The organism is Pseudomonas costantinii (assembly GCF_001870435.1).
Taxonomy (GTDB): Bacteria; Pseudomonadota; Gammaproteobacteria; order Pseudomonadales; family Pseudomonadaceae; genus Aquipseudomonas; species Aquipseudomonas costantinii.
On record NZ_MDDR01000007.1, the window covers coordinates 172,269 to 286,291 of the forward strand.

111 protein-coding genes, 1 tRNA gene and 1 pseudogene (2 of these 113 cut by a window edge) are annotated in these 114,023 nt (G+C 58.7%); 53 read left to right on the plus strand and 60 right to left on the minus strand.

Annotated elements, in window-relative coordinates; translation table 11 throughout:
* Positions 1–236 carry the end of a xanthine dehydrogenase accessory protein XdhC gene (xdhC, locus tag BFL40_RS05765; RefSeq protein WP_071483039.1) on the plus strand. It extends 607 nt beyond the left edge of the window, so only the last 236 of its 843 coding nucleotides appear in the window; its start codon lies beyond the left edge, outside the window; the stop codon is at positions 234–236.
* Between the two features lie 7 nt (positions 237–243).
* Positions 244–1,548: a guanine deaminase gene (guaD, locus tag BFL40_RS05770; RefSeq protein WP_071483040.1), complete on the plus strand. Its 1,305-nt coding sequence runs from the start codon at positions 244–246 to the stop codon at positions 1,546–1,548.
* 50 nt (positions 1,549–1,598) lie between these two features.
* Here the strand turns inward: guaD and BFL40_RS05775 are convergent, their stop codons facing one another.
* A complete protein-coding gene (locus BFL40_RS05775; RefSeq protein WP_071483041.1) occupies positions 1,599–2,363 on the minus strand; it encodes a GntR family transcriptional regulator in 765 nt (254 codons plus the stop codon).
* A 239-nt stretch (positions 2,364–2,602) separates the two neighbouring features.
* On the opposite strand from BFL40_RS05775, the gene BFL40_RS05780 reads away from it, so the two are divergent.
* The gene (locus BFL40_RS05780) at positions 2,603–3,793 is read left to right on the plus strand and encodes a benzoate/H(+) symporter BenE family transporter (protein WP_071483042.1); all 1,191 of its coding nucleotides are present in this window, start codon (positions 2,603–2,605) and stop codon (positions 3,791–3,793) included.
* A 37-nt stretch (positions 3,794–3,830) separates the two neighbouring features.
* Here the strand turns inward: BFL40_RS05780 and BFL40_RS05785 are convergent, their stop codons facing one another.
* Positions 3,831–4,175 (minus strand): YggL family protein, encoded by a 345-nt coding sequence (locus BFL40_RS05785; RefSeq protein ID WP_071483043.1) that lies wholly within the window; start codon positions 4,173–4,175, stop codon positions 3,831–3,833.
* A gap of 236 nt (positions 4,176–4,411) precedes the next feature.
* Here BFL40_RS05785 and dacB point away from each other — a divergent pair, with 236 nt between their 5' ends.
* Complete coding sequence (gene dacB, locus BFL40_RS05790; RefSeq protein ID WP_071483044.1) at positions 4,412–5,872, plus strand: D-alanyl-D-alanine carboxypeptidase/D-alanyl-D-alanine endopeptidase; 1,461 nt, start codon at positions 4,412–4,414, stop codon at positions 5,870–5,872.
* A 77-nt stretch (positions 5,873–5,949) separates the two neighbouring features.
* Here the strand turns inward: dacB and BFL40_RS05795 are convergent, their stop codons facing one another.
* Both BFL40_RS05795 and rlmKL read right to left on the minus strand, forming a co-directional pair.
* Positions 5,950–8,334: a sensor domain-containing diguanylate cyclase gene (locus BFL40_RS05795; protein ID WP_071483045.1), complete on the minus strand. Its 2,385-nt coding sequence runs from the start codon at positions 8,332–8,334 to the stop codon at positions 5,950–5,952.
* Between the two features lie 139 nt (positions 8,335–8,473).
* Complete coding sequence (rlmKL, locus tag BFL40_RS05800) at positions 8,474–10,744, minus strand: bifunctional 23S rRNA (guanine(2069)-N(7))-methyltransferase RlmK/23S rRNA (guanine(2445)-N(2))-methyltransferase RlmL (protein WP_071483046.1); 2,271 nt, start codon at positions 10,742–10,744, stop codon at positions 8,474–8,476.
* 531 nt (positions 10,745–11,275) lie between these two features.
* On the opposite strand from rlmKL, the gene rmf reads away from it, so the two are divergent.
* Positions 11,276–11,491: a ribosome modulation factor gene (gene rmf, locus BFL40_RS32775; protein WP_002553055.1), complete on the plus strand. Its 216-nt coding sequence runs from the start codon at positions 11,276–11,278 to the stop codon at positions 11,489–11,491.
* A gap of 126 nt (positions 11,492–11,617) precedes the next feature.
* On the opposite strand, the gene BFL40_RS05805 is transcribed toward rmf, so the two are convergent.
* The 4 genes from BFL40_RS05805 to sctC all read right to left on the minus strand — a co-directional run bounded on the left by BFL40_RS05805 (position 11,618) and on the right by sctC (position 15,211).
* The gene (locus BFL40_RS05805) at positions 11,618–12,643 is read right to left on the minus strand and encodes a quinone-dependent dihydroorotate dehydrogenase (protein WP_071483047.1); all 1,026 of its coding nucleotides are present in this window, start codon (positions 12,641–12,643) and stop codon (positions 11,618–11,620) included.
* Between the two features lie 86 nt (positions 12,644–12,729).
* Positions 12,730–13,185, minus strand: a complete 456-nt coding sequence (locus BFL40_RS05810; protein ID WP_071483048.1) for a transglycosylase SLT domain-containing protein — start codon at positions 13,183–13,185, stop codon at positions 12,730–12,732.
* On the minus strand, positions 13,178–13,579 hold the full coding sequence (locus BFL40_RS05815; RefSeq protein WP_071483049.1) for a winged helix-turn-helix domain-containing protein: 402 nt from the start codon (positions 13,577–13,579) through the stop codon (positions 13,178–13,180). The genes BFL40_RS05810 and BFL40_RS05815 overlap by 8 nt, the downstream gene beginning before the upstream one ends.
* A gap of 171 nt (positions 13,580–13,750) precedes the next feature.
* Positions 13,751–15,211: a type III secretion system outer membrane ring subunit SctC gene (gene sctC / locus BFL40_RS05820; RefSeq protein WP_162843047.1), complete on the minus strand. Its 1,461-nt coding sequence runs from the start codon at positions 15,209–15,211 to the stop codon at positions 13,751–13,753.
* Between the two features lie 273 nt (positions 15,212–15,484).
* Here sctC and BFL40_RS05825 point away from each other — a divergent pair, with 273 nt between their 5' ends.
* From BFL40_RS05825 to cobA, 8 genes are all read left to right on the plus strand, one after another.
* A complete protein-coding gene (locus BFL40_RS05825) occupies positions 15,485–16,711 on the plus strand; it encodes a CmpA/NrtA family ABC transporter substrate-binding protein (RefSeq protein ID WP_071483051.1) in 1,227 nt (408 codons plus the stop codon).
* A 13-nt stretch (positions 16,712–16,724) separates the two neighbouring features.
* A complete protein-coding gene (locus BFL40_RS05830) occupies positions 16,725–17,300 on the plus strand; it encodes an ANTAR domain-containing response regulator (protein WP_053257467.1) in 576 nt (191 codons plus the stop codon).
* A gap of 340 nt (positions 17,301–17,640) precedes the next feature.
* Complete coding sequence (locus BFL40_RS05835) at positions 17,641–18,852, plus strand: nitrate/nitrite transporter (protein ID WP_071483052.1); 1,212 nt, start codon at positions 17,641–17,643, stop codon at positions 18,850–18,852.
* Positions 18,852–20,522: a bifunctional protein-serine/threonine kinase/phosphatase gene (locus tag BFL40_RS05840; protein WP_071483053.1), complete on the plus strand. Its 1,671-nt coding sequence runs from the start codon at positions 18,852–18,854 to the stop codon at positions 20,520–20,522. The genes BFL40_RS05835 and BFL40_RS05840 overlap by 1 nt, the downstream gene beginning before the upstream one ends.
* Before the next feature lie 233 nt (positions 20,523–20,755).
* Complete coding sequence (gene nirB / locus BFL40_RS05845) at positions 20,756–23,209, plus strand: nitrite reductase large subunit NirB (protein WP_071483054.1); 2,454 nt, start codon at positions 20,756–20,758, stop codon at positions 23,207–23,209.
* On the plus strand, positions 23,206–23,523 hold the full coding sequence (nirD, locus tag BFL40_RS05850; protein ID WP_071483055.1) for a nitrite reductase small subunit NirD: 318 nt from the start codon (positions 23,206–23,208) through the stop codon (positions 23,521–23,523). The genes nirB and nirD overlap by 4 nt, the downstream gene beginning before the upstream one ends.
* Entirely contained in the window at positions 23,523–26,231 is a 2,709-nt protein-coding gene (locus tag BFL40_RS05855) for a nitrate reductase (RefSeq protein WP_071483056.1), read from the plus strand. The genes nirD and BFL40_RS05855 overlap by 1 nt, the downstream gene beginning before the upstream one ends.
* A 10-nt stretch (positions 26,232–26,241) precedes the next feature.
* A complete protein-coding gene (cobA, locus tag BFL40_RS05860; protein WP_071483057.1) occupies positions 26,242–26,985 on the plus strand; it encodes a uroporphyrinogen-III C-methyltransferase in 744 nt (247 codons plus the stop codon).
* Positions 26,986–27,045: 60 nt separating this feature from the next.
* Here the strand turns inward: cobA and BFL40_RS05865 are convergent, their stop codons facing one another.
* The 8 genes from BFL40_RS05865 to ppsA form a co-directional block, all read right to left on the minus strand.
* Positions 27,046–28,026 (minus strand): OmpA family protein, encoded by a 981-nt coding sequence (locus tag BFL40_RS05865; protein ID WP_071483058.1) that lies wholly within the window; start codon positions 28,024–28,026, stop codon positions 27,046–27,048.
* Between the two features lie 107 nt (positions 28,027–28,133).
* On the minus strand, positions 28,134–28,724 hold the full coding sequence (gene sigX, locus BFL40_RS05870) for an RNA polymerase sigma factor SigX (protein WP_071483059.1): 591 nt from the start codon (positions 28,722–28,724) through the stop codon (positions 28,134–28,136).
* 87 nt (positions 28,725–28,811) lie between these two features.
* Positions 28,812–29,636, minus strand: a complete 825-nt coding sequence (locus tag BFL40_RS05875; RefSeq protein ID WP_071483060.1) for a mechanosensitive ion channel family protein — start codon at positions 29,634–29,636, stop codon at positions 28,812–28,814.
* 2 nt (positions 29,637–29,638) lie between these two features.
* Complete coding sequence (locus BFL40_RS05880) at positions 29,639–29,884, minus strand: hypothetical protein (protein ID WP_005790375.1); 246 nt, start codon at positions 29,882–29,884, stop codon at positions 29,639–29,641.
* Positions 29,885–29,970: 86 nt separating this feature from the next.
* The gene (cmaX, locus tag BFL40_RS05885) at positions 29,971–30,966 is read right to left on the minus strand and encodes a divalent cation transporter CmaX (RefSeq protein WP_071483061.1); all 996 of its coding nucleotides are present in this window, start codon (positions 30,964–30,966) and stop codon (positions 29,971–29,973) included.
* A 25-nt stretch (positions 30,967–30,991) separates the two neighbouring features.
* Positions 30,992–31,483 (minus strand): ribonuclease E activity regulator RraA, encoded by a 492-nt coding sequence (gene rraA / locus BFL40_RS05890; RefSeq protein WP_016973593.1) that lies wholly within the window; start codon positions 31,481–31,483, stop codon positions 30,992–30,994.
* A 188-nt stretch (positions 31,484–31,671) separates the two neighbouring features.
* Positions 31,672–32,661 (minus strand): alpha/beta fold hydrolase, encoded by a 990-nt coding sequence (locus BFL40_RS05895; protein ID WP_071483062.1) that lies wholly within the window; start codon positions 32,659–32,661, stop codon positions 31,672–31,674.
* A 106-nt stretch (positions 32,662–32,767) separates the two neighbouring features.
* Complete coding sequence (ppsA, locus tag BFL40_RS05900) at positions 32,768–35,143, minus strand: phosphoenolpyruvate synthase (protein ID WP_071483063.1); 2,376 nt, start codon at positions 35,141–35,143, stop codon at positions 32,768–32,770.
* Positions 35,144–35,321: 178 nt separating this feature from the next.
* On the opposite strand from ppsA, the gene ppsR reads away from it, so the two are divergent.
* On the plus strand, positions 35,322–36,140 hold the full coding sequence (ppsR, locus tag BFL40_RS05905; protein WP_003193298.1) for a posphoenolpyruvate synthetase regulatory kinase/phosphorylase PpsR: 819 nt from the start codon (positions 35,322–35,324) through the stop codon (positions 36,138–36,140).
* 187 nt (positions 36,141–36,327) lie between these two features.
* On the opposite strand, the gene BFL40_RS05910 is transcribed toward ppsR, so the two are convergent.
* Positions 36,328–37,752: an aminotransferase-like domain-containing protein gene (locus BFL40_RS05910; protein WP_071483241.1), complete on the minus strand. Its 1,425-nt coding sequence runs from the start codon at positions 37,750–37,752 to the stop codon at positions 36,328–36,330.
* Between the two features lie 160 nt (positions 37,753–37,912).
* On the opposite strand from BFL40_RS05910, the gene BFL40_RS05915 reads away from it, so the two are divergent.
* Genes BFL40_RS05915 through BFL40_RS05935 form a run of 5 tightly spaced genes read left to right on the plus strand, consistent with a single transcriptional unit; the run spans position 37,913 to position 43,390 of the window.
* A complete protein-coding gene (locus tag BFL40_RS05915; protein ID WP_162493874.1) occupies positions 37,913–38,806 on the plus strand; it encodes a DMT family transporter in 894 nt (297 codons plus the stop codon).
* Positions 38,807–38,829: 23 nt separating this feature from the next.
* Positions 38,830–40,692, plus strand: a complete 1,863-nt coding sequence (gene moeB / locus BFL40_RS05920) for a molybdopterin-synthase adenylyltransferase MoeB (RefSeq protein ID WP_071483064.1) — start codon at positions 38,830–38,832, stop codon at positions 40,690–40,692.
* A gap of 22 nt (positions 40,693–40,714) precedes the next feature.
* Positions 40,715–41,629, plus strand: a complete 915-nt coding sequence (locus tag BFL40_RS05925) for a PLP-dependent cysteine synthase family protein (protein ID WP_071483065.1) — start codon at positions 40,715–40,717, stop codon at positions 41,627–41,629.
* A gap of 37 nt (positions 41,630–41,666) precedes the next feature.
* Entirely contained in the window at positions 41,667–42,659 is a 993-nt protein-coding gene (locus tag BFL40_RS05930; protein WP_071483066.1) for a serine O-acetyltransferase, read from the plus strand.
* Positions 42,660–42,661: 2 nt separating this feature from the next.
* A complete protein-coding gene (locus BFL40_RS05935) occupies positions 42,662–43,390 on the plus strand; it encodes an alanyl-tRNA editing protein (protein WP_071483067.1) in 729 nt (242 codons plus the stop codon).
* Between the two features lie 64 nt (positions 43,391–43,454).
* Here BFL40_RS05935 and BFL40_RS05940 read toward each other — a convergent pair whose 3' ends face one another.
* Complete coding sequence (locus BFL40_RS05940; RefSeq protein WP_139213495.1) at positions 43,455–44,366, minus strand: hypothetical protein; 912 nt, start codon at positions 44,364–44,366, stop codon at positions 43,455–43,457.
* Positions 44,367–44,788: 422 nt separating this feature from the next.
* Between BFL40_RS05940 and BFL40_RS05945 the strand changes: the two genes are divergently transcribed.
* Positions 44,789–46,534, plus strand: a complete 1,746-nt coding sequence (locus BFL40_RS05945) for an ABC transporter permease (RefSeq protein ID WP_071483069.1) — start codon at positions 44,789–44,791, stop codon at positions 46,532–46,534.
* A 14-nt stretch (positions 46,535–46,548) separates the two neighbouring features.
* Entirely contained in the window at positions 46,549–47,871 is a 1,323-nt protein-coding gene (locus BFL40_RS05950; protein WP_071483070.1) for an ABC transporter ATP-binding protein, read from the plus strand.
* Between the two features lie 137 nt (positions 47,872–48,008).
* Here the strand turns inward: BFL40_RS05950 and prpD are convergent, their stop codons facing one another.
* The 6 genes from prpD to BFL40_RS05980 form a co-directional block, all read right to left on the minus strand.
* On the minus strand, positions 48,009–49,493 hold the full coding sequence (gene prpD / locus BFL40_RS05955) for a 2-methylcitrate dehydratase (protein WP_071483071.1): 1,485 nt from the start codon (positions 49,491–49,493) through the stop codon (positions 48,009–48,011).
* 114 nt (positions 49,494–49,607) lie between these two features.
* Positions 49,608–50,798 carry a 2-methylaconitate cis-trans isomerase PrpF gene (prpF, locus tag BFL40_RS05960; protein WP_071483072.1) on the minus strand — a complete coding sequence of 397 codons (1,191 nt, stop codon included), beginning with the start codon at positions 50,796–50,798 and terminating at the stop codon, positions 49,608–49,610.
* Positions 50,799–50,809: 11 nt separating this feature from the next.
* The gene (gene acnD / locus BFL40_RS05965; protein WP_071483073.1) at positions 50,810–53,404 is read right to left on the minus strand and encodes a Fe/S-dependent 2-methylisocitrate dehydratase AcnD; all 2,595 of its coding nucleotides are present in this window, start codon (positions 53,402–53,404) and stop codon (positions 50,810–50,812) included.
* 120 nt (positions 53,405–53,524) lie between these two features.
* Positions 53,525–54,652 (minus strand): bifunctional 2-methylcitrate synthase/citrate synthase, encoded by a 1,128-nt coding sequence (prpC, locus tag BFL40_RS05970; RefSeq protein ID WP_071483074.1) that lies wholly within the window; start codon positions 54,650–54,652, stop codon positions 53,525–53,527.
* Positions 54,653–54,693: 41 nt separating this feature from the next.
* Complete coding sequence (gene prpB, locus BFL40_RS05975; RefSeq protein WP_071483075.1) at positions 54,694–55,587, minus strand: methylisocitrate lyase; 894 nt, start codon at positions 55,585–55,587, stop codon at positions 54,694–54,696.
* The gene (locus BFL40_RS05980) at positions 55,584–56,306 is read right to left on the minus strand and encodes a GntR family transcriptional regulator (RefSeq protein ID WP_064453641.1); all 723 of its coding nucleotides are present in this window, start codon (positions 56,304–56,306) and stop codon (positions 55,584–55,586) included. Before BFL40_RS05980 ends, prpB begins: the two co-directional genes overlap by 4 nt.
* A gap of 270 nt (positions 56,307–56,576) precedes the next feature.
* Here BFL40_RS05980 and rloA point away from each other — a divergent pair, with 270 nt between their 5' ends.
* The 6 genes from rloA (at position 56,577) to BFL40_RS06010 (ending at position 61,967) form a co-directional block, all read left to right on the plus strand.
* Positions 56,577–57,113 (plus strand): retropepsin-like aspartic peptidase RloA, encoded by a 537-nt coding sequence (gene rloA / locus BFL40_RS05985; protein WP_071483076.1) that lies wholly within the window; start codon positions 56,577–56,579, stop codon positions 57,111–57,113.
* Between the two features lie 5 nt (positions 57,114–57,118).
* Entirely contained in the window at positions 57,119–58,651 is a 1,533-nt protein-coding gene (gene rloB / locus BFL40_RS05990) for an osmotic stress tolerance membrane protein RloB (protein ID WP_071483077.1), read from the plus strand.
* Positions 58,651–59,637 (plus strand): alpha-L-glutamate ligase-like protein, encoded by a 987-nt coding sequence (locus BFL40_RS05995; protein WP_071483078.1) that lies wholly within the window; start codon positions 58,651–58,653, stop codon positions 59,635–59,637. Before rloB ends, BFL40_RS05995 begins: the two co-directional genes overlap by 1 nt.
* A gap of 99 nt (positions 59,638–59,736) precedes the next feature.
* Entirely contained in the window at positions 59,737–61,080 is a 1,344-nt protein-coding gene (gene pabB / locus BFL40_RS06000) for an aminodeoxychorismate synthase component I (RefSeq protein WP_071483079.1), read from the plus strand.
* A gap of 228 nt (positions 61,081–61,308) precedes the next feature.
* Positions 61,309–61,611 (plus strand): type II toxin-antitoxin system HigB family toxin, encoded by a 303-nt coding sequence (locus tag BFL40_RS06005; protein WP_071483080.1) that lies wholly within the window; start codon positions 61,309–61,311, stop codon positions 61,609–61,611.
* Entirely contained in the window at positions 61,611–61,967 is a 357-nt protein-coding gene (locus tag BFL40_RS06010) for a helix-turn-helix domain-containing protein (RefSeq protein ID WP_071483081.1), read from the plus strand. The genes BFL40_RS06005 and BFL40_RS06010 overlap by 1 nt, the downstream gene beginning before the upstream one ends.
* A 65-nt stretch (positions 61,968–62,032) precedes the next feature.
* Here the strand turns inward: BFL40_RS06010 and thrH are convergent, their stop codons facing one another.
* Positions 62,033–62,650 carry a bifunctional phosphoserine phosphatase/homoserine phosphotransferase ThrH gene (thrH, locus tag BFL40_RS06015; protein WP_071483082.1) on the minus strand — a complete coding sequence of 206 codons (618 nt, stop codon included), beginning with the start codon at positions 62,648–62,650 and terminating at the stop codon, positions 62,033–62,035.
* Positions 62,651–62,801: 151 nt separating this feature from the next.
* Between thrH and BFL40_RS06020 the strand changes: the two genes are divergently transcribed.
* The 3 genes from BFL40_RS06020 (at position 62,802) to BFL40_RS06030 (ending at position 66,151) form a co-directional block, all read left to right on the plus strand.
* Complete coding sequence (locus BFL40_RS06020) at positions 62,802–63,536, plus strand: phosphoadenylyl-sulfate reductase (RefSeq protein ID WP_071483083.1); 735 nt, start codon at positions 62,802–62,804, stop codon at positions 63,534–63,536.
* 343 nt (positions 63,537–63,879) lie between these two features.
* Entirely contained in the window at positions 63,880–65,409 is a 1,530-nt protein-coding gene (locus BFL40_RS06025; protein WP_071483084.1) for an NCS1 family nucleobase:cation symporter-1, read from the plus strand.
* A 13-nt stretch (positions 65,410–65,422) separates the two neighbouring features.
* Positions 65,423–66,151, plus strand: a complete 729-nt coding sequence (locus tag BFL40_RS06030; protein WP_071483085.1) for an aspartate/glutamate racemase family protein — start codon at positions 65,423–65,425, stop codon at positions 66,149–66,151.
* Positions 66,152–66,282: 131 nt separating this feature from the next.
* On the opposite strand, the gene BFL40_RS06035 is transcribed toward BFL40_RS06030, so the two are convergent.
* Positions 66,283–67,206: a LysR family transcriptional regulator gene (locus tag BFL40_RS06035; protein ID WP_071483086.1), complete on the minus strand. Its 924-nt coding sequence runs from the start codon at positions 67,204–67,206 to the stop codon at positions 66,283–66,285.
* A 126-nt stretch (positions 67,207–67,332) separates the two neighbouring features.
* Here BFL40_RS06035 and BFL40_RS06040 point away from each other — a divergent pair, with 126 nt between their 5' ends.
* Positions 67,333–68,079 carry a 3-oxoacyl-ACP reductase family protein gene (locus BFL40_RS06040; protein WP_071483087.1) on the plus strand — a complete coding sequence of 249 codons (747 nt, stop codon included), beginning with the start codon at positions 67,333–67,335 and terminating at the stop codon, positions 68,077–68,079.
* 50 nt (positions 68,080–68,129) lie between these two features.
* Here the strand turns inward: BFL40_RS06040 and BFL40_RS06045 are convergent, their stop codons facing one another.
* Positions 68,130–68,819, minus strand: coding sequence for an HAD-IA family hydrolase (locus tag BFL40_RS06045; protein ID WP_071483088.1), 690 nt, complete (start codon positions 68,817–68,819; stop codon positions 68,130–68,132).
* Between the two features lie 108 nt (positions 68,820–68,927).
* Between BFL40_RS06045 and BFL40_RS06050 the strand changes: the two genes are divergently transcribed.
* Positions 68,928–69,284: a DUF2784 domain-containing protein gene (locus tag BFL40_RS06050; protein WP_071483089.1), complete on the plus strand. Its 357-nt coding sequence runs from the start codon at positions 68,928–68,930 to the stop codon at positions 69,282–69,284.
* Here BFL40_RS06050 and BFL40_RS06055 read toward each other — a convergent pair.
* Positions 69,271–70,239 carry an NAD(P)H-binding protein gene (locus BFL40_RS06055; protein ID WP_071483090.1) on the minus strand — a complete coding sequence of 323 codons (969 nt, stop codon included), beginning with the start codon at positions 70,237–70,239 and terminating at the stop codon, positions 69,271–69,273. The genes BFL40_RS06050 and BFL40_RS06055 overlap by 14 nt on opposite strands.
* A gap of 94 nt (positions 70,240–70,333) precedes the next feature.
* On the opposite strand from BFL40_RS06055, the gene BFL40_RS06060 reads away from it, so the two are divergent.
* The 8 genes from BFL40_RS06060 (at position 70,334) to BFL40_RS34270 (ending at position 78,051) form a co-directional block, all read left to right on the plus strand.
* Entirely contained in the window at positions 70,334–71,218 is an 885-nt protein-coding gene (locus tag BFL40_RS06060) for a LysR family transcriptional regulator (protein WP_071483091.1), read from the plus strand.
* 54 nt (positions 71,219–71,272) lie between these two features.
* Entirely contained in the window at positions 71,273–71,851 is a 579-nt protein-coding gene (locus tag BFL40_RS06065; RefSeq protein ID WP_071483092.1) for a DUF4337 domain-containing protein, read from the plus strand.
* A gap of 281 nt (positions 71,852–72,132) precedes the next feature.
* A complete protein-coding gene (locus BFL40_RS06070) occupies positions 72,133–72,792 on the plus strand; it encodes a M24 family metallopeptidase (protein WP_071483093.1) in 660 nt (219 codons plus the stop codon).
* Between the two features lie 16 nt (positions 72,793–72,808).
* A complete protein-coding gene (locus tag BFL40_RS06075) occupies positions 72,809–73,162 on the plus strand; it encodes a gamma-glutamylcyclotransferase family protein (protein ID WP_071483094.1) in 354 nt (117 codons plus the stop codon).
* Between the two features lie 75 nt (positions 73,163–73,237).
* Positions 73,238–74,278, plus strand: a complete 1,041-nt coding sequence (locus BFL40_RS06080; RefSeq protein WP_071483095.1) for a DMT family transporter — start codon at positions 73,238–73,240, stop codon at positions 74,276–74,278.
* 1,089 nt (positions 74,279–75,367) lie between these two features.
* Entirely contained in the window at positions 75,368–76,588 is a 1,221-nt protein-coding gene (locus BFL40_RS06085) for a Fic family protein (protein ID WP_071483096.1), read from the plus strand.
* A gap of 176 nt (positions 76,589–76,764) precedes the next feature.
* Positions 76,765–76,980 (plus strand): hypothetical protein, encoded by a 216-nt coding sequence (locus BFL40_RS06090; RefSeq protein ID WP_071483097.1) that lies wholly within the window; start codon positions 76,765–76,767, stop codon positions 76,978–76,980.
* A 774-nt stretch (positions 76,981–77,754) separates the two neighbouring features.
* Positions 77,755–78,051, plus strand: coding sequence for a hypothetical protein (locus BFL40_RS34270; RefSeq protein ID WP_074851586.1), 297 nt, complete (start codon positions 77,755–77,757; stop codon positions 78,049–78,051).
* Between the two features lie 122 nt (positions 78,052–78,173).
* On the opposite strand, the gene BFL40_RS33610 is transcribed toward BFL40_RS34270, so the two are convergent.
* The 24 genes and pseudogenes from BFL40_RS33610 to BFL40_RS06210 all read right to left on the minus strand — a co-directional run bounded on the left by BFL40_RS33610 (position 78,174) and on the right by BFL40_RS06210 (position 96,625).
* Complete coding sequence (locus BFL40_RS33610) at positions 78,174–79,382, minus strand: hypothetical protein (RefSeq protein ID WP_139213497.1); 1,209 nt, start codon at positions 79,380–79,382, stop codon at positions 78,174–78,176.
* A 94-nt stretch (positions 79,383–79,476) separates the two neighbouring features.
* On the minus strand, positions 79,477–80,454 hold the full coding sequence (locus tag BFL40_RS06100; protein ID WP_071483099.1) for a hypothetical protein: 978 nt from the start codon (positions 80,452–80,454) through the stop codon (positions 79,477–79,479).
* A complete protein-coding gene (locus BFL40_RS06105) occupies positions 80,427–81,131 on the minus strand; it encodes a hypothetical protein (protein WP_071483100.1) in 705 nt (234 codons plus the stop codon). The genes BFL40_RS06100 and BFL40_RS06105 overlap by 28 nt, the downstream gene beginning before the upstream one ends.
* On the minus strand, positions 81,128–81,667 hold the full coding sequence (locus BFL40_RS06110; RefSeq protein ID WP_071483101.1) for a baseplate complex protein: 540 nt from the start codon (positions 81,665–81,667) through the stop codon (positions 81,128–81,130). Before BFL40_RS06110 ends, BFL40_RS06105 begins: the two co-directional genes overlap by 4 nt.
* Positions 81,664–82,605: pseudogene (locus tag BFL40_RS06115) on the minus strand (hypothetical protein). Before BFL40_RS06115 ends, BFL40_RS06110 begins: the two are co-directional and overlap by 4 nt.
* Complete coding sequence (locus BFL40_RS06120; RefSeq protein ID WP_071483102.1) at positions 82,587–83,138, minus strand: DUF4376 domain-containing protein; 552 nt, start codon at positions 83,136–83,138, stop codon at positions 82,587–82,589. Before BFL40_RS06120 ends, BFL40_RS06115 begins: the two are co-directional and overlap by 19 nt.
* Before the next feature lie 9 nt (positions 83,139–83,147).
* Positions 83,148–84,722, minus strand: a complete 1,575-nt coding sequence (locus BFL40_RS34275) for a phage tail protein (RefSeq protein WP_071483103.1) — start codon at positions 84,720–84,722, stop codon at positions 83,148–83,150.
* A gap of 8 nt (positions 84,723–84,730) precedes the next feature.
* Entirely contained in the window at positions 84,731–85,255 is a 525-nt protein-coding gene (locus tag BFL40_RS06130) for a phage tail protein (protein ID WP_071483104.1), read from the minus strand.
* Positions 85,248–86,423 carry a baseplate J/gp47 family protein gene (locus BFL40_RS06135; protein WP_071483105.1) on the minus strand — a complete coding sequence of 392 codons (1,176 nt, stop codon included), beginning with the start codon at positions 86,421–86,423 and terminating at the stop codon, positions 85,248–85,250. Before BFL40_RS06135 ends, BFL40_RS06130 begins: the two co-directional genes overlap by 8 nt.
* Positions 86,420–86,737, minus strand: a complete 318-nt coding sequence (locus BFL40_RS06140) for a DUF2590 family protein (protein ID WP_071483106.1) — start codon at positions 86,735–86,737, stop codon at positions 86,420–86,422. The genes BFL40_RS06135 and BFL40_RS06140 overlap by 4 nt, the downstream gene beginning before the upstream one ends.
* Positions 86,734–88,719, minus strand: a complete 1,986-nt coding sequence (locus BFL40_RS06145) for a phage tail tape measure protein (RefSeq protein WP_071483107.1) — start codon at positions 88,717–88,719, stop codon at positions 86,734–86,736. Before BFL40_RS06145 ends, BFL40_RS06140 begins: the two co-directional genes overlap by 4 nt.
* Positions 88,720–88,726: 7 nt before the next feature.
* Positions 88,727–88,870 carry a DUF6890 family protein gene (locus BFL40_RS34015; protein ID WP_021491337.1) on the minus strand — a complete coding sequence of 48 codons (144 nt, stop codon included), beginning with the start codon at positions 88,868–88,870 and terminating at the stop codon, positions 88,727–88,729.
* Positions 88,871–88,890: 20 nt separating this feature from the next.
* A complete protein-coding gene (locus BFL40_RS06150; protein ID WP_071483108.1) occupies positions 88,891–89,178 on the minus strand; it encodes a putative phage tail assembly chaperone in 288 nt (95 codons plus the stop codon).
* 42 nt (positions 89,179–89,220) lie between these two features.
* Positions 89,221–89,676, minus strand: coding sequence for a lysis system i-spanin subunit Rz (locus BFL40_RS06155; RefSeq protein WP_071483109.1), 456 nt, complete (start codon positions 89,674–89,676; stop codon positions 89,221–89,223).
* Positions 89,676–90,209, minus strand: a complete 534-nt coding sequence (locus BFL40_RS06160; protein WP_071483110.1) for a lysozyme — start codon at positions 90,207–90,209, stop codon at positions 89,676–89,678. The genes BFL40_RS06155 and BFL40_RS06160 overlap by 1 nt, the downstream gene beginning before the upstream one ends.
* On the minus strand, positions 90,206–90,502 hold the full coding sequence (locus BFL40_RS06165; protein ID WP_071483111.1) for a hypothetical protein: 297 nt from the start codon (positions 90,500–90,502) through the stop codon (positions 90,206–90,208). Before BFL40_RS06165 ends, BFL40_RS06160 begins: the two co-directional genes overlap by 4 nt.
* Before the next feature lie 208 nt (positions 90,503–90,710).
* The gene (locus tag BFL40_RS06175; RefSeq protein WP_068932245.1) at positions 90,711–91,160 is read right to left on the minus strand and encodes a phage protein; all 450 of its coding nucleotides are present in this window, start codon (positions 91,158–91,160) and stop codon (positions 90,711–90,713) included.
* Positions 91,161–91,166: 6 nt separating this feature from the next.
* Positions 91,167–92,282: a DUF2586 domain-containing protein gene (locus tag BFL40_RS06180; protein ID WP_071483113.1), complete on the minus strand. Its 1,116-nt coding sequence runs from the start codon at positions 92,280–92,282 to the stop codon at positions 91,167–91,169.
* Positions 92,283–92,293: 11 nt separating this feature from the next.
* On the minus strand, positions 92,294–92,974 hold the full coding sequence (locus tag BFL40_RS06185; RefSeq protein ID WP_071483114.1) for a phage virion morphogenesis protein: 681 nt from the start codon (positions 92,972–92,974) through the stop codon (positions 92,294–92,296).
* Positions 92,964–93,410, minus strand: a complete 447-nt coding sequence (locus BFL40_RS06190) for a phage tail protein (protein ID WP_071483115.1) — start codon at positions 93,408–93,410, stop codon at positions 92,964–92,966. The genes BFL40_RS06185 and BFL40_RS06190 overlap by 11 nt, the downstream gene beginning before the upstream one ends.
* A complete protein-coding gene (locus BFL40_RS06195; RefSeq protein WP_071483116.1) occupies positions 93,407–93,868 on the minus strand; it encodes a head completion/stabilization protein in 462 nt (153 codons plus the stop codon). Before BFL40_RS06195 ends, BFL40_RS06190 begins: the two co-directional genes overlap by 4 nt.
* A 96-nt stretch (positions 93,869–93,964) precedes the next feature.
* The gene (gene gpM / locus BFL40_RS06200) at positions 93,965–94,690 is read right to left on the minus strand and encodes a phage terminase small subunit (protein WP_071483117.1); all 726 of its coding nucleotides are present in this window, start codon (positions 94,688–94,690) and stop codon (positions 93,965–93,967) included.
* Positions 94,687–95,706 (minus strand): phage major capsid protein, P2 family, encoded by a 1,020-nt coding sequence (locus BFL40_RS06205; protein ID WP_071483118.1) that lies wholly within the window; start codon positions 95,704–95,706, stop codon positions 94,687–94,689. The genes gpM and BFL40_RS06205 overlap by 4 nt, the downstream gene beginning before the upstream one ends.
* A gap of 1 nt (position 95,707) precedes the next feature.
* On the minus strand, positions 95,708–96,625 hold the full coding sequence (locus BFL40_RS06210; protein ID WP_071483119.1) for a GPO family capsid scaffolding protein: 918 nt from the start codon (positions 96,623–96,625) through the stop codon (positions 95,708–95,710).
* A gap of 162 nt (positions 96,626–96,787) precedes the next feature.
* Here BFL40_RS06210 and BFL40_RS06215 point away from each other — a divergent pair, with 162 nt between their 5' ends.
* The 3 genes from BFL40_RS06215 to BFL40_RS06225 all read left to right on the plus strand — a co-directional run bounded on the left by BFL40_RS06215 (position 96,788) and on the right by BFL40_RS06225 (position 99,943).
* Positions 96,788–98,839, plus strand: coding sequence for a terminase large subunit domain-containing protein (locus tag BFL40_RS06215; RefSeq protein WP_071483120.1), 2,052 nt, complete (start codon positions 96,788–96,790; stop codon positions 98,837–98,839).
* Positions 98,751–99,590: a phage portal protein gene (locus BFL40_RS06220; RefSeq protein WP_071483121.1), complete on the plus strand. Its 840-nt coding sequence runs from the start codon at positions 98,751–98,753 to the stop codon at positions 99,588–99,590. Before BFL40_RS06215 ends, BFL40_RS06220 begins: the two co-directional genes overlap by 89 nt.
* Before the next feature lie 104 nt (positions 99,591–99,694).
* A complete protein-coding gene (locus BFL40_RS06225) occupies positions 99,695–99,943 on the plus strand; it encodes an ogr/Delta-like zinc finger family protein (RefSeq protein WP_071483122.1) in 249 nt (82 codons plus the stop codon).
* A gap of 136 nt (positions 99,944–100,079) precedes the next feature.
* On the opposite strand, the gene BFL40_RS33615 is transcribed toward BFL40_RS06225, so the two are convergent.
* The 3 genes from BFL40_RS33615 to BFL40_RS06235 form a co-directional block, all read right to left on the minus strand.
* Positions 100,080–100,625, minus strand: a complete 546-nt coding sequence (locus tag BFL40_RS33615) for a zinc chelation protein SecC (protein WP_139213499.1) — start codon at positions 100,623–100,625, stop codon at positions 100,080–100,082.
* 119 nt (positions 100,626–100,744) lie between these two features.
* Positions 100,745–100,921 (minus strand): hypothetical protein, encoded by a 177-nt coding sequence (locus BFL40_RS34020; RefSeq protein WP_162843032.1) that lies wholly within the window; start codon positions 100,919–100,921, stop codon positions 100,745–100,747.
* A gap of 100 nt (positions 100,922–101,021) precedes the next feature.
* The gene (locus tag BFL40_RS06235) at positions 101,022–101,369 is read right to left on the minus strand and encodes a helix-turn-helix domain-containing protein (RefSeq protein ID WP_071483124.1); all 348 of its coding nucleotides are present in this window, start codon (positions 101,367–101,369) and stop codon (positions 101,022–101,024) included.
* A 92-nt stretch (positions 101,370–101,461) separates the two neighbouring features.
* Between BFL40_RS06235 and BFL40_RS06240 the strand changes: the two genes are divergently transcribed.
* Positions 101,462–101,662: a DNA-binding protein gene (locus BFL40_RS06240; RefSeq protein WP_071483243.1), complete on the plus strand. Its 201-nt coding sequence runs from the start codon at positions 101,462–101,464 to the stop codon at positions 101,660–101,662.
* A 29-nt stretch (positions 101,663–101,691) separates the two neighbouring features.
* Positions 101,692–102,171, plus strand: a complete 480-nt coding sequence (locus BFL40_RS06245) for a YmfL family putative regulatory protein (protein ID WP_305728524.1) — start codon at positions 101,692–101,694, stop codon at positions 102,169–102,171.
* An 11-nt stretch (positions 102,172–102,182) separates the two neighbouring features.
* On the opposite strand, the gene BFL40_RS34025 is transcribed toward BFL40_RS06245, so the two are convergent.
* Entirely contained in the window at positions 102,183–102,416 is a 234-nt protein-coding gene (locus BFL40_RS34025; RefSeq protein ID WP_071483126.1) for a hypothetical protein, read from the minus strand.
* 186 nt (positions 102,417–102,602) lie between these two features.
* Between BFL40_RS34025 and BFL40_RS06255 the strand changes: the two genes are divergently transcribed.
* From BFL40_RS06255 to BFL40_RS06275, 5 genes are all read left to right on the plus strand, one after another.
* Positions 102,603–102,836 carry a hypothetical protein gene (locus BFL40_RS06255; protein WP_071483127.1) on the plus strand — a complete coding sequence of 78 codons (234 nt, stop codon included), beginning with the start codon at positions 102,603–102,605 and terminating at the stop codon, positions 102,834–102,836.
* A 4-nt stretch (positions 102,837–102,840) separates the two neighbouring features.
* Entirely contained in the window at positions 102,841–105,639 is a 2,799-nt protein-coding gene (locus BFL40_RS06260; protein WP_071483128.1) for a toprim domain-containing protein, read from the plus strand.
* Positions 105,640–105,654: 15 nt separating this feature from the next.
* Positions 105,655–105,948, plus strand: a complete 294-nt coding sequence (locus BFL40_RS06265; protein ID WP_069078051.1) for a hypothetical protein — start codon at positions 105,655–105,657, stop codon at positions 105,946–105,948.
* Positions 105,949–106,014: 66 nt separating this feature from the next.
* Complete coding sequence (locus BFL40_RS06270; RefSeq protein ID WP_071483129.1) at positions 106,015–106,263, plus strand: hypothetical protein; 249 nt, start codon at positions 106,015–106,017, stop codon at positions 106,261–106,263.
* A 269-nt stretch (positions 106,264–106,532) separates the two neighbouring features.
* Positions 106,533–107,696, plus strand: a complete 1,164-nt coding sequence (locus tag BFL40_RS06275; RefSeq protein ID WP_071483130.1) for an Arm DNA-binding domain-containing protein — start codon at positions 106,533–106,535, stop codon at positions 107,694–107,696.
* A 67-nt stretch (positions 107,697–107,763) separates the two neighbouring features.
* Here the strand turns inward: BFL40_RS06275 and BFL40_RS33620 are convergent, their stop codons facing one another.
* Together BFL40_RS33620 and BFL40_RS06285 are read right to left on the minus strand one after the other, a co-directional pair.
* Entirely contained in the window at positions 107,764–108,966 is a 1,203-nt protein-coding gene (locus tag BFL40_RS33620; protein ID WP_139213500.1) for a hypothetical protein, read from the minus strand.
* A gap of 313 nt (positions 108,967–109,279) precedes the next feature.
* A tRNA-Ser gene (locus tag BFL40_RS06285) sits at positions 109,280–109,369 on the minus strand.
* Between the two features lie 336 nt (positions 109,370–109,705).
* Here BFL40_RS06285 and BFL40_RS06290 point away from each other — a divergent pair.
* From BFL40_RS06290 to BFL40_RS06300, 3 genes are all read left to right on the plus strand, one after another.
* The gene (locus BFL40_RS06290) at positions 109,706–110,398 is read left to right on the plus strand and encodes a crotonase/enoyl-CoA hydratase family protein (RefSeq protein ID WP_071483132.1); all 693 of its coding nucleotides are present in this window, start codon (positions 109,706–109,708) and stop codon (positions 110,396–110,398) included.
* A 214-nt stretch (positions 110,399–110,612) separates the two neighbouring features.
* On the plus strand, positions 110,613–111,359 hold the full coding sequence (locus tag BFL40_RS06295) for a 1-acylglycerol-3-phosphate O-acyltransferase (protein ID WP_071483133.1): 747 nt from the start codon (positions 110,613–110,615) through the stop codon (positions 111,357–111,359).
* 42 nt (positions 111,360–111,401) lie between these two features.
* A complete protein-coding gene (locus tag BFL40_RS06300; protein WP_071483134.1) occupies positions 111,402–112,373 on the plus strand; it encodes a magnesium and cobalt transport protein CorA in 972 nt (323 codons plus the stop codon).
* Here the strand turns inward: BFL40_RS06300 and BFL40_RS06305 are convergent.
* Positions 112,370–113,092, minus strand: coding sequence for an amidotransferase (locus tag BFL40_RS06305; RefSeq protein ID WP_071483135.1), 723 nt, complete (start codon positions 113,090–113,092; stop codon positions 112,370–112,372). The genes BFL40_RS06300 and BFL40_RS06305 overlap by 4 nt on opposite strands.
* Positions 113,093–113,186: 94 nt before the next feature.
* Positions 113,187–114,023, minus strand: the end of a protein-coding gene (locus tag BFL40_RS06310) for a 3-hydroxyacyl-CoA dehydrogenase NAD-binding domain-containing protein (RefSeq protein WP_071483136.1). 1,308 nt of this gene lie beyond the right edge of the window; the window shows 837 of its 2,145 coding nt (coding positions 1,309–2,145); its start codon lies off the right edge, out of view — the gene reads right to left on this strand; the stop codon is at positions 113,187–113,189.

Sequence of the window (114,023 nt, forward strand, 5' to 3'; positions counted from 1 at the left end):
GGGTCAAGTTCGAACACCGCCTGCGTGATCGCGGCTTCGACGCCGCGCAACTGCAACGCATGCGCTGCCCCATGGGCCTCACCGAGGTGAAGGGCAAATTGCCGGTGGAGATCGCCATCTCCATCGCCGGCGAAATCATCGCCACCTACAACGCGAATTTCGGCCAGCACACCGCGAGTGCCGAACCCATTGCCAAACTGCTACCGGCCTCGCGCCGCAGCCAAGCGACTAACTGAGACGACCATGCCATTGACACGTAAAGCCTACCGTGCCGCCATCCTGCACAGCATCGCCGACCCCGCTGAAGTGGGCATCGAAGCCTCCTATGAGTATTTCGAAGACGGCCTGCTGGTGATCGAAAACGGTCAGATCAGCGCCGTTGGCCATGCCGGCGACTTGCTGCCGACCCTGCCCGCCGATATCGATGTCACTCATTACCAGGACGCGCTGATCACCCCCGGCCTGATCGACACCCATATCCACCTGCCGCAAACCGGCATGGTCGGCGCGTACGGCGAGCAACTGCTGGATTGGCTCAACACCTACACCTTCCCGTGTGAAAGCCAGTTCGCCGACAAAGCCCACGCCGAAGAAGTCGCGGATATCTTCATCAAGGAACTGCTGCGCAATGGCACCACCACCGCGCTGGTGTTTGGCAGTGTGCATCCGCAGTCGGTGAATTCGTTCTTTGAAGCGGCCGAGAAACTCGACCTGCGCATGATCGCGGGCAAGGTGATGATGGACCGCAATGCGCCGGACTATCTGACCGACACCGCCGAATCCAGCTACCAGGAAAGCAAGGCACTGATCGAGCGCTGGCACGGTAAGGGCCGCTTGCACTATGCGGTCACGCCGCGTTTTGCCCCAACCAGCACGCCGGAGCAATTGGCGCTGGCCGGTCAACTGTTGGGCGAATACCCGGACCTGTACATGCAAACTCACATCAGTGAGAACAAGCAGGAAGTCGAGTGGGTGAAGGAGCTGTTCCCGGAGCGCAAAGGCTATCTGGACGTGTACGACCATTACAAACTGCTGGGCGAACGCTCGGTGTTTGCCCACGGCGTGCACCTGTGTGATGACGAGTGCGCGCGGCTGGCCGAGACGGGTTCGGCGGTCGCGTTCTGCCCAACCTCGAACTTTTTCCTCGGCAGCGGCTTGTTCAATTTGCCGATGGCTGAAAAGCACAAGTTGAATGTGGGCCTGGGCACCGATGTGGGCGGCGGCACCAGCTTCTCGCTGCTGCAAACCTTGAACGAAGCCTACAAAGTCATGCAGTTGCAGGGTGCGCGGTTGAGCCCGTTCAAGTCGCTGTACCTGGCCACCTTGGGCGGCGCGCGGGCGTTGCGCCTGGAAGACAAGATCGGCACCTTGCAGCCGGGCACCGATGCGGACTTTTTGGTGCTGGATTACAACGCCACGCCGCTGCTCAGCTATCGCTTGAAGCAGGCGAACAACATTGCCGAGACGTTGTTTGTGCTGATGACGCTGGGGGATGATCGGACGGTGTTGCAGACGTATGCGGCAGGCCAACTCGTACACCAGCGCTGATGTGGTGAACTGATCGTTCCCACGCTCTGCGTGGGAACGATCATCGATCATCAGAGTTTTACGGACGAGCGCCCTGGCTTCTTGGTCTGCAACAGGTGCGAGAACACCGCATGCAAATCATCCGACGCGCTTTCCTCATCGAGGTTGAGCTTGCTGTCGATGTGATCCATGTGGTGCATCATCAAATTCACTGCCAGCGCCGCGTCCCGTGCTTCGATCGCATCGATCAACTGGGTGTGTTCATCGTAGGAACAGTGCGAGCGGTTGCCGCTTTCGTACTGCGCGATGATCAACGACGTCTGGGATACCAGGCTGCGCTGGAAGCTGATCAGCGGTGCGTTTTTCGCCGCTTCAGCCAGCTTGAGGTGAAATTCGCCGGAGAGGCGGATACCGGCACCACGATCACCGCGCGAGAAGCTGTCGCGTTCGTCGTTGACCATCTGGCGCAATTCGGACAACTGTTCGGCGGTGGCGTGCTGCACCGCCAACTCAGTGATCGCCCGCTCCACCAGTCGCCGGGCCAGGAACACCTGGCGCGCTTCTTCTACGCTTGGGCTGGCCACTACCGCACCGCGATTGGGCCGCAGCAACACCACGCCTTCATGGGCCAAACGCGACAACGCGCGACGAATGATCGTGCGGCTGACGCCGAAGATTTCGCCCAGTGCCTCTTCACTCAATTTGGTACCGGGTGCCAGGCGTTGTTCGAGGATCGCCTCGAAGATATGCGCGTAGACGATATCGTCCTGGGTTCCGCTGCGACCAGCCTTGCCGGCTCGCGGTTGTTTCTTGAGAGGTTGCAACTGTTCGTTCATGGGCACTCGGGTCGGGAGAACGGCGGCGAATTAACGGTAATACGGCAACCTTACGGTAACACGGCGGATCGCAGGCAAGTATCACCTAAAAACAGGGCATATTGTACACAACCCGATGCGCCAACACACTGTACGGCTGTTTGTGGCCTCGGCTGTATTGCAATGAGTCGTTACGTTTGAGTTTAGGCTTGAATCTGCGCCATCACCGGCAAACACCCAGGTAAAAGGAACACCTCTCCATGACCGACGCCACCCACGCGCCCTTGCGCCCGTTGGCCGACACTTCCCCGTCGGCCGTCGTCGCCGGCTTTATCGCCATGATGACCGGCTACACCAGCTCCCTGGTACTGATGTTCCAGGCTGGCCAAGCCGCCGGTTTGACCACGGCGCAGATTTCTTCCTGGATCTGGGCGATTTCCATCGGTATGGCGGTGTGCAGCATTGGCCTGTCCCTGCGCTATCGCACGCCCATCACCATTGCCTGGTCGACACCGGGCGCAGCGCTGTTGATCACAAGCCTGGGCGGTGTCAGTTACGGTGAAGCCATCGGCGCCTACATCACCTGCGCGGTGTTGGTGACGCTCTGCGGGCTGACCGGCAGCTTTGAAAAGTTGGTCAAGCGCATTCCCGCCTCACTGGCGGCGGCGTTGCTGGCGGGGATTCTGTTCAAAATCGGCAGCGAGATTTTCGTCGCCGCGCAACATCGCACCGGTCTGGTATTGGGGATGTTCTTCACTTACCTGATCATCAAACGCCTGTCGCCGCGCTATGCCGTGCTGGCCGCGCTAGTGATCGGCACCCTGCTCTCGGGCCTGATGGGGCTGCTGGATTTCAGTGGCTTTCACCTGGAGGTGGCAACGCCGGTGTGGACCACCCCGCACTTTTCGCTGGCGGCAACCATCAGTATCGGTATTCCGCTGTTCGTGGTGGCGATGACCTCGCAAAACATGCCTGGCGTCGCCGTACTGCGCGCCGATGGCTACAACGTACCCGCTTCGCCATTGATCACCACCACAGGCCTGGCCTCCTTGGTATTGGCGCCCTTCGGTTCCCACGGTATCAACCTGGCGGCAATCAGCGCAGCCATCTGCACCGGCCCCCATGCCCATGAAGACCGCAACAAGCGCTACACAGCGGCCGTGTGGTGCGGGGTGTTCTACGGAATTGCCGGGGTATTCGGCGCAACGTTGGCGGCGCTGTTCGCAGCCTTGCCCAAGGAGCTGGTGCTGTCGATTGCGGCTTTGGCGTTGTTTGGCTCGATCATCAATGGCTTGAGCATCGCCATGAATGAGCCGAGAGAACGAGAAGCGGCGCTGATCACCTTTATGGTCACCGCGTCAGGTTTGACGTTGTTTTCCATCGGGTCGGCGTTCTGGGGAATTGTGGCAGGGGTGTTGACGCTGCTGATTCTGAACTGGCGCAAGGCATAAAAAAACGGCGACCCAAGGGTCGCCGTTTTTTTCAGTATCACTTAGCCGAGTTGATCGGCTTTTCCGGATACCACACGTCCAGCAGCGGGCTGACTTCAGCCTTGGTCAGCTCGGAACGGGTTTTCAGCCAGGCTTCAACAGCAGCACGTTGCTCTTCGGATACCGAGCCGCGCTTCTGCAGGCAAACCAGACCGTAGTCATCGCCACCGACATAGCCCAGACCGTTGGCTTCCATGGCTTCTTTGATGAATGCTTCGAGGAAAGCGTCGATAGCTTCTTCACTCAGGCCTTCGCTGAAGTCCAGGTTCAGTTCGAAACCCAGCTCTTGAAATTCATCAACGCACAGTTTTTTGCGCAGACGCTGGGAACGGTTAGTCGCCATTGGAACAATCCTCTTAAGTAATAACGGGCGGCACTTTAGCAGTTTAAGGCGGCGATTGCCCGACTCTCTGGGACAGGCGGCACTTTGACTGTAAAAAAACGCCTAATACCAGCTATCGTTCAGCTACAAGTGGATCTACCTTGGGGCATAATGCCGACACTTTCATGACTAATGAGGGATTTTCTTACACACCCCTCGCCTTTTTCACCCTTCTCAGCAGTAGGGTCTTATTCCTTATGATCAAATCTTTGCGTCCACTTCTACTTGCCGGCTTTTTCCTGCCTCTGGCGTTTTCCGTCACCGCCGCCCCGATCAATAACACCCTGCCGCCGAATGTTCAGCAGGCCCTCCAGAAAGCCAAGATACCTAACACCTCGCTGTCCCTGGTGATGCTGCCGCTGAATGGCCCCGGCACGCCGACCGTGTTCAACGCCGACGTATCGGTGAACCCGGCCTCCACCATGAAGCTGGTTACCACCTATGCGGCCCTGGAAATGCTCGGCCCCAACCATCAGTGGAAGACCGAGTTCTACACTGACGGTACCCTCAGCGGTGGCGTGTTGCGCGGCAACCTCTACCTCAAGGGCGGCGGCGATCCCAAGCTGAACATGGAGAAACTCTGGCTGTTGATGCGCGACCTGCGCGCCAATGGCGTGCAGCAAGTCACCGGCGATCTGGTGTTGGACCGCAGCTTCTTCAACCAGCCGCAATTGCCCGAATTCAATGACGACGGTAACGACGAGAACAAACCCTTCCTGGTCAAGCCGGACGCCCTGCTGGTCAACCTCAAGGCCCTGCGCTTTGTGACCCGCAATGATTCGGGCCGAGTGATCGTGTCGGTCGAACCGCCGATTGCCAGCATTCGTATCGACAACCAAGTCAAAGTGTCCAACGCCAAGCAGTGCACCGGCGACGTGCGCTACAGCCCGGTAACCGCCGCCGATGGCAGCGTCACGGTGACCGTCAGCGGCCAATTGAGCGAGGGTTGCAGTTCGCAGACCTACCTGTCGCTGCTGGACCACGCCACCTACACCGCCGGCGCCGTACGCGCGATCTGGCAGGAATTGGGTGGCACCATCCAGGGTCGTGATATCCAGGCGCCTGTGCCCAAGGATGCCAAGGTGCTGGCCCGTGCGTTTTCGCCGGACCTGGCGGAAATCATCCGCGACATCAATAAATACAGTAACAACACCATGGCCCAGCAATTGTTCCTGAGCCTGGGCGCGCAGTTCCGCAACGATGCCGATGGCGACGATGCCAAGGCCGCGCAACGCGTGGTACGCCAGTGGCTGGCGAAGAAGGGCATCACCGCGCCACATTTGGTGATGGAGAACGGCTCCGGCCTGTCCCGCGCCGAACGGGTTAGCGCCCGTGAGATGGCGGCCATGCTGCAAGCGGCCTGGAAAAGCCCTTACGCTGCCGAATACATCAGCTCGCTGCCGATTGCCGGCACCGACGGCACCATGCGTAAACGCCTGAAAACCACCGCCATGCGCGGCGAAGCCCACGTCAAGACCGGCACCCTGAACACCGTACGCGCGATCGCCGGGTTCAGCCGCGACAACAACGGCAACAGTTGGGTGGTAGTGGCGATTCTCAACGATTCGAAGCCATGGGGCGCTTCGTCAGTGTTGGATCAGGTGCTGCTGGACCTGTACCGCCAGCCGAAAGTGGCAGTCGCAGCGCCGGTGCTCTAAACGGTGACATTGAACAAATGTGGGAGCTGGCTTGCCTGCGCCCACATTTATCTGCGCAACCTCAAAGGCTTGCCTGATCAACTCCGCAACCGTTCCGCTTCCACCCGGTCCCTGCCCGCCTGCTTGGCCACATACACTGCCGAGTCCGCACGCAGCAGCAAGCCATCAATCCCCTCATCCACCCGCCAACTGGCCACACCGAAGCTGGCGGTCACAACCCCCACCGACGCCATCGGTGTATCGCGCAACGACTGCCACAACTCCATCGCCAGGCTATAGGCCTGGTCACCATCGGTATTGGGGCACAGCACCACGAACTCCTCGCCACCCAGGCGACAGAACACATCCGTACGACGCAGTCGCAGGCCGATGCGCTTGCACAGTTCCTGCAATACCCCATCCCCTACCGCATGCCCGTATTGGTCGTTGATCCGCTTGAAGTGATCGATATCGAGCATGATCAGCGACAATGCCCCTGACAATCGATTGAGCCTGACCATCTCAGCCTTGAGGCGATCCTGGAAATACCGGCGGTTATGGATACCCGTCAGGGAGTCGGTGATAGACAGTGCGCGCAGCTCTTCCTCGACCCGCTTGAGGTCGGAAATATCCGACACATAGCCATGCCACAACGTACCGCCTCCCGGTAACTCTTCCGGTGTGGCCTCACCGCGAATCCAGCGCAGGCCCCGCTGCGGCAGCTGCACGCGATACTCCTCGCGCCAATGGCTCAACTGCAGCGCCGATAAACGAATCGACGCCCGTACGCGCTCGACATCCAGGGGGTGGATGCGCTCAAGGGCACTGCTCGCATTCTGCTGCAACACCCCGGGTTCGATTTCATAGATATCGCGAATGCCATCGCTGGCGTAGATGAAACGCCAGTTATCCTGCGGCTCCAGAGTGAACTGAAAGATCCCGCCAGGCACATGAGAGCTCAGTTTTTTCAGCAAGCGGTCTCGCGCAGCCAACGCTTCGTAGGCGCGCTTCTGCTCGGTGACATCGAGGTAGATCGCCAGATGCCCAACCCACAAGCCATAGTCATCCAGCACCACAGTGGCCAGCATATTCACGGTCAATGGGCTGCCATCCTGGCGCAACAGGGTCCACTCTCGGGCCTCGTGCAGGTTGTCCGGGCTTTCCACAAGCATCGCCTGGCCCGGCGGAATACGCTTGCCCAAGGTCACGCTCAAACTGGCGGCACGCGCTTCGAGCTCCGCGGCCAGGTGCAGGCTATCCAGGGACATGACCCCCAGTACGTCCTCGGACTTGAACCCAAGCATCTGCTCGGCGCCGGCGTTAAACGTATTGATCACGCCCCGCAAGTCAGTGGCAATGATTGCGACCTGGGTGGCGGCATTCAGCACACTGCGCAATTGCCCATGAGCCCCGCGTAACTCCTGCTCTCGCAGGCGCAACTGTACAGTGCGCTGCTCCACCAGCTTCAGAGCTCGCTGGCGTTGGCTGACCAACACATAAAGCAATGCGCTGAGTAGCAGACTTAGGAGCCCGCCCATTGTCACAATCGCGCTCAGGGAGGAATGGTTAGCCTGGTCGAACACCTCACTGGCACGCAGGCTCAAGGCATACACATGATCGCCGAGGGTGAGACGGCGCGCGGCAACGAGATCGCTGCTGCCGACGGCATTACTGGAGGCGTACAGCACGCGCTGCTGGGTGTCGGAGGTGTCAACTATCTGCATCACCAGGTTGTCCCGGTTCGGCTTGGGCAAACCATCAGCTACCAACTGACGCATGCTGATCACGGCCATCACAAAACCATAAGGCGCTGCGTCTGCTGGCTTGCTGACAGACGCCACCAGCAAGACGCCGTCGGCATAGGCCGGCTCTACGCCCACCAACTGCATAGGTTGGGACACCGCCGACTTACCACTTTTTTGCGCGCGCTCAAGGGCCGAGCGCCGCAGCGGTTGGGCCAAGAGGTCAAAACCCAAGGGCGAGCCCAGCAAGCTCTGAGTCTGGCTGTACAGCACCGGCACGTACTCGTCGCGCTCGGGCGCGGGAGCCAAATCACCTGACGAATTCAGTTCACGGATGCTGAAGGGGGTGCCGCGCTGGCGCGAGACTTCGTGTTCAAACTGAATACGCTGATCACGAAAAATCCGCGGGGCCCAGGCATAAGCACGCGTGTGCAACAGCAAGGGCTGGGCGAAACCATCGAATTCTGCGCGTGAAACATCGTTGGAGTTAACAAAAAAACGCCGAAGACTGCCCAGGCGTTGCTCCTGGTCTTCAAAGCGCTCCTGAAGACGAGCGTAGCGCTCGTTGGCCAGTAGCTGGAAACGCTGACGAACCTGTTGCTGATAGAGATCGGCAGCCGCCCAGGCGACGATGAGCGTCAGTGCACAACCCGTCAATAACACCACCAATGCCACGAGCCAAGCCGATGCCTGCTCACTGATAAAGCCAAGGATTTTCGGGCGAACAGCTTGCAACGGCATAGGCAACACTCACAACGCCAGCGTGCGGGGGTGTCACTTTGGCTAGGCCTTCAGTTATAGCCACGGGACCGGTGTTTGACCAGCGCAAAAAAGCCGCAGGCCCGGAATATTCCAGGCCTGCGGCTTTTAGGTACGTCAATCAGCGAGCAGTGATTTTCCAGGCCCGATGGATCTTCGCGTTACGCGCGAAATCCGGGTCAATGGTCTTGTCGCTGATTTCTTCTACCGCGTAGCGTTCGCTGAGGTTGTCCTCCAGCTGGAACTTGCGGAAGTTGTTCGAGAAGTACAGGACGCCGCCCGGCGCCAGGCGCGCCATGGCCAGGTCGAGCAACTGCACGTGGTCGCGCTGCACGTCGAAGATGCCTTCCATACGCTTGGAGTTGGAGAAAGTCGGCGGGTCGATGAAGATCATGTCGAATTCATCGCGGCTGGCTTCCAGCCACGCCATCACATCACCCTGCTCCAGGCGGTTCTTGTCGGAAAAACCGTTGAGCGAGAAGTTGCGACGCGCCCAGTCCAGGTAAGTCTTGGACAAGTCGACGCTGGTAGTACTGCGAGCCCCGCCCTTGGCCGCGTGCACACTGGCGGTGGCGGTGTAGCAATACAGGTTGAGGAAGCGCTTGCCGGCCGCTTCTTTCTGGATACGCATGCGCATCGGACGGTGATCGAGAAACAGGCCGGTGTCCAGGTAGTCAGTGAGGTTGACCAACAGCTTCACGCCGCCCTCGCTGACTTCGGTGAACTTGCCCTGGGCGCTCTGACGCTCGTATTGCTTGGTGCCGCTCTGACGCTCGCGGCGCTTGACCACTACACGATTCTTGTCGATGTTCAGCGCCTGGGGAATGGCCGCCAGGGCATCGAACATACGTGCGGAAGCTTTTTCCGGATCGATGGATTTTGGTGCGGCGTATTCCTGCACGTGGACCCAATCGTGATACAGGTCGATTGCCATGGAGTATTCCGGCATGTCGGCATCGTACACACGGTAGCAGTCCACGCCTTCACGCTTGGCCCACTTGCCCAGCAGCTTGAGGTTCTTTTGCAGGCGGTTGGCAAACATCTGCCCGCCTTCGCTCAGGCGCGCCTGTTCAACCACGGGCGCTGGCGCCGGGGTGGGTTTGATCGGGTTGCCATTCTTGTTGTACTGGCGCTCGACCGGCTCGCTCGGGGCCTGATCGTAAGCAGCCTGCTCACGTTCAGCCTGGCGCTGTTCCGGTGTGCGGCGCTCGCCGGTGACGAACTGATCCGGGTTGACCTTGATCAGCAGCAGTTTGCACGGCAAGGCGCCGTTCCAGAACGAGTACTGTTTGTGGCTACGGATGCCCATGCGTTTGCCGAGGTCCGGCGCGCCGGTGAACACTGCCGCTTCCCAGCCCATACACGCTTGACGCAGACGCTCGCCGAGGTTCTGGTAGAGGTACAACAGGCTGGCTTCGTCACCCAAACGCTCGCCATAGGGTGGGTTGCAGATCACCAGGCCTTTCTGATTCTGGTCCGGGCGCGGCTCAAAGGTACCGACTTCGCCTTGGTACACCTTGATCCAATGGCTCAAGCCAGCGCGCTCGATGTTGTTGCGACCGGGCTGGATCAAACGCGGATCGGCTTCATAGCCACGAATCCACAGCGGTGGCCTGTTCATGCCGATGGCGGCACGTTCGGTGGCCTCTGTGTGCAACTTCTTCCACAGCGCCGGGACGTGACCAAGCCAGGTGGTGAAGCCCCACAATTCGCGGTTGAGGTTGGGGGCCATGTCAGCAGCGATCATCGCGCCTTCCACCAGAAAGGTGCCCACGCCGCACATCGGGTCCGTCAGCGCGCCACCTTCGGCGGCAATACGCGGCCAGCCGGCACGAATCAGGATCGCGGCGGCCAGGTTTTCCTTCAACGGTGCAGCGCCCTGCTGCAAACGGTAACCGCGCTGGTGCAGGCTGTGGCCGGACAGGTCGAGGGAGAGGATCGCTTCGCCACGGTCCAGGCGCAGGTGGATGCGCAGGTCCGGGTTGATCTTGTCGATGGACGGACGTTCACCGGTCGGCGTACGCAGCTTGTCGACGATCGCATCCTTGACCTTCAGTGCGCCGAAGTGGGTGTTATCGATGCCCGAGCCGTGGCCGCTGAACTCCACCGCGAGGGTGCCGTCCGGGACCATGTGGTCTGCCCATTCGATATCCAACACGCCGTGATAGAGGTCTTCGGCGTCCTTCATCGGGAAGCGCTTGAGTACCAAGAGCACACGGTTGGCCAGACGCGACCAGAGGCACAGGCGATAGGCGGTTTCCATGTCGGCCATGCCGCGTACGGCCGAGGTATGCTCGCGGGCTTCCTCAAGGCCAAGCCCGACGGCTTCCTCGATCAGCAGGCCTTCGAGGCCTTTGGGGCAGGTGAGGAAGAGTTCAAAACGGTCCGACATGGGCATTCCAGGCTTTTCAGCAATAAATGAACGGGCGACGCATCGCCGGTTCGGTTTTCAATCAAGCACTTTTCTTGAAGAGTGCTCGTGTGGCACGAATGTGCCGTTCCACCCCGGCTGCCGGGCCTTTAGGCCAAAATTTCCGGGGCAGATAAATAATTGGTTGCAACAAAAAGAAATATTCCGACCCTTCGTCGAATAATAACCGACTGCAACGAGCGGAGATTCTCACTAAAGGATTAAACCCATCCTCTTTGCAGGGCACATCATAGCTGGGTTTGCCCAATAAATGGGGCGAAAAGCCATCCCAGCTTATGGCTATAGCATCATTATCGTTACGTGCTTATGACAAAACGATCATTGAATCCATGTGACCTATTGGTTAGAACTCAACACAGGTTGGCGCCGTAACGACGCCGACACATTGGCTCGCCACGCCGGCAGCGAGCCCACCAACGGCAGAAAAACTCTGCCCGGCTTCCCCCGAAGTCGAAGGATATCAAGACAGTCAACAAGTGAGGGAAACACCCTATGAGAAGACTTAAGCGTGATCCGTTGGAAAGAGCATTTTTACGCGGATATCAATATGGCGTTCATGGAAAGTCCCGTGAGCTTTGCCCATTTACTCTACCGTCGGTACGCCAAGCCTGGATCAACGGCTGGCGAGAAGGACGCGGCGACAACTGGGACGGTATGACTGGCACTGCGGGCATCCACAGACTCAACGAACTTCACGCCGTCGGCTAATACAGGGCACTCAATCCGACACACCAACTTGAAGAACATGTAACGACTTAACCACGCACGCCCCATCCGGGCGGCGGGCTTCGGCCCAGGGGGCTCCTTTATGGAGCCCTTTTTAATGGCTGGTCCTTAAGCCTTCGGCAATGCGGCAATCGCATCCACCGATTCACGAATCAACGCTGGGCCTTTGTAGATAAAGCCTGAGTACAACTGCACGAGACTGGCGCCGGCGGCAATTTTCTCGGCCGCATGCTTGCCTTCGGTGATGCCGCCCACCGCAATAATCGGCAAGCGCCCAGCCAGCTCGGCTGCCAGTACCTTGACGATATGGGTGCTCTTGTCCCGCACCGGCGCGCCCGACAGCCCGCCCGCTTCATCACCATGGGCCAGCCCTTCGACGCCAACGCGGCTGAGGGTGGTGTTGGTCGCGATCACTGCGTCCATTCCCGAGTCCACCATGGCCTGGGCTACCAACACGGTTTCCTCATCGCTCATGTCCGGGGCAATTTTGATAGCTAACGGCACCCGCTTGCCGTGGCGCACGGCCAAGTCTTCCTGGCGCTGACGCAGGGCTTCGAGCAGTTGCTTGAGGGAGTCACCGAATTGCAAACTGCGCAGGCCCGGGGTATTGGGAGAGCTGACGTTGACGGTGACGTAGCTGGCGTGGGCGTAGACCTTGTCCAGGCAGATCAGGTAATCATCGACAGCACGCTCTACCGGTGTGTCGAAGTTCTTGCCGATATTGATTCCGAGGATGCCCTTGTACTTCGCCGCTTGAACCCGCGACAGCAGGTGATCAACCCCAAGGTTGTTGAAGCCCATGCGGTTGATGATCGCCTCGGCTTCCGGCAAGCGGAAAATCCGTGGTTTTGGGTTACCCGGTTGTGGCCGTGGCGTCACGGTGCCGATTTCGACAAAACCGAAGCCCAGTTGCGCAAAGCCGTCGATGGCCGCGCCGTTCTTGTCCAGGCCGGCAGCCAGGCCGACCGGGTTAGGAAAGTCGAGTCCCATCACCGTCACCGGCATATTTGCCGGAGCCTTGCATACCAGGCCATTAAGCCCCAAGCGACCACCGGCACCGATCAGGTCCAGGGACAGATCGTGGGAGGTTTCCGGGGAGAGTTTGAACAACAGCTGGCGGGCCAAGGTATACATGGGCGGGCTAGACTCGGATGACGGCGAAAGGTAGCGCCGATTATAGCCGGGGTGGCGGCTCAGGTGCGAGGCGTGCCGTCCAATCGTCAATGCCGTTGCGTAACCAATGCCTCATACCGAGCCCAGATTTTTTCTGCGTAACGTAGGCGCAATGTCTCACGCTCAGGTGCTGCACCCGCGTTATAGGAGCCCACGGCTGTCCAGTTGTAACCGAAACGCTGGATGAACTCGGCAAGGATCGAGGCCCCCACTTCGACTGACAAACAGGGTTCACTCAGCAACCGCTCCTCGGTAATCCCCTGTTTGAGCAGACGTGGCAGATGCATGCTGTTGATCTGCATCAGGCCAATATCCCGGCTGCCATCGCTATTAGCAGGGTTAACGGCTCCCGCGCGGTAACCCGACTCCACAGCGGCAATGGCCTGTAATAGCTCCGGTTCGATGTCGTAGCGGCTGGCCACCTCATTCCAGCAGTTCGCCCAGGCCTGATGGCTGTTCATCAGTACGCTCAACAGTAAACCTTTGACCAACAACTTAATCATGTTTCACCTGGCCACAGGCCGAACAGATACGCTGCGCACGCTCCCGTCCGGCTTGTCGGGGGCCGTGCTGCTCAATTCTCACAAGACAGGTAAAACGGTATCCCCTGCCATAGATCGTTTTGATAAATCCTTTGTCCTTCTTCAGGTGCTTGCGCAACGCATAAATACAGCGAGTCAGTGATTCCTCTGCGACTTCCCCACGGGGCCAGGCCAACTCAAGCAAACGATCCTTGGTCATCAGTTCTCCGTCGGATGCCAACAACAACCGCAGCACATGCCACTCCTTGGGAGGCAATTGAATATCCGCACCTTCCCCGGTCAACCGGCCATCGCCATGCAAGGTCCATCCGGCAAACACCCGTGAAGCCGTCAGCCCATCATTCATGACGGTCATACACACCTCTGCATCCGACTACTGACATTGAATTCCAAACTTCCAGAAACGGCAGATACGCCTACACCTCGACTATAAAAACCTGAGCACCGGACAACGTTAGGAAAAAACCCATTTGATCGAGGCTTTTGGCAGGCACCACGTAGGACTTTTCCACCACCCGCCGCAAGGTCACTCCGTTACCGGGATTTCACGGTTTTCACGCACAAACGCACGTTGCACGCGCTCATATTGGCTTTGTGTCAGGGGCGGAGGCCCGATCGCGCCAGCCAGCATCGTGGGCTCGTTCCCAACCGCCCGTGCCTGGATCACAAACAGCCGCACCTCGGCACGTCGACTGCGGGCGGCTCCCTCATCCTCACGTCGAAAACCACCCAGCCAGAGGCGCCGGCCCTGGGGCACACGCACCACCGTGCTGATTCCCACTTGCCCCACTGCCGCCGCTGAGTCGGGTTTGGGCTTGCCACCCATCTGCCGGTCATCCTCGAGGGCCAGCAGCATTTCAATCTGGTTCGCTTGCGCAAAGCGCGGCAGCACACTGGCTTGTGTGCCATATCGCACGGGTTGCCATTCACCGCTATCGCCTGCGGATTTGGGCAGGTAAAGCGTGTGGCTGTCCTGGAAAACCGCTGGAACATTTTCCTGCGTGAGGATCACAGGAAATGCGACGACCCTGGCCTTTCGACGACGCTCCAGCGCGATGAGTTGCGCCATCAAGCGGTTATCGTCCAAGGGTTCCAATACATGCGTCGCCGAAGTCGGGGTGTTGCTCTCCTGAGCCCAGCCCACGTCCATTTTCTGGAGTTCGTCACGGTCCACATCCACCCGCCATAGCGACACTTCAATCGCCCGTTTGGGCTTGTCGAGCTCCGCGACCAGCTCCTCAAGCACCTTGACCTGGGCAGGTTTACCCTTGACCAGCAAACTGTTGGAGTCAGGGTAGGCAATCACCACGAGGCTCTTGTCGGCCAACACACTTCGCGGCCGCTGCGTTTCATCCTTCTGCTCGCTGGCCAGCACCGTTTCGATCATCGAGGCCATGCCCGGTACATTGACCTTGTCGTCGCCCATGACGTACTGCCGGTCTGCCACGTGGGTATTGAAAACTTGCACCACGCCGAAGGTCTGTGCACCCACGCGTACCTCGGTACGTTGCCGGTCCATCAGTTGGGCCAGGTGCAGCACCTGATCCACATAATTGGGTGGCCCGGACACATAGAACGTCCGTCCACCGCTCTCGCGGAGCGGGTAGCGTGATTCATCAAGCCCCGAGCGGCGCATGAACCCGCGCAACCTGTCGACCGAGATATGCCGTAGCGTCACCGCGGAGCTTTTCGCTTCACCAGCGTCATAGACATATAACGCCTGCCCATCGCCGTACCAGATAAGGCCTTGCCTCTCGGCCACTGCTTCCAGGGTCCGCTGCGCAGCTTCCAAATCAAATGCCCCGGAGATGCGTTTACGCGCCACTTCGCGACTGACGACGACGGGCAAGCCCAAGGGCACCGACAATGCGCTAAAAAACGTATGCAAGCTTTCATCCCGCGCCTGGTAGCTCTCTGCCAAGGCGGGAGCATTGACCAACAACAACGCGAAGCACAGCAGCCAGCGATACAACCAGTGGCTGCTCATCATGGCCGGGGAATCGATAGACACCGTGGGGGTTCCTGGCAGTCTGGCGCAAAGAAGCGGCCATACTGAAAGGCAGCCGACTTTCAATCTTGATGGAAAGCTGACGGCAGGCCGCGCCTGTCAGCCCGTGGCATGTGCTTTGCTTCGCACTGTGCATCAGAGCACGCGCCAACGTCGGAGCGGGCTTACGGACAAAGGCGTCGTTACCCTGCAGTGGCCTATAGCGCCATCCGAGGGAGCGACGCTTTTTTTTGAGAGAAAAGGTAGGTCTTGATGAATGATTCGGTCGGCAACAGCCCGGTGAACAATCCACTGGCCTGGGTAAACGGTAGTGACGCCCCAGAAAAGACCAGTCTCGACTTGGGCTTCATGGCTCTGACCGATTGCGCCCCGCTGGTGGTCGCCGCCACCCAGGGTTTTGCGCAACCCTACGGCCTGACACTGAACCTCAAGCGCCAATCATCCTGGGCCAACCTGCGCGACAAGCTGGTCAGTGGTGAACTGGACGCCGCTCACAGCCTTTACGGGCTGATCTATGCCGTGCACCTGGGAATCGGTGGCGTAGCGCCTACCGACATGGCTGTGCTCATGGGCCTCAACCAGAACGGCCAGAGCATCAATCTGTCCCACGGATTGCAACAGCAGGGGGTGATCACTCCTGAGGCATTGGATCGCCATGTGCACCAAAGCCGAACAAAACTGACCTTCGCCCAGACCTTTCCCACAGGCACCCACGCCATGTGGCTGTATTACTGGCTCGCGAGCCAGGGCATTCATCCATTACAGGATGTGGACAGCGTAGTGGTACCACCGCCACAGATGGTCGCGCACCTGCAAGCCGGGCGCATCGATGGGTTTTGTGTCGGCGAGCCCTGGTGCGCCAGTGCAGTCAAGCAAAACCAGGGGTTCACCCTGGCGACCACCCAGGCGATCTGGCCAGATCATCCGGAGAAAGTGCTCGGCTGCACCCAGGCCTTCGTCGATCAATACCCCAACACTGCCCGCGTGCTGGTGATGGCGATCCTCGAAGCCAGCCGTTTTATCGAAGAAAGCCAGGAAAATCGCCGCTCCACCGCGCAGTTGCTCAGCGCCCGCGACTACCTGGATGCACCGCTCGACTGCATCGAACCACGCCTGCTGGGCGCTTATGACGACGGCCTGGGCAACCAATGGCAAGACTCCCATGCCCTGCGCTTTTTCGGTGGTGGCGAGGTGAACCTGCCGTACCTCTCCGACGGCATGTGGTTCATGACCCAGTTTCGGCGCTGGGGCCTGCTGCGCGAGGACCCGGACTACCTGAGCATTGCGCGTCAAGTTCAGCAACTGGACCTGTATCGTCAGGCCGCCGCCGCTGTCGGCGTCCCGGCAAACAGCCAGGACATGCGCAGCAGCCAGTTGATCGACGGCAAAATCTGGGACGGCTCCGACCCTACGGCCTACGCGCGCAGCTTCCGCTTGCATGCCATGGCCGAACACGCTGGCCGCCAAGCCTTGCGCTGACAGGAGGACTCATATGTTGCGAATCCTGTTGATCAACGATACCCCGCGTAAAGTCGGGCGCCTCAAGGCCGCACTGACCGAAGCCGGATTCGAGGTAATCGATGAGTCCGGCCTGACCATCGACTTGCCTGCGCGCGTCGAAACGGTGCGACCGGACGTGATCCTGATCGATACTGAGTCACCCGGTCGAGACGTGATGGAGCAAGTGGTGCTGGTCAGCCGCGACCAACCACGACCCATCGTGATGTTTACTGACGAGCACGACCCGAACGTGATGCGCCAGGCGATCAAGTCCGGCGTCAGCGCCTACATCGTCGAAGGCATCCAGGCCCAGCGCCTGCAGCCGATCCTCGACGTGGCCATGGCCCGCTTTGAAAGCGACCAGGCCCTGCGCGCCCAGCTCCAGGCACGCGACCAGCAACTGGCAGAACGCAAGCGCATCGAGCTGGCGAAGGGCATGCTGATGAAAATGAAACACTGCAATGAGGAAGAGGCCTACACCCTGATGCGCCGCCAGGCCATGAGCCGCCAGCAGAAACTGATCCAGGTGGCGGAGCAGATTATCGCCATGAGCGAGCTGCTCGGCTAAAAAACCGCCGTAGCAGCTGTCGAGCCTTGGCGAGGCTGCGTTTGCGGTGTATCTGACACACCGCTGACGCAACCTCGCCAAGGCTCGGCAGCTGCTACGGGGAGAGATAAGACGGCATCTACGGTGCTTGGTTGGCGCAGGACTTGCTAAGCATTCATCACAGGTAACCAACGGCGGTTGCCCCTCCACGACAAAGACGTCGCACATCCGGTTTGCCCCCGCAAACCTGGTGGCGGCGTTTTTTCGTTTTGGCCCCAGTGCATGGGGCCGGTGGGGCGGCCTTAGCCGGCTGTTCCATCACCAGGCCTTCTTACAAGACTCCCAACCGTTGAGGTGCGTGATGAAATCAAGCTTCTGGAAATCCGGGCACACCCCGACCCTGTTTGCCGCGTTCCTGTATTTCGACCTGAGCTTCATGGTCTGGTACCTGTTGGGCCCGTTGGCGGTGCAGATCGCCGCCGACTTGCACTTGACCACCCAACAGCGCGGCCTCGTAGTAGCGACACCGATCCTGGCGGGCGCGGTGCTGCGTTTTCTGATGGGCATGCTGGCCGACAAGCTGTCGCCCAAGACCGCCGGGCTGATCGGCCAGGTGATTGTGATCGTGGCGCTGTTTGGCGCCTGGAAACTGGGCATCCATAGCTACGAGCAAGCCTTGTTGCTGGGCGTATTTCTGGGGATGGCCGGTGCGTCCTTTGCGGTCGCCCTGCCCTTGGCGTCCCAGTGGTACCCCGCTGAACACCAGGGTAAAGCCATGGGCATTGCCGGCGCCGGTAACTCCGGCACCGTGTTTGCCGCGTTGCTGGCACCGGTGCTGGCTGCCGCGTTTGGCTGGAGCAATGTGTTTGGCTTTGCGCTGATTCCGTTGATTCTCACCCTGATCGTCTTCGCTTGGCTGGCACGCAATGCACCAGAACGCCCGAAGGCCAAATCCATGGCCGACTACTTCAAAGCCCTCGGCGACCGTGACAGCTGGTGGTTCATGTTTTTCTACAGCGTGACGTTCGGCGGCTTCATCGGCCTGGCCAGCGCCCTGCCCGGCTACTTCAACGACCAATACGGCCTGAGCCCGGTAACCGCCGGCTACTACACCGCCGCCTGCGTGTTCGGCGGCAGCCTGATGCGCCCTCTGGGCGGCGCGCTGGCAGATCGTTTTGGCGGGATTCGTACCCTGCTCGGCATGTACAGCGTGGCGGCGATCTGTATCGCCGCGGTGGGTTTCAACCTGCCAAGTTCCTACGCGGCACTGGCGCTTTTCGTCTGCACCATGCTTGGCCTCGGCGCAGGTAATGGCGCGGTGTTCCAACTGGTGCCTCAGCGCTTTCGTCGCGAGATCGGCGTGATGACCGGCCTGATCGGCATGGCAGGCGGCATCGGTGGCTTTGCTCTCGCGGCAGGGATGGGTGCGATCAAACAAAGCACCGGCAGCTATCAACTGGCCCTGTGGTTGTTCGCCAGCCTCGGCGTGTTGGCCTGGTTTGGTCTGTACGGCGTCAAACGTCGCTGGAGAACCACCTGGGGCTCGGCTGCCGTGACCGCCGCGCGCGTCTGATGAGCCTGCAACTGAGCGTCGCCCAGGCCAGCGCCATCGGCCCTCGGGCAGAAAACCAGGACGCCTTGCGCGTGGTCACGCCCATGGCGGAACTGGCCGCGAGCAAAGGCTACCTGTGCGCCATGGCCGACGGTGTCAGCCAATGCGCCGACGGCGGCTTGGCGGCACGCTCGACCTTGCAGGCGCTGGCCCTGGATTACTACGCCACGCCGCAAACCTGGGGCGTGGCCCAGGCCCTCGAACGCCTGCTGCTTGCGCAGAATCGCTGGCTGCAGGCCAACGGCGGTGGCCAGCCGCTGCTCACCACCCTCAGTGCCCTGGTGTTTCGCGGCCAGCGCTTCACCCTCGCCCACGTTGGCGATTGTCGGGTGTATCGCTGGCTGGACGGCGAGTTGCAGCGCATCAGCGAGGACCATGTGTGGGAGCAACCGGGCATGCAGCATGTGCTCAAGCGCGCCCTCGGCCTGGATCAGCATCTGGTGCTGGACTTCCTCGACGGAGAACTGCGCGCAGGCGAATGTTTCCTGCTGCTCAGCGATGGTGTGTGGGCCACCCTGGACGATCACAGCATCCGCGCGATCCTACGCGAGCAAACCGACCTTGATGTGGCGGTAAACACCCTGGTCAACGCCGCGCACCTGGCCGCAAGCCAAGACAATGCCAGCGCCCTGCTGGTGCGCATCGACAAACTCGGCGCCGCCACCCTTGGCGATGCGCTGGTACAGTTGCAGCAATGGCCACTGCCACCGCCCCTGAAATCCGGACAGCACTTTGAAGGCTGGCAAGTTGAAAGCGTGCTGGCGCACAGTCGACAGTCCTTGCTGTACCGGGTACGCGATGCCCAGCAGCAGCCTTGGCTACTGAAAACCTTGCCCCTCAACCGCGACGATGACAACGACGCCGGCCAAGCCTTGCTGTCGGAAGAGTGGTTTTTGCGGCGAGTTGCCGGCCGCGCGTTTCCTGAAGTCCACGCGGCCAGCGGGCGTCAGCATTTGTACTATGTGATGCGCGAATATCCAGGGCAAACCCTCGCGCAATTATTCCAAAATCAAGGGCCGTTGCCCCTGGCGCAATGGCAGTCCATCGCCGAACGTTTACTGCGGGCGGTGGGCACGCTGCATCGACGGCAGATCCTGCACCGCGATATCAAGCCGGAAAACCTGTTGCAGGGTGACGATGGAGAACTGCGCGTGCTGGATTTCGGCCTGGCCTACTGCCCAGGACTCTCCGAAGACCGTGCCCACTTGCTGCCCGGCACCCCGAGTTTTATCGCACCCGAGGCTTTCAGTGGCGAACGTCCTGCGGCACAACAGGATTTGTACAGTGTCGGCGTCACTCTCTATTACCTGCTGACCGGGCATTACCCCTACGGCGAAATCGAAGCCTTCCAACGGCCCCGTTTCGCCCAGCCCGTCAGCGCCAGTCGCTACCGTCCCGACCTGCCGGATTGGTTGCCTCTCAGCCTGGAGCGCGCCGTGGCGGCTCAACCGGAGCAACGTTATGAAACTGCCGAAGAATGGTTGCTGGTGCTGGAACAGGCTGACCGCCGTGAGTTGAGCGTGCGGCCAAGACCGTTGCTGGAGCGTGAACCGCTCAAGGTCTGGCAAACCCTGGCCATGGTCTCACTGCTGATCAATCTGGTGCTGCTGTACTGGTTGCTGCACCACTAGGGGGCGAAACGTTGTGCCATACCTTGCGCATCCCCAGTAAAACCGGGCGTGGCGTAACTTGGCACAACCGCTGCATTAGCTAACCCAACAACATACATATAGCCGCCCCTTCAACGTCGAAGGGTCGAGCTTCCCGAGAGAACGGGACCAGGACAAAGGCGTCCTCGCTAGGTAACTAGCGGGGACGCCTTTTTTGTTTGCGCGTGATTTGTCGAGCCATTGCGGAGAACGACATGAAAAAACTCAAATTGGTGATGATCGGCAACGGCATGGCCGGGGTTCGCACCCTTGAAGAATTGCTCAAGCTGAGCAGCGACCTGTATGACATCACTGTGTTCGGCGCCGAGCCGCACACCAACTACAACCGCATCCTGTTGTCGCCGGTGTTGGCCGGTGAGCAGACCTTCGAAGAGATCGTGCTCAACGACCTGAGTTGGTACCTGGAAAACAACATCAAGCTGTTGCTCAACCGCAAAGTCGTGCAGATCGATCGCGTCAAACGCATCGTCATCGCCGAAGACGGCACCGAGGCCGAATACGATCGCCTGCTGATCGCCACCGGCTCCACCCCATTTATCCTGCCGATCCCCGGTAACACTCTGAAGGGCGTGATCGGCTACCGCGACATCGCCGACACCCAGGCCATGATCGACACCGCCAAGACTCACAAGCACGCCGTGGTGATCGGCGGTGGCCTGCTCGGCCTGGAAGCCGCCAACGGCCTGATGCTGCGCGGCATGCATGTGACCGTGGTGCATATCGGCGAATGGCTGCTGGAGCGGCAACTGGACAAAACCAGCGGCCAACTGCTGCAAACCGAACTGGAAAGCCGTGGCCTGGTGTTTCGCCTGTGCGAACAGACCCAAGCCCTGCACGACGCCGGCAATGGCCGCGTCGGCTCGGTGCAATTCAAGAATGGCGACATTATCCCGGCCGACCTGGTGGTGATGGCCGCTGGCATCCGCCCTAACACCGAACTCGCCGAAAAGTCCGGAATCCCATGCAACCGTGGGATTTTGGTCAACGACACCCTGCAAACCTACGACCCGCGCATTTATGCTATCGGCGAATGCGCCAGCCACCGTGGGATCGCCTACGGCTTGGTCGCACCGTTGTTCGAGCAGGCCAAAGTCTGCGCCAACCACTTGGCCCAATTGGGCTTTGCCACCTACAAAGGCTCGGTCACTTCGACCAAGTTGAAAGTCACCGGCATCGACCTGTTCTCCGCCGGCGACTTCATGGGCGGTGAAGGCACCGAGACCATTACCCTCTCCGACCCGATTGGCGGCGTGTACAAGAAACTGGTGATCAAGGACGACATCCTGGTCGGCGCCTGCCTGTACGGCGACACCGCTGACGGCGGTTGGTATTTCCGCCAGATCCGTGAGAACCATGCGATTGGCGAGATCCGCGACCACCTGATGTTCGGCGAAAATGCTTTGGGCGATGTAGGCCACCAAGGCCAGGACAAAGCCATGAGCATGGCCGACAGCGCTGAAGTCTGCGGTTGTAACGGCGTATGCAAGGGCACCATCGTCAAGGCAATCCAGGAACAGGGGCTATTCAGCGTCGACGAGGTGAAGAAACACACCAAGGCCGCCAGCTCGTGTGGTTCCTGCGCCGGGCTGGTGGAACAGATCCTGATCAACACCGTGGGCGGTGCCGCTGACGTCAAACCGAAAAGCGAAAAAGCCATCTGCGGCTGCAGCGACCTCAACCACGGGCAAATCCGCCAAGCCATCCGCGACCAGCATCTGCTGACCATCGCCGGCACCATGAGCTACCTGAACTGGCGCACGCCCAACGGCTGCGCTACCTGCCGCCCGGCCCTGAATTACTACCTGATCTCCACCTGGCCTGGCGAAGCCAAGGACGACCCGCAATCGCGCCTGATCAACGAACGGGCCCACGCCAATATTCAGAAAGACGGTACCTATTCCGTAGTCCCACGGATGTGGGGCGGTGTGACCAATCCTTCGGAACTGCGCCGTATCGCCGATGTGGCCGACAAGTACAACGTGCCGATGGTCAAGGTGACTGGCGGTCAGCGCATCGACCTGCTTGGCATCAAAAAACAGGACTTGCCGGGTGTATGGAAAGACCTCGACATGCCGTCCGGTCACGCCTACGGCAAATCTATCCGCACCGTAAAAACCTGCGTCGGCAGTGAGTTCTGCCGCTTCGGCACACAAAACTCCACGCAGTTGGGCATTGAGCTGGAGCATGACCTCTTCAATATGTGGTCGCCGCACAAGGTCAAGTTGGCGGTGTCCGGCTGCCCACGTAACTGCTCGGAAGCGGGAATCAAAGACGTGGGAATCATCGGCGTCGACTCCGGCTGGGAGATGTACATCGGCGGTAATGGCGGAATCAAGACCGAAGTCGCGGAGTTCTTCGTCAAGCTGAAAACCGCCGAAGAAGTCCGCGAATACAACGGCGCCTTCCTACAGCTATACCGCGAAGAAGCCTTCTACCTCGAGCGCACCGTGCACTACCTGCAACGGGTCGGCATGGAACACATCAAGAAGGCCGTTTTGGAGGACCCGGCCCGCCGCCAGGCGCTCAACGAGCGGCTGCAATTCTCGCTGTCGTTCGAACAAGACCCATGGAAGGAACGCCTGGAACAGCCGCTGCTGAAAAAAGAATTCGATGTCATCCCCGTCAAACAGCTGGAGGTGTCGGTATGAACTGGCTGGATATTTGTGCCCTCGATGAAATCAACACCCTGGGCTCGCGCATCATCAGTGGGCCAAAAGGCGATATCGCGATTTTTCGTACCAGTGACGACGAAGTCTTCGCCCTCGACGACCGCTGCCCACATAAGGGCGGCCCGCTGTCTCAAGGCTTGATCTATGGCAAACGCGTGGCGTGCCCGCTGCACAATTGGCAAATCGATCTGGCTTCCGGCGAAGCCCAGGCACCGGATATCGGTTGCGCCCATCATCACACCGCCCGCGTGGAAAACGGCCGGGTGATGCTGGCCCTGCGGGACGCCGGTTGATGAACCGCCAGACCACCGCGTCCACCTGCTGTTATTGCGGGGTGGGTTGCGGCGTGCTGATCGAGCATGACGGTTCGCAGATCCTGGGTGTACAAGGCGACCCGAGCCACCCGGCGAACTTCGGCAAACTGTGCAGCAAAGGCTCAAGCCTGCACCTGACCGGTGACTTGAGCGCCCGCGCCTTGTACCCGGAGCTGCGCCTGGGCAAAGGCCTGGCACGGGCCCGTACCGACTGGGACGCCGCCCTGGAACATGCCGCCAACGTGTTCGCCGAAACCATCGCCGAGCACGGGCCGGACAGTGTGGCGTTCTACATATCCGGGCAATTGCTGACCGAAGACTATTACAGCTTCAACAAGCTGGCCCGGGCGTTGGTGGGCACCAACAACATCGATAGCAACTCGCGGCTATGCATGTCTTCGGCGGTGGTCGGCTACAAGCGCAGCCTGGGCGCCGATGCGCCACCGTGCAGCTATGAAGACCTGGAGTCCAGCGACTGCGTGATGATCGTCGGCAGTAATATGGCCTACGCCCACCCGGTACTGTTCCGACGCCTGGAAGAAGCCAAGGCGCGGCGCCCGCAGATGAAAGTGGTGGTGATCGACCCACGGCGTACGGATACCTGCGATTTAGCTGACTTGCACTTGGCGATACTTCCGGGGACGGATGTCGCATTGTTTCATGGGGTTTTGCATCTGCTGCTGTGGGAAGACTGGATCGACCGCGACTTTATCCAGGCGCATACCGATGGGTTAGTCGAGTTGAAACGGCTGGTGCATGACTACACGCCGCAGATGGTCACGCAACTGTGCGGGATCAGCGTTGAGCAACTGCGCCTGTGTGCAGAATGGGTGGGCACCTCCAGCAGTTTTCTCTCGCTGTGGTGCATGGGACTGAACCAATCCACCGCCGGCAGTGCGAAAAATAGCGCATTGATCAACCTGCACCTGGCCACCGGCACGATTGGCCGACCGGGCTGCGGGCCGTTTTCCCTGACCGGCCAGCCGAATGCCATGGGTGGGCGCGAGACCGGCAGCTTGTCGAATTTGCTGCCGGGTCACCGCGAAGCGGCCAACCCTGAACATCGGGAAGAAGTCGCCGCCTATTGGGGGGTCGATGCATTGCCCGCGTCTACCGGGCTGACAGCTATCGAACTGTTTGAGCAGGTCCAGGCAGGCAAGATCAAGGCGTTGTGGATTGCCTGTACCAACCCCGCGCAATCGCTGCCAGACCAGAACACCGTGCGCACGGCGTTAGCGGCCTGCCCGTTCGTGGTGTTACAGGAGGCTTTTCGTACCACCGAGACAGCCGCCTATGCCGACCTGCTATTGCCTGCCGCGAGCTGGGGGGAAAAGGAAGGCACGGTGACCAACTCCGAACGACGGATTTCCCACGTACGTCGCGCCATCGTCCCACCGGGAGAAGCACGACCGGACTGGGCGATTACCGTGGATTTCGCACAGCGACTGGAGCGCCGCTTACGGCCGGGTCTGACGAGCCTGTTCGCCTTTGAGCAACCGGCGCAGATTTTTGATGAATACAAGGTACTGACCCGCGACCGCGACCTTGACTTGTCGGGTATCAGCCATGCCTTGCTCGATCAGATCGGCCCACAACAATGGCCGTTTCCCATAGGCGCGCAATCTGGAACACCGCGCCTGTACACCGATGGCCACTTCCCGACCGACAGTGGCCGCGCGCACTTTGTCGCCGACCCTTATCGCGCCGCCAAGGAACAACGTGACGCACGTTACCCCCTGACCCTGATCACCGGCCGCCTGCGCGACCAGTGGCATGGCATGAGTCGCACCGGTACGGCGGCGCAGCTGTTTGGGCACGTCAATGAGGCGTTGCTGAGCCTGCACCCGGATGAGTTACGCCGCCATCGCTTCAAAGAAGGCGACCTGGTTAACCTGAAAAGCCGTCGCGGCAGCGTGATCGTCGCAGTCAGCAGTGATGACAGCGTGCGTCCGGGCCAAGCGTTTCTGCCCATGCATTGGGGCGATCGTTTTCTCAAGGGTGGCGTAAACGCTCTTACCCAGCCGGCGTTCGATCCCTTGTCGAAACAACCGGAGCTCAAGCACAGCGGCGTGCGCCTGGAGACGGTGCAACTGCCGTGGCAGTTGTTCGCGTTGATCGAAGGCGATGTACAGCAACACTTTGAGGCCCTGCGCCCACTGTGCGAGGGCTTTGCCTATGTCAGCCTGAGTCTGGCCGGGCGTGAGCGGCCAGCCTTGCTGGTGCGCGCGGCACATACCGAGGCGCCCGACCTGCAACTGTTGACCCGCATTGACGAACTGCTGGGGCTTAATGACGGGCCCGTCATGGCCTACGACGACCCGCGCCGCTCAATCGGCAAGCGCGTGAAAATCGAGAAAGGCCGTATTACCGCCCTGCGCCTGGCGGGTGAAACCCTCGCTCGGCATTGGTTGCAAAGCCTGTGGCTGGAAGGCCGCACCGACGATCAACTGCGGCGCTGGCTACTAGCCCCACTAAGCGCACCACCGGGTGGCGCGGCGGCCAGCAGCAAGATCCTGTGCAACTGCAAGAACGTCAGCGAAAACGCGGTGTGCGCCGGTATTGCTCGCGGCCTGAGCCTGGATGGGCTCAAGCAAGAGTTGGGCTGCGGTACGCAATGCGGCTCCTGTGTGCCGGAAATCAAACGTCTTTTGGCCAGCAACCCGCAGCCAATCGCAATCAGTGTGTGAGGGGAAAAACATGAGCGCAAAAGTCTGGCTGGTGGGCGCAGGCCCAGGTGATCCGGAGCTGTTGACCCTAAAGGCAGTGCGGGCCCTGCACGAGGCGGATGTGGTGCTGATCGATGATTTGGTCAACCCGGCGCTGCTGGAGCACTGCGCCGATGCTCGGGTAATCACTGTAGGCAAGCGCGGTGGTTGCCGTTCGACACCACAGGATTTTATTCATCGCCTGATGCTGCGGTATACCCGCCAGGGCAAATGCGTGGTGAGACTTAAAGGCGGTGATCCGTGCATTTTCGGCCGGGGCGGCGAAGAGGCGATGTGGTTACGCGAACGCGGGGTGGAGATGGAACTGGTCAACGGGATTACAGCCGGCCTGGCGGGCGCAACGAACTGCGATATTCCGCTGACCTTGCGCGGTGTAAGCCGCGGCGTAACGCTGGTCACAGCGCATACCCAGGACGACAGCAACCTGAATTGGCGCGCACTGGCCGAGGGTGGCACGACGTTGGTGGTTTACATGGGGGTGGCGAAGCTTGAAGAGATTCGTCAGCAACTGCTGGAGGGGGGAATGGCCGCAGATATGCCGGTGGCAATGATCGAAAATGCATCGTTGCCCCAGCAGCGGGAATGCCGTAGCAATTTGGCGCATATGCATGTGGATGCCCAGGCATTCATCTTGAAGAGCCCGGCGATCCTGGTAATCGGCAGCGTCGCCGCCACAGCACAGGCCGCGTGCGTTGCAGCGTCAGCCAGCGCCTGAGGCAAATTCCAGGCGAAAAAAAGCCCGGCCTAAGCCGGGCTTTTTTCTACCACTCAGTAATTACTGAGCAGCTTGAGCTTCTACCGAGGCTTCTACGCGACGGTTGATAGCGCGGCCTGCTTCAGTTGCGTTGTCAGCAACTGGGCGGGATTTGCCATAACCAACCGAGCTTACACGGTTAGGAGCAACACCATCTTTGACCAGAACTTGCTTGACCGCGTCAGCACGACGCTGGGACAGCTTCTGGTTGTAAGCGTCAGGACCGACGGAGTCAGTGTGACCTTCAACAACGGTGGTGGTTTGTGGGTACTGTTTCATGAAGTCAGCGAGGTTTTTCACGTCGCCGTAGCTGTTAGGCTTAACAACCGACTTGTTGAAGTCGAACTTCACGTCCAGCTCAACACGAACAACCTGAGCAACCGGAGCTTCTGGCTCTGGAACTGGCTCTGGAGCTGGTGCTGGAACAGGAGCTGGAGCAACTTTGCCGCCGCTGCCGCCGAAGTTCACGCCCAAGCCAACCAGAGCCTGGTAGTCCCACTTGCCGTTGTCCAGCTTGTAGTCAGCTTCCAGACCGGCACGAGCGTACAGGTTGTCAGTGATGTACCACTTGGCGCCAGCGCCAGTGGTCAGGAAGGTCGACTGGTCACGACCAGTGTGGCCGTCAGCAGCAACGTTGGTTTGGCTGCCGTGAGCAACACCGCCTTCAACGTATGGACGGATCGCGTCGCCAACGGTACCGAAGTGGTACTGGCTTTTCAGACCGAACTGGTCGCCACGGATTTTTTGATTGCCAGTGCCGTCGTTCGAACGGGTGTAATCAAGCTTGCCGTAGGTCAGGTTTACCGATACGTCGTCGGTCAGGAAGTAACCGAGCGAAGCGCCAGGCGAGCGACCGTCTTCGACGTGATCAACACTGTCGTTGAACTTCTTCGCGTAGAACAGCTCGCCTTCAACTGCGCCTTGGCCTTGTGCCAGTGCGCCGAAAGAAGTAGCGGCAATAAGAGAACCAATGGCCAAGCCCAAGGTGTTTTTCAGTTTCATCCGTTAAATCCCCATCTGGTGATTGTAAAGCAGTCCCACAAACCGGGGGACAACTCGGCGACAAGTCTAACAGAACTTGCCTACACGTAAGAGATATTTGCCACGCACTAAGTTTCAGTCTCGTCCGCAAATTTCTCACGTAATTTATCAAGAGCACGTTTGTAACGCATTTTTGTAGCACTCAAACCCATGTGCATGATGTCAGCAATTTCTTGAAACTCGAGTTCTGCGACAAATCGTAGCACCAGAATTTCACGGTCAATTGGGTTCACATGCACCAACCAGCGATCAAGCCCGGCCTTCTCCTCGGGTGCTGGCGCCTTTTCTTCAGACGCCTCCTCGAGCGGGTCCAGACTCAAAGCGTCCATCAAGCGACGCTTTCGCCGTTCCTTACGATACTGCGTGATGCACTCGTTGTACGTGATGCTATAGAGCCATGTTTTGAACTTCGATTTGCCCTCAAAGTTCTTCAGGCCGTACAGCACCTTGAGCATCACTTCCTGACAGACATCATCCGCATCTCTATCGTTCCCTAAATACCTTGAACAAACGTTGAACAGAGTGCGTTGATATCTGCGCATCAATTCTTCGTAAGCGCGTGTTACGTGAAACAGCTCCGTGTGCGAGCGCGCGACCAACTCCTCATCAGAGAGCTCACGGGGGTCATAGCGCGTGGACAACGTTTGGGCTTTATTCAAAACAAGTCGTGCCGACAGTCAGATCAATGTCCGCTACAGCCCGGTCAGCCGGGTTTGCGGCGGCGTACATTAGCAGGGTTTTCCGGATTAGCGGCTACTGACCTGCTGTTCCAGGAGAATCCGGTTGGACAGCGACACCAGGTCACCATCATCGGTCAGCACCGTCGTTTTGACTGTGCCGATCTCCTCGATTTGCCCTTCGACCTCGCCCACACGCACCTGCTGCCCCACCTGATACAACTCACGCACATAGATTCCCGCAAGAATCTGGCCGGCAATTTCCCGACTTCCCAAGCCCATGGCCAGCGCAACGGCCAGACCAACGGTAATCAAAACAATCACAATCACGTGGTTGAGCAGGTCAGTCTTGACCTCCAACTGGCTGATCGCGACGGAAATACTGATGATGATCACCAGCCCCTGGGCGATTCGCCCCAAGCCGGCTGCGTAATCCAGGCCCACGCCTTCGGCAGCCCCGCGCACCAGCCCATTGGCCAGTTGCGCCAGTAAAACGCCTACCAGCAGCACCAGCGCGCCACCGAAAACTTTTGGCAAATACAGTGCCAACACATCGAGCGTAGCTGAAACTCGCTCAAGTCCAAGGGATTGAGCCGCTGAAACCAGAAAAATAAGCAGCACGAACCAATAGACGATCTTTCCGATCAGGGCAGAGATCGGCACTTTCAACCCGGCACGGCCCAACAGTTTGGTCAGGCCGGTGCCTGCCATCAATCGGTCCAGGCCCAATTTTGCGAGTAATTTGGACAACAGGGTGTCGAGCAGTTTGGCCACGACAAAGCCCAGCAACACCAGTACCAGGGCACCAAACAGGTTGGGAATGAAATTCGCCACCTTGGTCCACAATGCGGTCATCGCAGTGACCAGGCTCTGGGTCCAGAGATCAAGTTCCATATTCAATCAGCCTTATCAGCAGTGCGAGCAAGAGGTTTACGACGGGACACCGGCGATACGTGGGCCGAACCATTGTTCAGGGCCATCATCAACGCCGGCAGCCAACGACCGAGCAGACCGAACAGGTCACCCGCCCCTACCTGACGGTTGGCGGTTTTCAACACGCGGCCCAGGCAGGCATCGTCATCACGGTTGGATGGCGAAGCATTGAGCATGTCACGCAAAGACTGTTCGAACGGATCGTGCATAAAGACCTCTCGCAAGTGTTTTAAAAGACGAGGGTAAAATTCTTGGGGTCACATGGGACCCTTCCTACGTTCAGGTCATATTCAGGTCAAACCCAGCGCAATCGTCGAAATAGCCACCATTGTCCCAGCGCGACACTCACCATCATCAGGCAGGCAATCGCGAATCCGTAGGGGTCACCGGAGAAGGGAATCCCGCCTACGTTTATACCCAGCAGACCGGTGAGAAAACTCATCGGCAAGAAGATCCCGGTGATAATCCCGAAGCGGTACATTGTGCGATTCATACGCACGCTCAAGCGTCGGTCTTCGGTCTCAAGCACAAGCCCTACGCGCTCCCGAGTCAATTCGAGCTCTTCCAGGTAGCGAGTCAGGCTGTTGTTCAATTCGTTCCAGTAGTCGGCATCGTCGTCACAGAACCACGGCAATTTGATCCGCGTCAGTTGGGCAAAAATATCCCGCTGCGGCGCTAAAAAACGTTTGAGCCCAGCCGCTCGCCGACGGATCTGCAAAACGTTACCGTGCTCCGGAGTATACCGTTCGTCGGCATCGAGTTTTTCTTCCTCAAAATCGACGACTTCAGACAGATCACTGACCAGATCCTGCACTTTGTTGGTCAGGTACTGAGCCATATAAAGGATGAGTTCAGACGCGGTTTTTGGCCCTTTACCGTCCGCCAACTGCACCAGCAGCTCATCGGTGGCGCGCAACGGACGCAGGCGCAGAGAAATAACGCGATTGGCCGCAGCAAAGATGCGCACCGACACCATGTCTTCCGGTTCGGCGCCTGGGTTGAGGTTGACCCCACGCAGGAACAGCAGCAACTCGGCGTCCGGCAGCGGTAACAAGCGCGGGCGGGTGTTTTCCTCCAGCAGCAAGTCACAGGCGAACTCGCTCAAACCGCTGGATTTACGCAACCAGGTCTGGGTTTGCGGATGGCTGCGATCCCAATGCAGCCACAGGCTTTCCTGAGGCTGCAGTTGCAAATCGTCGAGCTCAGTCCGGGCAATCGAACGCGCACCACCTTTACCGTCCAGCACCAGGGCATGCACCAGCCCCCATTGCGCGTTTTCTTCCTCGAACATCCTCACCCCTATCGGTTACTACGGTTTATTCAGGCATTTTCAGCGGGCTTGGCGACACGATCACGCCATTATTGTCGGCGTAGACGTATTCACCCGGACGGAATGTCACACCGGCGAAGGTCACCACCACGTTCAGATCGCCGATACCGCGCTTGTCGGTTTTCATCGGGTGTGTAGCCAGCGCCTGCACTCCCAGATCGGTCTGGGCGATGACATCGACATCACGGATGCAGCCATAGATCACCAACCCTTCCCAACCGTTTTTCGCGGCTTTCTCGGCGATCATGTCGCCCAGCAAGGCGCGGCGCAGGGAACCCCCACCATCGACAACCAACACCTTACCGGCGCCCGGCTGATCGGCCTGTTCCTTGACCAGAGAGTTATCTTCGAAGCATTTGATGGTGACGATCTCGCCGCCAAAGGAATCTCGTCCGCCGAAATTGCTGAACATCGGCTCGAGCACCTGCACCAGGTCCGGATAGGCGTCGCACAGGTCGGGGGTCACGTAATGGTTCATTGAAAAATTCCTTTCTGTCAAAGAAGTGTCTTTCGAAAGAAGCGCCAGGCAGAGCGGATGTGGACCATCCCACCCGCATCGCCGCAACGCAATAGCCACTGCGCGACTGAATATGACCAGAAGCGTTTAACGCGTCATATCTTAGCCGCAACCACTCACGAGCGAAACGCCCTTGGCAGAGCGCTTCGTCAAACGGCTGCCGCCACCTCGGAATGTGCCCCGAATAAAGGTGTGAGCGGATCTTTCAACCAGCGCTCCACTAAAGGCCACACTTCGGCCTGGGCTGCTTTGCTGACCAGCATCTGCACATGCCCGAAATCTTCGGTGAAACCTTGCTTGCGCCCCAGGCACAGGTACTGGCGATGCTCGGAACCCACTTGCTCGAACAGCTTGCGGCACGCCCAATCTGGGTCTTGCTGGTCGCCCACGGCGCTGACCGCCAACAACGGTACATCGACCTCTGCCAGGCCTTTCCACCAATCGCGCTCAGCGTCGCCAAAGCGGCCGAACAGGCCATTCCAGCGCATGGCTTCAATCATTACGCCTGCCGGTTCATCCTCGGGGCCGCGCTTGAACCGCGGGCCGGACAATTGGGCGAAGCGTTTCAAAATAAATCGACCACTCCACTCCACCGGTGGAATTTTCAACGGCCAATACGTACGACTGACCTGACAGCCAAACAACGCCACAGAAGCCACCGCCGGTGCCCCCAAGTACTGACCACCGAGGGCCGCCGCCAGGGTCGTACCGCCGAGGGAGTGCCCGATCCAGTGCGGAATTTGCGCACTTTGCTCGCGCACGAATGCGCCAATGGCAGGCAAATCGTACCGCGCATAATCGGCGACACGGTTCCTGGCGTAATTCTGATTGCGCTTGGATAGGCCATGGCCGCGCATTTCCGGGATCCATACATCAAATCCCTGGCGAGCCAGGTAAGCCCCCAGACCGATGCCCTTGGGTGAGTACCAGAAGCGTCGATTGGAAAAACTACCGTGCAATAAAATTACCGGCGTGCCCCGGTTTTCCGGGATATCGGCCAGGCCCAAACGGGTTACAGCCAGTTCGACGGTGCCGTCGGGGCTGTTACCGGGTTTGAGGCGGTACACATCTTCACTCAAATCGCCACGACGTTCAGCGCTGATCAGGGCGACGGGAAATAGGTTGCTGCTGCTTTGCATAATGCTCTTGCACAAAAAAGGGCGGCGTCCGCAAGGAGTCCCGCCCTGTACAGATAAGAATGCCGGTCAACCTTTACGATTGACCGGCACTTTTGACGTCACGATTTTAGGCGGACGCTTGGCCTTCCGCCAGGAAGAACCAGGTTTCCAACACAGAGTCAGGGTTCAGCGAAACGCTTTCGATACCCTGCTCCATCAGCCATTTGGCCAGGTCAGGGTGGTCGGAAGGGCCTTGACCGCAAATACCGATGTACTTGCCGGCCTTATTACAGGCCTGGATGGCATTGGCCAGCAGCTTCTTGACCGCAGGGTTACGTTCATCAAACAGGTGAGCGATGATCCCGGAGTCACGGTCCAGGCCCAGGGTGAGCTGGGTCAGGTCGTTGGAACCGATGGAGAAGCCGTCGAAGAACTCCAGGAACTCTTCGGCCAGGATGGCATTGGAAGGCAGTTCGCACATCATGATCACGCGCAAACCGTTCTCGCCACGGGACAAGCCGTTTTCGGCCAGCAGGTCGACCACTTGGCTCGCCTCGCCCAACGTGCGCACGAACGGCACCATGATTTCGACGTTGGTCAGGCCCATCTCGTTGCGCACGCGCTTGAGGGCACGGCACTCGAGTTCGAAGCAGTCACGGAACGATTCGCTGATGTAACGCGAAGCGCCACGGAAGCCCAGCATCGGGTTTTCTTCTTCCGGCTCGTAGAGCTTGCCGCCGATCAGGTTGGCGTATTCATTGGACTTGAAGTCCGACAGGCGCACGATGACCTTTTTCGGGTAGAACGCCGCCGCCAGGGTACTGATGCCTTCCACCAGTTTCTCGACGTAGAAGCCCACCGGGTCGTTGTAGCCGGCGATGCGCTTGTCGACGCTTTCCTTGATGTCCAATGGCAAGCCATCGTAGTTCAGCAGTGCCTTGGGGTGCACGCCGATCATGCGGTTGATGATGAACTCCAGGCGGGCCAAGCCCACACCGGCGTTCGGCAACTGCGCGAAATCGAATGCGCGGTCCGGGTTGCCGACGTTCATCATGATTTTGAACGGCAGGTCCGGCATGGCATCGACGGAGTTTTGCTTGATGTCGAAGCCCAGCTCACCTTCAAAGATGAAACCGGTGTCGCCTTCGGCGCAGGACACGGTCACACCTTGGCCGTCTTTCAACAGCTGGGTGGCGTTGCCGCAACCAACCACCGCAGGAATCCCCAGTTCACGGGCGATGATCGCCGCGTGGCAGGTACGTCCGCCTCGGTTGGTAACGATGGCACTGGCACGCTTCATCACCGGCTCCCAGTCCGGGTCGGTCATGTCGGAAACCAGTACGTCACCCGGCTGGACTTTGTCCATTTCAGACACGTCCTTGATGATCCGTACCTTGCCGGCGCCGATGCGCTGGCCGATGGCACGACCTTCAACCAGCACAGTGCCGGTTTCTTTCAACAGGTAGCGTTCCATGACGTTGGCCGAGGTGCGGCTCTTCACGGTTTCAGGACGGGCCTGAACGATGTACAGCTTGCCGTCGTCGCCGTCTTTGGCCCACTCGATGTCCATCGGGCACTTGTAGTGCTTTTCGATGATCATCGCTTGCTTGGCCAATTCGCTGACTTCAGCGTCGCTCAGGCAGAAACGCGCGCGCTCGGCCTTATCGACATCAACCGTTTTTACCGAGCGACCAGCCTTGGCCTCGTCGCCATAGATCATCTTGATAGCCTTGCTGCCCAGGTTGCGGCGCAGAATCGCCGGGCGACCGGCTTCAAGGGTGTGTTTGTGTACGTAGAATTCGTCCGGGTTGACCGCACCTTGTACGACGGTTTCGCCCAGGCCGTAGGCGCCGGTGATAAACACCACGTCACGGAAGCCGGATTCGGTATCGAGGGTAAACATCACGCCGGCGGTACCGGTTTCCGAACGCACCATGCGCTGCACGCCAGCAGACAGGGCCACCAGCTTGTGGTCGAAACCCTGGTGTACGCGGTAGGAAATCGCGCGGTCGTTGAACAGCGAGGCGAATACTTCCTTGGCCGCGCGGATCACGTTTTCCACGCCGCGGATATTCAGGAAGGTTTCCTGTTGGCCGGCAAAGGAAGCATCCGGCAAGTCTTCGGCGGTGGCCGAGGAGCGCACAGCAACAGCCATGTCCGGGTTTCCAGCCGACAATGTCGCGAAGGCGGTGCGAATTTCTTCGTTGAGCTTCTCGGGGAACTCGGCTTCCATGATCCACTGGCGGATCTGGGCACCGGTCTTGGTCAGGGCGTTGATGTCATCGACGTCCAGCGCGTCCAGCGCGGCGTGGATCTGAGCATTCAGGCCGCTCAGTTCGAGGAAGTCGCGGTAAGCCTGGGCCGTGGTGGCGAAACCACCAGGCACCGAGACACCAGCGCCTGCAAGATTACTGATCATCTCGCCGAGGGATGCGTTCTTGCCCCCCACATGCTCTACATCATGGACGCCGAGCTTATCGAGGGAAACTACGTACTCTACCAAGGTGATCTCTCCACTAACTGTGTTGGAAAAGCTCAGGACGCCGGTTGCTCAGTAGGAGCGTTCACCAGCGCTTGTGGCCTGGACCTGGAAAATAAGTGAGAATGCGGCCCACTGCGGGACGGCAAAATCGCGCCTATCATATCCAAGATTCGCCATCAGCTTAAGGCCCAGGGCTCAAATGAAACGATCTGCTTTCTTTATCTCCGACGGCACCGGCATCACAGCCGAAACACTGGGTCAAAGCCTGCTCGCGCAGTTCGAAAACATTACCTTCGCCAAATTCACGCGGCCATACATCGACAGCGTGGATAAAGCGCGTGCCATGGTACAACAAATCAATCTGGCGGCCGAAAAAGACGGCTTTCGCCCGATCATTTTCGACACCATCGTTAATCAGGACATCCGTGAGATCCTGGCGACTTCGAATGGTTTCATGATCGACATCTTCTCCACGTTCCTGGCGCCGCTGGAACAAGAGCTGAGTGAACACTCCTCATACTCTGTGGGCAAGTCCCATTCCATTGGGCACAACTCCAACTATATGGAGCGTATCGAGGCGGTGAACTTCGCCCTCGACAACGACGATGGCGCCCGCACCCATTACTACGACAAGGCGGATTTGATCCTGGTGGGTGTGTCCCGCTGCGGCAAGACGCCAACTTGCCTTTATATGGCGATGCAGTTCGGCATCCGCGCGGCCAACTACCCGTTGACCGAAGACGACATGGAACACCTGACGCTGCCCGCTGCCCTGCGCGCGCACTCGCACAAGTTGTTCGGCCTGACGATTGATCCGGATCGGCTTACGGCCATCCGTAACGAGCGCAAGCCCAACAGCCGCTATTCGAGTTATGCCCAGTGCGAGTTCGAGGTGCGCGAAGTGGAAAATCTGTTCCGTCGCGAGAATATTGCGCATATCAATTCCACGCACTTTTCGGTGGAAGAGATTTCCGCGAAGATTCTGGTGGAGAAAGGTGTGGAGCGGCGGTTCAAATAATCCAACGAACACTAATTACCAGTGGCGAGCGGGACTGTTGTGGCGAGCGGGTTTGCCCCACGTTGGGCTGCGCAGCAGCCCCTGTAAAGAAGAATGCGGTGTATCAGGAGTTAATCGGCGCCTGGTTTTAGGGCCGCTACGCAGCCCAACGCGGGGCAAGCCCGCTCGCCACAGCGGTGATCACTGCCTACAGGTGAAACCGCCCCCCACCCTGCCCCAGCGCCGTCGCCAGCGCATCAAACCCCTCGCGCAACAACTGATCATCCCCCGACGTATTGCAAATACTCGCCCGAATAAATTGCGGCACCGCCGTCTGCCCCACGGCAAACGCCTCGGCGGTGGCGATCAGGTAATTATTCTGCTTAAGCTCCGCCTCGATTTCTGAGGCTCGCCACGGCTCCGGCACTTCAATCCAGAAGTGCGGGCTATTGAGGTGGGTGCGGTATTCCAGGCCAGCCAGCAGGTCGCGCACCAGGTCCTTGCGCCGGCTGATCTCATTAATCTGCTGGCGCAGCAGGTACTCCGCCGTGCCGTTTTCGATCCACTGGGTCGCCAGTTCGAGCGTGACAGGCGTGGCCATCCAGCAAGTCGAACGCAAGGCCGCCGAAATGCGGCTAACCAGCGCAGGTGGTGCATGCACATACCCAACGCGCAAACCGGCAGACACCGCCTTGCTCAGGCTACTGATCAAAATCGTACGCTCTGGCGCGAAAAAGCTGAGAGGCGGCGGCCGATCTTCCACCAGCACACCATGGGCTTCGTCTTCAAGAATCAGCAGATTGTGTTCACGACACACTTTGGCCAAGGCTTCGCGGCGCGGGATCGATAACACCGCCGTGGTCGGGTTCTGAATGGTCGGCGTGCAGTACAGCGCCGAAACCCGGTGATTACGACAGACTTCATCCAGCGCGCCCGGCAGCACGCCTTCTTCATCCATCTCCAGGCCAATCAACCGCACGCCGAGCATGCGCGCGGCGGTGATCAACCCGGGATACGTCAGTTGTTCGGTGACCATCGTATCGCCCGCCCGCAGCAGCGCCATCATGGCGCAGAGCAAGCCGTGCTGGCCGCCGTTGACGCAGATGACCTGCTCGGGGATCGGGTGAAAATCACGCTGCACCAACCACTGCGCACCGGCTTCACGGTAGCGTGGCAAACCGGCATCCGGGGTATAGGCGCTGATGTCCTGGAGAAACTTGGCGTTGGTCGACAGCGTTTGAAAGCTCTGGGCAAGAAACACCGTCTCCTGCCCGGGAATGTGCATGTTGCGACTCATATCGAAGTATTGGCGCGGCTCTTCGCTGAAGTTGCGAAAACCTTCATCGCGCTGGCGCTCCATCCCACGCTTGCGTACGAAAGTGCCGTCACCCACCCGCGCCACCACCAACCCCAGGCGTTCCAGCTCGCCGTAGGCTCGGCTGATGGTGCCGATGGTCACACCCAGATTGTCGGAAAGCACCCGATGGGGAGGCAGTTTTCTTCCCGGTTCAATCAAGCCTTCGAGGATGCCCCGCTCCATGACATCGGACAGGCGCTTGTACTTCACGCCCTGACCGCTGGACAACCCCTCACGCATAATTGACACCATGTCAATATTTGTTTTGACAGCCATCATTCGCCCTAATAGTGTGCTTTTACGGGTTCAATCACCGATTGAAACAACTCAATACACAGTCAATATAGAGTTCAATTCCGGCTCAGGGAAGCAATAAACGATGCCAATGTCCGCCGTTCTTGAAAACACTACAAAAACAAAAACTCAGAAACAGTGGTTGGCCGGCCTGGTAACCAGCGTGATGTTTCTTATCGTGTGCCTGAGTTGGGGCACCACCTGGCTGGGGATCAAGATCGCCGTCGAAAGCGTGCCACCACTGACATCCGCAGGCCTGCGCTTCCTGATCGCCTTCCCACTGTTCCTGTGTTTTGCGCTGGTGCGACGCGAGCCGATCCTGTTTCCGCGTGAAAGCCGTTGGTTCTTCGTATTCGTGACCCTGTCCTACTTCAGCGTTCCTTATTACCTGCTCAACTACGGCGAGATGCATGTCTCGTCCGGTCTCACCGCCCTGCTGTTCAGTTGCATGCCGGTATTCATCCTGATCTTTTCCGCGCTGTTCCTGCGCGAACGCATCTACTTTTCCCAGGTGGTCGGCATCGGCATCGGTTTCGGCAGCCTCTACATGATCATCAAAAGCCAGGGCCTGCACCTGGACCACGCCGAGTTCTTTGGGGTACTGGCGATTCTGACCGCCGCGATCATGCATGCCTTGTGCTACGTCATTACCAAGCAAAAAGGCAGCGCCATCAGTGTGATCACCTACAACACCCTGCCCATCGGCATTGCCGGGCTGATGCTGTTCGTGGCAGGCCTGTGGTTTGAAACGCCGACCTTCGAAAACATCACCCTGCGCTCCTGGGGCGCGCTGTTCTACCTGGGTCTGGTGGCGTCGGTGGGCGGCTTTATTGTGTATTTCATGCTGCTCAAGCGCTTGAGCCCGATCATTCTGTCGTTCGTGTTCATCATCTTCCCGGTGTTCGCGGTGATCATCGGCGCCTGGTACGAAGGCGTGGCGATTTCCCGTGACCTGATGCTGTACTCGGCCATCCTGTTGGCCGGTTTTGCGATCACCAAGTTGCCTGTTGAAAAACTCCTGGCCAAGAAAAAATGACCCTCCACAGACGCGAGAGAAACATGGACGTCCTCCGCCCCACCGCCCTGGAACAGATTTACGCACACGCCAGCCGCAGCTATCCCGAGGAGTGCTGTGGCTTTGTCTTCGCCGACGGTAGCGTGTACCTGGGCAGTAACATCCAGAACGAGTTACACCGCAAGAACCCCGAGATGTACCCGCGCTGCGCGGCCAACGGCTACACCTTTTCAGTGGCCGACACCCTGTTGATGAACAAGGCGTTTCGCAGTGACAACCCAGTGGTGGTGATTTACCACTCCCACCCGGATGTCGGCGCCTATTTCAGCGACGAGGACCAGGACAAGGCGCTATTCCTGGGCGAGCCCATCTACCCCGTCAGCTACCTGGTGGTAGACGTTCGCCAGGGCCAGGCCCTGGGCTCAAAGCTGTTTGCCTGGGATGGCAAGCATTTCGCCCCTACCTCTTTCAACGACCTGCACACGGAGTTGTCCATGAACGCTGTTTCTTTCCCCGATATTCTGGTTCGCGTGGCCAAGCTGCCGGAATCGACCCTCGAGGGCACAGGATCGACATTGCGCGAAGTCATTGAAAACCTCTGCAGCAGCCACCCGCAACTTCGCTCGCATCTGTTCCACGAAAAGAACAATCAACTCAAGGAACACTTCCTCTTTACCGCCGAGGAAGAGCTGATCGGTGCCGATGAACCCTTGCCGGAAAAAGCCAGGATCGAAGTCCTGCTCGCCACTTCAGGCGGTATCGACGTCGAGACCCTGAGCAATGAGGAAGTGCAACGCTACGTGCGCCACATCACCCTGCCAGGCGTTGGCCGCGAAGGTCAGTTGAACCTCAAAAAAGCCAAGGTGCTGATCATCGGCACAGGCGGCCTGGGCTCCCCCATCAGCCTGTACCTGGCGGCAGCCGGCATCGGCACCCTGGGTCTGGTGGATTTTGATGTAGTGGAAAGCAGCAACCTGCAACGCCAAATCGTCCACGGCAACAGCACACTGGGCATGCCCAAGGTCGAGTCCGCCAAGCAACGCCTGCAGGACCTCAATAGCCATATCAAGATCAACGCTCACGACACCGCCTTGAATGCCGACAATGCTCTGGAGTTGGTCGGCGCTTACGATTTGGTGATCGACGGCACCGACAATTTCGACACCCGCTACCTGGTCAACGATGCCTGCGTACAGTTGGGCAAGCCTCTGGTATACGGCGCCATCTACCGCTTCGACGGGCAGATCAGCGTGCTCAACTATAAAGGTGGGCCGTGCTACCGCTGCCTATTCCCCTCTGCACCACCGGCTGAACTGGCGCCCAATTGCAGTGCCGGTGGAGTGATCGGCGTACTGCCGGGGGTGGTCGGAATGATTCAGGCGACCGAAGCAATCAAGTTGCTGATCGGCATTGGCGAGCCCTTGTCCGGCCGCTTGATGCGCTTCGATGCACTGGCCATGAAGTTCAGCGAGATCCGCTTCAAACGCCGTGCCGATTGCCCATGCTGCTCGGAACTGCGCCACAGCGAAACCGTGGCACCGGCGGTCTGCGCCGATGCAATACCAAGTCAGCCTTCCTTGGCCGAAGAGCGCTACATCAAGCCCCGAGTGCTCAAGCAATTGCTCGAACACCACCGCAGCGCCGATGTGCTGCTGGATGTGCGCGACGCCAGCGAGTTGGAAGTGTGCAAATTGCCGGGGGTGGTGCATATCCCCTTGGCTGAACTGGATGGGCAACTCGACAGCCTGAGTCGGGACAACACCCATTACCTGATCTGCTACGCCGGAACCCGCGCCGAGCAAGCCGCCAGCACCTTGCTGGCCGCCGGCTTCGCCAACACCAAAGTCCTGCAAGGCGGCATGAAGCACTGGGTTCGCGACGTCGAACCCGACATGCCTTTGTACTGATCGCGGGCCTGGGGACTAACTGATGTTGCATAACTCCATTCTCGACGTCATCGGCCACACGCCGATCGTACGCCTGGCGCAGTTTTCCGAAGACCTCGGTATTGAGGTCTACGCCAAGCTGGAATCCCTTAACCCCGGCGGCAGCCACAAGGCACGCATCGCCTTGGGCATGATCCTCGACGCCGAGCGCCGGGGCGTGCTGATTCGCGACTCCGGCCAAACCATCATCGAACCCAGCGGCGGCAACACCGGCATTGGCCTGGTGATGGCCGGCAATGTGCTCGGCTATAAAGTGGTACTGGTGATCCCCGACAACTACAGCCCTGAAAAGCAGAAACTGCTGCGCCTGTACGGCGCCAAGGTGGTGCTTTCGGACAGCCGCCTGGGCAACAACTCCCACGGCGAAAAATGTATGGAGCTGCTGTTGGAAAACCCTAACTACGTGATGCTTAACCAGCAACGTAACGGCGCCAACCCGCAAACCCACCGCGACACCACCGCACCCGAAATCATCCGCGCCTTTGGTGAGCGGCGTGCGGACTACTTCGTCAGCGGCATCGGCACCGGTGGCCATATCACCGGCATAGGCGAAACCCTCAAGGCGGCCTGGCCGGCAATCCGCGTGATGGGCGTGGAGCCGGAGGAATGCGACCTGCTCAAAGACCAACACGCACCGCATCATATCCAGGGCCTGTCGATTGGCTTGATCCCGAAAACGCTCAACGTGGATGTGCTGGACGGCATGCTCAAGGTGTCGCACAAGGCGTGCATCGACATGATGAAACGCATCATGCGTACCGACGCCATAAGCCTGGGGATGTCTTCGGCCGCCAACATGGTCGCCATCGCCCAACTCGCCCCCGAACTACCGCCTGAAACGGTGGTGTTGACCATGGTCTACGACAATGCTGACAGCTACCTGCCCAGTTTCGACTAACCGGTTATCCAACAGACCAGAATTTGGGGGTGCCTCCATGGGGGGCTTTATCGACATGCAACAGCTGCACGATGAATTGCTCACCCATCTCATCAAGACCCTGACGCCTGCGCAGATAAAGCAGCTGGAACCGCACCTGGCGCCACTGATCCAGAACGCCGCCCAGGCAGTGGCCGAGGACTTGATCGCCTATGCCTATCGCGACCCGGCGTCACGTGGGCGTGGAGAGCTGATCCTGGAATCCTACGCCTCGTTCAAGGCGGTGCTGTTCTACCGACTCGCGCACCTGGTGTGGAACTTCCCCGACCAGACCAACGGCATGTTTTCACGCATGGCCCTTAAACTCAGCAACCAGGGCAAGATCCTCTCCGGCGCGGAGATTCACCCCGCCGCGCGTATCGGCCGGCGCTTCGTGCTGGACCACGGCTACGGCACGGTGATCGGCGAAACCTGCGAGATCGGCAACGATTGCTACATCCTCTGCGGCGTCACCCTGGGTGCTCGAGGTATCGCCAACAACCCGGATGGTAAACGCCACCCGCGCCTGGGCAACAATGTCGAGGTCGGCTCCGGCGCCCGAGTGCTGGGCTATGTACTGATCGGTGACAACGTGTTTATCAGTCCTTCGTGTGTGATCACCCAGGACGTGCCGGCAGGCACCAAGGTCAAGGTGGTCAATCAGGTCCAGTTGCAGAAGAACACCGAATCGGACCACAGCAATTACCTTGGGGCCTTCGCCCTGGATGAACGCCTGCACGTGGTCGGCGAGGTCAATGCCAACCACAAGGTCACAGTGCTGGACGCCGACTTTCATCCTCTGCAGGGGCTGATGCTGGAACCCACGGTCAAGGAGCGTCATCACCTGCAATTTCGCCTGCGTCGCCTCGACACCGGCGACCAGCTACCACGCCTGCCGTTGAACTTGAAAGTCTGCGGGCCAGAGTTTGAAATCACCCTGCTCTCCCCCCCTGGCTTGAGTGCAATGGTGCGTCATCTGTTGCAAGCCAGCCCACTGATTGTCGGAGGTTGAACATGTCCGTGCACACCATGGAAACCCTGGCGCTGTTCGACAGCGCGCCCTACCAGAACGCCTTCAGTGCCCGGGTGATTGCCGTTGGCGAACAGGGTATCGCCCTGGAACACACGTTGTTCTACCCAACCGGCGGCGGGCAGCCGGGCGACACTGGCCACCTTACCTTGCCCGACGGCACGCGGGTCGAGGTGACCGGCACCGTGCGCGACCCGGTGTTGCGCTCGATCATCTGGCATCAGGTTGACCACTGCCCGGAGCAATTGACCGCCGGCGTGCAGGTGGACGCCGGCCTGGACTGGGAGCGCCGCTACCAGCATATGAAGATGCACACCTGCCTGCACTTGTTGTGCTCGATCATCGATGCGCCTGTGACCGGGTGCAGCATCAGCGCCGATAAAGGCCGCCTGGATTTCGACCTGCCGGAGATGACGCTCGACAAAGACAGCATCACCCGTGACCTCAACGCCCTGATCGAACAGGCCCACGCGGTGAAAACTTTGTCGATGCCCGCTTCGGAGTACTCGACCCTGCTGCAGATCACTCGCACCCAGGCCGTCGCGCCACCCGTGATCCAGGGCTCGGTACAGGTGATAGAAATCAACGGAATCGACATCCAGCCCTGCGGCGGCACCCACGTGATCAACACCGAGGAAATCGGCCGGGTGTTCTGCGAAAAGATCGAGAAGAAGAGCAAACACAACCGCCGGGTGATCCTGCGGTTTGAGTGACGGGCTGAAACAGAACTACGCCAGTGTAGAGGGTGCCCAGCACACTGGCTGATCCGCTATAGCCCTACTTCGTTTGCCCGTTGACTTGACGGGTCACGGTTTCAAACTGTTTCTCAAGAGCAGACATCGTTGCCTCAAAGTAAGCCGTCATTTGATCAATTTGAGCCTCAAGCCTTTGGTTTTCCTGTTTGAGGTACTCAAGGGTACCGGGAGCAGGCGCTGTTGAATCATTGGCCGGGGCCAGCTTTTGGTCTTGTTGCGGTGGGGCCATTGTTTCAGGCGCCGCGTCGACTGACGGCGGAGTATCAATGGTGTCTGACTGCACGGGAGGTGTCTGGTTTTGAGCCCCCCCCTTGCTGAGTAATTGCGTCAATTCATTCAGTTTGTCAGTCAGCACTTTCATTACATTATTGAAGTTCTTCATCAACACATCAAACGCATCTTTAAGCTCGCTGATATCTTTGGCCAGAGCCGCAAGGCCAGAAGGCTGGCTTTGCTCTGTCTTCTGCGTATCCGGCATGGCAGGCGTTTCAGGCGTCACGGTTGGAGTATCGGTGCGACGACCCTGTGGCGTAGAGCCCGACACACCGGGCGCGTGTTCAGTCTGTTTACCTGAAGCAATGATTTGGTTAGCCAGGTTCTCTATTTTCTTAGTGAACTCAACGATTTTCGTCGAAAACCTTTCGGCCAGGGCCACGTACTTGTCGGCAAGATTTTGATTTTTCTGGCTCAGCTCAGCCAACTCACCCGCCGTATCAGCCCCCTGCGACTGCGGTGGGTTAATAATCTCGCTGTGGGTCGAAAACTGACCTCGTTGCTCAGGCGTCATCGGGCCGCGAGGAGGCTCAGAGTAGGCCTGTGGGCCGATGCTTCCAGTAGCCTCAGGGTTGTTTTCCTGTCCGGCAGGAACCCAATTTCGGGGCTGTTCATAGTCCGCCGTATAAGGTGTTTGTGGACGAGTGTTTACGGAAGTCATAGGGCACCTTCTCAGATTCAGGTATCAAAATCGCAATTTCGGATGACATGTTCCAGCCAGCCACCTGACTACCTGATTGGCATTTATATGGAGGAGGTTCCAAGGACTCAGAAAACTTGAATCACTGCGTATTTCTGCGTCGAATGCGTCCGACCTGCGATTTGAATGAACCCCGATCCAAGGCTGGGCTACCAGCAGGTCACTGTTCGTACAGGAAACTGACAGCAAATTTATGTGCTTGTAACATTTGGAAACGTACAATCCCGCCAGCAGCGTATCCCCCGCAGATTCGATGCCCCCTGACTCACGGAGAAAGAGCGCCCGCCCATTCTCGGTGGGTTGTTGTACAGAAGCTAAGCTCACCCTCACCGCACCTTTTGAACCTGAACGCTGCAGGACTGACTGCCTATGAGCAACTGCCTATGAACAGAGTGTTCCGCGACTACTTACCGGCGTCCACCCTGCGCCTGCTGCCCAACCGCTGGGATTTGGTTGCCCTGCCCCTGGTGATTGGCTTTCTGCTGTTTTTGTCCATCGGCGCCCGGGAAACCTGGGCCCCCATCGCCACATTGCAAAGCGACGTTATCTCCCTCGACCCGGCCAACCTGCCGGAATACGCCATGCGCACCACCCTGCGTATGCTCGCGGCGATGGTCGCGGCGCTGATCTTCACCCTGCTGTACGGCACCCTCGCCGCCAAAAGCCGGCGTGCCGAAAAACTGCTGGTGCCAGTGCTCGACATCCTGCAATCGGTGCCGGTGCTCGGTTATATCTCTTTTACAGTGACGTTCTTCCTGTTGCTGTTTCCCGGGCGGGTACTGGGTGCCGAGTGCGCGGCAATCTTTGCGATCTTCACCAGCCAAGCCTGGAACATGACATTCAGCTTCTATCAGTCGCTGCGCATGCTGCCCCATGACTTGGTTGAAGTGTCCACCAATTTGCGGCTATCCGGTTGGCAGAAGTTCTGGAAACTCGACGTGCCCTTCGCCATGCCTGGGTTGGTGTGGAACATGATGATGAGCATGTCCGGTGGCTGGTTCTTCGTGGTTGCCTCCGAAGCCATCACCGTCGGCGACAAGACCATCACCCTGCCGGGCGTGGGGTCGTACCTGGCCTTGGCCATCGCCCAGAAAGACCTGCATGCCGTGGGCTATGTGATCCTGGCGATGGTTGTGGTGATCCTGATCTACGATCAGTTCCTGTTCCGCCCGCTGGTGGCCTGGGCCGACAAATTCCGCATGGAAACCACCGCCTCCCAAGGCGCCGCACCGCAATCCTGGCTGCTGAACCTGATCCAGCGCACGCGTATCGTCCAGCGCATTCTGCGCCCTATCACCCGTACCATCAGCCGCATCGGCAACAAACGCTTTAGCGTGGCGGGCGGGGCGCTCAAGGCGCTGCCGGCGCAAACCCCGGCGGCCTCGAAGGTGATCGACTGGGTGTGGGGCGCACTGATCGCACTGATGGCTGCTTATGCGCTGTACCACATCGTGTTGTATGTCGGCACCGAAGTGACCTTCGCCGAAGTCGGCCATGTGTTAGTGCTAGGCCTGATTACCCTGCTGCGGGTGGCTGGGCTGATCCTGATAGCCTCACTGATCTGGGTGCCTTTGGGTGTGATGATCGGCCTGCGTCCCAGCCTTGCGGAAAAAATCCAGCCGCTGGCGCAGTTCCTCGCGGCGTTCCCGGCGAACCTGCTGTTCCCGGTGTTCGTCATCGTGATCCTGCACTACAACCTCAACCCGGATATCTGGCTAAGCCCGCTGATCGTGTTGGGTACCCAGTGGTACATCCTGTTTAACGTGATCGCTGGCGCCAGCGCGTTTCCGAATGACTTCAAGGAAGCCGCCGCCAACTTCCGCATTCGCGGCTGGCTGTGGTGGCGCAAGGTGATGCTGCCGGGGATCTTCCCCTACTACGTCACCGGCGCCATTACCGCCTCGGGCGGCGCCTGGAACGCCAGTATCGTTTCCGAGTACGTGTCCTGGGGCCAGGACAACGTGGTCGCTCACGGTTTGGGCGCCTACATCGCACAGACCACCGCTGCCGGCGACTTCCCGAAGATCGCCCTGGGCGTGGTGGTGATGTCGATCTTCGTGGTGGCGTTCAACCGCGCGGTCTGGCGTCCGATGTACGCCATGGCTGAAAACAAACTTCGTCTGAATTGATGGGATTCGCTGTGATGAATACCTATACCGAACACACTGCTGACACCCCGGAAATCTACTCGCTGAAAAACGTGAACCGGGTATTCGGCAAAGGCAAAGACGAACTGCAAGTGCTCAGCGGCGTGGACCTGAAGCTGCACGAGGGCGAGATTGTCGGCATGCTTGGCCGCTCGGGCTCAGGCAAATCCACATTGCTGCGCATCATCGCCGGGCTGATCCAGCCGTCATCGGGCGAAGTTCGCTACCAGGGCGCGCCACTGAACGGCCCGGCCGAAGGCGTGGCCATGGTGTTCCAGACCTTTGCGCTGTTCCCCTGGCTGACCGTGCTGGAAAACGTAGAGGCCGGCCTGCAAGCCTTGCAAGTCGAACGCAAGGAAACCCGCAGGCGCGCCCTGGCCGCCATCGACTTGATCGGCCTGGACGGTTTTGAAAACGCCTACCCCCGCGAGTTGTCCGGCGGCATGCGCCAGCGCGTAGGTTTTGCCCGGGGCCTGGTGGTCAACCCAACCTTGCTGCTGATGGACGAACCCTTCTCTGCCCTGGACGTGCTCACCGCCGAAACCCTGCGCACCGACCTGTTGGATTTGTGGAGCGGCAAACAACTGCCGATCAAGTCGATCCTGATCGTGACCCACAACATCGAAGAAGCAGTGCTGATGTGCGACCGCATCCTGGTGCTGTCGTCCAACCCCGGCCGCGTGGTCGCCGAGATCAAGGTGCCGTTCCCGCACCCGCGCAACCGACTGGACCCAACCTTCCGGCAGATGGTCGACGACATCTATGCCCTGATGACCAACCGCCGCAGCGCCGATGCCAGCAGGGGCGTGCCTGAACTGAAAATGGGCAGCCTGTTGCCGGAAGTGTCCACCAACCTGATGGCCGGTTTGATCGAAACCCTGGCCGCCGAGCCCTACAACGGTCACGCCGGCCTGCCCACCGTGGCCGAACGGCGCTTGCTGGAGGTGGATGACCTGTTTCCGGTAGCGGAGATGCTTGAACACTTGGGTTTCGCCGAACTCAAGGGCGCCGACATCACCCTCACCGACGCCGGCAAGCTATTCGCCGACTTCGGCACCCAGGAGCGCAAAACCCTGTTCGCAGAGCACCTGATCCGGCACGTGCCGTTGGCCGCGCGTATTCATCAAGTGCTGCTTGAGCGCAGCGGACACAGGGCACCACGGGTGCGCTTCGAGCAGGAGTTGGAAGACTCGATGACTGAAGCGTTTGTGGAGAAAACCCTGGAAAGCGTGGTGGCCTGGGGGCGGTATGCGGAGATTTTCTCCTATGACGACCACACCGAGACGTTCAGCCTGGATGACGTCGAAGGCAGTATGTAAGTCGAACACTTTCTATTAAGCAATACAGAACAAATGTGGGAGCTGGCTTGCCAGCGATGCAGACAACTCGGTACGTCAGGATTACCGAGGTGATGCTATCGCAGGCAAGCCAGCTCCCACATTGACCGCGGTGCTTTTTAGATCACGAACAGGTCCACGAAGCGGTTGACCGGCGTGGCTTCAAGCTTTGCCTGATCCTTGCACAACGCAAAAATCTCACCACTGCGCTGGACAGTAAACCGCGTAGCCAGGTTCGCCTTGAACTTGTCTTCCAGCAACGGAATGCCGTCCACCCGACGACGGCGATGGCCAATCGGGTATTCCACCACCACTTGCTCGGTACTGGAGCCATCCTTGAAAAACACCTGCACCGCGTTGGCGATGGAGCGCTTGTCGGCCTCCAGGTATTCGCGGCTGTAACGTGGGTCTTCGACGATAACCATCTTCTCGCGCAACTCATCGATGATCGGATGCGCGGCATGAAACTCATCTTCGTACTGCTCGGCCACCAGGTTGCCGAATGCCAGGGGCACGGCGGTCATGTATTGCAGGCAGTGGTCGCGGTCAGCAGCGTTGGCCAGTTGGCCGACCTTGGAAATGATGCGGATCGCCGACTCGTGGGTCGTGATAACAATCCTGTCGATCTCATGCAGGCGGCTCTTGACCTGCGGGTGCAAAGTCACCGCCGCCTCGCACGCCGTTTGCGCATGAAACTCGGCCGGAAAGCTGATCTTGAACAACACGTTTTCCATCACATAAGTGCCGTAGGGCTGCGACAGGCTAAAGGCGCGTTTGTCTTCGGGCTTGAGCGCCAGGTCTTTATTGGTGTGGCTGAACAACACGTCATAGAAGCCCCACTGCGGCGCACTCAACACACCGGGAATGCCCATCTCGCCACGCAGGGCAATATCCGCCAGGCGCACGCCACGACTCGATGCATCCCCCGCCGCCCACGATTTACGCGAGCCGGCGTTCGGCGCATGACGGTAAGTGCGCAGCGCCTGCCCATCGACAAACGCATGGGACAGAGCCGCCAGCAACTGCTCACGGTTGGCGCCCATCAGCTTGGCGGTAACGGCGGTGGAGGCGACTTTCACCAGCAGCACATGGTCGAGGCCGACACGGTTGAAGGAGTTTTCCAGAGCAATCACGCCCTGAATTTCGTGGGCCATGATCATCGCCTCCAGCACCGCGCGCACGGTCAGCGGCGCTTCGCCGTTGGCCACGCGTTTTTGCGAGAGGTGATCTGCCACCGCGAGGATGCCGCCCAGGTTATCCGAGGGGTGGCCCCATTCTGCGGCGAGCCAGGTGTCGTTGTAGTCGAGCCAGCGCACGATACAACCGATGTCCCAGGCTGCCTTCACGGGGTCCAAGCGGAACGAAGTGCCCGGTACTCGCGCGCCAAACGGGACTACGGTGCCTTCGACGATAGGCCCCAGGTGCTTGGTGCACTCAGGGAAACGCAGGGCCAAAAGACCGCAGCCCAAGGTGTCCATCAGGCAGTTGCGGGCGGTGTCCAACGCGTCCCGTGAGTCGATCCGGTAGTTGAGGACATAGTCGGCGATGTCCTGCAGGACTTGGTCGTAGTCGGGGCGGTTGTTCTGGTCGACGTTGGCGCTCATGGCAGTACTCCAAAAATGGGTGGGGTCAGTCCTCGGGCTCACGATTGATGGTGTTATGGCAGGTCTGATTGCCTGCCTTGGTATGGAAGATCCCACAGGGGGAGGTGCAAAAAATCAGAACGCGTCGCCGGGGATTCGCACGAAGCCCTCCATCAACACCCGGGCACTGCGGCTCATGATGGCTTTCTTCACCACCCATTCACCGTTGACTTCACTGGCTTCGGCGCCGACGCGCAAAGTGCCGGACGGATGCCCAAATCGCACCGCGTTACGCTCAACACCACCGGCCGCCAGGTTAACCAAGGTCCCCGAAATCGCCGCCGCCGTGCCTATCGCCACCGCCGCCGTGCCCATCATCGCGTGGTGCAACTTGCCCATGGACAGCGCGCGTACCAGCAGGTCCACATCACCCGCCTTGATCGCCTTGCCACTGGACGCCACGTAATCCGCTGGCCTCGCTACAAACGCCACTTTAGGCGTGTGCTGACGCTGGGCGGCTTCGTCCAGGTGCTTGATCAGGCCCATGCGCAGCGCGCCGTAGGCACGCACCGTTTCGAACATCGCCAGGGCTTTGGGGTCGCTATTGATCGCGCCTTGCAGCTCGGTGCCGGTATAGCCGAGGTCTTCGGCATTGATAAAAATCGTCGGGATGCCCGCGTTGATCAGCGTCGCCTTAAAGGTGCCGACGCCGGGCACTTCCAAGTCGTCGATCAGGTTCCCGGTGGGGAACATCGAACCACCGCCGCCCTCTTCTTCCGCCGCCGGGTCCATAAATTCCAGCTGCACTTCGGCGGCCGGGAAGGTCACGCCGTCCAGTTCAAAGTCACCGGTTTCCTGCACCGCGCCGTCGGTGATCGGCACGTGGGCGATGATGGTCTTGCCGATATTCGCCTGCCATACCCGCACCACGGCCACGCCGTTGTGGGGCACGCGAGCGGGGTCGATCAAGCCCGCGCTGATAGCAAACGAACCGACCGCCGCCGACAGGTTGCCGCAGTTGCCGCTCCAATCGACAAACGGTTTGTCGATGGAGACCTGGCCAAACAGGTAGTCCACGTCGTGATCGGCGCGGGCGCTTTTAGCCAGGATCACGGTCTTGCTGGTGCTGGACGTGGCACCGCCCATGCCGTCGATTTGCTTGTCGTAGGGGTCGGGGCTGCCGATCACCCGCAGCAGCAAAGCATCGCGCGCGGCACCCGGCACCTGCGCCGATTCGGGCAGGTCCTGGAGGCTGAAAAATACGCCCTTGCTGGTGCCGCCGCGCATATAGGTGGCGGGGATCTTGATTTGCGGTACGTGTGCCATGGTTATCCTCTTCAGGCGGTCGCCGCCGATTCCAGGAAGTCCTGGGCAAAACGTTGCAACACGCCGCCCGCCTCGTAGATCGACACTTCTTCGGCGGTGTCCAGGCGGCAAGTCACCGGCACTTCGACACGCTCGCCATTCTTGCGGTTGATCACCAACGTCAGCGTGGCACGCGGAGTGCGCTCGCCAACCACGTCATAGGTTTCGCTGCCATCGATTTTCAGTGTGTTGCGGTCGGTGCCCGGCAAAAACTCCAGCGGCAACACGCCCATGCCCACCAGGTTGGTACGGTGGATGCGCTCGAAGCCTTCAGCGGCGATCGCCTCCACACCGGCCAAACGTACGCCCTTGGCCGCCCAGTCGCGGGACGAACCCTGGCCGTAGTCGGCGCCGGCAATAATGATCAGCGGTTGCTTGCGCTCCATGTAGGTTTCGATGGCTTCCCACATCCGCGTGACCTGACCCTCAGGCTCGACACGCGCCAGGGAACCCTGCTTGACCTTGCCGTTCTCAACCACCATTTCGTTGAACAGTTTCGGGTTGGCAAAAGTCGCGCGCTGCGCGGTCAGGTGGTCGCCACGGTGAGTCGCGTAGGAGTTGAAGTCGACTTCCGGCAGGCCCATTTTCGCCAGGTATTCACCGGCGGCGCTGTCGAGCATGATCGCATTGGACGGCGACAGGTGGTCAGTGGTGATGTTGTCCGGCAGCACTGCCAGCGGGCGCATCCCCTTGAGCGGACGTGCGCCGGCCAGTGCGCCTTCCCAGTAAGGCGGGCGGCGGATATAGGTGCTTTGCGGGCGCCAGTCGTACAACGGCGCGACCTTCGGGCCGGTGTCTTCGTGGATCGCGAACATCGGGATGTAGACCTTGCGGAACTGCTCCGGCTTGACCGAGGCCTTGACCACCGCGTCGATCTCTTCGTCGCTCGGCCAGATGTCTTTCAGGCGGATTTCCTTGCCGTTGGCGTCAAGGCCCAGCACGTCTTTTTCGATGTCGAAACGGATGGTGCCGGCAATCGCGTAAGCCACCACCAGCGGCGGTGAGGCCAGGAACGCTTGCTTGGCATACGGGTGAATACGCCCATCGAAGTTGCGGTTGCCCGACAGCACGGCGGTGGCGTAAAGGTCGCGGTCGATGATTTCCTGCTGGATCACCGGGTCGAGTGCGCCGGACATGCCATTGCAGGTGGTGCAGGCAAACGCCACCACACCGAAACCCAGTTGCTCAAGCTCAGTGGTCAAACCCGCTTCATCGAGGTACATCGCCACGGTTTTCGAGCCCGGCGCCAACGATGATTTGACCCACGGCTTGCGGGTCAACCCCAGCTTGTTGGCATTACGCGCCAGCAGGCCTGCGGCAATCACGTTGCGCGGGTTACTGGTATTGGTGCAACTGGTGATGGCCGCGATGATCACCGCGCCGTCGGGCATTTGCCCTGGCACGTCTTCCCACTGGCCGGAAATGCCTTTGGCCGCCAGGTCGCTGGTGGCAACACGGGCGTGCGGGTTGCTCGGGCCCGCCATATTGCGCACAACGCTGGACAGGTCGAAGGTCAGGCCGCGCTCGTATTGCGCGCCTTTGAGGTCGTCCGCCCACAAGCCGGTGTGGCGAGCGTATTGCTCCACCAGAGTGACTTGTTCGTCTTCGCGGCCGGTGAGTTTCAGGTAAGCGATGGTCTGCTGGTCGATGTAAAACATCGCCGCAGTAGCGCCGTATTCCGGGGCCATGTTGGAGATGGTTGCACGGTCGCCCAGGGTAAGCGCCGATGCACCTTCGCCGAAGAATTCCAGCCACGCCCCGACCACTTTCTGTTTACGCAGGAACTCGGTCAGCGCCAGCACCATGTCGGTGGCGGTGATGCCTGGTTGCAGCTTGCCCGTCAGCTCCACGCCGACGCTTTCCGGCAGGCGCATCCACGACGCACGGCCGAGCATGACGCTTTCAGCTTCCAGCCCGCCGACGCCGATGGCAATCACGCCCAGGGCATCTACGTGGGGGGTGTGGCTGTCGGTACCGACGCACGTGTCGGGGAAGGCTATACCGTCACGCACCTGAATCACCGGAGACATTTTCTCCAGATTGATCTGGTGCATGATGCCGTTGCCCGGCGGGATCACGTCGACGTTCTTGAAGGCCTTTTTGGTCCACTCAATAAAGTGGAAACGGTCTTCATTGCGGCGGTCTTCGATGGCGCGGTTTTTCTCGAATGCCTGCGGGTCAAACCCACCGGCTTCGACGGCCAGGGAGTGGTCGACGATCAGTTGGGTCGGCACCACCGGGTTGACCTGCGCCGGGTCACCGCCTTGCAGGGCGATGGCATCGCGCAGGCCGGCGAGGTCCACGAGGGCGGTCTGGCCGAGGATGTCATGGCACACCACGCGCGCCGGGAACCACGGGAAGTCGAGGTCGCGCTTGCGTTCGATCAGTTGGCTCAGGGACGCGTTAAGGGTGGCCGGGTCGCAACGGCGCACCAGGTTTTCCGCGAGTACGCGAGAGGTGTAGGGCAAAGTGGCGTAGGCGCCGGAGGTGATTGCTTCGACAGCCGCACGGGCGTCGAAGAAATCCAGGCGGCTGCCGGGCAACGGTTTGCGAAATTCAGTGTTCATCGTCAGGACTCGGTCACGGTGGTTACAAAAGGAGAAAATGGCGACTGACCAAGGTGGGAGGGGGCTTGCTCCCTCCCACATTTGATTGGGTTTTCACCCCCAAATCGCCGGTTTCCTCACTCAGCGACGTTCGATTGGCACGAACTTGCGCTGCTCAACGCCGACGTACTCGGCGCTCGGACGGATGATGCGGTTGTTGGCACGCTGTTCGAACACATGCGCGGCCCACCCGGTGAGCCGCGAGCACACGAAGATCGGGGTGAACAGCTTGGTCGGGATGCCCATGAAGTGGTACGCCGAGGCATGGTAGAAGTCGGCGTTGGGGAACAGTTTTTTCTGTTCCCACATGGTCTTGTCGATGGCTTCGGACACAGGGAACAACACCTTGTCACCCACCTCGTCAGCGAGTTTTTTCGCCCAGCCCTTGATCACTTCGTTGCGCGGGTCGCTGTCTTTATAGATCGCGTGGCCGAAGCCCATGATCTTGTCCTTGCGCGCCAGCATGCCGAGGGTGCCATCGATGGCTTCCTGGGCTGAGGCGAAACGCTCGATCATTTCCATCGCTGCTTCATTGGCGCCGCCGTGCAACGGGCCGCGCAGGGAGCCAATGGCGGCGGTGACGCAAGAATAGAGGTCAGACAGCGTCGAAGCACACACCCGAGCGGTAAAGGTCGAGGCGTTGAATTCGTGTTCGGCGTAGAGGATCAGCGACACGTTCATCACTTTGACGTGCAACTCGCTCGGTTTCTTGCCGTGCAGCAGGTGCAGGAAATGGCCGCCGATGCTTGGCTCGTCGGTCACGCAGTTAATGCGTTTACCGTCGTGGCTGAAGCGGTACCAGTAACACATGATCGCCGGGAAGGCCGCGAGCAAGCGGTCAGTGACATCGTGCTGCACGCTGAAATCTTTCTCGGGCTCGATATTGCCGAGGAACGAGCAACCGGTGCGCATAACGTCCATCGGGTGGGCGTCGGCGGGAATGCGTTCCAGCACTTCTTTCAGCGCCTGAGGCAGGTCGCGCAGTTTGCTCAGCTTGGCGCTGTAGGCGGCCAGTTCGGTCTGGGTCGGCAGTTCACCGTACAACAGCAGATAGGCGACTTCTTCAAACTGCGCGTCAGCGGCGAGTTCGCGCACATCGTAGCCGCGATAAGTCAGGCCGGCACCGGCCTGGCCCACGGTGGACAGTGCGGTCTGCCCAGCCACTTGGCCACGCAGGCCGGCGCCGCTCAGTACTTTTGCTTCAGCCATGTCTGTTCTCCAATCTTGAATTTATTAGGGAGGCGCGTTCGTTACTTTTTCGCGGCGAACAGCGCGTCGAGCTTCTGCTCGAAGGTGTGATAGTCAATGCGATCGTAAAGCTCCATGCGGGTTTGCATGGTGTCGATCACGTTCTGCTGAGTGCCATCGCGACGAATCGCGGTGTAGACGTTCTCGGCGGCCTTGTTCATGGCACGGAAGGCCGAGAGCGGGTACAACACGATGGAAACATCGGCAGATTTCAACTGTTCGACGGTGTACAGCGGGGTCGAACCGAATTCGGTGATATTGGCCAGAATCGGCGCTTTCACGCGGGAGGCGAACAGCTTGTACATCTCCAGCTCAGTGATGGCTTCCGGGAACACCATATCGGCGCCAGCTTCAATACAGGCGGCGGCACGCTCCAGGGCGGACTCCAAACCTTCGACGGCCAGCGCATCGGTGCGCGCCATGATCACAAAGCTGTCATCGGTGCGCGCATCCACGGCAGCCTTGATGCGGTCGACCATTTCCTGCTGGGACACGATTTCTTTGTTCGGGCGATGCCCGCAGCGCTTGGCGCCGACCTGGTCTTCGATGTGAATCGCCGCCGCGCCGAACTTGATCATCGACTTGACGGTGCGCGCCACGTTGAACGCCGAGGAGCCGAAACCGGTGTCCACGTCCACCAACAGCGGCAGGTCGCACACGTCGGTGATGCGGCGCACGTCAGTCAGCACGTCATCCAAGCCAGTGATGCCCAGGTCCGGCACGCCGAGGGAGCCGGCAGCGACGCCGCCACCCGACAGGTAGATCGCCTTGAAACCGGCGCGCTTGGCCAGCAGCGCGTGGTTGGCGTTGATCGCGCCGACCACCTGCAACGGCTGTTCGCTGGCGACCGCATCACGGAAACGCTGGCCTGGAGTGCTCTTATTGTTGGAACTCATGACTCACCTCGCTGAGTGGCTGTCTGGGGGGCGCCGTCGGGAAAATGACGAGCAATATTGCGTTTGGAGGCGCCGATATGGCGGCGCATCAATAACTCGGCCAGCTCACCGTCGCGATCGGCAATCGCATCAAGAATGCGGTGATGCTCGGCAAAGGCCTGGCGTGGACGATTGGGGGTGGCGGAGAACTGGATGCGGTACATGCGCACCAATTGGTACAGCTCGCCGCAGAGCATTTGGGTGAGGGTGCGATTGCCGGCGCCCTGGATGATCCGGTAATGAAAGTCGAAGTCGCCTTCCTGCTGGTAGTACCCGAGGCCAGCCTGGAACGCTTCGTCGCGCTCATGGGTGTGCAACACCTGGCGCAGTTCTTCGATTTCCGCGTCAGTCATGCGCTCGGCAGCCAGACGGCACGCCATGCCTTCGAGGGATTCGCGGATTTCATAGAGTTCGATCAGTTCGGCGTGACTCAGGGAAACTACCCGCGCTCCGACGTGGGGCACGCGCACCAGCAGGCGCTGGCCTTCCAGACGGTGGATCGCCTCGCGCAACGGGCCGCGGCTGATGCCGTAGGTGCGCGCCAGCTCCGGCTCGGAAATCTTGCTGCCGGGGGCAATTTCGCCCTTGACGATGGCAGCCTGGATACGCCGGAAGACGTTCTCGGACATGGTCTGGGAATCGTCTTGCGCCACCACTGGGGTTTCCAGCTGATCCAGCATATTGTCGACACCTTTAAAATCAATGTCGCAAAAACTAGCTAATTAGCGCCTTGCAGTCAAAGAATAAATCAACATTGTCGACAATCGTCTAATAACCCCTTTTGCACTCTATAGGGGCATGGCCGCCTGCCAGCGCTGGCGCCAGAAAAGCATCATGTTAGAATGCCCGCCGCTTTTGCCTGACATCACGTGATGAAATGGCGCACCAGAGATTGCGCAGCAATGCCAGTCGCCTTGAATTGAACATCGCACGGCACCGCCTCAGGATCTATGAGACTCAAGCCCTTCCTTCTATTAATTTGTCTGCTGACCTTACCCGGCCTTGGCGTTGCCGCCGAGAAGACCGTGTATGGCCTGAATGAGTACGCAAAGCTTGCGGGCATCGATCTGGAAGTAGCCGCCAAACTCGACACCGGCGCCAAGACCGCTTCGTTGAGTGCCCGCGATATCAAGCGTTTCAAGCGTAATGGCGAATCCTGGGTGCGCTTCTACCTGGCCATCGACACCGCCCATTCCCACCCCATCGAACGCCCCCTGGCCCGGGTCAGCAAGATCAAGCGCCGCGCCGGCGACTACGATCCCGATGAGGACAAGAACTACACCGCCCGCCCGGTGATTGCCCTGGATATCTGCATGGGCAGCGCTTTACGCAGCATCGAAGTGAACTTGACTGACCGCAGCGCTTTCCAATACCCGCTGTTGATCGGCTCCGAAGCGTTGAAACGCTTTGATGCGCTGGTCGACCCCAGTCTTAAATATGCAGCGGGCAAACCTGCCTGCGCCGCCGACGCTCATACCGCCGAGTAAACCGAATGCGCTCTCTGACCCTGCACCTGAAAATCTTGATCACCCTACTGGTGGTGCTAGGTATTTCGGTCACTGCCTACCAGATTTTCGTGCTGGGAATCCCCGTTACCGAGGACGCCACCGACGATCTGTGGAACATCGACGCCAAGGTCGAGTTCGTCGCCAACCCCAAAGACCCGGTGAAGATTTCGATGTTCGTGCCGCCCCTGAGCCGCGACTTCGTCAGCCTCAATGAGAGCTTCATCTCAAATAATTACGGTGTGAGCGTTAACCGCATCGATGGCAACCGCAAGGTTACCTGGTCGGCACGCCGGGCCAAAGGCAAGCAAACCCTGTATTACCGCCTGGTGCTGACCAAGCGTTACAGCGGCGAAAAGGTCAAGGTCAAGGGCCCGACCTTCCGTGACAGCATCGCCGTGGAAGGTCCGGAAAAGATCGCCGCAGAAGCCTTGCTGGCACCGATCCGCCAGCACTCGGCCGACGTCGAGACCTTTATCGGCGAAACCATCAAGCGCACCAACAACCTCAACGACGACAATGTGAAACTGCTGCTGGCGGGCGACCCGTCGACACCGCACAAGGCCAAAATCGTCGAGCTGCTGCTGTCCATCGCCCACGTGCCGGTGGAAAAAGTCCACACCATCCGCCTGGTCGCCGACCAGCCGCAAACCCCGGAACTGTGGCTGCGCAGCTTCAACGGTAATGACTGGCTGTACTTCAACCCGGAAACCGGCGAGCAAGGCCTGCCCGCCGACCGCCTGCTGTGGTGGACCGGCGATGAAAACCTGATCACCGTCGATGGCGGCAAGAAGGCGATGGTCACCTTCAGCTTGAACAACAGTGAAATGAACGCGATTCGTCTGGCCAAGCTGACCGACGAAAACACTGACGCCAACTTCCTCGAATACTCGCTGTACGGCCTGCCGCTGCAAACCCAGCAGACCTTCATGATCATGGTGATGATCCCGATTGGCGTGCTGGTGATTCTGATCCTGCGCAACCTGATCGGCCTGCAGACCCTGGGCACCTTTACCCCGGTGCTGATCGCCCTGGCGTTCCGCGAGACGCAACTGGGCTTCGGGATTGCGCTGTTCACCATTATTACGGCGCTGGGTTTATCCCTCAGGTCGTACCTTGAACATTTGAAGTTGCAGATGCTGCCGAGACTGTCGGTGGTGTTGACCTTCGTGGTGGTATTGATTGCGGCCATCAGCCTGTTCAGCCACAAGCTAGGGCTGGAGCGCGGGCTGTCGGTGGCGCTGTTCCCGATGGTGATTCTGACCATGACCATCGAACGCCTGTCGATCACCTGGGAAGAACGCGGCGCCAGTCATGCACTGAAAGTCGCGATGGGTACGCTGTTCGCCGCATCGCTTGCGCACATCATCATGAGCGTGCCGGAGCTGATCTACTTCGTGTTTACCTTCCCGGCGATCCTGCTGATTCTGGTGGGGTTCATGCTGGCCATGGGTCGTTATCGCGGCTACCGCCTGACCGAACTGGTGCGTTTCAAGGCCTTTTTGAAGGCTGATTCGTAATGTTCGGCTTCTGGAAGACCTGGAAGGCCCTCGAAGCGCGGGGGATCATGGGCATCAACCGGCGTAACGCCGACTACGTGCTCAAGTACAACAAGCGCAGCCTGTACCCGATCGTCGATGACAAGATCATCACCAAGGAACGAGCCCTCGCAGCCGGCATCCATGTGCCGCAGATGTACGGAGTAATCTCCACCGAGAAGGAAATCGACAAGCTCGATGAGATCATCGGCGGGCGCAACGACTTCGTGATCAAACCGGCCCAAGGCGCCGGCGGTGATGGCATCCTGGTGATCGCCGACCGTTTTGAGGGTCGCTATCGCACGGTGTCCGGCAAGATCATCAGCCATGAAGAAATCGAACATCAGATCTCCAGCATTCTCACCGGCCTGTATTCCCTGGGCGGCCACCGCGACCGCGCGCTGATTGAATACCGCGTGGTGCCCGACCAGATCTTCAAAAGCATCAGCTACGAAGGTGTGCCGGATATTCGCATCATCGTGCTGATGGGCTACCCGGTGATGGCGATGCTGCGCTTGCCGACCCGTCAGTCAGGCGGTAAGGCCAACCTGCACCAGGGCGCGATCGGCGTAGGTGTCGACCTGGCCACCGGCCTGACCCTGCGCGGCACCTGGCTGAACAACATCATCACCAAACACCCCGACACCACCAACGCGGTAGATGGCGTGCAACTGCCTAACTGGGATGGCTTCATGAAGCTGGCGGCAGGCTGCTATGAGTTGTGCGGGCTGGGTTACATCGGTGTGGACATGGTGCTGGACCAGGAAAAAGGCCCGCTGATCCTCGAGCTGAATGCGCGGCCGGGGCTGAATATCCAGATCGCCAACGACTGCGGCCTGACTTTGCGCACGCATGCAGTGGAAGCGCGACTGGAAGACCTGAAGGCAGCGGGTGTAACGGAAACCCCGGAAGAACGGGTGAAGTTCGTGCAGGAAATGTTCGGGCATGTACCTACCGTAGAAGGCTGATCCGGCTTTCAATCTGCCTATCCCCGACATCCCCTCTAGGACCAGACCCTACGGGGGACTACAATCGCCTCCCCCAAGCCAACGGCTGATCCACCCCGCATGTCGACCTGTTCCGTACACCCGCTGCCCTACCGGGCCAACCCTGCCGAGTATTTCGCGGCGATCCGCCATGCCCCCGGCGCGGTGCTGCTGGACAGTGGCCGCCCGGCTGCCGAACGTGGACGCTATGACGTGCTCAGCGCTTGGCCGCAAGCCACCTTGACGGTTTGGCCTGACGAAAGCGGTGGTGATTTCCTACAGCGCCTGCGCGAAAACCTGACGCAGTTGGGTGAAGCGCTATTGCCCACTGGTTTAGAACTGCCCTTTGCCGGCGGCTTGATCGGCTATCTAAGCTACGACTTCGGCCGACACCTGGAACAAATGCCGCACCTTGCAGCGGACGATTTGCATCTGCCGGATGCACGCTTTGGGTTGTATGCCTGGGCGCTCATCAGCGATCACCTGGCACAAACCAGTCAGTTAGTTTTTCACCCGACGTTAGCCAGCAGCGAGCGGCAACGGCTGATCGGCCTGTTCAGCCAACCTGCCACTGAAACACCTGTCACCTTCAAACTCCTTGGTCCCATGGCACCTGACCTCACCGCCGAGGCTTACAAACAAGCCATCGGGCGCATCCAGGACTACATCCAAGCCGGTGACTGCTACCAGGTCAACTTCGCTCAGCGCTTTCGCTCGCCGTGCATCGGTGATCCATGGACGGCCTACTGCGCCCTGCGTGAAGCCTGCCCCACGCCATTTTCCGGGTTCCAGAGCTTGCCGGATGACGGCGCGGTGCTCAGCCTGTCGCCGGAGCGTTTCGTCAGGATCAGCGAACGTCAGGTCGAAACCCGCCCCATCAAAGGCACCCGCCCTCGCGGTTTAACGCCCGAAGAGGACGCCGCCAACGCCGCCGAACTGCTGGCCAGCCCCAAGGACCGCGCCGAAAACCTGATGATCGTCGACCTGCTGCGCAACGATCTTGGCCGCACCTGTCGCATCGGTTCGGTCAACGTGCCGGAGCTGTTCAGCCTGGAAAGCTACCCCAACGTGCACCACCTGGTGAGCAGCGTTACCGGTGAGTTGGCCGATGACAAAGACGCCCTCGACCTGATCGCGGGCAGCTTCCCCGGCGGCTCCATTACCGGCGCACCCAAGATTCGTGCAATGCAGATCATCGACGAACTGGAGCCGACGCGTCGCGGGCTGTACTGCGGCTCGTTGGTGTACCTGGACGTACGCGGTGAAATGGACAGTTCCATCGCCATTCGTAGCCTGTTGGTCAAGGATGGGCAGGTGTGCTGCTGGGGCGGCGGCGGGATCGTGGCGGACTCGGAGTGGGAAGCGGAGTATCAGGAGTCGCTGACGAAAGTGCGGGTGTTGTTACAAACTTTGGAAAACTTGTAGCACGCAGGCCAATCCTGCCTCTCGAAGACAGAGGCATTGACGGGACAAAACCTGAATCAGAACGGTGGTGGACGGGGCATAAACTGGAGGATAGCGTCCAGCTCCAACCGCCCACCAGCCGTCTGTGAAGGATCACATGAAGCGACTGCCTACTCGTCAGAAATTATTTCCGAGATTGCATCTCCACCTAATCGCACCTAACATCTCCCAAATCGGGAGGTTTCAGCGATGCGGATAATCGCTCTATCCACCTTGCGAATATTCTGGGAAAGCCACAGGGCTTATACCGATGCCAAAACGCCCCTTGTCGAGCTGTATCGCCATATGGAAAAGGCTACTTACCCGACGCCACAGGCACTCAAAGTAGAGCTCAGAACAGCGAGCATTCTCAAAGGCGGCAGGGTTGTATTCAACGTAGGCGGCAACAAGTATCGAGTGATCATGGCGATCGATTATCAGCGACAGCTTGGGTTCATTCGTTTCGTGGGAACCCATGCACAGTACGATCAGATCAACGCGGAGACCGTGTGATGAACATCAAACCTATACATTCCCCGGAGGACCTGACCGCCGCGCTCGCGCGGGTGGAGCAGATATGGGGAGCGGACATCGGCTCGCCTGAGGGTGACGAACTGGAGATCCTCGCAATACTCATCGAAAAATACGAGGCGGAGCATTATCAAATGCCACCTTCGGACCCGGTAGAGGCCATCAAGTTTCGCATGGAGCAACTGGGCATGACCGCCCGCGACCTGGAGCCCTTTATCGGCACCAGTGGTCGGGTGTCAGAAGTGTTGAACCACAAGCGCAAGCTGAGCCTGTCGATGATCAAACGCCTGCATGAAGGCTTGAGCATTCCTTATGAGAGGTTGCTGGCGGGGGTTTAGCAGGAAATCGTGTAGTGGCCATCGCAGGCTCGCCCGCGATGGGGTCATCAACTCCGCTGAATGGCTTACAGACTCAACTGCCGATTCGAAGCCTTGATGAACTCTTTCTTCAAATCCTCAAACGTATGCACCGCCGGGAACTGCGGGAACTCGCGAATCACATTCTCCGGCGCATGGAACAAAATCCCACGGTCGGCTTCGCCCAGCATGGTGGTGTCGTTATAGGAGTCGCCGGCGGCGATCACGCGGTAGTAAAGACTCTTGAAGGCTAATACCGACTGGCGCTTGGGGTCTCTCTGGCGCAGTTGATAACTCACCACCCGGTCGTTTTCATCGGTAATCAGGCGATGGCACAACAAGGTCGGGAAACCCAGTTGACGCATCAACGGCTGGGAAAATTCGTAGAAGGTGTCTGACAGGATCACCACCTGGAAGCGCTCGCGCAGCCAGTTGACGAACTCAATGGCGCCGTCCAGCGGCTTGAGAGTGGCGATCACCTCCTGAATATCACCGAGCTTGAGCCCATGTTCGTCGAGGATGCGCAGGCGTTGCTTCATCAGCACGTCGTAGTCGGGAATGTCGCGGGTGGTGGCCCGCAGGGATTCAATACCGGTTTTTTCGGCGAAGGCGATCCAGATTTCCGGAACCAGCACCCCTTCCAGGTCGAGACAGGCAATTTCCACAAGACACTCCCATTAGATGTTGTTAGTTGAGCGAGCAAAAGGACTGCCGAACTCTAGCGATTCAAGCTCGCCGCCGCAACGCAGGGCGGATTTTGATACCATCGTTCCCCTATAGAGCGCTCAGCGCCACTGACCTGTAGGAACCGTCCTGATGAACCAAACCTTCGACGTCGCTGAACTCGCCGCGACTTACGCCAACAAATCCGCCCAGGACATCCTCAAACTGGCATTCAGCCAGTTCGGTGATGACCTCTGGATCTCCTTCAGCGGTGCCGAGGACGTGGTACTGGTCGATATGGCCTGGAAGCTGAACAAAAACGTCAAGGTGTTCAGCCTCGACACCGGCCGCTTGCACCCGGAGACCTACCGGTTTATCGAGCAGGTGCGCGAGTTCTACAAGATCGACATCGAACTGATTTCGCCTGACCAGACCAAGCTGGAGCCTTTCGTCAAGGAAAAGGGCCTGTTCAGCTTCTACAAGGACGGCCATGGCGAATGTTGCGGTGTGCGCAAAATCGAGCCGCTGCGCCGCAAACTCTCCGGGGTAAGTGCCTGGGCCACCGGTCAACGCCGCGACCAGAGCCCCGGCACCCGCAGCCAAGTGGCGGCGCTGGAAATCGACACGGCCTTCTCGACCCCGGAACGCACCCTGTACAAGTTCAACCCACTGGCGCAAATGACCAGTGAGGAAGTCTGGGGTTACATCCGCATGCTGGAGCTGCCGTATAACAGCCTGCATGAGCGCGGTTTTATCAGCATTGGCTGCGAGCCCTGCACCCGCCCGGTATTACCGAACCAGCACGAACGTGAAGGCCGCTGGTGGTGGGAGGAAGCCACGCAGAAGGAATGCGGGCTGCACGCGGGGAATATCATCAGCAAGGCGTGACCAAAATCCTGTACACAAAAATGTCACCATAGGTGCCATTTTTGTGTGCACTTATAAAAATACGCACCGAAAAGTTACATCATTCCTCGCCTCAAAATCCCTCCAGTTTTAAAGCAACTTCCCACAGAAAATAAATACCTGTTCAAACGGTCAATTTATAACGCTTTAAATTCAGATAGTTATTCAAATCACTTATAAAAACGAAATTAGCCGAAGCTTTCATAGATCGAAAACTGGCACGCATGTGGCTTAAGGTGAATCACACTTTGTATACAATAAATACAAAACCTACATACACCTTGCCATCCGCGGCTTGCCTGCAGATGCGCTGGAGCCTGCCGGAATGCGTACAAGCCTCTCGAATAATATCGCACTGGATCTGCCCTCCTCCGCCCTGAACCCTGAGGCCACGAGCCCCGGCCCGCTGGTGCTCAGCCCACGCCTGCACAACAAAGATTTGGCGCCCACCAAGGCCGAGGGCCGACGTTGGGGGCGCTACAGCATCTTTGCGCTATGGACCAATGACGTGCACAACATCGCCAATTATTCGTTCGCCATCGGCTTATATGCGTTGGGGCTTGGTGGCTGGCAGATCCTGTTATCCCTGGGTATCGGCGCAGCGCTGGTGTACTTCTTCATGAACTTGTCGGGGTATATGGGCCAGAAAACCGGTGTGCCGTTTCCGGTGATCAGCCGTATCAGTTTCGGCATCCATGGGGCACAGATTCCGGCACTAATCCGCGCAGTGATTGCAATTGCCTGGTTTGGTATCCAGACCTACCTGGCGTCGGTGGTTTTCCGCGTGCTGCTGTCGGCGATTCACCCCGGTTTTGCCGACTACGACCACAACTCGATTCTCGGCCTGTCGACCCTGGGCTGGGCGTGTTTCGTGGCGATCTGGTTTGTGCAGTTGGCGATCCTGGCTTATGGCATGGAAATGGTGCGCCGCTATGAAGCGTTCGCCGGGCCCGTGATTTTGGTGACCGTGGCCTCGCTGGCCGGTTGGATGTACTTCCAGGTCGGCGGCAATATTGCCTGGTCAATCCGCGAGCCGCTGAGCGGTGGCGAGATGTGGCGCAATATCTTTGCCGGCGGTGCGCTGTGGCTAACGATCTACGGCACGCTGATCCTCAATTTCTGCGACTTCGCCCGTTCCTCTCCGTGCCGCAAGACCATTCAAGTCGGCAACTTCTGGGGCCTGCCAGTCAACATCCTGGTATTTGCCTCAATCACCGTGCTGCTGTGCGGTGGGCAGTTCCAACTCAATGGCCGGGTGATCGAAAGCCCGACCGAAATCATTGCGGCCATTCCCAATACCTTCTTCCTCGTGCTGGGCTGCCTGGCGTTCCTGATCGTCACCGTGGCGGTGAACATCATGGCCAACTTTGTCGCCCCGGCCTTTGTACTGAGCAACCTGGCGCCCAAGTACCTGAACTTCCGCCGCGCCGGGCTGATCAGCGCCACCGTAGCGGTGCTGATCCTGCCGTGGAACCTCTACAACAGCCCGCTGGTCATCGTGTATTTCCTCTCCGGCCTCGGCGCACTGCTGGGGCCGCTTTACGGGGTGATCATGGTCGATTACTGGCTGATTCGTAAAAGCCAAGTGGATGTCTTGCAGTTGTATAGCGAAGACCCAAATGGCGTTTATTACTACAGCCGCGGGGTCAATTTACGCGCGGTGGCGGCGTTTATTCCTGCGGCAGTCATCGCCATTCTGCTGGCGCTGTTGCCAGGCTTTGCCAGCGTCTCCCCCTTCTCCTGGATGTTTGGCGCTGGTATTGCGGGGCTGTTGTACCTGCTGATTGCCAAGCGCCAACCGTTCTACGCCGATGTCAGCGGCGAAAGCATTGCAGTCGATAACGTCAGTCACTAATCAAGGACATTCCATGCGCATCCTCGTGGTCAACGTCAACACCACCGAATCCATCACTGAAACCATCGCCCAACAGGCGCGGGCCGTGGCCTCGCCCGGCACCGAGATTGTCGGGCTCACCCCCTACTTCGGCGCCGAATCGGTGGAAGGCAATTTTGAAAGCTACCTGGCAGCCATCGCGGTGATGGACCGGGTGATGGCCTACGACCAACCGTTTGACGCGGTGATCCAGGCGGGCTACGGCGAGCATGGCCGTGAAGGTTTGCAGGAGTTGCTGAATGTGCCGGTGGTGGACATCACCGAAGCGGCAGCCAGCACGGCGATGTTCTTGGGGCATGCCTATTCGGTGGTTACCACGCTGGACCGTACCGTGCCATTGATCGAAGACCGCCTGAAACTCGCCGGACTGTATCAGCGCTGCGCCTCGGTGCGCGCCAGCGGCATGGCGGTGCTGGAGCTGGAAGAAGACCCGCTGGCCGCCATGGAAGCCATCGTGCGCCAAGCCGAGTTGGCGATCAGCGAGGACAAGGCCGAAGTGATCTGCCTGGGCTGCGGCGGCATGGCAGGGCTGGATGAACAGATTCGCTACCGCACCGGCGTGCCGGTGGTGGATGGGGTGACAGCGGCGGTGACGATTGCTGAGTCGCTGGTGCGATTGGGGTTGTCGACGTCGAAGATCCGGACCTATGCGACGCCACGGCCGAAGAAGGTCATCGGCTGGCCGGGTAAGTTCGGACGGTAGACCGAGGCGCCTGCATCGCGGGCAAGCCCGGCTCCCACAGTTGATCGCACTCCAGGCTTCACGCTTGGAATGCATTCTCCTGTAGGCGCTGGATTGCCTGCGATGGCAGCGACTCGGTCTACAGACATCGATCAAACCGCACTGAACCGGCGCCCCCACTGCTGCTCGGCAAACTGCTCAATGATGAAATCCACAAACACCCGGGTCTTACCGGGCAGCAGTTTGTGTTCGGCGTAATAGATGGAGATGTTGCCATCATCGACGAACCAGTCAGGCAACACGCGCACCACCGCGCCGCTGTCGAGGAAGGGCACGGCCATCGGCATGCTCACCAGCGCAATGCCCAAGCCTTGGGCGCTGGCGCAACAGGCCGCTTCGGAATCGCTCATGGTCATGCCGGGCTTGAGCAGCAGCGGGCGCTGTTCGCGCTCGAGGCTGGTCAGTTGCCAGGAACGTATGCGTCCGGTTTGCGGTGAACGGATCAGGATGCCTTTGCAGCGCCCCAAGTCTTCGGGGGTCGTCACCGGCGGGCGTTGCGCCAGGTAGCCCGGCGAGGCCACCAATACCCGGTGCGCCGGCGTCAGCTTACGTGCGACCACACCCTGGGGCAGCTCAAAACCACCGCCGATCGCGGCATCAAAACCCTGGCCAATCAGGTCGACCTGGCGATTATCGAAATGCCAATCCGGGCTGATATCCGGGAAGCGCCGCATAAACTCCCCCAGCAACGGCATTACGTACCGATTGCCAAACACGGTGCCCATGCTGACCTTGAGCGTGCCCACCGGTCGCCCTTCGGCGCTGGCCAGGTTGGCCACGGCATTCTGGATAGTCGTAAGACTGCCGCTGACTTCTTCGAGGAACAGCTTGCCAGCTTCAGTCAGCGTCAGGCGGCGAGTACTGCGCTGGAACAGCCTGACACCGAGGCGCGCCTCCAACTTGGCAACACTTTTTCCCACGGCTGCCGGGGTCAAACTCAGGTGCCGGGCCGCTTCGGCAAAGCTGCCGCCTTCGGCGCTGCGCACAAAGCATTCGATACTGCCAAAGCTCTCCATACCGACCCACTCTAAACTTTTGGTTTACACAGACTATAGCAATCACGGTCTACCGGCTGGGGTGGGTGAGGTCGATACTCGGCTCCATCAACAAGGCATCCTGCCTTGAACAGCTAGGAGATCGACATGACCACACAAAACCTCAGCGGCAAAGTCGCCTTGATTCAAGGCGGTTCCCGCGGCATCGGCGCCGCCATCGTCAAGCGCTTGGCAAAACAAGGTGCAGCCGTGGCCTTTACCTACGTCAGCTCTGCCGCCAAGGCTCAAGAGCTGCAGAACAGCGTGATCAGCGAAGGCGGCAAAGCCCTGGCTATTCACGCCGACAGCGCCGATGCCACGGCGATTCGCAACGCGGTCAACGCCACCGTCGAAGCCTTCGGACGCCTGGATATCCTGGTGAATAACGCCGGCGTACTGGCCATCGCGCCGCTGGACGATTTCAAGCTGGAAGATTTTGACCAGACCCTAGCAGTCAACGTACGCAGCGTATTTATCGCGACCCAGGAAGCAGCAAAGCATATGGGTGAAGGTGGCCGCGTGATCAACATCGGTAGCACTAACGCCGAGCGCATGCCGTTTGGCGGGGGCGGGCCGTATGCGATGAGCAAATCGGCGCTGGTGGGGCTGACTAAGGGTTTGGCCCGGGATCTGGGGCCACGGGGCATCACGATTAACAATGTGCAGCCTGGGCCGGTGGACACCGACATGAACCCTGCGAACAGTGATTTTGCCGAGAGTTTGATTGAGTTGATGGCGATAGGCCGTTATGGCCATGTCGAGGAGATTGCCAGTTTTGTGGCCTACCTGGTGGGGCCGGAAGCTGGGTACATCACGGGTGCCAGCCTGAGCATCGATGGTGGGTTTAGCGCATAACCCAATGTGGGAGCTGGCTTGCCAGCTCCCACATTTTGGACCGCGTTTATTCAGCGCAAAGGCGGCAGGCCGTAGGCCGCCAAGTCGAAGTCCGCGAGTTTGCGGATGATCTGGTCGGCGTGGTGGTACTTGCTGTCGGCCATGGCTTCATCGGGCACAGCGATAGCGGTCATGTTGGCGGCCTTGGCGGCGGTGACACCAAACGGCGAATCCTCGAACACCAGACAATCCTCGGGCGCAACACCCAAGCGGCGCGCGGCGGTGAGGAAGATATCCGGCGCAGGTTTCGCGGCACCGACTTCCGGGTCATCGGCGGTGACGATGGTGCCGAACAGGCCAAACCATTCGCGGTGCTGGGTGGTTTTGTGGCCAAACGAATTGCGCGACGAGCTGGTGCCCACGGCAATCGGAATGTTGTGCGCCTTCAAGTGCCGCACCAGGGCTTCTGCGCCGGGCATGCCAAGGGCTTTGGGGAAACGCTCGCTCATCAGCGGTTCGCGAATCTCGAGAAATTCAGCCGATGTGATCGGCAAGTCCAGAGCCTTAACCACGTAGTCGGCCAAGTCCTGCGCCCCCCGCCCGATGATGTGCTGCTTGATCCCCCAGTCATAGGTGCGACCATAGCGTTCGGCGATGATCTGCGTAACTTCGGTGTAGATGCCTTCAGTATCCAGCAACAATCCGTCCATATCGAAAATCACGGCCTTGATCGGACCGACTGCGCTACGCGGTGCATTCATCACAACAGAACCCTGGAGGAAGGACTAAAAGGATTCAGCACAATAACGGCCACGCTTGCAGACAGGCAACCCTTTAGACTGTTCGCCTTTCCTTTCGAAGTGCCTGCGATGCTCTACCGTTTAGCCGCCGACAGCCTGGTGCTGTTTCACCTCAGCTTTATCCTGTTCGTGTTGTTCGGCGGCCTGCTCGCCCTCAAGTGGCGCCGGGTCATGTGGTTGCACCTGCCCGCCGTCGCCTGGGGTATCGCGGTGGAGGTGTTCCACCTGCCCTGCCCGCTGACCCGCTGGGAAAACCTGTTTCGCCACCTCGCCGGGCAAGAGGGCTATGGCGGTGGGTTTATCGAGCATTACATCCTCACACTGATCTATCCCGCCGGGCTCACCCCGACTATTCAACTGGTGCTGGGGGCAGTGGTGGTGTTGGTCAACGTCGCGGTGTATGTACGCTTGATCAGACGCGCGTAGGCAGACAGCCCAGGCCAACTAACGTAGCCTCCACCGCCTGTTCCAGAGGGGTATTGGGCTCTTTGCCCAGTACCTTGATCAGGCGTTTGTTATCCAGGCGCAGCGGGGTTTGCCACAGGTAGCGCATCTCTTGCATCTCACGGACGGTGACGACAAAGGGCGCTACCAGCTTCAGCAGCCACCATGGGAAACGACCTACGCGTGGTTGCTGGCCCGTCCTGCGCAGTACCACCTGCTGGATAGCCCGGCTCATCTGCGTGCCATCGGCGTCGGTATGCCCGGCCATATGAAAGCGAGCGAAAGCCTCAAGGGTTGCTCGGCGTTCAATCAACTCGACCATCGTGCGCGCCACATCCGGCAGGTAAGCCCATTGATGCGCCACACCAGGGGCGCCCGGATAGCTCACGGCGTGTACCGGTTTGCCGGGTTTGACCAAGCCTTGGGCAAACCAGTTGTTGGCCACCCTGGCACCAAAAAAGTCCCCGGCGCGCACGATCAATACGCGGGCGCCCTGGCGGGAAGCTTCCTCTAAACGCTGCTCCAGTTGTACACGGATCGCGCCCTTGCGAGTCTGCGGGTGCTGGGGCGAGTCTTCTTGCAACACCGGAAACGCATCCGGCCCGAAGTTGTAGACCGTGCCAGGCAACACAATCGTCGCGCCTTCGCCAATAGCCGCCGCGATGCTGTTGTCGATCATAGGCAGTACCCACTCGGCCCAATTGCGATAACCCGGCGGATTGACCGCGTGGACGATCACCGCACAGCCACGCGCGGCGGCGACCACGTCTTGGCGATTGAGTGCATCGCCCTTGAGCCAGGTGAAAGCGGCATTCTGGCTGCGGGCCTTGTCCACGTCCCGGGTCAATGCACAGACCTGCCAGCCCGCCGCGCTTAACTGCCGCGCCACTTCGCCGCCAATCCCGCCGGTTGCGCCCAATATCAGAACCTTGCTCATGACCGTCTCCCGCTGTTGGTTGTTGAGCCCATTTTGTTCTTGAGCTTGCTATAGAGGAATTGCCGAAGAGCATGCAGGCGCTATACATTTATGCATGGCATCGAATATTGGTTGGGAGCTTTACCGGTCGTTCCTTGGCGTACTCAAGGAAGGGTCGTTGTCGGGAGCCGCACGGCAGCTCGGCATCACACAGCCCACGGTCGGCCGGCATATCGCCGCGCTGGAGTCCGCGCTGGGTGTGGTGCTGTTCACCCGCTCACCCACCGGGTTGTTGCCGACGGCGGTGGCCCACACCCTGCGCGCCCACGCCGAAACCATGGCACGCACCGCCGCAGCGCTTGAGCGCGCCGCTTCATCCCAAGGTGATGAGGTGCGCGGCGTGGTGCGGGTGTCCGCCAGCGAAGTGGTTGGTGTGGAAGTGCTGCCGCCGATCATCACCCAATTGCGCCGCCAGCATCCGCACCTCAGGGTCGAGCTGATCCTGACCAACCGCCTGAGCGACCTGCTGCAACTGGAAGCCGACATCGCCGTGCGCATGGTCCGCCCCAGCCAGGAACAACTGCTGGCGCGGCGTATCGGCCTCATCGAAGTCGGCTTGCACGCCCGTGATGACTACCTGCAACAACATGGCATCCCCCAGCACATGCAGGACTTGGCCAACCATTCGGTGATCGGCTTCGACCAGGAAAGCGCGTTTATCCGCAGCCTGGCCATCAAGGGTTTTGAACGCAGCGCCTTCGCCATCAGCAGCGACAGCGACCTGGCGCAACTGGCACTGATTCGCGCCGGTGCTGGTATCGGCGGGTGCCAGGTGCAACTGGCCAAGCAGAATCCCCGTTTGCGTCGAGTGCTGCCGGAAGGTTTCGCGCTTAAGTTGGACACCTGGGTCACCATGCATGAAGACCTGCGCAACAGCCCACGCTGCCGGGTGATGTTCGATGCGTTGGTGGAGGGTTTGCAGCGTTACGTACAGGATTGAGACAGCTGATTTAGTAAAGAATCAGACTCCCTCATTCCGTTCGTAGACGCCCCCATGTCCGAAGCCTTCGAAGTCCCCAGCCCCCACGAAAAACACGTCGAACACACCACCGAACATGCCCACGGCCGCGGTGACAATTTCGCCAGCCGCATTGCCGTGATGACCGCCTTGATGGCCACCCTCGGCGCGATGCTCAGTTACCAGGCCGGCTCCACCGAAAGCGAAGCGGCGATGGACAAGAACAACGCCGCCATCATCAAGACCGAAGCCGCCAACCAGTGGAACTACTACCAGGCCAAATCCAGCCGCCAAAACCTGGCGGAACTGGCCGCGCACATCCCCGGCGTTGACGCGGCGCACTACAACGATGAAGTGCAGCGCTACAAAAGCCAGAAGGAAGAAGTGCGCAAGCAGGCCGAAAAGCTTGAGGCCACCTCGCGGGAATGGGACCAGAAGTCCGAAGAGGCGCTGCACCAGCATCACCGCTGGGCCCAGGCGATGACCGCGATTCAGATCGCGATTTCGTTGGCGGCGATCACACTGCTGACACGCCGGGAGTGGTTGAAGCGCCTGTCGTATACGGCCGGCAGTGTGGCGTTGGTACTAGGCAGTCTGGCTTGGTTGCATATCTGACAACGAGCACAAACCAGAAAATACCGAAGATCAACTGTGGGAGCTGGCTTGCCTGCGATGGCGTCACCCAGACACTTCAGCGAGACCGCGTCGCCTGTATCGCTGGCAAGCCAGCTCCCACACTCAACCCGCTTCGTTTGGAGGGCCACATTCCTACGGCACGATGGCGGCTTTCGACAGAAAACGCCGTCACACCCCCTTTTTGAGCTTTGGCTCTGCCAGCGCTGCGCTATATAGTAAAACGCACAACGCATGACGCTGTTTAACCCGAGGAAAAACCGGTGAGTGCACAACCCAAAGAAGCCGTGGGCGCCGCCTACACTATCGACTCCATGCGTTATGCCCAGGCCATGACCTGGCAAGCCATCGAACAACTCGCCCAACGTATCCGACCCGGCATGCTCGAATCCGAAGCGCGCGAGCTGGGCAAACAAGTACTCGCCGACCTCGACATGCAACGCATCTGGCACCCACTGCTGGTGCGTTTCGGCGCCAATACCCTCAAGACCTTCAAGCAACGTTCCGAAGGCGACCCGGCGCTGGGCGAAAACGATATCTTCTTCATCGACATGGGCGCCGTGTGGCAAGGCCACGAAGGTGACGCCGGTGCCACCTTCAGCACCGGCAACGACCCGGACATGATCGCCTGTGCCAGCGCCGCCAAGGCGCTGTTCGACCGCGTACAATCGCGCTGGAAGCATGACCAGGTTGTCGGCCTCGAACTTTATCGCTATGCCGAACAACAAGCCCAGGCCATGGGCTGGCAACTGAACCTCGACATCAAGGGCCACCGCGTCAGCGACTTCCCCCATGCGATCCACCGTGGCGGCGACCTCGGCGACTTCGAGCACTACCCGAATGCCGGGCTGTGGATCCTGGAAATCCAGATCACCCACCCGAGCAAGCCTTACGGCGCCTTCTACGAAGATTTACTCGCCTGACCTTTAAGGAACACAAATGGAACGCTCCACCGAATTTCCCGTGTTGTTGTTTTCCTACGGCACCTTGCAAGACAAGGCCGTGCAACTCGCCAACTTCGGCCGGGAATTAGTCGGACAGCAAGACGCGATGCTCGGCTATTCGCAAAGCTGGGTAGAAATCACCGACCCCGAAGTACTGGCCACCAGCGGCAAGACCCATCACCCAATCGTCGCGCCGACTACGGAAAATGCTGCGAGCGTTGAAGGCATGGTCTTTCAGATTAACGAACAGGAACTGGCGGCGGCGGATGCGTATGAAGTGTCGGATTACAAGCGAGTGTCGGTGGCACTGGCTTCCGGGTTGACGGCTTGGGTGTACGTGCAGGCTTGAACATGAATTCAGCGACAGACTGATTAGTCTTGTGCACTTAAGTCGTATCATGGGCCAGACCCTCGAGGATGGCCCATGAACCTCAGTATCCTTTACGCACTCGCCGCTGCCGCCCTGTTCGGCGCCAGCACCCCGCTCGCCAAAAGCCTCGGCCTGGGCCTCTCGCCCGTATTACTCGCCGGCCTGCTCTACCTCGGCAGCGGCATCGGGCTTGCTGGCGTGCGCCTCATCCGTGACCGCGGCTGGAAACCCACCGGCCTGACCCCATCAGAATGGCCCTGGCTGCTCGGCGCCATCGCGTTCGGTGGCATCCTCGGGCCCGTGGCCCTGATGTTCGGCCTCACCCGCACCGCCGGGGCGACCGCCTCCCTGATGCTCAACCTTGAATCGGTGCTGACCGCCGTCATCGCCTGGCTGGTGTTTAGAGAAAACGCAGACCGACGCATCGTCCTCGGGATGATCGCAATTGTGCTGGGCGGCGTAGTGTTGTCAGGGTCCGGCGGTGGCGGCACGAGCCACGATTGGACCGGGCCGTTTGCGGTGGCGGTTGCCTGCCTGTGCTGGGGGATTGATAACAACCTGACGCGCAAAGTGTCGGCGTCTGACGCGCTATTTATCGCGGGGGCCAAAGGGTTGATTGCAGGGCTAGTGAATTGCAGCCTGGCGCTGTATCTCGGGGCGCAGATTCCGGGTGTGGCGCAACTGGCACCTATCTTGCTGGTCGGGTTTCTGGGGTATGGCGTCAGCCTGGTGATGTTTGTGCTGGCGTTACGCGGGCTGGGCAGTGCGCGTACGGGGGCTTACTTCTCCACGGCGCCCTTCCTCGGCGCTGCGGTTGCCTTGCTGGCGTTCGGGGAGTCGGTGACAGTGGCGTTCTGGATTGCGTCGGCGTTGATGGCCGTGGGGGTGTGGCTGCACCTGACGGAGCGGCACTCGCATGAGCATCAACATGAGGCGACGGAACACGGACATCGGCATGTGCATGATGAGCATCATCAGCATGAGCATGGGTTTGAGTGGGACCCGGCGGAGCCGCACAGTCATGTGCATGTGCATAGTCCGGTTAGGCATAGTCATGCACATTTTCCGGATGTGCATCATCGGCATAGGCATTGAGGGCTTAAGGCTTCAGTCCGCTTTGGCCAACCATTTGAGTAACGTCCTACAGCATCCGCTGCGGGACGGGTGCGATTTGCTGGATGTCATAGGCCGGCGGATGGATACACCGTGCAGTTGATCTGAGGGCGGGCACATTTTTCAAACCCCAGAAATCACAAAACCCCTGGTTTCTCTCGAAACCAGGGGTTTTGTTTACATCGAATTTGGCGGTGAAGGAGAGATTCGAAACTACCCGAAAAGTCACTTTCATTATGCAAGTACACGGATTACGCGGGCTACAGCGATGCTCTCTCTCCAAAAAAACGGCATTCCCAGTCCCATGGTAGTCCCATGGCTTTAGCACCAAGTTAGTGCGCGAGGATTGAGAGGGCGCAAAAAACAGCAATCCGACCGGTTTATGTTGAGACCTGGGAAAAAGGTAATATTGGTAATACGGTCTAAAAATAGTAAAAATCTCTTTAATTTCAATTGCTTGATAGATATTTAGCAAGGTAATAATTTAGTAATTTATAGGTTAGATCATTACCTTTTGATCGGGTAATTCAGCACACCCTCAATACCCCGCAAACCCGGGCACGTTAGGGAATATTACCTTCGCAGTTACCAAATATTACCCCTAAAGGTAATGCTAAATACCCTCTAGCTACGGGGCCTGCAGCTGTGTCGAGACCTTTTCTAACCGAAATTACCCTTTTGCCACCCCTCATCCTAAAAAGCGCAGCAACGGCTCGGCCCAGTATAGAAAGCTTGGAGCTAAATCCCCTCAGATGCCGGCGGAAGGATGCTCCCTCGCCCTGTTCAGGCTGCTACCTTAAGAGGCGTTGTCAAGGTACCTAAAGACATGAGATACTGTATATAAAAACAGTTAACTAGAAATATCTGAAACTGTTTTTACGTGTACACGCCATATGTGTACACACTGATCAGATCATGTGATATGACATCAGCAACGTTTTACATTGAGACTCTATAGCTACATTTAGGCTTCCTTCTGTTGAACATAGTTACGCGTTACCTACTAGCACTCGGGAATTCGCCTGTTGCATTAGGCATATTAATTAGAAAACTGTAACATTGAGAGAACGCATGATCCAGATCACTCCTTATCTTGATGGTTTAAAACTTGGGGAATACCAGGACAAGTTGGTACACCTATACCAGATTGACTCTCATCTAAATCAAAGTGTACCGGACTCTATCCGAAATTCGGTTGAGTGGCTTTTGAGGCAAGTCAACTGTTATTACAGCAACCGTATTGAAGGAAACCCAACCCATCCTAAGGAGCTTCTAAGAGCACAGACCCCACAAACAGGGGTGAGCAGTAACATGACTGCTACTAGGTCTCGAGCAGTGCAAGAACTCTTGGCCCACCTAGAGGTTCAGCTTCGGCTTGAGCATCGACAAACTTCAGCTACGGATATTACTAGCCAAGCTTTCATTAAAGGCCTGCATAAGTCTTTTTATCAGGGACTACCAGAAGACCAACTCCACGTTAAAAATCAGGCAAATGAAGATGTTCTGGATGGCGACGGTCAACCTCTATTAGTCGTGCCTGGAGAATACAGAACCCACCCGGTAATTGTGGGAAATCACGAACCGCCTCCTGTAGCCGAGCTTAATTCTTATATGGAGTGGTTACAAAAAAGCTATTCTCTTGATAAAATTTATGGCACTAATCGAGTTATAGCCGCGGCGGCACTTCATCACAGGCTTGCATGGATTCATCCATTTCTTGATGGCAATGGTCGAGTCATACGGTTACTCACCGATTGTTACATGCGGCATTCTGGTTTTGGTGGATACGGTCTTTGGTCTATCACTCGAGGCTTTGGTAGAGACACCAACGCTTATTACAACGCACTGGCCCAGGCTGACAAAGTTCGACAAGGTATGACTGATGGTCGTGGTGTGCTTTCGGATGGAGGCCTAGGCCATTTTACAAAATACTTCATTGATACAGCCTTGGATCAAATATCGTATTTTTCTGAACTACTGGAGCCAAAAAAGTTAAATCTCCGCATTGACATTTACTTTCAAATGCGTGAAAAAGGCGCGCTCCCAGGGGCACCGGGAGAGGAGCTTCCATTATTGAAGTTGGCAGCTCGCGACATCTATAAACATTTATTAGAGCGGGGCCCGCAAACCAAATCAAGTATTTGCGCATATCTTGGAAAATCCGAGCAGTCTCTCCGAGCGACGTTCAAACAACTTGAAGTAGAAAGACTAATCAAACTGAGCAACAACGGTCAATATAGAGCCTTTATATCTACACACATAATCGAGTACCTCTTCCCCAAACTTTGGTGACTCATTATAAAAGTGAGGCGAAGAACAAGCTTCTTCGCCTATAAAAACAGTCTGAGACCCGAGTTCAAGTGGGCCTTCAGACTGAAGAGGCACGCTACTCATCGCCGTTGCCTCGCTAAAATCGCTTAACTGCTTTTTATGTTATCAAAACTTAGTATCACTTAGAGGGGTTGGACATGGATCATGAATATTCGATCTCAGATGTGCTTGAAAGGATGTATGAAAATCAGCTGGCCCTTGAAGCAGCTTTGATGGAACTCACACTACGCCTGGAACAACAAGGCTCGGTGGAAGTAGGTGAAAACGTTCGTGGCGCCTTAGAGGCAATTGGTGAGAACGCAGGACATATCAAGCAAGGTTTGGCCCGCCTGAAAAGACCAAGAGCCAGGTAAAAATCAAGACAAATTGTGAAATGCCCAAATCTCGACGAAACCCACACGCTTTGCGGGTTATGGCAGCTTTCGACGTGATCGAAGGCAACCACGGACGCCGAGAAAGCAGATCTACCTCGTTTCGGAAAATGCCTGTATTTATATATTTTTGGCTCTTCCGTTCAATGAACTCGGGAAAGCTGTCCTCCACCTCCGGTCCCAATCACCTCTCATCGTTTTGTACCCACACTGCATATTTCCGCAAAACTTTGCATTTTGTGAGATTGCTACTCCCTCCGGCGAGCCCATAGCTGGCCTGGCCCACGTGCCCGATTTCACCACCCTCAGCCTTTGCACAAAAAACACAGGTAAAGCCCGTCGGCGGGAGGGGGATAAGTGCTTTTTTCGTCCAATTTTTCTTTCTGAAGCAAATTTAGAGCTGACGCCAGAGCCACACTTCATCGGATCACCGCGCAAGCAGTCAAGCCTCACGATATACTGTTCGTATATACAGTAAAAATCACAGGCGAGCAGAGGCGAAGTAATGACGTACGCAAGTGACTTCACCCAGAACGGAGTGACCTTTTCTTGGTTAGAGCTGCTGCGGGATGAGGCGGCCTTGATGCGACACCCAGGGGCACGCCATAGAAAGCTGATTGATGGGGCGTACGAGCTGCACAGAGCACAGCTGATCGGTCCCGATGATCTCGCTGATCTACTTGAGCGAGCAGATGGAGCGCTGGAGTACGCCGTTGAGGCGCTCTTGGATGAACCCAGCGAAGACTAGAGGCCGACATGCACATGCTAGTAACTCCTATGCGCTGCAAGGGCGTGGCCCTGGACCCACAAGAGAGGAGGCGTTATCCGGCGATTAGGGGTGATGTGCTTGTAGCTCCCGCAACTAGCAACGAGCTCGGCCGAAGCTCAAATGTAGCGCGGGTATCGAAGGGGATGCCGTTGGAACCTGATCCACTGCCTCGGTTGCTCGATGCAAACTTGTCCGGAATGGCCCCGAACGGTTTTGTGCTAAGTGGTATCGAATATGTTGATGGATGCGCTTACGCTCAATCTTGGTGGTGCCGTTTGGCGTAAACAATTTGAGACATTACAACGTTATTTAAATACCTATTACACTTTTCGAGCGATCACCAAGATCAAACTAACATCACCCTATAAAGAGCAACAATGCCAGACCAGCTTCCAAACAGACTAAATCATCTTCCTTTAAAAATATTATCAGTAAAGTAAAGAGGATGTTGCTTAACAACTCGTCTTGCTGGAATCAAATTTTGCAATTCACTAGTCAAATGCCCCGCACCTATTAGCCCGCTAGCAAAAATTGTAACCAATAAATCTACCCATGGTGCCCCGACAATAGTGCCTATCAATCCGGTACTAGCCCCGACAGCGCCAAGCCCCACACCAGCACCTACACCAGCACCAATTTTTGTAACAGTACCTACACGAAGTTTCTCCCAATCCGTAGTTAGCTTTTCTTTTGCCACCTGATATTCAGCCAACAACTTTACTAACTCCTTATTATATACCTCCACTCCAGCCGTAGACGCCAAACCCTGAAGCCTGATAGAGCGACGCAAATAAGTCCTCAGACCGTTCATACCTGGTAGCACATGCCGACGAAGCTGCTGCACGTCGTTCCAGCTCATATCATTGAGGTGATTATTAAACTCTTCCGGCTCAAATATATCAAAATCAAAATTGACTTGATTGTGTAAAACGGCTGGGGTTTCCGATTGGTTACGAACAATCAGTGAATCAAACTCGGAGCTTGCCTTGAGTATTTGTTGGTTTGGAAGGTCTAATGCGATTGGAGACAGCCCAAGAGCATGGGATTGACGTAGAAACTTCAGTGCTCTACCTAGTCTTAAGTGAGCATACAATGTCCAATCCTCATCAACATTCTCCAAAACTACCGAAGGCTTAGTTTCAGTTACTTCATATTTCGACCTCGCATTTCCAACTGAGATCGTACCTCCCCTCATATACCCTGAAATCCCAAGAGTAGGTTTAGGGTTTGTAAAGCGATCTGGTGCTGCTGCTGTCACCAAATCCTTATTTGCTATAGCACTGTGCCATAGGGAGTAGTTCATTCCAGCATCTAAAGATGGCATTGGAGTATCTGGAGTTAAACGAATGATCCGCCTACTCTGAAACGATAGAGTTTCGGACAACAACCTCTGCATTTCATCACTAAAATTTTCAGAACGCGGAAAAGGATTCCTAGCAGACCAGGAAATCTCCATACCTTCGAACTTTTCACGAACTTCAAATTCGTTAACTAACGCTGAATCACTTGAGTTAACCAAGGTAACAGAATCAAAAAAAAGCACCATTTTTTTTAAGGCAGCATCATTTGTAAAGTTGTCAGCTGGAATAATTAATGCATCAGCCCGCTCAACCATAGAAACCCCCTTGAATTTACCTTTATGTATCCAATCGTTCCTCTCAAATTACAGCACATCGGAGGCACGCTAGACATAAACCTAAAAAATAAATTTATAGAGTAATTTTCTTCATCTCTACGGACAGCTGACCAGCTGAAATGCTCATCGAAGTAAAACTTTCAGCGTCCACAGCCGCAGGCATTGGTCCGGGCAGGTGTGTGTGTTTAGCCAACGCGATGTTCATCTGCTGCACCAAGTCCAGCAAATCACACAGTACCTGCAGCATATTCACTCCTTCGGATCCCAGCCACGTCGTGGGTGCGACCAGCCGTTGGCTGACCGCCGCCACGCTCTTACGCAGCCCCTGAATCTTTTCCTCCATGTCGCCACCCACCGTGGCGTTATGCTTCTGCCCCACCACCAGGTTCAAATCTCGCCCGGTCGCCTGATGCAAATCATCCACCGCCGCCAGACTCGCGGATCCACCCGACAGCAGCTTGAGCGCGCCCAGCGCCTCCACCGTCTTGATCCCACCCACCGACTCGCTTGAATGGTCATCCACCGTCCTGGTGTGGCTCTGGAAGCTCTCATTGTTCTGCAGCGCCTCCACTTCCCGCTCGATCGCCTTGTCCTGGATCTTGCCGTCCGTTTGGCGCAGCCAGTTGCCGTCGGCGTCGACGCGCTGCTGGCAGGCTTCGCTGTGCTGCCACACCTGGTCACCCTTCGGCACTCGGGGCAGGCTAAGGCCGTGCGGCAGGATCTGCGTGATAAAGGGCTTATGCGGCAAGCCATAGGCAAAGCTGACCACCACGGTGGTGCCCTCCTCCGGGAAGCCGAACATGCCCGCCTCCTGCCCGCCCATCGGCGCCGGCAGGGGCAAACCGGTCAGGATCGGCAGCGCGGGATCTGGCTCGCCATCAGGCAGCAACACTTCCACGTCGACGCCAAAGCGCGGACGGAAGTCGTCGCACAGACCAGGTGCGGCCGGCGCATCGGGCACAGCCACCACGCGGCCAAAGCATGGCAGGTGATAGCCGCCGGTGAGTTCGGGGAATTGCCGCTCTACGCTGCGACGGATTGCGTCGTCCATTTGATCGCCATTTGGTTGCCGGCAAGGGTCACGCTGGTGATCCTCTCGCCCTGGTTGATGGTTGCACCTGGTCGTAGTCCTGGAAGGGCCGCGATCATTGCGCTCTGATTGCCCTGGTAGCCGTCGAACAGTTCGACCGGCAGCTGCAGCGGCGAGCGGATGCCAAAGAAGCTGTCGGCCCAACTGCCCACAAACACTTCGCCGTCGCCCTGCTGCTGCCAGATAAAGTCGGGGATGCTGAACACGCTGGCCAGGCTATCCATGGCCAGGTAACCGGCTGCCAGGCTGTAGAAAAACGGCGTCTTGACCTTGGCGTAGGCCTTGTCCGGCACGCGAAAGCGCAGCCCGGTCTTTTCGCTGACCTCGACCAGGACGCCCTGCAGGTCGACGTGACGCAGGTTCAACGGCATGGGTTGTGAAAGGATCGCCGCCAGTTCGCGGCAGACCAGGATCTGCTGCACGCTGTTGATGGCCGTAGAGCGCTCAACAAAGCCGATGAAGTGGCGCTGCAGCGGGCTGTCGTTGTAGCCGACATCGAGCGTCACCAGGCCTTTGACCGGCCCGTCTGCCTGGATGGTGAAGGTCGCCCGGCCGGGGCTCTTGATCTCCAGGCGTACTTCGTCCTTGATCAGCGGGTAAGGTGTGCCGCCGATGGTCAGTACCTTGTGCAGTTTCATGGTGTAGGAGCCAGCCAGTCATCCACCTTTTTCAAGGTGCGTTCGAAGCCACTCAATTCCTCGGGTGTGCCTTTCCCATCACCACCACCGCCGCCGACAGCCGAGCCCGGGCCAGACTGCGACGTAACGCCGTTGCCGGCGCGACGGCTCTCCACGCGCTCAGGGTTGGAGAGTTTTTCAGACAGGGTGAACTGCACAAGCCACTGGTTAAGGATGTCGTCCTCCCTGGCGCTCACACCGTCGGAGAACTGCACCTCGCGTATCCCGAATGCGGCGGCGGTATCGTTGACGATGCGGTACATGTGGAGCTGCCCACCGCCGGCCGTGGCTTCGGCCAAACGCATCAGGCTGCGCAGTTGCACCTGGTCAACGAACGGGATCATCAGGGAGACCGTCAGGGTTTTGGGTTTGAAGCCCTTATGCGCCGTCTGGCTGTTGCTGGTCTGCCCAGATAGGTCGTCGCTTTCGATACGCAGGTTGGCGGTGATTTTCAGGCGCTTGCCCAGGATCTGTTGGCCGTCGAGTAAAAGCGTCATAGGCCAACCAGCTCCCGAACAAAGCTCAAACCGTCCAGCGAACCCACCAACAGCACACCGGCGCACAGCACCCATTCATGACCAGGTGCATCGCCTTCCAGCAAAGCGCGGCCCAACTCGCTGCTGTCACCAGGCCCCAGTATCCGCGCACGCATGCTGTGATCGGCATTGCCGTCGGCCAGCAAGGCTTTCAGGTCGTTCAATTGTTTATCGCGGTCCTGTTGCTGCGCGGCTTTGCGACCGGCCAGCGCGGCCAAATCGCCCATAGGCGAGCTGTCGGCCGCGTAGCTCTCCAGGACGGCGAGCTGGCCGGCCATGGACTGCTTGGCGGCTTTGACCAGGGTGCAACGTTCCAGGGGCAGCGCCGACCAACGCGGCAACGGCCCAGCGCTGGGGATCTCCCACTTGTCGGTCTCCAGGCGCGACAGGTTCCGCGCACGGCGTTCGGCACGCACCAGGTCAGGGATCGGTAACAGCGCGTTGAAGCGCGCCAAGGTCTCGGCAAACTGATCCAGGCGCGTGCCCAGGAACATCAGCGACAACGCATATTGAGGGCCAGCCGGCCGGCCGCTATCAGTTGCGTCGACCAGTTTGGCGGCCAGCTGCTGCAGCAAGTTCGGCGCGGACAGAAAACGCTGGTGGCCACGACCCTGCCCTATCCCACTTTGAAACGGCGTCACAGCCAGGCACGCGGGCGCTTAGCCCATCTGTCCAGCCAGTGCCGCACGGCCGGCCTCAATCGCGCCCTTGGCAGCGTCTCCGACTGGTCCCGGGTTGGTGGTGGTCATGCCGTCCAAACCCGCCAGGCGTTTCGCCGTGCTGGCCAGCTCGCCGCCGGCCAGGTTCTGGGCCGCTGCCAGTTGCCCCATCCATTGTGTGGACTGCTCAGGCCAGCACATGGTCACCGGTGCCCACACCGTCACAGTGCGCTCTCCCATGTCACCAGCTCCAGTTTGGCCAGATCAACATCTACCAGGGCCTGATCTAGCTGTTGCTTGAGCTGGTTGGCCTTCTGCAGCGACTGCAACTTGAACTCAGTGAAATCGTCACCCACCTGGCGTATCTGAGCGGTACTGTGGGCGCGAAACTCCTTGGTGCCAGCCTCATCGCGGCAAGGATACAAAGCATCTACACCCGCCAGAATTGCTCCGGTCAAATTCAGCTGGTCGTCCAACTGGCTGCTGTACCGATATTGCTCGCCAAGCGCCTCAGACCAAAAACCACCGGTGATTGCCGATTCACAGGACCGATTGAGCAATTCGACTTTTTGCTGATGAAGAGCCTGCAACCGCTGTTGCTGGGTAGGCCGATCGGGAGCGGCCAAGAACGGAAAGCCATCTTGCGTGGCGCCAATCACCTGACCGCTGGACTGCCCTTCCAGCAATGCCAAATGCTCCTCCTTCGTGATGGGCTGGGAGTCAGGCACCGGCGAAAGATGAAAGCCGCGGGTAGCTGCGTGAAAATAGATCATCGTTGCTCCTTAATAGCCAATGGCGTACCACTTGACCGGCACGAGATTCGCGGTGCCAGTGCGCAGGCGGAACTGCGAATTAGAGACGGTATTGGCGATAACCATCCATTCCGTGTTGCCGGATCCGGAATTACCATCGCCTTGCGCCGTTCCCCCCAACACAGCACAAACAGTAGGGAAAGCGATTGGAAAACTGAGCGTGGTAGGCCCCGGCGAAGCCGATCCCCATTGCAGGATCAAACCGCCGAGCCATGTCGGAAACACGATATAGCCATTCGTCGCCAACAAGATCGCGAAGCCCCAACGCAGTTTTTTGGGCGTGACATAGCTGGTGTCATCGACGCCGGCATTTGTCTGCACCTGCGTGGCGACTTTTGCAGCACCGACGACGCCTTCTGATGCCTGGGATGCCGTCAATACCAACGTCACATCGTTTCCACCATCAAACCCCACACTACCGGTGACAGCACCGGTAGCGGTGATCTTGCGAGCAACTGCCAAATTCGAGGCTTTGCCTACCACTGTGGCGCCCGAAACGATGTTGGCGATAGCGTTCCAAATTACCGACACCGCCGCTTTCACCGCTTTGGTCGTGGACAAGATTGAGCCGCTGTTGCTTTCGATATCATCGCTGATGGCATTGGGGATGTTGCCCAGCCCGACATCTTCCTTTTTCGTGCCCCGCGCCCGCAGCTCAGGGTAATCACCCTTTTTGAGTGCAAAGTCGGTCAGCAGCGCGCCACTGGTTTCTATGACAATGCGATGATCTACAAGGGTGTTTGCGTCCGAAAGCTCTGCCAACAGAACGCTGTAGTGGGTGATGCCGTTGTTGTCGACATAATCCGGCCGAGCGGGTGCATAAGCGACTTGATGGACCACGACCACATCATTGAGCTGTCGCTGCAGACTGACATCGAGCCAGGCGTTAATGGGATAGCTTGGCGGCGCCGCAACCGGCAAGGCGGCAGCCAACTCGACACGCAGCCCCTCAATGTAGGCGTTGCCAGGCTTTAGCTGATAGGCGTTGCCCACTTTCTCCATCAACAGGCCGGTGTTAAGGCACAGGCGGCGCCCGTACAAATCCCGATTAGCCTTACGGGCTCGCTCGTCGATACCCGCGAAGCGCACGGTGAAATCGTGCTGCCAGGTCTTGGCGTCGATCGTGACGCCGGTTAACGCCTGGGCACCATCAAACACCACCAGGAAGTTACGCGTCAGGTTGTTACCGACCTGCTGGGGCGGGATGTTGCGGCGTTTTTGCTGGACCGGCAGGTACGCGACCGCGAACAGCACGCCGTCGGCAGTCTCCAGTCCGATCCAGTTGAAGTCCCAGTCACCAACGTCAGAACCGATCTGTGCGCTGTACACGACCTGGTTGGGATTCACATAGCCGACATGCTCGGACGGGATCTGGTGCGTATAGACGATCTGCGCCGCCGCAGGCTTCAGCGCGGCACGGTCCACAGGTGCGCCTGGGTTCAACCCGGGCACGTTGGCAAAAATGAATCGGCTGACTTTCAAGCCGGTATTGGCGGCTTGTTTGGCGGCGATCAGGTTTTCACCTGCAAGGGTAAGGCTGGCCATGGGGGCTCCTACAGGCTGGCGACCAGCGTTTGCTGATCGTCATTGAACTGGACGATGGCGGTGGCCACCGTGATTGGGGTGATGGTCGAAAAGTCATAGCGCCTGCAGGTGCGGCCGTACTGCTGGATTAGCACGCGCAGCAACTCGGGGTTTTGCGACAGTTGAGAGTCGGAGAAACGCAGCAGCACTACGTCCCAGTCGCGACCGGCCTGGCGCTCCTCGATCTCGACATAACCGACGCCCAGGCGCTCCAGGATGCGTTTCATCCCCGCAGTGCTGCCGGCGTCGACGGCGTTGATAAAGGCGTACTTGACTCGCAGGCGGTACAAGGTCTCGGGCTCACCCTTGAAGCGGGTGATGTCGCGCTGCCAGGCCAGCAGGTCCAGCACGGTGATATGGCAGGTGTCGGCGTCCATCTGCAGCAGCGGCCAGCGCAACCAGCCTTCGACCTTTTCCCACCAAGACTGGGACGCCGCCTTGAGCTTGGCCAGCTCGGTCCCATCGAGCCAAAACGGCAAATCGATCTTAATCATGGAGCACAACCTCCAAGCTCTGGATCCGCGGGATGTTCAGCTCGCTGATGATGTCGGCGGTAGCAAAGCGCAGTGACTCAATGCCGGCGAACTGCTGGTGAAGCTCTTCACCGAGGCGGCTAAAGGAGAAACGCGACTGGGGATAGGTCAGCGTCGGTTGGAAGTCCGTAGCGGTGCTGTCGCGGAATGCAGCACGCACAAACAGCGCGGCGTTGCCTTTGAGGGTTTCGCGCTGTTCGGTGGTCAGGGTCGAACGAGGCCAGATCTCCAACTTCACGGTGTGTTGGGTTTCAGGCATGACCATCACCAACAGGTCATCGCCATGGCCATGGTTGCCCTGGTCGCGGATATGCGCGTTGATTTGAGCCAGGTACGTCGCCGCTGGCACGTCCGCGTCAAACAGGACAAAGGCGTTTGCACTGCCCGGACCACGTGGCGCGCCATGCTGGAAGTACACGCCATCCGGGCGCACGCCCGGGAAGGCCGAAATCATGGCGCGGTACACCGCATCGGTGTGCCACTGGTTGACCGCTGAAAACTGGTTGCGCGTGCGCAAACGCAGCTCATCGTTGGGCTCCGTATCTGCACCTGGTGTGGTCAACCAGCCGTCGGTGTTCACCACCTGGGCAATGCCCGACACCGGGACGGGCAAGATCGCGTAATAACCCGGGGCCAGGTTGAAACCGGCGCCGGTGTCGACCGCCTCGACCGGGATCTGCAGCTGCATCAGCCCATCGGCGAAGATACCCACCGCCGTGGTCACCACCTGGTAGATATGGCCGTTGATTGATGCGGACTGCACCAGCGTTCCGGCCGGTACTTCCATGGCGCCGCCGGCGGCTTCGCGGGTGAACAGCAAAAAGCCCTTGGCCTTGGTCGCGCCCTTTCGCTCGACGTTGACGGCCCAGGCCAGCATATCGAGCCAGGCGTCTACGGCGGTCTTGACGAAAAAGTTAGGCAGCACCGTGGCCACGAAAAATTCCAGGATCCACAGCACCGGCTTGGTCACCAGGGCGCGCACCACGCGCCAGAACGGCGAATAGGCGCTGGTGTTGCTCAATTTGCTGCCCTGGACGGCCACCTCTTTTTCCCACGCCTGCAGGAGCCCCGCCTCGGTCGTGGGAATGCCGGCGTCGGCCAGCGCCTGCTTGAAATCTACGTCGCTCACAAATCCACCTCAATATCGCCGAATTTCAGGGTTGTCGCCGTGACCAGGTACTGGCCTGGCTGCAGCAGGGTGATCTGCGCCGTGCCCGGTACCAGGCGCTCGTCGGCCTCCACCAGCAGTTCCAGTTGTTGGATACAGTCACGTTGCTTGAGCCGGTCGCGCTCGGCCACCAGGGTAACCAGCAGGCCGCTGTCGCGGATCATGTGGGCGATGTCCTGGGCGATGCTGGCCCGGTCATCGATCAGCAGCGGCTGACGCGACGGGTCCAGCACCAGGTCGTTGCCGACAATCAGAAGATCGATGTACTCGCTCATCCGCCCACCGACATGGCGACCATGTTTTCCATCTCCAGCGAGGTCATAGGCTTGCTGTTGTGGATCTCGACTTTCTCCACGTGCATGCCCCTGTTCTGGCTGCTGTTGTTGTTCTGGATGCTGGTCAGCAGCCCGCCCTGGGGCACGGCGTTGGGCCGCGCCGGCGACAGGTTTGGAATGGCCGCGTTGATGGTCTGTTGGGCCCGCTGCGCTGCTGCAGCGCTGTCCAGGGTGTTGACGCCGATGTCAGTACCGGGCACCCCGGGCATGGCGCCGAAGCGGGTTTCAATGTCGACGCCGGGGATCTTGTTCAGCATCTCGATCAGGCCGTTGATTGCCGTGTGAAAGATCGCGACGATGCCGTCCCAAGCGGCCTTGGCCATTCCGGCCCAGCCGCCCATCGAGGCAAACCAGTCCGACAGCGCGGTGAGCTGGTCGCTGACCCACTTGAACGCCTCGCTGTTCATCAGCGCGGCCGTCCACTCGTCCCAGTAAACGACTGCAGCAATCACCGCCGCGACCAGGGCCAGCACACCGATGACGATCCAGGCGACCGGGTTGGCCAACAGCGCCGCGTTGACCAGCCAGATCGCGCCCTGCCACATGAGCATCACACCGCGAACCACACTTAGGGCGGCCGTCAGGCCATACACCACGGTGATATAGGTCAGCATGATCAGCCTCTGCAGCACGAACACCGCAGCGGTGCGCAGGCTCATCAACTGCACCACCTTCCACACGGTGACCATGGCCAGCCAGACCATGCGGCCGGCGCCGACGGCAAAGGTCAGTAAGGACATAGCCGCAATCAACGCCAGGATCGATAGCGTCACGATGCCGATCACCCGGGTGATGTTGGGGAACATCTGGGTCCAGCGGGTCATGGTGCCCGCGATGCCGGATAGCTTGGCCATCAGCGGGGTCAGGATCGGGATCAGAGCCTGGCCAAAGGCAATTCGCAGCGCCTCGACCGCTGCCGCGAACTGTTGCCACGGGTCGACCATGGCCATGGCCATGTTCTGTGCGTCCTCCAGGCCGCGCACCTTGCCCAGCTTGTCCATGCCGTTGCGCAGGCGGTCGGTGTCCTTGGCCAGGGAGCCGATCACCTGGGCGCCCTCCCCGCCAAAGGCGTCCATCAGCTTGGCGCTGGCCGACGCGCTGGTCAGGTCGCCCAGCTTGCCCTGCAGCTTGTCCATGATCTGCAGCATGGGCAGCGCTTTGCCGTTGGAGTCGGTGAACTTCAGGCCCATTTTTTCCGAGGCGGCGCCCAGGTTTTCAAAGAACGCCTTGTAGCGCCCGCCGGCGTCGCCGCCTTCCATGGTGCTGCTCAGCGAGCCAATCACCGCGAACTGTTCAGCGATATCGACGCCGGCAGCGGTGGCGATCGAGCCCACTTCCTTAAAAGCGTCCTTGAGCTGGGCGCCGTCTGTGCGGAACAGCTGCACCGCCAGGGCGGTTTGCCCGCCGAGCTTTTCAACCCATTCGCCCTTGCCCATGGCGTCAGCCTGGCCTTTGAACAGGTTGTACATGGTGCCCACGTAGGCGCCCATGGTCTCGGCGTCGGATTTGGTGGCCTTGGCCAACAGGTTGCTGGTGTTGGTGAAGGTGGCCAACTGGCTGCCGGTCAGGCCCTTAATGGCGCCCTCAATGCTGTAGGCCGACGCGACAAAATCCCGGGCGTTCTCGCCATAGTTCACCGAGAAATCCAGGGCCTTCTGATTCAAAGCCGTCAGCGCATCTTCGGCCACACCCAGGGATTTGACCTCGCCCAGGGCGCGGTTCATCTCCAGCGCTGGCTGCAGTGATTCGTTGATGCCGACAAAAGCGCCCGTCACACCGGCCAGGCCCATGCCCATGGTCTTGATGTTCTTTTCGCTTTGCTCGGTCAGCTCGGAAAAGCCCATCTTCACCTTGCCCAGGGGCGCGGTGACCTTGTCGGTCAGGGCCAGGATGAAGTCCAGGCGGGCGCTACGATCGGCCATGTGGTTCCTATCCGTTCAACGCACGGGCAATGCCGCTTGCCACGGCAAATTCCATGCGTTTCCAGTGTTCGTCTTCCAGCCACTTGGCCGTGCCCATGTTCTCGATGCTGGGCTCGGCACCAGGTAGCCAACGGTTGGTCAGGGCCAGCAACTGGCCCAGGCCGTCCTCGGTCAGGCGGTCAGCGTGCTCAAGGGCTTTTTTACGATGATCTCGACGTCAGGCGCGTACTCCTCGAGGAGCGCACCGGCCACCTGCATGGTCATCACCGGGTTGGCCAGCAGCTCGCGCAGACCGGCCTTTTCAGCCGGCAGCACGGTGCTGCTCAGCAGGTTGAAAGACGGTGCGACCTTGTTGTTTGCGGTCATGGCGTTGAAGTACTTGGTCACGTCCTGGGGCGTCAGGGTGAAGGTGAATTCCTTGGTGCCGATTTCCAGGGTGATTTCGCGGGCTTGGGTCATGTTCGTATCCGTTGTAGTTTTGGGTTTAAAGGGCGTTTCGGGTCAGCGCAGGCACACCTGGTGCACGTAGTCCTGCAGGCCCAAGATCATTTGCTTACTGAGGGCAAGTTGATCTCTGAGGGTGAAATAATCCGGTCGAGCGTCTGTTGCGAGTTCGGCGGCGGCTGCATCAGCCACGCCGCCGGCGCTGGCTTTTTCGGTGCCGGCGGCACTGCAGGTGGCGTTGACGTGCAGCCGCTGACGGCGATCGTCAACAGAGCGCTGCAGCAGAAGGTTTGAAGCGCGTTCATGGTCCAGCTCCAGGGTTCGTCTCAGATCGATCGCGTCACGGTCGGCCAGCATTTCCCCGCTGATCCGGGCGGCTTCGCGTAGGCCCGTCACTTCGAACAGGGCGTTGTCACGCTCCTGGCGGGCGGTGTCGCGTTGCCCCTCCAGGATGTCGAAGCCGATAAATGCGACCACGCACAGCAGCAGCGGAAACAGGATCTCGCGCAGCATCACAAGCCCTCCGCGCACATGGCCGCTTCGGCGCGCCGGCGAGCGTGCAGCCCCGGAACAAAGCGCTTGCGGCCCTGTGCGTCGGTGACGGACGACCACACCGGGCTCTTGCCATCGGGTCCCCAGGCGAGTGCCTTACAGCCTTCTGCGATCTTGCCGGCATTGATCAAGCCCACGGCGCGACTGGCGCAGGTGCTGGGCGTACCGAAGTTGTGGCCATGGCTGCTCAGGGCGTCGAAGGTCTTCTGCCCGATCGCCTGATTGGTCAGGCAGTCAGCTAGGGCCAGTTGGCCTTTCTCGACCACCAACTGCTCTACCTCAGCGCAGCGCGCCGGCGACCAGTAGTCACCCACAATCAGCGGGTACGGACTGGTGTAACGGGTGATGCCCTTGCACACGGTCGGCAGGCCACGGGCCAACTTGTCCGCGTACACGGTGTTCTGGCCGTTACCTTCCCAAGTGCCCAAGAACACGACCAATGCGGAGCTGCAGAGCGTGATGCCACCGGCGGCGATCTTGCCGCGCAGGCTCATGGGAACAGGATCCGCAACAGCGCCGGCCCGACCATCTGCGCGACCACACCCAGCACGGTCAGTACCGCCAACATGCGGGTGACCTTGGTGCCGATGTCGGACACGGTGGCCGTCAGCTCGCGCTGGCCATCGTTCAAATCCGAGAGCTGTACCGCCATGTGTTCGAATTCGCCTTCCAACCGGGTGACACGGGTCGGCACGGTTTCGTGGCGTTCCTCCAGGTCGCTGACGCGGTGTTCAAGCACAGCGTAGCGGCTTTCCAGGGTGCCTTTGGGCTTGGCGCGTGCGGTCATCGGCGCTGTCCTTTCTCAAAAACGGATTGGCACGGGACGCAACGGGTAATGCCTTCCAACGCTCGGCGCGCTGCAGGTATTTCGTAGTCGCAGTCCATGCAGTCGATCAGGCTGGGCCCCGAAGGGCGTGCCCGGGCGAGCTGGGCCTGAATCGACCGTTCGCGCTCCAACTCCTCGATCTTCTTTGCGTCGTCGAGCCAATCGCCCATCAGCGCAGCCCCTCGATCTCGGCAGCAGCCAGGTAAGGCACGCCGTTGACGCGAATAAAGTCCGGGCTGGTGACGTCAAAAGGCACCTTGTGCTTGGACTTCTCGCCGCCCTTAGGATCGACGCTCAGCAGGCTGGACACCTTCAACTTGCAGCCGAAGGCCTCGATGCGCAGCTCTTCATCGCCGGCCTTGGCAAAGAACACCGAGTCGAACGGCTCCAACTGGCGGAAGCTGCCGGCACTGCGGGCGGCTTCGATCAGTAGGTTGAAGTTGCTGGTGTCGAATTCGAATTCACCGCTGCACGACACATCACCGTCGACGTGCCCGTTGGGCACACCCCGGGATTGCGCCACGGCGGTGTTATCGGTGATATCCAGGGTGCAGCTTTCAACGTGGATCTGCAGATCGCCCAGGTTGATGTCGAAGTTTTTACCGCCAATACGGGACATACGGGATTACTCCGAATCATCGTTGGAAAGGTCCAGGGCGATGTTCGCCGTGAGGTCTTTCGGGCAATTGAGGGGCTTGATCTTGATGTACACCTCCACCTTGGTTTTGGTGTGCCAGACCAGCTGGATATCGCCGTCCTTGGGGGACTCGATCTCGCCCGGGAACACCTGGCCGGCGAAGGTCGTGGACTTGGCCATCACGCGCAGCGGCTTCATAAAAGCGCTGATTGCGGCCGCCATGCTGTTGGCCGTGTTGTTCAAACGCCGATCGGCAACGCGCAGGATCAGCAGCGGACGCACTTGGCGAGCGGCCTTGTCGGCCAAACGCAGATACTCGACCACCTGGAAGTCACTCGCCGGCGCATCGAGCATGTTGCCGTCGCCCCAGAACACGCCCGGGTAGTCGGGGTAGGTTTGCGAGACTGAGAAACGCGCCTTGTCGAGTTCCGCCCGGATCGCGGATGGCAGGGGCACGCCGTCTTTGTCGCTGGGCACTTTGCCCAGGGCCAACACCGGGCCACTGGCCACACGCATAGGGCTGTCGGCAATGCTCACGGCCGCGTTGGCCAAACGCCCGCCCAGCACGCCCAGGTCATTACCGTGCAACTGCGGCACGACTAGGACACGCGGTGCTGCCAAGTCGTGGGTGATTTTCTTTTGCTCGACCAGGTAGTCCGCCCAAGTCTGCTCTGCAGAGATGCCGGCGGTGCTGGCCATCACGAACATACGGCGACCGTAGGTGTTGCTGACAGCGATCGCGGCGTCATGCATGGCCGACAGTTCCGCTGCAGCGGTCACCGGCGCGGTGACCACCACGGCCTCCACAGAAAAGCCCTGCTGCTGGGCCTTTTCCAGGGCAACCCGCCAGTCGCCATCGGCAGCGATCGGTGCAGCCAGACAGGCCCAGCGGTCGCCGCCATTGGCCTTAGCTGCCGCGACCTGGGTTTTCAGGTCGCTGATGGGCTGGCCCAGTACCACGTCCAGGTCGCTATCGGTGTTCAGCGCGATCAGGCTGTCGACGCTCTTCGCGCCGGGGCCGATAAACAGGAAATAGCGTTCGATCTCGGTCACGGCACCCTGGCCGAGGTTGAGATTGTTAACGCTGACGTTGCCAAGTGCCATGCAGTGCCTCGTTATTTGCGGGAGTTGAGGATTTGTTCCAGCACCTGGTTAACCAGCAGGCTGGTATCGCGGTCGGTGCTGACGCCGAGAAACTGGCGCTTTGGCAGGGTGATTTCCCAGCTTTGCGCACCGGTGCCTTCGGCTTTTTCGTCGGACAGGATGCGTATCAGCAGGCCCGCCTTGGCGTAGTTCACGTGTTCTTGAATCCATGCCACGGATGGCCGGGACAGGCTTTTCTTGCCCTTCTGGCGCACCTTGAAACCCAGCCGGCGTAGGCGCTTGGCCTGCTTGTCGGTCGCGGCCAGGCCCTCGGGCACCTTGTTCCAGCGGCGCATCTGCGCGGCGGTACGGCGCTCGGTCGCGCCATGGTGTTGCTGTGCGGCGACCCAGCCCGTCAGGGCGTTACGCCAGCCCAGGGTTGCGGCGTCCGGGCTCACATTGGTGACCTGGAGCAACTTGCCCAGGCCGGCTTCCATCTTCTTTTTGCCCTTGCCATCGCCCTTGCGCGCTTCGAAGGCCGAACCGTCCAGGTTGCGCTGCTCGCGGATCCGCTTACGGCTCATGGTCCGCACGCGCTTGGTAACGTTGTTGAGCAAACGCCGGCGCAGTTGCGGGGGCAGACTCAGCAGGGCCAACTGCTCGCGAACGCCGAGCTGGCCCCGAACGTCCAATTCAAACGTGTTACGCGCCACCGCCGCGGACCTCGCCGTGTTCAGCCGTCCACAGGTCAAAGGCGATCAGGCCCCACTTCTTGCCGAACGCCTCGATCAAGCCGTTGGGGTCTTCGGACAGGTGTTGCGCCTCCACGAACTCCAGGGTCAGTTCCAGATCTGCTTCGTCCGGGGTGATCTGGTCGACCGCGAACGTCGGCGCCGGCAGGTCGTCGTCCCGATCGGGATCGTTGGATTCCAGCCAGCCGCCCAGAAGCGCCATTAACAACGCCGGGTTGCCGGCGAATCGCTCAATCACCACCACGGCGCGGTAACGCATATCGCCCATGTGCAAGCCCTGGGTGGTGTCCTTCCAGATAAGATCCAGGTTGACCTGCTCGGCCCAGCTGTCGATCTGTTCGGGCAGCACCAGGTCGAGGCTGATCAGGTACGAAGTCAGGGCGCGGAGCTTGTTCATAGCAGCGCCGCCGTGATGCGGTCACGGCCCTGCAGCGAGCGAACGGCCTGTTGGCTGAACGCCAGGAAGGTTTCCGGGCGATCGGGCGACTCCTTGCCCAGGTTCTCGGCGCTGTCGCGGCGGATGATGGTCACGAACTGCGGCAACAGGCTGGCTTTAGCCCTGCAGTAAACGGCGCGTTTGTACGTCGCTGCTTGAAATGTGCGCTCCGGCAGCACCATAGGGTCAGCAGATTCCAAGCAGGTGACGCCCTGGTTCTGCCACCGCGTTTTGCACGTGGCCAAGTCGCGGTTGACCTCGGTCATCGCCGTGGTCAACTCAGCAGTCAGCAGTTCCACCAGGTATTCCGCCGGCAGGCGATAGCCCTTCTGAAACTCGGCCACATCAAGGTTCGGCCAAAAGCCGTCATTCTCGATCGCCAGTTCCACCAGCGTGGTGGGTTTACCTGAAAAGCTCATGCTGACCGCTCAAATAGGGCGGGGAGCCTGTTTTCAGTGGGACGGTCCATAAATGGGCGGCTCACTTCCACAGGTCCCCGCTGGGGGGGTAGTCGGTTATTCGATGGCCGGGGTATCAGCCGCTTGTTTTTCCAGGGCCTTACGGACCCTTTTGATACGGGTGTCGTTGCCGGCTTGGGCGTACAGCTCCGTCGAGCGCTCCAGGTGCTTGAGCGCGGTTTCCCACTGTTCGGCCTCCATGGCGCGTATGCCGATCAACTTGTGGTACTTGCTGGGGATCTGCTCCGTCAGTTGCCACTCACCGTCAACCAGCGGCAGCAGGTCAGAGAGGTAAGGCTCCGGGCTGCGATTGGCTTTGTATTCGGCGTAGGCCCACTCGCACACGGCGTCGGCCACAAAGGTCTGAATATCCCGGCGCTTGAAGCGCTCCGGCATTTCCTGGCCCTGCGCCATCAGGAAGTCGGCCAGTTCCAGGGCGTCTTCGAACTGGGCGGTATCGAACAGCCAGACCATCACCTGCACCGCAACGCGGTTGGGGAAGTTCAGCCCCGATTCGCAATAGCGCTGGATGTACTCTTGGTATTTGGGCAGCAGCTCTTCGCGCTTGAGTGCCTGGCGTCCTGCCAGGCCGTTGATTGCGCTGATACGTGCCAGGTCCTGGTCCAAGGCCGCTTCCTGCAGTAGCAGGTGTTTGCGCGCATTGGCGGGGCTGCTCAGGGCATCGCCCGGGGTGTAGGCCATGCCTGCAGTAGCGGCAAGTGCCGCTACTGCAGTGCTGCCCAAGGCCAGGATGCGGCGCTTGTGCGCCAGGGCCAGGCTCACGCCAACAGCTCCACGTTTTCGGTCAGTGCGATCTTTTCCAACTGCTCGATCACATAGCCTTCGTTGCGGCTGTTGTAGTCCTCGACGCGAGAGCGCTTCGGGTTCTCGATCGTCTGCTTACGCCAGCTGGTGTCCTGGTAGTAGATCGACAGGTTGTCCCAACTGGTGACCAACACCGCGTTGACCGGGAAGTTCGGCACGCTGAACGCCGGCAGACCTCCATAGGTGGCAATGACCTGGGCGTTTTCGATGCGCTCTTTTTCGGTCGGGGTGTCGCCCTGTTTGGTGTACAGCTTGGCCTTGTCAGAGGCGAGCAAGTCGGTGCCGATGATCGCGACAAGGTCGCCGTCTTCGCGCAGGATCTCGTCCACCATCTGCTTGGTGTCGTGCACCAGAGCGTCCAGGTTGGCGTAGTCGCCGCCGGCGCCCAAGGTGACCTTGCCAGCGGTGGCGCCCTCTTTCAGCACCTGCTGCGGGGCCTGCTCGCGCAGTTGCTGCAGCCACCCCTTATTCACATCTTGCAGCTTGGGATTCGCCGCCAGGTCGGTCTGAGTGGCGACACGGGTGCCATGGAAACCGATTACGATTCGATCCTGGGCAATGCGCTTTTGCACAGCAGCGGAATAGCGCTCTTTGAAGTCGGGGAACTTCGCCCAGGCGTCGATCTTGGCGTATGGCAAACCCACGTCCGACTGGGTGTCGGCCAGTTCGTAGGTGCTGTTATCCAGCGCCGACGCGTCTTTGGCTTCGCGGTCGGTGGTCTTGGTGTTGGTGCGGCCAGTGACCGGACCATTCACGCCGATGAAGACCTTTTCACCCTTGATCTCGCTGACCGGAGTGACGTTGATACGCTCCAGGAAGTCGGCCTTCGCGGTGATCGCGTCGTTCAATTCCTGGGCAATCGTCGGGTCCACACTGAACATGCGGGTCGAATTTTCGATGCCGTACGCTTCGGCAATCGCTTCCTGAAGCTCGGCATACTGTTTGGCGCCACGGGCGCTTAATGGCTGGGCCATGTCAGAGCACCTTGCGTCGTGGGGTGTTTACCGGGCCTGGGTTGCGGGGCAACTGGCGACCGGCGGAGGTGTTCTGCAGCGCGGTGAAACGCTTTTCCAGCGCCGCCATGCTCGCCAACAGTGCCTTATTGGTAGCCCCGCCCTTACGGCTGAACTCACGCTCTTCTTCGGCAGTGGTGACGATGCCGTCGACGGCAGCTTGCACGTCATCGATCGGCTCAGGCTCTGGCTCGGGAGCCTCTTCGGCGACGGGCTCAATCACGGCCTGAATGCCGGCAGCGACAATCAGCAGTTGAGCCAGCAGGGCTTTTAAGGCCGTTGCGGTAGCTTCATCCATAGGGGGGTCGGTCTCGGTTGGGTTGGTAGGTTCGACGGGCTCGGCGTCCGTCGCGAAGCGCTTGAAAACGCGAGTAAGCAAACCGATCAGCTTGCCCACTTCGCCCTGGGGCTCCTCTTCGAAGGCGCCCAGCTCAACTGCAGCGGCGTAGTACGTCGCTTTGTTGGTTTGGCGGGAGAAATAGAGTTCCTGGGTGCCCAGGCTCGAAGGTGTATCGGTGACCGCGAGGCCGGTTAGGTAGGATTTGCCGCTACCCGCAAAATTCGGCCAAATCTCAATGCTGGTGAACAGCTTCTGCCCTTGGTCATTCAGGTACAGCAGTCGGTCGTTGGGCTTGAGCTGGGCCTCCAGGGCGATCTGCCCTTCTTCCAGGTCGTCGCCCTCTTCAACCAGACGCACCGCGTAAACGGTGCCGAAAGAACCTTCCGCACGCTGGTGTTCACACCAGATCACAGCGGTGTATTTCGAAGGCTTGTAGGTTTCAGCGATATCGCGCAGTTCCTGGGGAAGGATCTCGCGACCATCGGCGGTAATGCCGCTGGTCGCGACACGTTTCCAGAACGAAACAAGGGAACGGGGCATGGGCGATAACTGCGCTCAATCGTTGAATGAGCCGCCAAGATAGGGAGCTGCCCGCGCTCAAACAAACGGTTCAAATGCGCGTTCATCCTATATTCGCGATATAGGTGGATCACGGAATTTAACCCCGCGTTTCCAGCGTTTTCGCCGCATAGACTGCGGCCCATGTACTACTCGACCGAAGTTAAAGAAGCCGCCAAACGCCTGTTCCTGCGCCGCTGTAAAGCCAAGGAAATTCAGGCGCAGCTCAACCTGCCCAACATCCGGATCGTCTACTACTGGATCCGCCAGGGCGGGTGGGAAGACATGCTGTCGGACGAAGAACCGCTGACCGCCGTCGGCCGACGAATCACCCTGCTCCTGGACAAGGTCGGCAGCCTGTCGAAAGACGATCTGAACGAGCTGGACAGGCTGACCGTCGTTCGCGAACGGCTGCTGAAACAAGCGGCCAAACCGGCGCCGGCATCGGCTGGGGAATCTGCCAGCGAGCCACAGGAACGTCGCCAGGGCGCGCGTGGCGAACGCTCTGTTCGTGCCGAGGGTGGCGGCAAAAAAAAGGAAAAGAAGGCCAAGAACGACATCAGCGGGCTGACCGAAGTCGACTTCCTGGATAAGTTCATCAGCAAGATGTACCGCTATCAGCAGGAGTTGTTCGCGGCCAAACAAAACCCGCTGACAAGCCGGATCCGCAACATCCTCAAAAGTCGCCAGGTGGGTCTGACCTACTACTTCGCCGGCGAAGCGTTCATGGATGCGGTGCTGACTGGCGACAACCAGGTGTTCCTGTCAGCCAGCCGCTCACAATCGGAGATCTTCCGCAGCTACATCATCCAGTTTGCCAAACAGTGGTTTGACATCGAGCTGACCGGCAACCCGATCACGCTCAGCAACGGCGCCGAACTGCGCTTCCTGTCGACCAACAGCAGCACCGCCCAGGGCTACCATGGCCATGTGTACGTGGATGAGTATTTCTGGATCCGCGACTTCGAAAAACTCAGCACCGTGGCCAGTGCCATGGGCACCCACAAGAAGTGGCGCAAAACCTACTTTTCGACGCCCAGCGCCGTGTCACACCAGGCGTACCCGTTCTGGTCGGGGGAAGAGTTCCGCAACAGCAAACGCGGCAAGAAAGCCGGCGGCACCTGGCCCACCGAGGCGTCTTACACGCAGGGCGCACTGTGCCCCGATGGCCAATGGCGCAAGACCATCACCATCCAGGACGCGATCGATGGCGGCTGCGATCTGTTCGACCTGGAGCAACTGCAGCTGGAGTACGACGAAGACAAATTCCAGCAACTGTTCTACTGCAAATTCATCGATAGCAGCCAGAGCGCCTTCGGCCTCAAGGATCTGGAGCGCTGCTACTCCGACTTGTCGCTGTGGGAAGACTACGACCCGGAACTGGATCGGCCGTTCGGCAACAGTCCTGTCTGGCTGGGCTACGACCCAAGCCGCACCCGCGACGACGCCACCTGCGTGGTGGTCGCTCCGCCGCTGGAACCCGGGGCGAAATTCCGCATCCTGGAGAAGCACAGCTGGCGGGGGCATTCGTTTAACTACCAGGCCGCCCAAGTCAAAAAGCTCACCGAGCGCTTCAACGTCCAACACATCGGTATCGACATCACCGGCGTGGGCTATGGCGTGTTCGACCTGGTGCGAGACTTCTACCCTAGAGCCACGCCGATCCATTACAGCCTTGAGACCAAGAACCTACTGGTCCTCAAGGCCCAGGACACGATCCAGGGCAGCCGCATCGAGTGGGACGCCGGCTGGACCGACATCGCCCAGGCGTTCCTGACTATCAAGCGCGGCACCACCACCAGCGGCCAAGTCACCTACAGCGCTTCGCGCACCGACGCCACCGGTCACGCCGATATCGCCTGGTCGATCATGCACGCCCTTTTCAATGAACCCCTCAACACCAACAAGCGGCGCCGTAGCCGCTACGTCACGAGCGGAACCAATGCCCAAGCCACGACACAAAAAGCCCCAAACCAGCCAACAGGCGCGACAGCCGCAGCCCATGCGGGCGTTCACCTTCGGGGAACCCGAACAGGTGCTCTCCGGCAACATCGGCGAGTACCTGGGGGTGTTTCTCAGCGACGACGGCGAGATCTACAAGCCACCGGTGTCGCGGGCGGGTCTAGCCAAACTGCTGCGCGCCAACGCGCACCACGGCGCCATTCCCAAGTTCAAGCGCAACCTGCTGCTGCGTGAGTTCATCCCGTCTGAGGGCTGCAGCACGCAGACCATGGGCCGGGCGAGCCTGGACTACATGGTGTTCGGCGAGGCGTATTTCTATCGCGACACCAACGCCTTCGGCGAGGTGCTGGAGATGCAGCACCTGCCGGCCATCAATATGCGGGTGAAGGTCGACGGCGGGTTCAGGATGTTGCTGCCCGACAGTAAGTACATGGACTTCGACCAGGACGAAATCGAACACGTCTTGGACTACGACGTGGAACAGAACATCTACGGCGTACCCGACTATCTGGGCGGCCTGCAGGCGCTGCTGCTCAATGAAGCCGCGACCCTCTTCCGCCGGCGCTACTACAGCAACGGCGCGCACGCGGGCTACATTTTCTACACCAACGACCCAGACCTGACCGAGGAAGACGAAGACAACCTGCGCGCTCAGATCAGTGCCAGCAAGGGCGTGGGCAACTTCCGCTCGATGTTCGTCAACATTCCCAACGGCAAGGAGAACGCGATCCAGATCATCCCCGTGGGGGACTTCCAGGCAAAGGACGAGTTGGAGAAGGTGAAGAACATCACGCGCAACGATGTGATTGCGGCATGGCGGATGAACCCTGCCCTGGCGGGGATCATCCCGGAGAACAACGGCGGCTTTGGCGACATTGAAAAGATTGACCGGGTGTACACCAGCAACGAGATCAAACCGATTTGTCAGTTGTTCGATCAACTGAATGGCACATTACGAAGAGACAGGAAAATTAGCTGGCAATAAGCAAAAAACTCAGTTGATGGCACTGCAATTAAGAGATAAAGCAGCAATTATCACTACATTTTGTGGCAAAATAGTGGCTATTGGCTGCCCTGGGGAGGGACACAATGAGAGTTGTATGCAAATGCGGAAACAAGGGGCGGATTGCTTCGAGGGAGGAGCTATCGCGGGATTTCGCGAAGCTCTACTGCCAGTGTCTCGACGCAACGTGCGGGCACACCTGGGTGGCGAATTTGACGTTTTCGCACACGCTCAGTCCTTCCGCCCAATCCTACGAAAGAATGCTGTTTGATCGTTTGAGGGATATGCCCAGGGCGAAACAACGGGAGCTATTCGACCAGTTGGGCGCGGCATGATCGAGACTGAACCGCCAGCAGCAAACCGGCGATTCGTAGAGGCTCGATCATTTTGAGTTATGTGGAAAAGGACGACTCAAGGAATACGCAGACTATGAAAATTTTGGTCCATAAAAACCGCTCTGTTGGCCTTGCATCAGAACTTCGAAAGCCTAAGTTGCAACTTCATCACCTCCTTTTCGAGCTCCCGGTATTCCCGCTCGACGGCCGGGGGAAGCTGGATCTCATATTGGTCGGCCAAATCACCCTCGTTCAATATTTCAAATCGTCTTTCCATCAATTTGATAAGACGCTTCACGTTGAAACTGTCCACCAACGGCTTTCGGACGTTATCGATCTGTCTACCGGTGTATTCACGGCTAGGGTCTTCCAGGAAGAGGATGTTGACCAAAGCCAATTCCGGCGGGCGGGGTGTCAAGTCAACGATGCGTCCCTCAGGATCCTGCCAGACAGCGTGGAACTCGGCTTCGATGATATGGGTACCTTCCCAAATGGCCCAGCCCGTAAGTTGTTTTCCGCCGTGACGGGCCACATGCTCTGGGACGATAGTGAGACATTCCAGCATTGGCTTGTTAGCCAGAGGTTCATGCGGGACCAAAATGGGAGGTTGTCCAGGAACAACGCTGTCACAGAATTCCAGAACATGGGCTGATTGAATATTTCCTGGTCTTGGTATCGCCATCTTTAAGTCCTTTTTCTGTGGTCCGCTGTTAGAACGGTGGCTGTTCGATCAGCTTGGCGCTGGTGGAAAGCGCCGACCTAAGAGGGTCGGCGCACGCTTTCAGTATTCAACCAGGTCGATCATTCGATATCAGATGGTTCAGCGAGGTAACCAGCAATGCGTCGAACCTGTTTACGGTCCTTCTCAGATATTTGTCGGTAGAGCTTGATAAGGCGGACTTCCAAAGCCGTCAATTCCAACCACTCACAACCAACCGAGTCGCGATAACTGCTTTCCAATTTCTTGCGATCCAACATGCGTACTGCTCCGTTAATGCATTTGCTGAATCGGAGGTATTGGGCAGTGATTGCCACTTTGACGCAGCCATTTCATTGAGCACACGCAAATTGTTACAACTTAATCGGACTGCACATCGGCCTCGGCAGCCATGGACTTAACGATCCTCCGCACAGTTTTTTGATCATCAGGAGGTAGGCGTCTGAACTGCTCAACCAAATCCGCTTCCGCAGGATCAAGCCCCTGACCAGGTGGGGGAGATCGATGACCAGAAAGCACGTAACCCGCGTCAACCTTATGTTCCGTCAGTGCGGAGACATAGCGCAGGTCTAGAGAATTAGCGCCTAACTCGTAATTTTTCTGAGTCCCACGGCTGACCCCCAACAACGTCCCAAAATCAGTTTGATTCAAACCTAAGCGCTCGCGCTCTTCCCTTAGGCGATCACCTACTCCATCAGCTATGAGCATTTTTTTATTCACCACACTTGACCTGGTCAATTTTTTGACCAAGAATCGCCACAGACAAACAGAAACAACCACAAACAAACAGAGTAGACATGATGCCCGCCACCATTACACCCGAGCAAGCCCGGGCCGCTCTTGATCACAAGGGAGTGAGCATCGCGGAATTCAGTCGCCAGCACGGATTGAATAAAAATTTAGTCAGCGACCTATTGAACGGTCGGCTCAAAGGTCGCCGGGGGGAGGCACATCGCGCCGCCGTGTTGCTCGGCATCAAAGACGGCGTGATCGCACAGTAATGGCCAACGCACTGAGGGAACAGCAGAAGATGGAAAGCCAGGTTCTAAAAACGCGTCGCGAAGTTGTAAGTGCAATTATTTGCACCTTCGAAGGTGGCCGCGAATGCGCCGCCGCCCGGATCGGCCTGCCACTCAAGAAGTTTGATAACCACGCCTATGAGAACAACAACTGCCGCCCTTTGACGGATACGCAGATCTTCCAACTGGAGCAAGTCACGGGCACCCAGCACTTTCCAAACTACGTGGCGGCTATGTACGGCGGAATGTTCGTACCGGTGATCCACCCCGAGCACCTGGACAACGTGGAAATGTATGCACGGGCTATGCAGAGTTCGGCCAAACAAGGAACGGTCGACCAAGCCATAGCCCAGGCGCTGGAAGACGGTGTGATTACCGACGCCGAAGCCGAGCTGATTCAGAACGCCCACACGTTGCACATGGCAGCTCGGACTGCCGAGGTCTATGCAGCGATCGATCTCTACCGCGCCAAATCGGGGATAGCCAAATGAAAAATGCCTGCTCAGACATGGACTATCGCAGCACCATCCGGGCCGCTGCGCTCGCATTCCTCGAACGTCACCAGGCCGAACACTTGGGCGATCAGGGTCAATTCATTGAACGGACCGTCAACCACCTGGTGGATAGCTTCCAGGCCGACAAGGCGTTTGCGCTTCGAATCACTTGTGAGGCCTTGGGCGACCTTGCCGAAATCAATGTTCGGCAGCGGATTGACCTCAAGGCAAGCGAATCTCATGCCGTGATCATAACTGACCCTGTGCGCGGCTGCGCTTGGTCGGTCCCGGTCCATCTGATCTATGAACACCTGATATCCGCTGGCCGCGCCACCCGCATTACCTCCGCAACCTAACACCCCTTAACCAATCACCGGCCCCGCGTCCCGTGGGTTTGGGTGAGCTGCGCCCGAAATCGAGGTTTAACGATGGTAAACGCCGTAATTGTCACCACTCAACTGCCCCCGGCCGAGGCCGAAGCGTTGCTGGCCGCGCTGCGTGAACAGTATCGCTTGAGCCTCAATGAACATTGGTACGACGACCAATTCCGCTTTGTCGCAGACGGTCTTCGCCATGGCGCAATCCTCGCCCACATCCCGGTCATGGCTGCACAAAAACGCCTTATGGCAGCCCTGTCCCACAGCCTCAAAGCAGTGAAGTAACCCCATGAAAGAAGATCTTCGCCAAGACGTGTTGCAACGCCTCCAGTCCGACTTTGGGCTCAAGCACCGCACGGGCACCGACTACATGCGCGGCGGCACGTGCCCGAAGTGCAAAAAGAAAGAGCTGTACTCCCGTTTTGACACGCCATGGATGGTGATCTGTGGTCGCCCTGAAAAGTGTGGCCACACCCTGCACGTGAAAGAGCTGTACGACGATCTGTTTGAAGACTGGAGCAAACGTGCGCCGGCGACAGACCAACATCCCAACGCCACAGCACGCGCTTACCTGGAGTTCGCCCGGGGCTTTCGCTTTGAGCTTATCCAAGGGTGGTTCACCCAGGAAACGTTCTATTCCGTTGAACACAACGCCGGCAGCGCCACTGTGCGGTTCGCCCTGGAGAAAGGCGGCTGGTGGGAACGCCTGATCGATCAGCCGCACCGCTTCGGCAAGATGAAAGCCCGCTTCAAATCCAAGGACAGCTATCGCGGCGTCTGGTGGTGCCCACCCTGCGTCGACCTGCTGGAAGCCAAGGAGATCTGGATTGTCGAAGGGATCTTTGACGCCATCGCCCTGGTGCATAACGACATCGCGGCCGTGTCTGCAATGTCATCCAACGCGTTCCCCGGCGACTCCATCAAGGAACTGGTTAAAACCCGGGAAGGCGGGAAGCTTCCCAAACTGGTTTGGGCTCTGGACAACGAACCAAGCGCAAACGCCTACACCCGTCGTTGGGTGCGCGAAGCCCGTGCCCTGGGCTTCGTCTGCGAGTCAGCACAGATCCCGCAGCGCGACGGTCGCAAGTCCGACTGGAACGATCTTCACCAACGCTGGAGCTTCATCCAGGACGAAACCAAACGCGCCGACCAGATCGCGACCGACCTCAAGCAAGCCCGCCACCAGGGCGCCCTGCTGCTGGCCGAGAGCGCAGCGGAAAAGGCATTGCTCATGTACGACTGGAACAAGCGCGGGGAATTTCACCTGGGCTTTGGGAGCCGTCTGTACTGGTTCAAATTGGACATGGAGAAATTTAACCGAGCCATGTCCGACATCGAGGACAGCGAGAACCACGACGACCAACTGCTCAACCAAGCGCAACAACGCGAAAAAGCGCTGCAGCAGTCCGGCAGCGTCGTGGAGATCGCCAACTGCTACCCCCAGGCGCTGTATTTCCAACGTAACGAGGTGACGGACGAGTCCTGGTACTACATGCGCGTGGACTTCCCCCACGACTCCGAAAGCGTGAAAAACACCTTCACCAGCGGCCAGCTGTCGGCCGCAAGCGAGTTCAAAAAGCGGCTGCTCGGCATGGCGGCTGGGGCAATGTTTACCGGCAGTGGCCAGCAACTCGACAAGCTCATGAAAGATCAGCTGTTCGGCATCAAAACGGTTTCGACCATCGACTACGTGGGCTACAGCAAGGAGTACGCCTGCTACGTCTATGGCGACATCGCGATCAAGGACGGCACCACCTACAAGGTCAACAGCGAAGACTACTTCGAGTTCGGCAAGCTGCGTCTGAAGACCCTGCAGAAAGGCGTCCCGATCAAGCTGCAGCGCGAAGCAAAGGGCTTTGACGAGAAGTGGGTGCAATTGCTGTGGACCTGCTTCGGCGCCCAGGGCTTCGTCGCATTAGTGTTTTTCTTCGGCTCGCTGTACTGCGAACAGATACGCGCCCGTTACCAGTCCTTCCCGTTCCTGGAGGCCACAGGTGAAGCCGGCGCCGGCAAAACAACTCTGCTGAATCTCCTTTGGAAACTGCTCGGCCGCGAAGGCTATGAAGGATTTGATCCTATGAAATCTACCAAGGCCGGCCGCTCTCGACTGATGGGCCAGGTCTCCGGCATGCCAGTTGTATTCCTGGAGGCCGATCGCCACGGCGACGATCGAGCGCACGCTAAGACCTTTGAATGGGATGAGCTGAAAGACTTCTACGGCGGGGGCACCCTGGCCACGAAAGGCGTCAAGACGGCCGGCAACGAGACGTACGAGCCGCCATTCCGAGGAACGATCGCCATCAGCCAGAACGCGGCTGTGGTCGCTCACGAAGCAATCATGACGCGGATTGTGAAGCTGCACTTCGTGCGCCCGACCGTCACACCTGAAAGCCGTGCTGCAGCGGATCAACTCAACGCCCTGGACGGCGGCACCCTGAGCCACTTCCTGTTAAGGGCCGTGGGCAAGGAGTCCGCGGTGCTTGAGCTGTTCGCCCAGCGTATGCCCGAACACGAATCGAAGCTGCGCCGTTTGCACACCCATTGTTTCGCCTGCAGCACGGCCTATGTCAGTGACCAGGGCAATTGCACCAGCTGCGGCTATGACTTGCGCGGCTACATCCGCGTGGAGCGCATCAGCAAAAACCACGCGCAAATGCTCTCGCTGCTGGATGGCATTCGCTTGGTACTGAAATTGAGTGACCCCCAGGTCGCTGCTACGCAGCGCCAGATCGTGCGGATGGCCATCGAGCGCCAGGCCTCGATCAGCTCCGACCATGCGGCCGTAGCCGAGTTTTGGGAGGTCTACGACTACCTCGAATCCTTGAGCGAAGACCCAGTGGTCGACCACAGCAGCGACCCCAGCGTGATCGCTATCAACCTCAACGAGTTTTGCGAACGCGCCGCCGAACACAAACAGAAGCTGGCCGACGTGGCCACGTTGCGCGACCTGCTCAAAGAGTCCCGTTCACGCAAGTTCCTGGATAGCAACAAGGCCGTACACAGCGCCGTACGTGCTGCGTTCAACGGCCGCAACCCGTGTTCCCAACCCCGGCCGACCACAGTGAAGTGCTGGACATTCAAGGCGTAAAGGAGAGCAAGACCGATGCAGATCCAAGTGTTTATGGGCAATGCCGGCGACGGCAAAACAAGCAAGCTGCAGTCCGTGCAAGACCGCCTGGAGTTCACCGGCGAGAGCGCGCCGATCATCCAGGCCGGTGCATATGGGGAAGATGGCTTGTTGGAGATCCTGGAAGTCCGGGCAGCCGGTGGCCAGCGCGAGATCCTGGTGGACGACTGCAGCAGGCAACAGATTTTGAGGGTGTTGGAGTGGCAATCATGCGTTGAGCATGAGCCGGATTTTGACGGCCTGGTGATCCACCTAGCCCGTAAGGACTGACCTTAAAAGAAACAGTGCCGAGGAGTTGCAGCTCCCCGACACCTAACCGCAACAGAGGGCTATACCATGCAAGCACAGAACCTAAGCAACAGCGGCGCGAAGGCTACCACACCGGCAAGGCACCTGGTGGCCACCGCGATCATCGGCGCGGCCGTCATTGGTTACCTGGTACACAAAACCCCTGAATCACGAACCCGCCTCGAAAGCCTCAGCCAGATGGCCAGCACCCTGGGCGAACTGAGCGAAACGGATGCCGCCGTCGTCTCCCAGCTGCTCGCCAAGCCGGCAACCCGGGGCGTATCACGCAATGTCTGACAGTCCTGCAGCAACACCAGCGCGGCGCTTCCCCTGGAACATTGACTACACCAGTCTTTGCGATCAGTGCGGTAGATGGCGCGCCCAAGGTAACCATGACAAGTGCAGCCAGCGGCGCCAGCTGCAGAACGCACATCTACGCAACCACAAGCCCAAAGGGTAAGCCGCGTCCACCAGAAGATGCGCTACCAGATACTTGGCCCGGAAACGGGCCTTTTTGTTTCCGATCGTCAGACTGTCGATACACAAGCACAGCGTTAGGGGTTTACATGAGTGGGGTCGAAGCTCGCGGGAAGTCCGTGAGAATCTATTTTCAATACAACGGGGAGAAATGCCGGGAAGCAATCCCGGGCGGTAACACGCCGGCCAACGTTGCCCAGGCTAAGCGCATGGTTGAAATCATCGAGTACGAGATTCAGGCCGGCACCTTCGATTACGCACGGCACTTTCCCAACTCGGTCAAGTTGGTGGAAAACACATTCGGCCACTACCTGGACTTGTGGTTGAAGATCAAAGCTAACAGCGTCGCGGCTTCCAGCTATCGGGGTTACGCCAACAAAGCGGAGGTTCACGTACGGCCGCGCTGGGGGAAGGTACAGATCCAAAATATCGACCATCTGGACCTGCAGGAATGGATACAGGTAACCCTGTCGAAAACGCTCAAAAACAAGACCATCCGCGACATCATCAGCAACGTCCGCCAGGTGTTCCGGCTCTATCGCACCAGGATGAAAGTGGCGCATGACCCGACCGAGGGTTTAATGGTGCGACTGCCAGATCCCGGGGCACCCGACCCGTTCACCAGGGCGGAAATCAAACAGATCCTGGAAACCCACACCAACCGCACGCAGGAGCTGTTGATGGTCCAGTTCATGATATGGGCCGGCCCCCGGGTTTCCGAAACCATCGCTTTGGCCTGGGAGGATGTCGACCTGGAGCAAGGCACGGTGACGTTCCGACGGTCCAAGGTGCGCGGGGCTTATCGGGTGACGAAAACCCGTCGATCGACGCGCAAGGTTCGCCTACTCGCCCCGGCTTGGGAAGCGCTTCAGAAGATCGATGCGCTCAATCGAAAAAAGAAGGCGGAAACCGTTGATATCGTTGAGCGGGATAACAAGACCGTTCGCCAACATAAATTGCATTTCGTCTTCCTGAATACAAAAAGTGGCCTGCCGCACGTTAGCGACTTCGTGGTGCGGGATAGGTTTTTCAAGGCTCATTTGCTCGCAGCAGGGGTTCGCTATCGTGGACCTGGTCAGTGCCGGCACACGTACGCCAGTCAGTTGCTTACCACAGGGATAGCGTCGATCGACTGGATTGCCGAACAGATGGGACACACCAACGGCAACATGATCCGCCAGCACTATGGCACGTGGATTAATGAAGATGGGCCGGATGTTGTGGGGATGCTGCAGTTAGCTCTAAGACTCTAGAAGAAGCCAGCTATCAAGAAGGGAGCTTCGACAGTCCCTTCTGCCAACATTCTATTCCCAACAAAAACTACACCTTCGCCGCGATCTCCTCCCACTCATCAAAGTTAGTATTGACAGGCCCAGCCCAATCATTATCAAAAACTCCATTTAGCGCCCTAATACCAAGCGGTTCAACTCCTGACGACTTCTCAAGTAAATCAGGGAGAACCATCCAAAGGTCTATAACTACTTGCAAATTCGGCACCTCGCCTGCATGCACCAACAAGTTCCGCTTGAGACGTGCCTTATTGAGTGCTTCCAGACATGGAGAGTTGATAATACCAGACAAACCCAAAAGTTCATGCTTTGAGGAAACCCTGTCGAGTGATCGCTGTTTTTTTAACTCCGCATGTCGCTTTACAACAACACTAGAAGAATTCACTTTTGATTTTTCATATCTATGAACCCATAGATATTCCGTAACTTGCTCCACTACGATCCAAAGGTTATTGAGTGCATCACTATTATTTTGATTCACCATTGCTGTATAGCCATTTAGAAGGAAAAAAGGTGACAGGTTACCAACCGCTGATATTACTTGTTGCCCCTGAAGGTAAGCCTTCTGAATGTCGACGGCCATCAATGCTCTTGGATAAAAGAGTGTGATACGGTCACTTATAGACGCCTCATTCGATCTAAGCTGAGAATGCAGTGAGGACGTAAAATCAAAAAGTTTTACTTTATCGATCAAAAAACCTATGACAACTGCTTCAGGATGAAGCACTTTCGCATGTATACCCCCCAGCAAAATACTACAAAGAATCTCATTAAGCTTACTAACTCCGCGAGACTTTGTTGGAAAATCAGCACACTGAGGAATAGCAACACCCCCATCAAAGCTTATAAGCGCAGGTATACCGCTTGGAGTTCCTAATGGAAGGATTGAAACAATTTCAGCAAGCTTTTGGCCATCATAGGAATTTTGGTTAATCTGGTCGATCGTAATATTCAGACCTGAGATTGCATCACGACATACCGTCGTATAAGGGTGAAGGTGAACTATCCATGCTGGATTATATGCTGGAACACTTGACATTGGCTGCACATATCCTAGTGGAGCGTCTTCCTGCTTAATCCAATCACTTTCAAACCAAACGTATGAATCATCAGGCTTAGGCTTAACAACTTCAGAAAGCACCGAAGGCATATTTCGGCCCTCTAATAGACTAAGATCATGGTCATCCTCAAACGCATAGACCGCACCCGTTTCCATGTCTTGGTAGTGTTTCATCTGCTCCCCCTAAGGACCTCAATTCGATCCTCTCACGTATTGATTAGATAGCATCCTTTCACGAAGCGTATGTTTTTCACCAGTGCTCCAGGTTGATGATCCTGTTCATCAGGAGTTGCTCAGTGCTAGCTAACTGTGTAGTGCACAGACAGCTATCAATCCGCCTCTAGCCCTGCAACCTGCGTCTGCACCGACCGGTGACCTAAGCAGGCCATCTGTCCCAGATCTGTCCCATATGGTCATTTTTCAGACGCCAAAAACCACAAACCCCCGACTTTCTCTAGGAAAATCAGGGGTTTGCGTTTTCAGAATGTGGCGGTGAAGGAGAGATTCGAACTCTCGATACAATTTCTTGTATACACACTTTCCAGGCGTGCTCCTTAAGCCACTCGGACACTTCACCGTATCTCGTCAAACCAGTTCAGTCTGTCGAGGCGCGCTAATGTAGTCGAAAGCCTTTCTGATGGCAAAGGTTTTTTTCAGAATTTTCATGCGGTTAGACGGTTATGCCGTTACACGCCCGGCAAGGGGCGGTGATTCTGCCATTCTCAGGCATTGGTAGCACGTGTCTGACAGGGCTGCTGCGCCCTGCTCCGGGCCGTCTACCCTTGAGTGTGCGGGAAAAGTCTGACTGGGTAGTCAGTCACGGCGCTTTACCGGGGCGGGCGTGGTGGGTAACGTCTGCGCATGCACGTCTATAAACAGCCTATCTATAACAAGCCTTACAAGGAACCGCGTCATGAGTGAGTTGATCTCTTACCACCTCGAAGACGGTATCGCGACTCTGACCTTGAGCAACGGCAAGGTGAATGCCATTTCTCCGGCGGTGGTCAGCGCGTTTAATGAAGCGCTGGATCAGGCCGAGAAGGATCGGGCGGTGGTGGTCATCACCGGGACGCCGGGAATTCTGTCGGGTGGTTATGATTTGAAGGTGATGACAGCCGGGCCTAAAGAGGCGATTGGCTTGGTGACTTCCGGCTCGACGCTGGCGCGTCGCCTGTTGTCGCACCCGTTCCCGGTGATTGTGGCGTGCCCTGGGCATGCGGTGGCCAAGGGCGCTTTCCTGCTGTTGTCGGCGGATTATCGGATTGGTGTGGAGGGCCCGTTCAGCATTGGCCTGAATGAAGTGGCGATCGGCATGACCATGCACCACGCCGGTATTGAGCTGGCGCGGGATCGTCTGCGTAAGTCGGCGTTTCATCGCTCGGTGATTAATGCCGAGATGTTTGACCCGCAAGGCGCACTGCAAGCGGGCTTCCTGGATAAGGTGGTGGAGCCGGAGGAGTTGCACGCGGCGGCGCTGGAAGCGGCGCGTCAGTTGAAGAAGATCAACATGAATGCCCACAAGCACACCAAGTTGAAGGTGCGTAAGGGGCTGCTGGACGCTTTGGATGACGCCATCATCCAGGACCAGGGCCATATCCTCGGCTAATCCCGTTGCCTCTGATATGCCAAAGCCCGACCTTGAGTCGGGCTTTTTCTTACAAATAAACTCGAAACGCCTTAAGCCGCTCTAGCCAGCCTGTGTCGGCACATACTGAAACATGTGCTTAAACATCGCCTATCTCCTACGTCTGTAGGGGCAATTGCCGAATACAGTGCACATCCGTACACTGCGCCACCTTTTGTCCCGATGGGCCGTGTCGATGCTTTTTCTGTTACGTATGTTGTTGATGGGCCTGCACTTTATGCTCGCAGGTTGTTTGGGCGTGCTGCTGGGCATCTGCCGGCCGTTCAACCCGGACAACAGCCGCCTGTGCGCGCGTCTCTACGGGCTGCCTGCGATGTGGTTGTTGCGGCTGAATGTGAAGGCCGATGTCGACTCGCTGCGAAACAAGCCCAACAGCTGCGTGATCATCGCCAACCACCAGTCCAACTATGACCTGTTTGTGCTCGGCACCGTGGTGCCCTACCGCACCGTGTGTATCGCTAAAAAGAGCCTGAAATGGGTGCCACTGTTCGGCCAACTGTTCTGGCTGGCGGGCAACGTGCTGATCGACCGGGGCAATGCGCACAAGGCACGTCGCGCGATGCTGACCACCACTCACACCTTGCAGCATAAGGACACGTCGATCTGGGTGTTCCCGGAAGGCACGCGCAACCTGGGCAAAGGCCTGCTGCCCTTCAAGAAAGGCGCGTTTCATATGGCGATCACGGCGGGCGTGCCCATCGTGCAGGTGTGTGTCAGCACGTACGTCAACCATATGCAGCTCAATCGCTGGAACAGTGGTGATGTACTCATACGCTCTTTGCCGCCGATTCCTACCGCTGGCATGACTGCGGATGACGTCCCTCGCTTGATGCAGATCTGCCAGGAACAGATGGATGCATGCATCGCGGCGATGGACCGTGAACTGCAAAGTGTCGCAACAATAGAACTCGCTTCCAGCTAAGCTGCCCAACACCTGTCCTCCTAATAAGAAGCGATCAGCACCATGGGTAGAGTTGTTGCGGCAGCTGTCTACAGCGCCGGTAAGAAAGTCACCGATATCACCCTCGACGAAGGCGCGGCCTGGGCCGCCAAACCCGACCACTTTGTGTGGATCGGCCTGGAAGAGCCCAACGCCCAGGAGCTGGCCAACCTGCAACGCCAGTTCAACCTGCATGAACTGGCCATCGAAGACGCCCTGGAAAAACACAGCCGCCCCAAGCTTGAAACCTTCGGCGATGCGCTGTTTATCGTCACCTACTCACCGGTGCGCGAGAACGGCAAGCTGGTGTTTATCGAAACCCATATCTTTGCCGGCAACGGCTACATCATCACCGCGCGCAACGGGCACTCGGCGTCCTACGGCTATGTGCGCCAACGCTGTGAGGCGCGACCGCTGTTGCTGGAGCATGGGGAGGACTTCGTACTCTATGCACTGCTGGATTTCGTCACCGAGAACTACCAGCCGGTGAGCGAGGCGATCCATGCCGAAATCGATGAGTTGGAGCGCAATGTGTTGTGCAACTCTCTCAACGAAACTGATATCCAGAACCTCCACGGCCTGCGCCGCGATGTGTTGCGCCTCAAGCGTTATGTGGCGCCGATGGTGGAGATCAGCCAAGAGTTGCAGAAGCTGAGCTTCCCGTTTATCGACAAGAACATGCGCCCGTATTTCCGCGATGTGCAGATCCATGTCACACGGCAAATGGAAGACCTCACCACCCTGCGCGATATCGCGAGCCAGACCATCGAGATTGGTGTGTTGCTGGAGGCGTCACGCCAAAGCGTAGTGCAGCGCAAGTTCGCCGCGTGGGCGGCGATCCTGGCGTTCCCCACGGCGGTGGCGGGGATTTATGGGATGAACTTCCAGAACATGCCCGAGCTGCAATGGCAGTACGGCTATTTTGCGGTGCTCGGGTTTATTACGGTGGGCTGCACCAGTTTGTGGGTCAGCTTCAAGCGTTCGGGCTGGCTTTAAGCCGCCTCGGGCTTGTGCGCCACAAAGCGCATCATCCATTCCGCCACGGTTGCGCCGTGGTGGTCCCGCTCGAGGCTCGCGACGCCGTGGGTGTAGACCTTCTCTCCCAGGGTTGTCTGAAGAATCTCCAGCAACTCGCGGGAATAGTCGTGAATGAATTCAGGGTGGCCCTGGAAGCACAGCACTTGGTCTTCGATGTGGTACGCCGCAAACGGGCAAAAATCGCTGGAAGCGATCACGGTGGCGTTGTCCGGCAGGGCGGTGACTTGGTCCTGATGACTGATCAACAGGGTCAGTTCTTCCACCACCGGGCTCATCCACGGCGCCTTGGCATTGAGCTTGTAGTCGTGAATGCCCATGCCCCAGCCTTTGCTCGCGCGTTCAGTCTTGCCGCCCAACAGCAGCGCCAATAACTGGTGACCGAAACACACGCCCAGCAACTTGTCACCGCGCTCATAGCGCTCAAGCAAGTAAGTCTTGAGGGTCTGGATCCACGGGTCGGGGCCGAAGGAATCAGCCTTGCTGCCAGTCACCAAGTACGCGTCAAACACCTCATCATCCGATGGGTATTCACCCTGCACCACGTTGTAAACGACAAAGTCGGCGGCAATCGGTTGCTTGGAAAACAGGCGCTTGAACATCTGCCCGTACCCTTGGTACTGATCGATCAAACCTGGACGCAGGATATCGGTTTCCAGGATACAGACGCGTAGCGACATAAAAAATACCTGACACGGTGATGGGAATAATGCACACCCCAGAGCCTGCCTTGAAACACCCCCTCAAGGCAAGCCCCGCCGGTGTGCCTATTCACTAGAAACTAGCACCCTGTGCAGCCTTTTCCAGCAACAACGCCGGTGGCGAGAAGCGCTCCCCATACTGCTCGGCCAGGTAGCGGGCGCGGGCGATGAAGTCGTTTAACCCGTACTGGTTGATAAACTGCAACGCGCCACCACTCCACGCAGCAAAGCCAATCCCGAAGATCGAACCAACGTTGGCATCCGCCGTGGACATCAACACCCCCTCCTCCACACAACGTACGGTTTCGATGGCCTGGATAAACAGCAGGCGGTCCCGTACGTCCTTCGGCGAAATCTGCTTACCTGGCTGTTCGAAACGGGCTTTCAGCTCTGGCCACAGGTGTTTCTGCCCGCCTGCGGGATAGTCGTAAAAACCACCGCCCGCCGCCTTGCCAGCACGTTTGTACTCGTTCACCAACAGATCGATCACCAGCGTCGCTGGATGCGTCGGCAGAGCCTTGCCTTCGGCCTGCAGATCTTTGGCCGTCTGCTGTCGGATATGGCTCATCAGGCTGAGGGACACTTCGTCCGAGACCGCCAACGGCCCCACCGGCATACCCGCCTTGCGCGCCTCGGTTTCAATCATCGGCGCAGCCACGCCTTCGCCGAGCATGGCGATGCCTTCATTGGTGAACGTGCCGAATACCCGCGAGGTGAAGAAGCCGCGACTGTCGTTGACCACGATCGGGGTTTTCTTGATTTGCAGTACGAAGTCGAAACCTCGAGCCAGGGTTTCGTCGCTGGTCTGGGCGCCCTTGATGATTTCCACCAAGGGCATTTTGTCGACCGGGCTGAAGAAATGCAGGCCGATGAATTTGCCTTGATCCGGCACTGCTTTAGCCAGGCCGCT

Excerpts from the sequence above, each read along its gene's own strand:
- guaD (WP_071483040.1), top strand. The coding sequence starts at position 244 with ATGCCATTGACACGTAAAGCCTACCGTGCCGCCATCCTGCACAGCATC.
- BFL40_RS05775 (WP_071483041.1), bottom strand. The coding sequence starts at position 2,363 with ATGAACGAACAGTTGCAACCTCTCAAGAAACAACCGCGAGCCGGCAAG.
- BFL40_RS05780 (WP_071483042.1), top strand. The coding sequence starts at position 2,603 with ATGACCGACGCCACCCACGCGCCCTTGCGCCCGTTGGCCGACACTTCC.
- BFL40_RS05785 (WP_071483043.1), bottom strand. The coding sequence starts at position 4,175 with ATGGCGACTAACCGTTCCCAGCGTCTGCGCAAAAAACTGTGCGTTGAT.
- dacB (WP_071483044.1), top strand. The coding sequence starts at position 4,412 with ATGATCAAATCTTTGCGTCCACTTCTACTTGCCGGCTTTTTCCTGCCT.
- BFL40_RS05795 (WP_071483045.1), bottom strand. The coding sequence starts at position 8,334 with ATGCCGTTGCAAGCTGTTCGCCCGAAAATCCTTGGCTTTATCAGTGAG.
- rlmKL (WP_071483046.1), bottom strand. The coding sequence starts at position 10,744 with ATGTCGGACCGTTTTGAACTCTTCCTCACCTGCCCCAAAGGCCTCGAA.
- rmf (WP_002553055.1), top strand. The coding sequence starts at position 11,276 with ATGAGAAGACTTAAGCGTGATCCGTTGGAAAGAGCATTTTTACGCGGA.
- BFL40_RS05805 (WP_071483047.1), bottom strand. The coding sequence starts at position 12,643 with ATGTATACCTTGGCCCGCCAGCTGTTGTTCAAACTCTCCCCGGAAACC.
- BFL40_RS05810 (WP_071483048.1), bottom strand. The coding sequence starts at position 13,185 with ATGATTAAGTTGTTGGTCAAAGGTTTACTGTTGAGCGTACTGATGAAC.
- BFL40_RS05815 (WP_071483049.1), bottom strand. The coding sequence starts at position 13,579 with ATGACCGTCATGAATGATGGGCTGACGGCTTCACGGGTGTTTGCCGGA.
- sctC (WP_162843047.1), bottom strand. The coding sequence starts at position 15,211 with ATGAGCAGCCACTGGTTGTATCGCTGGCTGCTGTGCTTCGCGTTGTTG.
- BFL40_RS05825 (WP_071483051.1), top strand. The coding sequence starts at position 15,485 with ATGAATGATTCGGTCGGCAACAGCCCGGTGAACAATCCACTGGCCTGG.
- BFL40_RS05830 (WP_053257467.1), top strand. The coding sequence starts at position 16,725 with ATGTTGCGAATCCTGTTGATCAACGATACCCCGCGTAAAGTCGGGCGC.
- BFL40_RS05835 (WP_071483052.1), top strand. The coding sequence starts at position 17,641 with ATGAAATCAAGCTTCTGGAAATCCGGGCACACCCCGACCCTGTTTGCC.
- BFL40_RS05840 (WP_071483053.1), top strand. The coding sequence starts at position 18,852 with ATGAGCCTGCAACTGAGCGTCGCCCAGGCCAGCGCCATCGGCCCTCGG.
- nirB (WP_071483054.1), top strand. The coding sequence starts at position 20,756 with ATGAAAAAACTCAAATTGGTGATGATCGGCAACGGCATGGCCGGGGTT.
- nirD (WP_071483055.1), top strand. The coding sequence starts at position 23,206 with ATGAACTGGCTGGATATTTGTGCCCTCGATGAAATCAACACCCTGGGC.
- BFL40_RS05855 (WP_071483056.1), top strand. The coding sequence starts at position 23,523 with ATGAACCGCCAGACCACCGCGTCCACCTGCTGTTATTGCGGGGTGGGT.
- cobA (WP_071483057.1), top strand. The coding sequence starts at position 26,242 with ATGAGCGCAAAAGTCTGGCTGGTGGGCGCAGGCCCAGGTGATCCGGAG.
- BFL40_RS05865 (WP_071483058.1), bottom strand. The coding sequence starts at position 28,026 with ATGAAACTGAAAAACACCTTGGGCTTGGCCATTGGTTCTCTTATTGCC.
- BFL40_RS05875 (WP_071483060.1), bottom strand. The coding sequence starts at position 29,636 with ATGGAACTTGATCTCTGGACCCAGAGCCTGGTCACTGCGATGACCGCA.
- BFL40_RS05880 (WP_005790375.1), bottom strand. The coding sequence starts at position 29,884 with ATGCACGATCCGTTCGAACAGTCTTTGCGTGACATGCTCAATGCTTCG.
- cmaX (WP_071483061.1), bottom strand. The coding sequence starts at position 30,966 with ATGTTCGAGGAAGAAAACGCGCAATGGGGGCTGGTGCATGCCCTGGTG.
- rraA (WP_016973593.1), bottom strand. The coding sequence starts at position 31,483 with ATGAACCATTACGTGACCCCCGACCTGTGCGACGCCTATCCGGACCTG.
- BFL40_RS05895 (WP_071483062.1), bottom strand. The coding sequence starts at position 32,661 with ATGCAAAGCAGCAGCAACCTATTTCCCGTCGCCCTGATCAGCGCTGAA.
- ppsR (WP_003193298.1), top strand. The coding sequence starts at position 35,322 with ATGAAACGATCTGCTTTCTTTATCTCCGACGGCACCGGCATCACAGCC.
- BFL40_RS05910 (WP_071483241.1), bottom strand. The coding sequence starts at position 37,752 with ATGGCTGTCAAAACAAATATTGACATGGTGTCAATTATGCGTGAGGGG.
- moeB (WP_071483064.1), top strand. The coding sequence starts at position 38,830 with ATGGACGTCCTCCGCCCCACCGCCCTGGAACAGATTTACGCACACGCC.
- BFL40_RS05925 (WP_071483065.1), top strand. The coding sequence starts at position 40,715 with ATGTTGCATAACTCCATTCTCGACGTCATCGGCCACACGCCGATCGTA.
- BFL40_RS05930 (WP_071483066.1), top strand. The coding sequence starts at position 41,667 with ATGGGGGGCTTTATCGACATGCAACAGCTGCACGATGAATTGCTCACC.
- BFL40_RS05935 (WP_071483067.1), top strand. The coding sequence starts at position 42,662 with ATGTCCGTGCACACCATGGAAACCCTGGCGCTGTTCGACAGCGCGCCC.
- BFL40_RS05940 (WP_139213495.1), bottom strand. The coding sequence starts at position 44,366 with ATGACTTCCGTAAACACTCGTCCACAAACACCTTATACGGCGGACTAT.
- BFL40_RS05945 (WP_071483069.1), top strand. The coding sequence starts at position 44,789 with ATGAACAGAGTGTTCCGCGACTACTTACCGGCGTCCACCCTGCGCCTG.
- BFL40_RS05950 (WP_071483070.1), top strand. The coding sequence starts at position 46,549 with ATGAATACCTATACCGAACACACTGCTGACACCCCGGAAATCTACTCG.
- prpD (WP_071483071.1), bottom strand. The coding sequence starts at position 49,493 with ATGAGCGCCAACGTCGACCAGAACAACCGCCCCGACTACGACCAAGTC.
- prpF (WP_071483072.1), bottom strand. The coding sequence starts at position 50,798 with ATGGCACACGTACCGCAAATCAAGATCCCCGCCACCTATATGCGCGGC.
- acnD (WP_071483073.1), bottom strand. The coding sequence starts at position 53,404 with ATGAACACTGAATTTCGCAAACCGTTGCCCGGCAGCCGCCTGGATTTC.
- prpC (WP_071483074.1), bottom strand. The coding sequence starts at position 54,652 with ATGGCTGAAGCAAAAGTACTGAGCGGCGCCGGCCTGCGTGGCCAAGTG.
- prpB (WP_071483075.1), bottom strand. The coding sequence starts at position 55,587 with ATGAGTTCCAACAATAAGAGCACTCCAGGCCAGCGTTTCCGTGATGCG.
- BFL40_RS05980 (WP_064453641.1), bottom strand. The coding sequence starts at position 56,306 with ATGCTGGATCAGCTGGAAACCCCAGTGGTGGCGCAAGACGATTCCCAG.
- rloA (WP_071483076.1), top strand. The coding sequence starts at position 56,577 with ATGAGACTCAAGCCCTTCCTTCTATTAATTTGTCTGCTGACCTTACCC.
- rloB (WP_071483077.1), top strand. The coding sequence starts at position 57,119 with ATGCGCTCTCTGACCCTGCACCTGAAAATCTTGATCACCCTACTGGTG.
- BFL40_RS05995 (WP_071483078.1), top strand. The coding sequence starts at position 58,651 with ATGTTCGGCTTCTGGAAGACCTGGAAGGCCCTCGAAGCGCGGGGGATC.
- pabB (WP_071483079.1), top strand. The coding sequence starts at position 59,737 with ATGTCGACCTGTTCCGTACACCCGCTGCCCTACCGGGCCAACCCTGCC.
- BFL40_RS06005 (WP_071483080.1), top strand. The coding sequence starts at position 61,309 with ATGCGGATAATCGCTCTATCCACCTTGCGAATATTCTGGGAAAGCCAC.
- BFL40_RS06010 (WP_071483081.1), top strand. The coding sequence starts at position 61,611 with ATGAACATCAAACCTATACATTCCCCGGAGGACCTGACCGCCGCGCTC.
- BFL40_RS06020 (WP_071483083.1), top strand. The coding sequence starts at position 62,802 with ATGAACCAAACCTTCGACGTCGCTGAACTCGCCGCGACTTACGCCAAC.
- BFL40_RS06025 (WP_071483084.1), top strand. The coding sequence starts at position 63,880 with ATGCGTACAAGCCTCTCGAATAATATCGCACTGGATCTGCCCTCCTCC.
- BFL40_RS06030 (WP_071483085.1), top strand. The coding sequence starts at position 65,423 with ATGCGCATCCTCGTGGTCAACGTCAACACCACCGAATCCATCACTGAA.
- BFL40_RS06035 (WP_071483086.1), bottom strand. The coding sequence starts at position 67,206 with ATGGAGAGCTTTGGCAGTATCGAATGCTTTGTGCGCAGCGCCGAAGGC.
- BFL40_RS06040 (WP_071483087.1), top strand. The coding sequence starts at position 67,333 with ATGACCACACAAAACCTCAGCGGCAAAGTCGCCTTGATTCAAGGCGGT.
- BFL40_RS06045 (WP_071483088.1), bottom strand. The coding sequence starts at position 68,819 with ATGAATGCACCGCGTAGCGCAGTCGGTCCGATCAAGGCCGTGATTTTC.
- BFL40_RS06050 (WP_071483089.1), top strand. The coding sequence starts at position 68,928 with ATGCTCTACCGTTTAGCCGCCGACAGCCTGGTGCTGTTTCACCTCAGC.
- BFL40_RS06055 (WP_071483090.1), bottom strand. The coding sequence starts at position 70,239 with ATGAGCAAGGTTCTGATATTGGGCGCAACCGGCGGGATTGGCGGCGAA.
- BFL40_RS06060 (WP_071483091.1), top strand. The coding sequence starts at position 70,334 with ATGGCATCGAATATTGGTTGGGAGCTTTACCGGTCGTTCCTTGGCGTA.
- BFL40_RS06065 (WP_071483092.1), top strand. The coding sequence starts at position 71,273 with ATGTCCGAAGCCTTCGAAGTCCCCAGCCCCCACGAAAAACACGTCGAA.
- BFL40_RS06075 (WP_071483094.1), top strand. The coding sequence starts at position 72,809 with ATGGAACGCTCCACCGAATTTCCCGTGTTGTTGTTTTCCTACGGCACC.
- BFL40_RS06080 (WP_071483095.1), top strand. The coding sequence starts at position 73,238 with ATGAACCTCAGTATCCTTTACGCACTCGCCGCTGCCGCCCTGTTCGGC.
- BFL40_RS06085 (WP_071483096.1), top strand. The coding sequence starts at position 75,368 with ATGATCCAGATCACTCCTTATCTTGATGGTTTAAAACTTGGGGAATAC.
- BFL40_RS06090 (WP_071483097.1), top strand. The coding sequence starts at position 76,765 with ATGGATCATGAATATTCGATCTCAGATGTGCTTGAAAGGATGTATGAA.
- BFL40_RS34270 (WP_074851586.1), top strand. The coding sequence starts at position 77,755 with ATGCACATGCTAGTAACTCCTATGCGCTGCAAGGGCGTGGCCCTGGAC.
- BFL40_RS33610 (WP_139213497.1), bottom strand. The coding sequence starts at position 79,382 with ATGGTTGAGCGGGCTGATGCATTAATTATTCCAGCTGACAACTTTACA.
- BFL40_RS06100 (WP_071483099.1), bottom strand. The coding sequence starts at position 80,454 with ATGGACGACGCAATCCGTCGCAGCGTAGAGCGGCAATTCCCCGAACTC.
- BFL40_RS06105 (WP_071483100.1), bottom strand. The coding sequence starts at position 81,131 with ATGAAACTGCACAAGGTACTGACCATCGGCGGCACACCTTACCCGCTG.
- BFL40_RS06110 (WP_071483101.1), bottom strand. The coding sequence starts at position 81,667 with ATGACGCTTTTACTCGACGGCCAACAGATCCTGGGCAAGCGCCTGAAA.
- BFL40_RS06120 (WP_071483102.1), bottom strand. The coding sequence starts at position 83,138 with ATGATCTATTTTCACGCAGCTACCCGCGGCTTTCATCTTTCGCCGGTG.
- BFL40_RS34275 (WP_071483103.1), bottom strand. The coding sequence starts at position 84,722 with ATGGCCAGCCTTACCCTTGCAGGTGAAAACCTGATCGCCGCCAAACAA.
- BFL40_RS06130 (WP_071483104.1), bottom strand. The coding sequence starts at position 85,255 with ATGATTAAGATCGATTTGCCGTTTTGGCTCGATGGGACCGAGCTGGCC.
- BFL40_RS06140 (WP_071483106.1), bottom strand. The coding sequence starts at position 86,737 with ATGAGCGAGTACATCGATCTTCTGATTGTCGGCAACGACCTGGTGCTG.
- BFL40_RS06145 (WP_071483107.1), bottom strand. The coding sequence starts at position 88,719 with ATGGCCGATCGTAGCGCCCGCCTGGACTTCATCCTGGCCCTGACCGAC.
- BFL40_RS06150 (WP_071483108.1), bottom strand. The coding sequence starts at position 89,178 with ATGACCCAAGCCCGCGAAATCACCCTGGAAATCGGCACCAAGGAATTC.
- BFL40_RS06155 (WP_071483109.1), bottom strand. The coding sequence starts at position 89,676 with ATGCTGCGCGAGATCCTGTTTCCGCTGCTGCTGTGCGTGGTCGCATTT.
- BFL40_RS06160 (WP_071483110.1), bottom strand. The coding sequence starts at position 90,209 with ATGAGCCTGCGCGGCAAGATCGCCGCCGGTGGCATCACGCTCTGCAGC.
- BFL40_RS06165 (WP_071483111.1), bottom strand. The coding sequence starts at position 90,502 with ATGACCGCACGCGCCAAGCCCAAAGGCACCCTGGAAAGCCGCTACGCT.
- BFL40_RS06175 (WP_068932245.1), bottom strand. The coding sequence starts at position 91,160 with ATGTCCCGTATTGGCGGTAAAAACTTCGACATCAACCTGGGCGATCTG.
- BFL40_RS06180 (WP_071483113.1), bottom strand. The coding sequence starts at position 92,282 with ATGGCACTTGGCAACGTCAGCGTTAACAATCTCAACCTCGGCCAGGGT.
- BFL40_RS06190 (WP_071483115.1), bottom strand. The coding sequence starts at position 93,410 with ATGAACAAGCTCCGCGCCCTGACTTCGTACCTGATCAGCCTCGACCTG.
- BFL40_RS06195 (WP_071483116.1), bottom strand. The coding sequence starts at position 93,868 with ATGAGCTTTTCAGGTAAACCCACCACGCTGGTGGAACTGGCGATCGAG.
- BFL40_RS06205 (WP_071483118.1), bottom strand. The coding sequence starts at position 95,706 with ATGGCCCAGCCATTAAGCGCCCGTGGCGCCAAACAGTATGCCGAGCTT.
- BFL40_RS06210 (WP_071483119.1), bottom strand. The coding sequence starts at position 96,625 with ATGCCCCGTTCCCTTGTTTCGTTCTGGAAACGTGTCGCGACCAGCGGC.
- BFL40_RS06215 (WP_071483120.1), top strand. The coding sequence starts at position 96,788 with ATGTACTACTCGACCGAAGTTAAAGAAGCCGCCAAACGCCTGTTCCTG.
- BFL40_RS06225 (WP_071483122.1), top strand. The coding sequence starts at position 99,695 with ATGAGAGTTGTATGCAAATGCGGAAACAAGGGGCGGATTGCTTCGAGG.
- BFL40_RS33615 (WP_139213499.1), bottom strand. The coding sequence starts at position 100,625 with ATGGCGATACCAAGACCAGGAAATATTCAATCAGCCCATGTTCTGGAA.
- BFL40_RS34020 (WP_162843032.1), bottom strand. The coding sequence starts at position 100,921 with ATGTTGGATCGCAAGAAATTGGAAAGCAGTTATCGCGACTCGGTTGGT.
- BFL40_RS06235 (WP_071483124.1), bottom strand. The coding sequence starts at position 101,369 with ATGCTCATAGCTGATGGAGTAGGTGATCGCCTAAGGGAAGAGCGCGAG.
- BFL40_RS06240 (WP_071483243.1), top strand. The coding sequence starts at position 101,462 with ATGCCCGCCACCATTACACCCGAGCAAGCCCGGGCCGCTCTTGATCAC.
- BFL40_RS06245 (WP_305728524.1), top strand. The coding sequence starts at position 101,692 with ATGGAAAGCCAGGTTCTAAAAACGCGTCGCGAAGTTGTAAGTGCAATT.
- BFL40_RS34025 (WP_071483126.1), bottom strand. The coding sequence starts at position 102,416 with ATGAGATTCGCTTGCCTTGAGGTCAATCCGCTGCCGAACATTGATTTC.
- BFL40_RS06255 (WP_071483127.1), top strand. The coding sequence starts at position 102,603 with ATGGTAAACGCCGTAATTGTCACCACTCAACTGCCCCCGGCCGAGGCC.
- BFL40_RS06260 (WP_071483128.1), top strand. The coding sequence starts at position 102,841 with ATGAAAGAAGATCTTCGCCAAGACGTGTTGCAACGCCTCCAGTCCGAC.
- BFL40_RS06265 (WP_069078051.1), top strand. The coding sequence starts at position 105,655 with ATGCAGATCCAAGTGTTTATGGGCAATGCCGGCGACGGCAAAACAAGC.
- BFL40_RS06270 (WP_071483129.1), top strand. The coding sequence starts at position 106,015 with ATGCAAGCACAGAACCTAAGCAACAGCGGCGCGAAGGCTACCACACCG.
- BFL40_RS06275 (WP_071483130.1), top strand. The coding sequence starts at position 106,533 with ATGAGTGGGGTCGAAGCTCGCGGGAAGTCCGTGAGAATCTATTTTCAA.
- BFL40_RS33620 (WP_139213500.1), bottom strand. The coding sequence starts at position 108,966 with ATGAAACACTACCAAGACATGGAAACGGGTGCGGTCTATGCGTTTGAG.
- BFL40_RS06290 (WP_071483132.1), top strand. The coding sequence starts at position 109,706 with ATGAGTGAGTTGATCTCTTACCACCTCGAAGACGGTATCGCGACTCTG.
- BFL40_RS06295 (WP_071483133.1), top strand. The coding sequence starts at position 110,613 with ATGCTTTTTCTGTTACGTATGTTGTTGATGGGCCTGCACTTTATGCTC.
- BFL40_RS06300 (WP_071483134.1), top strand. The coding sequence starts at position 111,402 with ATGGGTAGAGTTGTTGCGGCAGCTGTCTACAGCGCCGGTAAGAAAGTC.
- BFL40_RS06305 (WP_071483135.1), bottom strand. The coding sequence starts at position 113,092 with ATGTCGCTACGCGTCTGTATCCTGGAAACCGATATCCTGCGTCCAGGT.